The organism is Planktothrix serta PCC 8927 (genome assembly GCF_900010725.2).
Taxonomy (GTDB): Bacteria; Cyanobacteriota; Cyanobacteriia; order Cyanobacteriales; family Microcoleaceae; genus Planktothrix; species Planktothrix serta.
On the sequence record NZ_LR734878.1, the window covers coordinates 173,015 to 288,357 of the forward strand.

General features: G+C 39.4%; 102 protein-coding genes, 2 tRNA genes, 1 other RNA gene, 1 pseudogene and 1 CRISPR repeat array (2 of these 107 running past the window's edge). Of the genes and pseudogenes, 66 read left to right on the top strand and 40 right to left on the bottom strand.

Annotated elements, in window-relative coordinates; genetic code table 11:
* From PL8927_RS20260 to PL8927_RS20275, 4 genes are all read right to left on the bottom strand, one after another.
* Positions 1 to 425: the start of a homogentisate phytyltransferase gene (locus PL8927_RS20260; protein ID WP_083625170.1), read on the bottom strand. 556 nt of this gene lie to the left of the window's left edge; only the first 425 of its 981 coding nucleotides appear in the window; the start codon lies at positions 423 to 425; the stop codon falls past the left edge of the window.
* A gap of 74 nt (positions 426 to 499) precedes the next feature.
* A complete protein-coding gene (gene glmU / locus PL8927_RS20265; protein ID WP_083625171.1) occupies positions 500 to 1,864 on the bottom strand; it encodes a bifunctional UDP-N-acetylglucosamine diphosphorylase/glucosamine-1-phosphate N-acetyltransferase GlmU in 1,365 nt (454 codons plus the stop codon).
* A gap of 61 nt (positions 1,865 to 1,925) precedes the next feature.
* On the bottom strand, positions 1,926 to 2,798 hold the full coding sequence (locus tag PL8927_RS20270; RefSeq protein WP_083625173.1) for a tRNA (5-methylaminomethyl-2-thiouridine)(34)-methyltransferase MnmD: 873 nt from the start codon (positions 2,796 to 2,798) through the stop codon (positions 1,926 to 1,928).
* Positions 2,799 to 2,890: 92 nt separating this feature from the next.
* A complete protein-coding gene (locus PL8927_RS20275; protein ID WP_083625176.1) occupies positions 2,891 to 3,331 on the bottom strand; it encodes a Uma2 family endonuclease in 441 nt (146 codons plus the stop codon).
* A gap of 75 nt (positions 3,332 to 3,406) precedes the next feature.
* Between PL8927_RS20275 and PL8927_RS20280 the strand changes: the two genes are divergently transcribed.
* The 7 genes from PL8927_RS20280 to PL8927_RS20310 all read left to right on the top strand — a co-directional run bounded on the left by PL8927_RS20280 (position 3,407) and on the right by PL8927_RS20310 (position 10,966).
* A protein-coding gene (locus tag PL8927_RS20280; RefSeq protein WP_197047317.1) for an IS630 family transposase occupies positions 3,407 to 4,290 on the top strand; the annotation gives its coding sequence in 2 pieces (ribosomal slippage) (positions 3,407 to 3,733 and positions 3,736 to 4,290; 882 coding nt in all).
* A 703-nt stretch (positions 4,291 to 4,993) separates the two neighbouring features.
* On the top strand, positions 4,994 to 5,827 hold the full coding sequence (locus tag PL8927_RS20285; protein WP_083625178.1) for a sulfurtransferase: 834 nt from the start codon (positions 4,994 to 4,996) through the stop codon (positions 5,825 to 5,827).
* Between the two features lie 130 nt (positions 5,828 to 5,957).
* Positions 5,958 to 6,785, top strand: coding sequence for a thiazole synthase (locus PL8927_RS20290; RefSeq protein ID WP_083625180.1), 828 nt, complete (start codon positions 5,958 to 5,960; stop codon positions 6,783 to 6,785).
* Positions 6,786 to 6,850: 65 nt separating this feature from the next.
* Positions 6,851 to 7,021 carry a photosystem II assembly protein Psb34 gene (gene psb34 / locus PL8927_RS20295; protein ID WP_156093264.1) on the top strand — a complete coding sequence of 57 codons (171 nt, stop codon included), beginning with the start codon at positions 6,851 to 6,853 and terminating at the stop codon, positions 7,019 to 7,021.
* 262 nt (positions 7,022 to 7,283) lie between these two features.
* Positions 7,284 to 9,266 (top strand): tetratricopeptide repeat protein, encoded by a 1,983-nt coding sequence (locus tag PL8927_RS20300; protein WP_083625182.1) that lies wholly within the window; start codon positions 7,284 to 7,286, stop codon positions 9,264 to 9,266.
* 109 nt (positions 9,267 to 9,375) lie between these two features.
* Positions 9,376 to 10,071 (top strand): response regulator transcription factor, encoded by a 696-nt coding sequence (locus tag PL8927_RS20305; RefSeq protein ID WP_083625184.1) that lies wholly within the window; start codon positions 9,376 to 9,378, stop codon positions 10,069 to 10,071.
* Between the two features lie 214 nt (positions 10,072 to 10,285).
* A complete protein-coding gene (locus tag PL8927_RS20310; RefSeq protein ID WP_083625186.1) occupies positions 10,286 to 10,966 on the top strand; it encodes a response regulator transcription factor in 681 nt (226 codons plus the stop codon).
* A gap of 240 nt (positions 10,967 to 11,206) precedes the next feature.
* Here the strand turns inward: PL8927_RS20310 and PL8927_RS20315 are convergent, their stop codons facing one another.
* The gene (locus PL8927_RS20315; protein ID WP_083625189.1) at positions 11,207 to 11,434 is read right to left on the bottom strand and encodes a DUF2811 domain-containing protein; all 228 of its coding nucleotides are present in this window, start codon (positions 11,432 to 11,434) and stop codon (positions 11,207 to 11,209) included.
* Here PL8927_RS20315 and PL8927_RS28615 point away from each other — a divergent pair.
* The 3 genes and pseudogenes from PL8927_RS28615 (at position 11,387) to PL8927_RS20325 (ending at position 15,003) form a co-directional block, all read left to right on the top strand.
* The gene (locus tag PL8927_RS28615; protein ID WP_231506095.1) at positions 11,387 to 11,530 is read left to right on the top strand and encodes a hypothetical protein; all 144 of its coding nucleotides are present in this window, start codon (positions 11,387 to 11,389) and stop codon (positions 11,528 to 11,530) included. The genes PL8927_RS20315 and PL8927_RS28615 overlap by 48 nt on opposite strands.
* A gap of 971 nt (positions 11,531 to 12,501) precedes the next feature.
* Positions 12,502 to 12,864: pseudogene (locus PL8927_RS28885) on the top strand (RRXRR domain-containing protein); the annotation flags it as partial.
* Positions 12,865 to 13,011: 147 nt separating this feature from the next.
* Entirely contained in the window at positions 13,012 to 15,003 is a 1,992-nt protein-coding gene (locus PL8927_RS20325; protein ID WP_083625193.1) for a sensor histidine kinase, read from the top strand.
* 18 nt (positions 15,004 to 15,021) lie between these two features.
* On the opposite strand, the gene PL8927_RS20330 is transcribed toward PL8927_RS20325, so the two are convergent.
* From PL8927_RS20330 to PL8927_RS20345, 4 genes are all read right to left on the bottom strand, one after another.
* Positions 15,022 to 16,038 (bottom strand): Gfo/Idh/MocA family protein, encoded by a 1,017-nt coding sequence (locus tag PL8927_RS20330; protein ID WP_083625195.1) that lies wholly within the window; start codon positions 16,036 to 16,038, stop codon positions 15,022 to 15,024.
* A gap of 2 nt (positions 16,039 to 16,040) precedes the next feature.
* Positions 16,041 to 16,766, bottom strand: a complete 726-nt coding sequence (gene rnc, locus PL8927_RS20335) for a ribonuclease III (RefSeq protein ID WP_083625430.1) — start codon at positions 16,764 to 16,766, stop codon at positions 16,041 to 16,043.
* Between the two features lie 39 nt (positions 16,767 to 16,805).
* An RNA gene (rnpB, locus tag PL8927_RS20340) (RNase P RNA component class A) lies at positions 16,806 to 17,259 on the bottom strand.
* A gap of 85 nt (positions 17,260 to 17,344) precedes the next feature.
* The gene (locus PL8927_RS20345; protein ID WP_083625197.1) at positions 17,345 to 18,589 is read right to left on the bottom strand and encodes an RNA-guided endonuclease InsQ/TnpB family protein; all 1,245 of its coding nucleotides are present in this window, start codon (positions 18,587 to 18,589) and stop codon (positions 17,345 to 17,347) included.
* Between the two features lie 361 nt (positions 18,590 to 18,950).
* Here PL8927_RS20345 and PL8927_RS20350 point away from each other — a divergent pair, with 361 nt between their 5' ends.
* Complete coding sequence (locus PL8927_RS20350) at positions 18,951 to 20,843, top strand: CHASE2 domain-containing protein (RefSeq protein WP_231506078.1); 1,893 nt, start codon at positions 18,951 to 18,953, stop codon at positions 20,841 to 20,843.
* A 40-nt stretch (positions 20,844 to 20,883) separates the two neighbouring features.
* Here PL8927_RS20350 and PL8927_RS29035 read toward each other — a convergent pair whose 3' ends face one another.
* Positions 20,884 to 21,357 carry a TOBE domain-containing protein gene (locus tag PL8927_RS29035; RefSeq protein WP_083625202.1) on the bottom strand — a complete coding sequence of 158 codons (474 nt, stop codon included), beginning with the start codon at positions 21,355 to 21,357 and terminating at the stop codon, positions 20,884 to 20,886.
* Positions 21,358 to 21,484: 127 nt separating this feature from the next.
* On the opposite strand from PL8927_RS29035, the gene modA reads away from it, so the two are divergent.
* Both modA and modB read left to right on the top strand, forming a co-directional pair.
* Positions 21,485 to 22,282, top strand: coding sequence for a molybdate ABC transporter substrate-binding protein (gene modA, locus PL8927_RS20360; RefSeq protein ID WP_083625204.1), 798 nt, complete (start codon positions 21,485 to 21,487; stop codon positions 22,280 to 22,282).
* Between the two features lie 44 nt (positions 22,283 to 22,326).
* Positions 22,327 to 24,177: a molybdate ABC transporter permease subunit gene (modB, locus tag PL8927_RS20365; RefSeq protein ID WP_083625207.1), complete on the top strand. Its 1,851-nt coding sequence runs from the start codon at positions 22,327 to 22,329 to the stop codon at positions 24,175 to 24,177.
* A 63-nt stretch (positions 24,178 to 24,240) separates the two neighbouring features.
* Here the strand turns inward: modB and PL8927_RS20370 are convergent, their stop codons facing one another.
* Both PL8927_RS20370 and PL8927_RS20375 read right to left on the bottom strand, forming a co-directional pair.
* Positions 24,241 to 24,450, bottom strand: a complete 210-nt coding sequence (locus PL8927_RS20370; RefSeq protein ID WP_083625209.1) for a TOBE domain-containing protein — start codon at positions 24,448 to 24,450, stop codon at positions 24,241 to 24,243.
* 65 nt (positions 24,451 to 24,515) lie between these two features.
* Positions 24,516 to 25,766 carry a NupC/NupG family nucleoside CNT transporter gene (locus PL8927_RS20375; RefSeq protein WP_083625211.1) on the bottom strand — a complete coding sequence of 417 codons (1,251 nt, stop codon included), beginning with the start codon at positions 25,764 to 25,766 and terminating at the stop codon, positions 24,516 to 24,518.
* A 160-nt stretch (positions 25,767 to 25,926) separates the two neighbouring features.
* Here PL8927_RS20375 and der point away from each other — a divergent pair, with 160 nt between their 5' ends.
* Together der and PL8927_RS20385 are read left to right on the top strand one after the other, a co-directional pair.
* The gene (gene der, locus PL8927_RS20380; RefSeq protein WP_083625213.1) at positions 25,927 to 27,291 is read left to right on the top strand and encodes a ribosome biogenesis GTPase Der; all 1,365 of its coding nucleotides are present in this window, start codon (positions 25,927 to 25,929) and stop codon (positions 27,289 to 27,291) included.
* A gap of 1,040 nt (positions 27,292 to 28,331) precedes the next feature.
* Positions 28,332 to 28,706, top strand: coding sequence for a group I truncated hemoglobin (locus PL8927_RS20385; protein ID WP_083625217.1), 375 nt, complete (start codon positions 28,332 to 28,334; stop codon positions 28,704 to 28,706).
* A gap of 280 nt (positions 28,707 to 28,986) precedes the next feature.
* Here PL8927_RS20385 and PL8927_RS28095 read toward each other — a convergent pair whose 3' ends face one another.
* The gene (locus PL8927_RS28095; RefSeq protein WP_197047498.1) at positions 28,987 to 29,268 is read right to left on the bottom strand and encodes a hypothetical protein; all 282 of its coding nucleotides are present in this window, start codon (positions 29,266 to 29,268) and stop codon (positions 28,987 to 28,989) included.
* Positions 29,269 to 29,414: 146 nt separating this feature from the next.
* On the opposite strand from PL8927_RS28095, the gene PL8927_RS20390 reads away from it, so the two are divergent.
* The 6 genes from PL8927_RS20390 to PL8927_RS20415 all read left to right on the top strand — a co-directional run bounded on the left by PL8927_RS20390 (position 29,415) and on the right by PL8927_RS20415 (position 33,801).
* Positions 29,415 to 30,356, top strand: a complete 942-nt coding sequence (locus tag PL8927_RS20390; protein ID WP_083625222.1) for an energy-coupling factor transporter transmembrane component T family protein — start codon at positions 29,415 to 29,417, stop codon at positions 30,354 to 30,356.
* Positions 30,357 to 30,484: 128 nt separating this feature from the next.
* The gene (gene pipX, locus PL8927_RS20395) at positions 30,485 to 30,754 is read left to right on the top strand and encodes a transcriptional coactivator PipX (protein WP_083625225.1); all 270 of its coding nucleotides are present in this window, start codon (positions 30,485 to 30,487) and stop codon (positions 30,752 to 30,754) included.
* 78 nt (positions 30,755 to 30,832) lie between these two features.
* A complete protein-coding gene (locus PL8927_RS20400; protein ID WP_083625227.1) occupies positions 30,833 to 31,504 on the top strand; it encodes a YggS family pyridoxal phosphate-dependent enzyme in 672 nt (223 codons plus the stop codon).
* 117 nt (positions 31,505 to 31,621) lie between these two features.
* Positions 31,622 to 32,230 (top strand): cell division protein SepF, encoded by a 609-nt coding sequence (locus tag PL8927_RS20405; protein WP_197047499.1) that lies wholly within the window; start codon positions 31,622 to 31,624, stop codon positions 32,228 to 32,230.
* Between the two features lie 109 nt (positions 32,231 to 32,339).
* Positions 32,340 to 33,146 carry a pyrroline-5-carboxylate reductase gene (proC, locus tag PL8927_RS20410; protein ID WP_083625232.1) on the top strand — a complete coding sequence of 269 codons (807 nt, stop codon included), beginning with the start codon at positions 32,340 to 32,342 and terminating at the stop codon, positions 33,144 to 33,146.
* A 211-nt stretch (positions 33,147 to 33,357) separates the two neighbouring features.
* On the top strand, positions 33,358 to 33,801 hold the full coding sequence (locus tag PL8927_RS20415; protein WP_231506079.1) for an Hsp20/alpha crystallin family protein: 444 nt from the start codon (positions 33,358 to 33,360) through the stop codon (positions 33,799 to 33,801).
* A 55-nt stretch (positions 33,802 to 33,856) separates the two neighbouring features.
* On the opposite strand, the gene PL8927_RS20420 is transcribed toward PL8927_RS20415, so the two are convergent.
* Complete coding sequence (locus PL8927_RS20420) at positions 33,857 to 35,839, bottom strand: CRISPR-associated helicase/endonuclease Cas3 (protein ID WP_083625236.1); 1,983 nt, start codon at positions 35,837 to 35,839, stop codon at positions 33,857 to 33,859.
* Positions 35,840 to 35,884: 45 nt separating this feature from the next.
* Here PL8927_RS20420 and cas5c point away from each other — a divergent pair, with 45 nt between their 5' ends.
* From cas5c to PL8927_RS20445, 5 genes are all read left to right on the top strand, one after another.
* Positions 35,885 to 36,553: a type I-C CRISPR-associated protein Cas5c gene (gene cas5c, locus PL8927_RS20425; protein ID WP_083625239.1), complete on the top strand. Its 669-nt coding sequence runs from the start codon at positions 35,885 to 35,887 to the stop codon at positions 36,551 to 36,553.
* Positions 36,547 to 38,241, top strand: coding sequence for a type I-C CRISPR-associated protein Cas8c/Csd1 (locus PL8927_RS20430; RefSeq protein ID WP_083625242.1), 1,695 nt, complete (start codon positions 36,547 to 36,549; stop codon positions 38,239 to 38,241). The genes cas5c and PL8927_RS20430 overlap by 7 nt, the downstream gene beginning before the upstream one ends.
* A 3-nt stretch (positions 38,242 to 38,244) precedes the next feature.
* Complete coding sequence (cas7c, locus tag PL8927_RS20435; protein WP_083625244.1) at positions 38,245 to 39,087, top strand: type I-C CRISPR-associated protein Cas7/Csd2; 843 nt, start codon at positions 38,245 to 38,247, stop codon at positions 39,085 to 39,087.
* A 337-nt stretch (positions 39,088 to 39,424) separates the two neighbouring features.
* Positions 39,425 to 40,714: direct repeats of the CRISPR family, unit length 37 nt; unit sequence CTAACAATCCTCAGCAATGGGGATTGAGAATTGAAAC.
* Positions 40,715 to 40,790: 76 nt separating this feature from the next.
* On the top strand, positions 40,791 to 41,060 hold the full coding sequence (locus tag PL8927_RS20440) for a hypothetical protein (RefSeq protein WP_083625247.1): 270 nt from the start codon (positions 40,791 to 40,793) through the stop codon (positions 41,058 to 41,060).
* A 17-nt stretch (positions 41,061 to 41,077) separates the two neighbouring features.
* A complete protein-coding gene (locus PL8927_RS20445; protein ID WP_083625250.1) occupies positions 41,078 to 41,758 on the top strand; it encodes an energy-coupling factor ABC transporter ATP-binding protein in 681 nt (226 codons plus the stop codon).
* Positions 41,759 to 41,817: 59 nt separating this feature from the next.
* Here the strand turns inward: PL8927_RS20445 and PL8927_RS20450 are convergent, their stop codons facing one another.
* Both PL8927_RS20450 and PL8927_RS20455 read right to left on the bottom strand, forming a co-directional pair.
* The gene (locus tag PL8927_RS20450) at positions 41,818 to 42,522 is read right to left on the bottom strand and encodes a VanW family protein (protein ID WP_231506080.1); all 705 of its coding nucleotides are present in this window, start codon (positions 42,520 to 42,522) and stop codon (positions 41,818 to 41,820) included.
* Positions 42,523 to 42,794: 272 nt separating this feature from the next.
* Positions 42,795 to 43,919: a THUMP domain-containing class I SAM-dependent RNA methyltransferase gene (locus PL8927_RS20455; RefSeq protein WP_083625253.1), complete on the bottom strand. Its 1,125-nt coding sequence runs from the start codon at positions 43,917 to 43,919 to the stop codon at positions 42,795 to 42,797.
* A gap of 485 nt (positions 43,920 to 44,404) precedes the next feature.
* Between PL8927_RS20455 and amt the strand changes: the two genes are divergently transcribed.
* Both amt and PL8927_RS20465 read left to right on the top strand, forming a co-directional pair.
* Positions 44,405 to 47,089, top strand: a complete 2,685-nt coding sequence (amt, locus tag PL8927_RS20460) for an ammonium transporter (RefSeq protein WP_083625256.1) — start codon at positions 44,405 to 44,407, stop codon at positions 47,087 to 47,089.
* A gap of 172 nt (positions 47,090 to 47,261) precedes the next feature.
* Complete coding sequence (locus PL8927_RS20465) at positions 47,262 to 48,752, top strand: ammonium transporter (protein WP_083625258.1); 1,491 nt, start codon at positions 47,262 to 47,264, stop codon at positions 48,750 to 48,752.
* Positions 48,753 to 48,959: 207 nt separating this feature from the next.
* Here PL8927_RS20465 and PL8927_RS20470 read toward each other — a convergent pair whose 3' ends face one another.
* On the bottom strand, positions 48,960 to 50,168 hold the full coding sequence (locus PL8927_RS20470; RefSeq protein ID WP_083625260.1) for an RNA-guided endonuclease InsQ/TnpB family protein: 1,209 nt from the start codon (positions 50,166 to 50,168) through the stop codon (positions 48,960 to 48,962).
* Between the two features lie 267 nt (positions 50,169 to 50,435).
* On the opposite strand from PL8927_RS20470, the gene PL8927_RS20475 reads away from it, so the two are divergent.
* From PL8927_RS20475 to PL8927_RS20500, 6 genes are all read left to right on the top strand, one after another.
* Positions 50,436 to 51,290, top strand: coding sequence for a GDSL-type esterase/lipase family protein (locus PL8927_RS20475; RefSeq protein WP_156093265.1), 855 nt, complete (start codon positions 50,436 to 50,438; stop codon positions 51,288 to 51,290).
* A gap of 4 nt (positions 51,291 to 51,294) precedes the next feature.
* Entirely contained in the window at positions 51,295 to 52,464 is a 1,170-nt protein-coding gene (gene hpxO, locus PL8927_RS20480) for an FAD-dependent urate hydroxylase HpxO (protein WP_083625266.1), read from the top strand.
* A 56-nt stretch (positions 52,465 to 52,520) separates the two neighbouring features.
* Positions 52,521 to 52,883, top strand: a complete 363-nt coding sequence (gene uraH / locus PL8927_RS20485; RefSeq protein WP_083625268.1) for a hydroxyisourate hydrolase — start codon at positions 52,521 to 52,523, stop codon at positions 52,881 to 52,883.
* 5 nt (positions 52,884 to 52,888) lie between these two features.
* The gene (gene uraD / locus PL8927_RS20490) at positions 52,889 to 53,404 is read left to right on the top strand and encodes a 2-oxo-4-hydroxy-4-carboxy-5-ureidoimidazoline decarboxylase (RefSeq protein WP_197047500.1); all 516 of its coding nucleotides are present in this window, start codon (positions 52,889 to 52,891) and stop codon (positions 53,402 to 53,404) included.
* A 111-nt stretch (positions 53,405 to 53,515) separates the two neighbouring features.
* The gene (gene guaD / locus PL8927_RS20495) at positions 53,516 to 54,841 is read left to right on the top strand and encodes a guanine deaminase (RefSeq protein WP_083625270.1); all 1,326 of its coding nucleotides are present in this window, start codon (positions 53,516 to 53,518) and stop codon (positions 54,839 to 54,841) included.
* Between the two features lie 35 nt (positions 54,842 to 54,876).
* Positions 54,877 to 55,533 carry an SH3 domain-containing protein gene (locus PL8927_RS20500; protein WP_083625273.1) on the top strand — a complete coding sequence of 219 codons (657 nt, stop codon included), beginning with the start codon at positions 54,877 to 54,879 and terminating at the stop codon, positions 55,531 to 55,533.
* A 13-nt stretch (positions 55,534 to 55,546) separates the two neighbouring features.
* Here PL8927_RS20500 and PL8927_RS20505 read toward each other — a convergent pair whose 3' ends face one another.
* The 3 genes from PL8927_RS20505 to larC all read right to left on the bottom strand — a co-directional run bounded on the left by PL8927_RS20505 (position 55,547) and on the right by larC (position 58,494).
* The gene (locus tag PL8927_RS20505) at positions 55,547 to 56,074 is read right to left on the bottom strand and encodes a Ycf51 family protein (RefSeq protein WP_083625276.1); all 528 of its coding nucleotides are present in this window, start codon (positions 56,072 to 56,074) and stop codon (positions 55,547 to 55,549) included.
* A 161-nt stretch (positions 56,075 to 56,235) separates the two neighbouring features.
* A complete protein-coding gene (locus PL8927_RS20510; protein WP_083625279.1) occupies positions 56,236 to 57,018 on the bottom strand; it encodes a slipin family protein in 783 nt (260 codons plus the stop codon).
* Between the two features lie 171 nt (positions 57,019 to 57,189).
* Entirely contained in the window at positions 57,190 to 58,494 is a 1,305-nt protein-coding gene (gene larC, locus PL8927_RS20515) for a nickel pincer cofactor biosynthesis protein LarC (RefSeq protein WP_083625281.1), read from the bottom strand.
* Positions 58,495 to 58,562: 68 nt separating this feature from the next.
* On the opposite strand from larC, the gene PL8927_RS20520 reads away from it, so the two are divergent.
* The 5 genes from PL8927_RS20520 (at position 58,563) to PL8927_RS20540 (ending at position 66,612) form a co-directional block, all read left to right on the top strand.
* The gene (locus PL8927_RS20520) at positions 58,563 to 59,228 is read left to right on the top strand and encodes an L-threonylcarbamoyladenylate synthase (RefSeq protein WP_083625283.1); all 666 of its coding nucleotides are present in this window, start codon (positions 58,563 to 58,565) and stop codon (positions 59,226 to 59,228) included.
* Between the two features lie 84 nt (positions 59,229 to 59,312).
* On the top strand, positions 59,313 to 63,254 hold the full coding sequence (locus PL8927_RS20525; protein WP_083625285.1) for an Eco57I restriction-modification methylase domain-containing protein: 3,942 nt from the start codon (positions 59,313 to 59,315) through the stop codon (positions 63,252 to 63,254).
* A gap of 183 nt (positions 63,255 to 63,437) precedes the next feature.
* On the top strand, positions 63,438 to 64,031 hold the full coding sequence (locus tag PL8927_RS20530; protein WP_083625288.1) for a Uma2 family endonuclease: 594 nt from the start codon (positions 63,438 to 63,440) through the stop codon (positions 64,029 to 64,031).
* Positions 64,032 to 64,456: 425 nt separating this feature from the next.
* Positions 64,457 to 65,638 carry a HetZ-related protein gene (locus PL8927_RS20535; RefSeq protein WP_083625290.1) on the top strand — a complete coding sequence of 394 codons (1,182 nt, stop codon included), beginning with the start codon at positions 64,457 to 64,459 and terminating at the stop codon, positions 65,636 to 65,638.
* 206 nt (positions 65,639 to 65,844) lie between these two features.
* Positions 65,845 to 66,612, top strand: coding sequence for a PHP domain-containing protein (locus PL8927_RS20540; protein ID WP_231506081.1), 768 nt, complete (start codon positions 65,845 to 65,847; stop codon positions 66,610 to 66,612).
* 304 nt (positions 66,613 to 66,916) lie between these two features.
* On the opposite strand, the gene PL8927_RS20545 is transcribed toward PL8927_RS20540, so the two are convergent.
* From PL8927_RS20545 to PL8927_RS20565, 5 genes are all read right to left on the bottom strand, one after another.
* Positions 66,917 to 67,654: a response regulator transcription factor gene (locus PL8927_RS20545; protein ID WP_083625292.1), complete on the bottom strand. Its 738-nt coding sequence runs from the start codon at positions 67,652 to 67,654 to the stop codon at positions 66,917 to 66,919.
* Between the two features lie 183 nt (positions 67,655 to 67,837).
* Positions 67,838 to 69,232, bottom strand: coding sequence for an argininosuccinate lyase (gene argH, locus PL8927_RS20550; protein ID WP_083625294.1), 1,395 nt, complete (start codon positions 69,230 to 69,232; stop codon positions 67,838 to 67,840).
* Between the two features lie 92 nt (positions 69,233 to 69,324).
* Positions 69,325 to 69,891: a Uma2 family endonuclease gene (locus PL8927_RS20555; protein ID WP_083625296.1), complete on the bottom strand. Its 567-nt coding sequence runs from the start codon at positions 69,889 to 69,891 to the stop codon at positions 69,325 to 69,327.
* A 46-nt stretch (positions 69,892 to 69,937) separates the two neighbouring features.
* On the bottom strand, positions 69,938 to 70,762 hold the full coding sequence (gene mazG, locus PL8927_RS20560; protein WP_083625298.1) for a nucleoside triphosphate pyrophosphohydrolase: 825 nt from the start codon (positions 70,760 to 70,762) through the stop codon (positions 69,938 to 69,940).
* A 42-nt stretch (positions 70,763 to 70,804) separates the two neighbouring features.
* Entirely contained in the window at positions 70,805 to 71,476 is a 672-nt protein-coding gene (locus tag PL8927_RS20565) for a metal-binding protein (RefSeq protein ID WP_083625300.1), read from the bottom strand.
* Between the two features lie 76 nt (positions 71,477 to 71,552).
* On the opposite strand from PL8927_RS20565, the gene PL8927_RS20570 reads away from it, so the two are divergent.
* Positions 71,553 to 71,624 (top strand) — tRNA-Val (locus PL8927_RS20570).
* Positions 71,625 to 71,671: 47 nt separating this feature from the next.
* Here PL8927_RS20570 and PL8927_RS20575 read toward each other — a convergent pair.
* Positions 71,672 to 72,058 (bottom strand): DUF2203 domain-containing protein, encoded by a 387-nt coding sequence (locus PL8927_RS20575; protein ID WP_083625302.1) that lies wholly within the window; start codon positions 72,056 to 72,058, stop codon positions 71,672 to 71,674.
* A gap of 89 nt (positions 72,059 to 72,147) precedes the next feature.
* On the opposite strand from PL8927_RS20575, the gene PL8927_RS20580 reads away from it, so the two are divergent.
* A complete protein-coding gene (locus PL8927_RS20580) occupies positions 72,148 to 72,426 on the top strand; it encodes a DUF6439 family protein (protein WP_083625304.1) in 279 nt (92 codons plus the stop codon).
* A 137-nt stretch (positions 72,427 to 72,563) separates the two neighbouring features.
* On the opposite strand, the gene PL8927_RS20585 is transcribed toward PL8927_RS20580, so the two are convergent.
* Positions 72,564 to 73,046, bottom strand: a complete 483-nt coding sequence (locus tag PL8927_RS20585; RefSeq protein ID WP_083625306.1) for an ATP-binding protein — start codon at positions 73,044 to 73,046, stop codon at positions 72,564 to 72,566.
* Positions 73,047 to 73,457: 411 nt separating this feature from the next.
* On the opposite strand from PL8927_RS20585, the gene PL8927_RS20590 reads away from it, so the two are divergent.
* A complete protein-coding gene (locus PL8927_RS20590; protein WP_083625308.1) occupies positions 73,458 to 74,354 on the top strand; it encodes an alpha/beta fold hydrolase in 897 nt (298 codons plus the stop codon).
* Positions 74,355 to 74,463: 109 nt separating this feature from the next.
* On the opposite strand, the gene PL8927_RS20595 is transcribed toward PL8927_RS20590, so the two are convergent.
* Positions 74,464 to 74,766, bottom strand: a complete 303-nt coding sequence (locus PL8927_RS20595; protein ID WP_083625434.1) for a (2Fe-2S) ferredoxin domain-containing protein — start codon at positions 74,764 to 74,766, stop codon at positions 74,464 to 74,466.
* Positions 74,767 to 74,989: 223 nt separating this feature from the next.
* Positions 74,990 to 77,437, bottom strand: a complete 2,448-nt coding sequence (gene ppsA, locus PL8927_RS20600) for a phosphoenolpyruvate synthase (protein ID WP_083625310.1) — start codon at positions 77,435 to 77,437, stop codon at positions 74,990 to 74,992.
* 374 nt (positions 77,438 to 77,811) lie between these two features.
* On the opposite strand from ppsA, the gene PL8927_RS20605 reads away from it, so the two are divergent.
* The 5 genes from PL8927_RS20605 (at position 77,812) to coaBC (ending at position 82,612) form a co-directional block, all read left to right on the top strand.
* Positions 77,812 to 78,204: a winged helix-turn-helix transcriptional regulator gene (locus tag PL8927_RS20605; RefSeq protein ID WP_083625315.1), complete on the top strand. Its 393-nt coding sequence runs from the start codon at positions 77,812 to 77,814 to the stop codon at positions 78,202 to 78,204.
* Positions 78,205 to 78,463: 259 nt separating this feature from the next.
* A complete protein-coding gene (locus PL8927_RS20610; RefSeq protein WP_083625317.1) occupies positions 78,464 to 79,753 on the top strand; it encodes a Glu/Leu/Phe/Val family dehydrogenase in 1,290 nt (429 codons plus the stop codon).
* 613 nt (positions 79,754 to 80,366) lie between these two features.
* Positions 80,367 to 80,999, top strand: coding sequence for an alpha/beta hydrolase (locus tag PL8927_RS20615; RefSeq protein WP_083625319.1), 633 nt, complete (start codon positions 80,367 to 80,369; stop codon positions 80,997 to 80,999).
* 78 nt (positions 81,000 to 81,077) lie between these two features.
* Positions 81,078 to 81,290: a protein IsiD gene (gene isiD / locus PL8927_RS20620; RefSeq protein WP_083625321.1), complete on the top strand. Its 213-nt coding sequence runs from the start codon at positions 81,078 to 81,080 to the stop codon at positions 81,288 to 81,290.
* Between the two features lie 38 nt (positions 81,291 to 81,328).
* On the top strand, positions 81,329 to 82,612 hold the full coding sequence (gene coaBC / locus PL8927_RS20625; protein ID WP_083625322.1) for a bifunctional phosphopantothenoylcysteine decarboxylase/phosphopantothenate--cysteine ligase CoaBC: 1,284 nt from the start codon (positions 81,329 to 81,331) through the stop codon (positions 82,610 to 82,612).
* Here the strand turns inward: coaBC and PL8927_RS20630 are convergent.
* Complete coding sequence (locus PL8927_RS20630; RefSeq protein WP_083625323.1) at positions 82,572 to 83,201, bottom strand: Uma2 family endonuclease; 630 nt, start codon at positions 83,199 to 83,201, stop codon at positions 82,572 to 82,574. The genes coaBC and PL8927_RS20630 overlap by 41 nt on opposite strands.
* Before the next feature lie 175 nt (positions 83,202 to 83,376).
* Between PL8927_RS20630 and PL8927_RS20635 the strand changes: the two genes are divergently transcribed.
* The 3 genes from PL8927_RS20635 to PL8927_RS20645 all read left to right on the top strand — a co-directional run bounded on the left by PL8927_RS20635 (position 83,377) and on the right by PL8927_RS20645 (position 89,433).
* A complete protein-coding gene (locus tag PL8927_RS20635) occupies positions 83,377 to 83,613 on the top strand; it encodes an ATP-binding protein (RefSeq protein WP_269322029.1) in 237 nt (78 codons plus the stop codon).
* Positions 83,610 to 87,353: an MHYT domain-containing protein gene (locus PL8927_RS20640; protein ID WP_083625324.1), complete on the top strand. Its 3,744-nt coding sequence runs from the start codon at positions 83,610 to 83,612 to the stop codon at positions 87,351 to 87,353. The genes PL8927_RS20635 and PL8927_RS20640 overlap by 4 nt, the downstream gene beginning before the upstream one ends.
* 106 nt (positions 87,354 to 87,459) lie before the next feature.
* Positions 87,460 to 89,433, top strand: a complete 1,974-nt coding sequence (locus tag PL8927_RS20645; protein ID WP_083625325.1) for an adenylate/guanylate cyclase domain-containing protein — start codon at positions 87,460 to 87,462, stop codon at positions 89,431 to 89,433.
* Here PL8927_RS20645 and PL8927_RS20650 read toward each other — a convergent pair.
* Positions 89,383 to 90,174, bottom strand: a complete 792-nt coding sequence (locus PL8927_RS20650; protein ID WP_083625326.1) for a cyclic nucleotide-binding domain-containing protein — start codon at positions 90,172 to 90,174, stop codon at positions 89,383 to 89,385. The genes PL8927_RS20645 and PL8927_RS20650 overlap by 51 nt on opposite strands.
* A gap of 497 nt (positions 90,175 to 90,671) precedes the next feature.
* Between PL8927_RS20650 and PL8927_RS20655 the strand changes: the two genes are divergently transcribed.
* The 5 genes from PL8927_RS20655 to PL8927_RS20675 all read left to right on the top strand — a co-directional run bounded on the left by PL8927_RS20655 (position 90,672) and on the right by PL8927_RS20675 (position 92,233).
* On the top strand, positions 90,672 to 90,998 hold the full coding sequence (locus PL8927_RS20655) for a hypothetical protein (RefSeq protein ID WP_083625327.1): 327 nt from the start codon (positions 90,672 to 90,674) through the stop codon (positions 90,996 to 90,998).
* 127 nt (positions 90,999 to 91,125) lie between these two features.
* A complete protein-coding gene (locus PL8927_RS20660; RefSeq protein ID WP_083625328.1) occupies positions 91,126 to 91,329 on the top strand; it encodes a hypothetical protein in 204 nt (67 codons plus the stop codon).
* Between the two features lie 167 nt (positions 91,330 to 91,496).
* Positions 91,497 to 91,700, top strand: coding sequence for a type II toxin-antitoxin system HicB family antitoxin (locus PL8927_RS20665; RefSeq protein ID WP_083625329.1), 204 nt, complete (start codon positions 91,497 to 91,499; stop codon positions 91,698 to 91,700).
* On the top strand, positions 91,697 to 91,906 hold the full coding sequence (locus PL8927_RS20670) for a type II toxin-antitoxin system HicA family toxin (protein WP_083625330.1): 210 nt from the start codon (positions 91,697 to 91,699) through the stop codon (positions 91,904 to 91,906). The genes PL8927_RS20665 and PL8927_RS20670 overlap by 4 nt, the downstream gene beginning before the upstream one ends.
* A gap of 69 nt (positions 91,907 to 91,975) precedes the next feature.
* Positions 91,976 to 92,233 carry a type II toxin-antitoxin system HicB family antitoxin gene (locus PL8927_RS20675; protein ID WP_231506083.1) on the top strand — a complete coding sequence of 86 codons (258 nt, stop codon included), beginning with the start codon at positions 91,976 to 91,978 and terminating at the stop codon, positions 92,231 to 92,233.
* Between the two features lie 56 nt (positions 92,234 to 92,289).
* Here PL8927_RS20675 and PL8927_RS20680 read toward each other — a convergent pair whose 3' ends face one another.
* Positions 92,290 to 95,211 (bottom strand): type IIG restriction enzyme/methyltransferase, encoded by a 2,922-nt coding sequence (locus PL8927_RS20680; protein ID WP_083625332.1) that lies wholly within the window; start codon positions 95,209 to 95,211, stop codon positions 92,290 to 92,292.
* Positions 95,212 to 95,392: 181 nt separating this feature from the next.
* Between PL8927_RS20680 and PL8927_RS20685 the strand changes: the two genes are divergently transcribed.
* Both PL8927_RS20685 and PL8927_RS20690 read left to right on the top strand, forming a co-directional pair.
* Positions 95,393 to 96,562 (top strand): DUF262 domain-containing protein, encoded by a 1,170-nt coding sequence (locus PL8927_RS20685; RefSeq protein ID WP_083625333.1) that lies wholly within the window; start codon positions 95,393 to 95,395, stop codon positions 96,560 to 96,562.
* 6 nt (positions 96,563 to 96,568) lie between these two features.
* Positions 96,569 to 97,633, top strand: coding sequence for an MAE_28990/MAE_18760 family HEPN-like nuclease (locus PL8927_RS20690; protein ID WP_083625334.1), 1,065 nt, complete (start codon positions 96,569 to 96,571; stop codon positions 97,631 to 97,633).
* Here PL8927_RS20690 and PL8927_RS28890 read toward each other — a convergent pair.
* Entirely contained in the window at positions 97,626 to 97,757 is a 132-nt protein-coding gene (locus tag PL8927_RS28890; protein ID WP_269322030.1) for a hypothetical protein, read from the bottom strand. The two genes, PL8927_RS20690 and PL8927_RS28890, sit on opposite strands and share 8 nt — an antisense overlap.
* Positions 97,758 to 98,052: 295 nt before the next feature.
* Here PL8927_RS28890 and PL8927_RS20700 point away from each other — a divergent pair, with 295 nt between their 5' ends.
* From PL8927_RS20700 to PL8927_RS20710, 3 genes are all read left to right on the top strand, one after another.
* Entirely contained in the window at positions 98,053 to 98,478 is a 426-nt protein-coding gene (locus PL8927_RS20700) for a hypothetical protein (protein ID WP_083625335.1), read from the top strand.
* A gap of 94 nt (positions 98,479 to 98,572) precedes the next feature.
* On the top strand, positions 98,573 to 99,340 hold the full coding sequence (locus PL8927_RS20705) for a YebC/PmpR family DNA-binding transcriptional regulator (protein ID WP_083625336.1): 768 nt from the start codon (positions 98,573 to 98,575) through the stop codon (positions 99,338 to 99,340).
* Entirely contained in the window at positions 99,337 to 100,389 is a 1,053-nt protein-coding gene (locus tag PL8927_RS20710) for a retropepsin-like aspartic protease (protein WP_083625337.1), read from the top strand. The genes PL8927_RS20705 and PL8927_RS20710 overlap by 4 nt, the downstream gene beginning before the upstream one ends.
* A gap of 132 nt (positions 100,390 to 100,521) precedes the next feature.
* On the opposite strand, the gene PL8927_RS20715 is transcribed toward PL8927_RS20710, so the two are convergent.
* The gene (locus PL8927_RS20715) at positions 100,522 to 100,995 is read right to left on the bottom strand and encodes an NUDIX hydrolase (protein WP_083625338.1); all 474 of its coding nucleotides are present in this window, start codon (positions 100,993 to 100,995) and stop codon (positions 100,522 to 100,524) included.
* Positions 100,996 to 101,185: 190 nt separating this feature from the next.
* Here PL8927_RS20715 and PL8927_RS20720 point away from each other — a divergent pair.
* A tRNA-Gln gene (locus tag PL8927_RS20720) sits at positions 101,186 to 101,257 on the top strand.
* A 109-nt stretch (positions 101,258 to 101,366) separates the two neighbouring features.
* Here PL8927_RS20720 and PL8927_RS20725 read toward each other — a convergent pair.
* On the bottom strand, positions 101,367 to 102,044 hold the full coding sequence (locus PL8927_RS20725) for a lecithin retinol acyltransferase family protein (RefSeq protein ID WP_083625339.1): 678 nt from the start codon (positions 102,042 to 102,044) through the stop codon (positions 101,367 to 101,369).
* Between the two features lie 144 nt (positions 102,045 to 102,188).
* Entirely contained in the window at positions 102,189 to 104,114 is a 1,926-nt protein-coding gene (locus PL8927_RS20730) for a putative bifunctional diguanylate cyclase/phosphodiesterase (RefSeq protein WP_083625340.1), read from the bottom strand.
* Positions 104,115 to 104,253: 139 nt separating this feature from the next.
* On the opposite strand from PL8927_RS20730, the gene mutS reads away from it, so the two are divergent.
* The 3 genes from mutS (at position 104,254) to PL8927_RS20745 (ending at position 107,602) form a co-directional block, all read left to right on the top strand.
* Positions 104,254 to 106,917 (top strand): DNA mismatch repair protein MutS, encoded by a 2,664-nt coding sequence (gene mutS / locus PL8927_RS20735; protein WP_083625341.1) that lies wholly within the window; start codon positions 104,254 to 104,256, stop codon positions 106,915 to 106,917.
* 72 nt (positions 106,918 to 106,989) lie between these two features.
* On the top strand, positions 106,990 to 107,349 hold the full coding sequence (locus tag PL8927_RS20740) for an SH3 domain-containing protein (protein WP_231506084.1): 360 nt from the start codon (positions 106,990 to 106,992) through the stop codon (positions 107,347 to 107,349).
* A 40-nt stretch (positions 107,350 to 107,389) separates the two neighbouring features.
* The gene (locus PL8927_RS20745) at positions 107,390 to 107,602 is read left to right on the top strand and encodes a hypothetical protein (RefSeq protein WP_083625342.1); all 213 of its coding nucleotides are present in this window, start codon (positions 107,390 to 107,392) and stop codon (positions 107,600 to 107,602) included.
* A gap of 130 nt (positions 107,603 to 107,732) precedes the next feature.
* Here the strand turns inward: PL8927_RS20745 and PL8927_RS20750 are convergent, their stop codons facing one another.
* From PL8927_RS20750 to PL8927_RS20760, 3 genes are all read right to left on the bottom strand, one after another.
* A complete protein-coding gene (locus tag PL8927_RS20750; RefSeq protein WP_083625343.1) occupies positions 107,733 to 108,995 on the bottom strand; it encodes an AAA family ATPase in 1,263 nt (420 codons plus the stop codon).
* A gap of 127 nt (positions 108,996 to 109,122) precedes the next feature.
* On the bottom strand, positions 109,123 to 109,968 hold the full coding sequence (locus PL8927_RS20755) for a hypothetical protein (protein ID WP_231506085.1): 846 nt from the start codon (positions 109,966 to 109,968) through the stop codon (positions 109,123 to 109,125).
* A 158-nt stretch (positions 109,969 to 110,126) separates the two neighbouring features.
* The gene (locus tag PL8927_RS20760; protein WP_083625345.1) at positions 110,127 to 111,332 is read right to left on the bottom strand and encodes an AAA family ATPase; all 1,206 of its coding nucleotides are present in this window, start codon (positions 111,330 to 111,332) and stop codon (positions 110,127 to 110,129) included.
* 305 nt (positions 111,333 to 111,637) lie between these two features.
* Between PL8927_RS20760 and PL8927_RS20765 the strand changes: the two genes are divergently transcribed.
* Together PL8927_RS20765 and PL8927_RS20770 are read left to right on the top strand one after the other, a co-directional pair.
* The gene (locus PL8927_RS20765; RefSeq protein WP_083625346.1) at positions 111,638 to 112,822 is read left to right on the top strand and encodes an NAD(P)H-quinone oxidoreductase subunit H; all 1,185 of its coding nucleotides are present in this window, start codon (positions 111,638 to 111,640) and stop codon (positions 112,820 to 112,822) included.
* 326 nt (positions 112,823 to 113,148) lie between these two features.
* The gene (locus PL8927_RS20770) at positions 113,149 to 114,150 is read left to right on the top strand and encodes a pentapeptide repeat-containing protein (protein WP_083625347.1); all 1,002 of its coding nucleotides are present in this window, start codon (positions 113,149 to 113,151) and stop codon (positions 114,148 to 114,150) included.
* Between the two features lie 325 nt (positions 114,151 to 114,475).
* Here the strand turns inward: PL8927_RS20770 and glyQ are convergent, their stop codons facing one another.
* Positions 114,476 to 115,343, bottom strand: the 3' portion of a protein-coding gene (gene glyQ, locus PL8927_RS20775) for a glycine--tRNA ligase subunit alpha (protein WP_083625437.1). The gene runs 2 nt beyond the window's last position; 868 of the gene's 870 nt are visible here — the last part of the coding sequence; the start codon is cut by the window's right edge — 1 of its three bases falls inside, at position 115,343; its stop codon occupies positions 114,476 to 114,478.

Below are 115,343 nucleotides of genomic sequence, written 5' to 3' on the forward strand. Positions count from 1 at the left end.
AGACTAATGGCGACCATTCCCAATAAATAATAACCTTGAAACGCTGCCATGCTTAAGGCTAATATTCCCGTTATTCCGACAATCAGTTGAGCTTGAAACCGGGAATATTCCCCGGCTGCTAAGGGTAAATGGGGTTTATTAATCTGATCAATTTCAATATCTTCGAGTTGATTTAATCCGACAATATAAATATTGCCACAAATACAAGCCAACCAACTGCCAAATAAAGCAATTCCATTTAAACTAAAACCGGGAAATTGCCTAAACTCACTAATGGCAATTAAGTACATCCCCAAAACGCTTAAAGTTGTACCCATAATTGTATGGGGACGAGAAAATTTCCAAAAGGAGTATAACCCCGAAAAATTCTGTTGAATTAAGTTAGGGGAAGAAATAACCGTCGGGGGAGAAGAAGTTTTCGTCATATTAAACCAGGGAATAGGGAATTACGAATTACGAATTACGAATTACGAATGAAAAATGGGGAATTTGGTTAATATTATTCTGGTGATGGTAAACGCCAACCGGGTTTAATTACTTGACGTTCACGAGCAATAACTAAACTATCATCAGGGACATCATCGGTAACAACAGAGCCCGCCGCCACGGTAACATCATTTCCTAGGGTTAGAGGGGCGACTAAAACACTATTTGAGCCCGTTTTTGTCCGATCTCCGATGGTTGTGCGATGCTTTTTCACCCCATCATAATTAGCCGTAATTGTCCCCGCGCCAATATTAACTTTATCCCCTAATGTCGCATCTCCCAAATAGGATAAATGAGCAACATTAGTCCGATTTCCGACCTCAGCATTTTTCAATTCTACAAAATTTCCGACCCGACAGTGTTCCCCAACTTTTGCATGACCCCTTAAATGGGCATAAGGCCCTATGCGGGTTTCATCCGCAACAACACTATCAGAAACAACGGAAAACTGCACCGTAACATTTTTTCCAATCTGACTATTTTCGATTAAACTACCGGGGCCAATGCGACTTCCGGTTTGAATTATTGTGTTTCCCCTTAAATGGGTTTGGGGTTCAATAATTACATCCGCTTCCAACTGTACCGTATCATCAATCGTGACACTATCGGGGTCAATTATTGTCACTCCCGCCGCCATCCAATTCGTTTTAACCCAATCTTGTAAAATACGATAGGAATTAGCCAGATGTTGGCGGCTATTAATCCCTAAAATTTCTCGATAATCATCGACATCCACCGCCATCACTTGATCTAGGTGATGTACTGTATCGGTGAGATAATATTCCTGTTGATCATTATCGGCTTTGAGGTGGGGTAAAATTTCCGCTAACTGCGGCCAATTAAAACAATAAACCCCAGCATTAATTCGATGATTTTGGCGTTGAGCATCGGTACAGTCTCGATGTTCAATAATTTGATTGACTAAATTATGACTATCGCAAAATACCCGACCATATCCCGTAGGATTAGGTAAATGGGCTGCTAATAAGGTCGCCGCATTTCCGTGTTCTTTGTGAATGTTAATTAATTGTTCTAAAGTGTCAGGACGTAATAAAGGAACATCCCCATTTAAAACCAGTAAATCCCCAGTAAAATCTGTTAAATAGGGGAGTAATTGTTGAATGGCGTGACCTGTCCCTAATTGTTCCGTTTGTTCAACAAATTCTAAAGCCGGTTGCGTATTCGTTTGTTGAAGAGAATCGCGGACTAAATCAGCGCCATAGCCCACAATTACTAATCTCCGAGAAGGTTGCAGCCGAACACAACTCTCTAAAACCCGTTGAACTAAAGTGCGTCCCCCCAATTCATGCAAAACCTTGGGAAGGTCAGATTTCATGCGAGTTCCGCGTCCCGCCGCTAAAATTGCTACCGCTACCATCTACCGTTCTGGTGTCAACTGTGAGTAATAGACACGATAAATCGCATCTTAATCTATCTTTTCACAAGATGGACTCACTGCGCCATCGTTTCTTCCAATGGGATGTGGGTTCAAGGGGGGAGGAGTCTTGTTCGGCTTGGCGACGCAGGATAATCACTTCCGCCGTGTCGGATAAACTCGGATCTCGATAGGGGATGGCGGCGCGGGTTTGTAGATGTTCCTGTTCTTGGAGACAGAGGGACGGTAAACCCTCAAAACTGGCTATTGTCCCGGGTGTGCGCCTACCCACGGGAGAGGTAGAAGCAATATTTAACCCGGCTTCGAGTAAGGCGCTTCTGACCGCCGCCGCACAGGAATAAGTCGCTAACTGTCCCTGGGGTTTGAGACATTGAGCCACTAAGGTTAAAAATTCGACTGTCCAAAGTTGGGGACAATGGGGCGGCGAAAAGGGATCGAGAAAAATGGCATCGGCTTTAAACCCAGAATTGTAAACGGTTTGAATGGTATTTCGAGCATCCGCAATCATTAAATGAGCGTTGAATAATTCTGTTTTGAGATAATGATTTTGGGCGAGTTCTTTTAAAATTTCTTGAATATAATCAGGATAGTCATTCAGTAAATTAAACTCTAAGGTTGCTTGGGGAATACGTTGATCAAATTCTAAGCCGATCCATTCAATTTTGCAGTTAGGATTAGCGTCCCAAATAGCGGTTAATGCTGCTGCTGTATTATAACCTAAACCGTAACAAATATCAAGTAAAAATAAGGGAGATATTTCGGCTTTTTTTCTTAACTGTAAAGGGACTACAAACTTTTGTTCTGCTTCCTGTTTGGCTCCAAAATGACTATGAAATAATTCTCCAAATTCCGAGGAGAAAAACGTAAACGAGCCATCGGCGGTTAATTGGGGTATTAATCCTTGATTTTGGATCATCTTTCCTCCTCTGTAGGGTGTGTAAGCGCAGCGCACGCACCATCTAACTATTAATAATAATCAACTCCTAAAGAAACCCAGTTTCTATCCGATTAAGTTGTAACTTGAAATTCAACATCTTCATAAATATCATTAATTGAACAGCGAAAATCCAGACTTTCTAAATAAATTTCTTGTCCTGAACTATAAGGATATAAAACCCATAAACCCTCAGAATTTTTTCTAAAACACTCTACACTGCTCCGATCTTGAGCTATTAAAACATATTCTTTCAAAGTGTCCAAATGTCGATAATCTTCAAATTTTTTACCTCGATCAAATCCTTCTGTTCCAGGGGAAATCACCTCAATAATTAATTTAGGATATCGTTTAAAATATTGAAATTCCCTATCTCTAGGATCACAGGTTACAATCACATCAGGATAATAATAGATATCTAAAACTTCAATATCAGCTTTCATATCCGCCATATAAACCCGACAGCCTTTTCCTCTTAAGTAATTTCTCAACAAAGCAAAAAGATTACCTGCAATGGTATAGCGCTACGCGCTATGGTTAGGACAAAAGTATGATAAGATGCAGTAATACCTCAATATCGGAAAATAGTTATGCCGGCACCTTATAGTTACGATTTACGCTCCAAGGCGATCGCAGCCGTGAAAAGAGGAGAAAAGAAAATAGAGGTAAGTCGTTTCTTTAAAATAAGTCGCAACACATTAGATCTGTGGCTGAAAAAAGAAAGAGAAACAGGAGACTATCAGGCTAGCCGACAGGTAGGAGTAGGAACTCAACCGAAAATTCAGGAGTTAGAAAAATTTAAAGAATTCGTGAAAAAAAATAGTGACAAGACTCAAAAACAAATGGCCCAATTATGGGGGTGTGAGGCGACGCAACAGAATATTAGTTATGCTTGTCGAAAACTGGGTATAAGTCGAAAAAAAAAACTTATGGGTATCGAGAAAGAGATGAAGAAAAAAGACGAGAATTTCTTCAAAAACTAGAGGGAATAGAAAGGAGCAGAAAAGTTTATGTAGATGAAGCGGGATTTGATAATAGAGAGGATTACCCGTATGGCTACAGCCCGATAGGGGAAAGATGTTATGCACTCAAGTCCGGTAAAAGAAGAGAAAGAGTCAGTTGGCTATCAGCATTGAAAGAAGGTAAATTATTGGCTCCTTTAACCTTTGAGGGGTCATGTAATAAAGATTTATTTGAAACCTGGTTAAAGAATTGTTTGCTGCCAGTGCTAGAACCAGGAGACATTATTATTATTGATAATGCCAGCTTTCATCAAGGGGAATATATCAAAGAACTCGTCGAAGAAGCCGGATGTAAAATTTGGTATTTGCCCCCATATTCTCCCGACTTGAACAAGATTGAAAACTGGTGGGCTGTTTTAAAGACATGGATGAAACAGAGATTAAACGAATTTCAAACCGTCAGAGAATGCGTGGATGCTGCATTTAGAAATTGTCCTAACGTATGCGCGTAGCGCTATAACATGGGCATCACTCGCCCCCGCCATCGCATAAACTTCCCCTTGAATATATTCATGCTTAATCAGACTGTTCTTTTCAGTTTCGAGATAATCTTCACGCGCCATATCGGGTTGAGGACTAGCAATCTTGACACTCCCTGTGCCTAAAGGCGTGGGGATTCTGGGTTCAACGAAACCACTTAATCAAAGTACCTTGCAGTGCTTCAACCAGAGGTGGGATTCTCCCCAAGCGTAAATTCGGGTATGCCCTACCCTATTCGCACAAATGCGAGTTCTTTTTTATTCAAAACAAATTTGTTTCAAAAAAACTGGTTGTCTAGCTCCCACGAATCTTTTACCCACTGCTGGGGAAAACTAGAACTGTGCAGTAGAACCCTATAGATTCACTTGTCAAGGTAAGCGCGTTTTGCCGTTAGGCATACTAGGTTTTTATACAGGTTGCTTACCTTTTCCTGTTATGGGAAATAGTAGCACGATCAGATGTCAATAGACAACCCACCAATATAAAGCCTAAGTAGAACTTAGGGGTTTTAAACCCATTTTTCTGATAACAATTCTCCTAATTTCTGTAAAAAAGATTAAAACAATTCTATTTAGGAATCAGATATGATAATTATAAAACAAATTCCCATCCGTAAGTAGTAAGCCCTTCAGGGCTTCCATTTAATTTTAAATAAACTTTCTCATAAATTTTGCCATGACAGAAGCCCAACTGATTGTTTCCCCAGACTGGTTAGCAAACCATCTCGAAGATCCTAATATTGTAATTGTAGATTGTCGGTTTTCCTTAGCCAACCCCCAACTCGGACAACAACAATATCAAGACGGTCATATTCCGGGTGCTTATTATTTAGATTTAGACCAAGATTTATCCAGTCCCATTCAAAAACACGGCGGACGTCACCCCCTACCCAACCCAGAAAAACTTGCTCAAAAATTATCAGAAATTGGGATAACATCTCAACAAACCTTAGTTGTAGCCTATGATGATTCTCGATTCGCTTTTGCTTCGCGGTTGTGGTGGTTATTACGCTATTATGGACATGAACAAGTTGTTTTATTAGATGGGGGGTTTAGTCAATGGAAAAATTCGGAATATCCGATTAATTCTAATATTCCTAACGCAAAATTAGGACAATTTACCCCCCAAATTCGTCCTGAAATGTTGGTTAATATAGAAACCGTAAAAGCTCGAAAAGATTTACCCGGAGTCGTGGTTGTAGACTCCCGTGAACCCGATCGCTATTTAGGAAAAACCGAACCCATTGATCCCATTGCAGGCTGTATTCCGGGGGCGGTTAATTATCCTTGGCAACAGGTGACAGAACCGACAGGATTTGTTAAAATTAATCAACAATCCCAACGCTGGCAAGAGATAAAAGACTCCGAAGAAATTATCGTTTATTGTGGATCAGGAGTCACCGCCTGTGTGAATTTATTCTCCTTAGAATTAGCCGGAATTCATCAGGCTAAACTGTATGGAGGCAGTTGGAGTGATTGGTGTTCCTATTTAATAGAAGAACAACAATAATTTCTTCGGGGTTTTGAATTTAATCTCTAGTAACCTGAGATTAGTGATCATTTTTTACCCGATTCAATTATAATAAAATTGAGCGATAAAATCAACCCATTTTAACAATTTCGATTCAGGATTAACTCTTATGCAAACCCTAGAAAAACCAACCCCATCTCTTTTGGATACCCCCCTAACCATTGCGGGAAAAACCTTTAAGTCTCGGTTAATGACTGGGACGGGGAAATATCGCAACCTCCAAGAAATGCAGGATAGTATTGCAGCGAGTGGCTGTGAAATTGTCACCGTTGCGGTTAGACGAGTCCAAACCCAAGCGCCCGGACATGAAGGGTTAGCCGAAGCCATCGACTGGAGTAAAATCTGGATGCTACCCAATACCGCCGGATGTCAAACCGCCGAAGACGCTATTCGGGTAGCCAGACTTGGACGGGAAATGGCGAAATTGTTAGGACAGGAAGACAATAATTTTGTCAAATTAGAAGTGATTCCTGATAGCAAATATTTGCTTCCCGATCCTTTTGGAACCTTAGAAGCCGCCGAACAATTAGTTAAAGAAGGCTTTGCGGTTTTACCCTATATTAACGCCGATCCTCTCTTAGCGAAACGTTTAGAAGAGGCTGGCTGTGCAACAGTAATGCCTTTAGGATCTCCCATCGGCTCAGGACAGGGGATTAGAAACGCAGCGAATATTGCGATTATTATCGATAATGCCAAAATTCCCGTCGTTGTGGATGCGGGTATTGGAGCGCCCAGTGAAGCGGCGTTGGCGATGGAAATGGGAGCGGATGCGTTATTAATTAATTCGGCGATCGCTTTAGCCCAAAATTCAGTGGCCATGGCAAAAGCGATGGGCATGGCCACCGAAGCCGGACGTCTGGCTTATCTCGCCGGACGCATCCCTGTCAAGACCTACGCAGAAGCGTCTTCCCCCTTAACAGGTACAATTACTCGTTAATGTTTCCCTTTTGTGTAAATTTTTGTTATGGTTGATCCTAGATAGTAATCTATGGATTTTTACTCATGCCTTATATAAAAGAAGAGGGTGGACGACTCAATAACTTCGCGGTCGAACCTAAAGTTTACACAGCCGAACCCCCCACGAGTTCACAAAAACGGAATTATCTGATTACTGGTCTTGCTGGGATGGCCTTAGTGGGGGGTTTAGTCTTCCTCGCCTTCACCATATCCTAAGATATCAACAATTGAGTTCGGGCGGATTTTAGGAATTTTTCTATCAATATCAAAGATTTAATTGAACCCGTCTCTACGAAAAATCGGGAATCAAATCGTAGGGACGGGTTCTGTTAGAAGTGAAGTTGAATTGGGGTTAAACCACAAAGACACAAAGACACAAAGGGGATAAACTTTATTCCTGTCTGTTCCCTGTTCCCTGTTCCCTGCTCGCTGCTATAGAAGAAGATAGTTATAAAGTCTAAGGGCTTAATGATTGACAATGGCGACGAGTAACACTTCTTCAATTCTACTGTCGGAAACTCATCAGCAAACCTATGATCGTTTACAACAGGCGCTAGGTTTACAACTTCGCCGTCAAGTTTTTATTGCTGTTTGTGATAACTTAAATCTTCGCAATCATCTGGCTTTAAAATTACAAACTGATTTATTATTGAAAAATCAGACGGCTTCAACTTTGCAACAAAGTTTAAATTCCCAGATCGCCTCGCCTTTCATGAGTTTAAAACTCGATTTAAGCGATCCTAATCCCTTCAGCCAAATTGCTCAATGCTATGCTCAAAATCAATCTGATCTTGACAATAAACCCCTGATCGGATTTCAAATTTTAGGGGTAGAACATCTTACCCGCCAACCTCCGGGGGTGCAATGGTCATTTTTACGGTATTTACGAACCTTAGAACATCATCTCGACCGCTTAGAATTTAGTCTAGTGCTGTGGATTTCTTCTCCTTGGTTATGTTGTATTCAACAATCTGCACCGGAGTTTTGGCGCTGGCGAACTGGGGTATTTCAATGGATCAGTGATCCAACGCCGAGTGATTTAGAATCAGGGACAATTATTTTAGATTCTACTTCTGTTTCTGAATTCAGCGAAAGCAATAAGACCGATGCTTTAAAACAACTTCTGGATCAGATTCAACAGCTTCAACAACAGTCTGACTTATCCCCACTGCGCCAAGCCTATCGTCAATTAGCCAATATTTACCGCGATCGCATTCTAGCGGGGGAGAATGCAGAACTCAACTACACTCTGGCCATTCAAGCCGATAAAAAAGCCTTAGAAATCATTCCAGAAGCTGAGTTTCTTCTGTCCAACTCCCAACAGAAACCCGGTTTCTCTTCCCGCGATAACGATGATTCTATTAATATTTTGAATGACTTAGGAACCTTGTATTGGATGCGATTTCGCCAACGATTTCAAGGAAATCCCCCCTCAACTGATGTACTTTCCGATTTAGAACAAAGCATTATTTTCTATCAAAATGCTTTGATGAAAACCGATCCTGAAGCTCAACCCCATCTGTATATCAAAATCCAAAAAAACTTAGGAACTGCTTACACCGATTTAGCTACTTTACAAGATCCGAGTCAAAACTTAGAACAAGGGATTATTGCTTATACAGAAGCCTTATATTACCTTAAGTTAAACCGGACTGAAATTGACCCGGCTCAGATCCAAGATTATGCCACAATTCAAAATAATCTGGGAACGACCTATTGGAAATTAGCTCAACAAACCCAACCTATTCCTCACCTGAAAGCGGCTATTGCTGCCTATACTCAGGCAATGGAATTTTACACCCCGCAACAGGATGCCCTGAATTATGCCTTACTACAAACCAACCTAGGAACAGCTTATTGGACACTCAGCCAATATCAGCCTTCAGCAAAATTACTACTCCAGGCTATTCATGCCTATCATCAAGCCTTAACCTATCGGACAATCGAATCAGCCCCGGTTGCCTGTGCTGCTACCTATAATAACTTGGGCATAGCCTATTGGCATTTGGCTAACCACTATCAGAAGTCTGAAATTCGTGCTAAATTTTTGAAAAGGGCAATTGTCGCCTATCAAAAGGCCCTCTCAATTGTTCCCCATCTCAGTCCGACCCAACTGACTTTCGACCCCCTAGCGACTCATAACAACCTAGGGCTTACCCACTACCAACTTGCCACAGACTCTAACTTACCGCTTGGCAAAGCCACTCGGATTTCTCTACTAGGAGCCGCATTAAAACACCATCTTCAAGCTGATATTAACGAGCCTACCCAGCTAGAAAAACAACAGCCTAGCGATGGTGAAATCCCCAACTCAAAGACCACTGAACATCATCAAACGACTTTGAGTTATTTGCTCAGAACTATTCGCGCCTTCTACAATGAGTCTGGATTACAGGGACAAAATCAGGCTTTATCTCAGATTCCCGGTCATCTACTTCCTGAAATATTACGCGCTCTGTAACGCAATACAACTAAATTGGCATTTCATTAGGTTTAGGTTCAACTTTTCCATTAACATTGAGATGTCTATTTAATATTCTTGCTCAACCTTCTGCTCAATATGCGTGGTTATGGCATCTGCAAAGATTCTCGTGGTTGATGATGATCCGGCAATACGGAACTTAATAAATCGCTATCTCAGCCAACAAGACTATGAAGTTGACACGGCTCATGATGGCCATTCGGCATTAGAAAAGTTTGAACAGTTCAAACCTGACTTAGTGGTATTGGATCTCAATTTACCCGATACAACAGGTTTAGCATTATGCCGAGAAATGCAAAGTCGAACCAGTGTATTTATTCTAATGCTAACCAGTGAAAAAGATCCCAAACTGGGGTTAAAGGAGGGAGCCGATGATTTTGTAACTAAACCCTTTGATTTAGAGGAGTTAAATCTTCGCATCAAAGCTATTTTGAAACGTCAACGAACTCTGGTAGATACACAACCCCAAAATTTAGTTTATGGGGATTTAACGATTGATCCCAATCGTCGTGAGATTTATCTTCGGGGTGAATTAGTCGCGCTGAGTGCATTAGAATTTGATTTGCTCTATTGTTTAGCTCGAAAACCCGGACGAGCATGGCGACGGTCAGAATTATTGCAAGAAGTATGGGATTATGAGTATGAAGGGGAACAGCGCGTCGTTGATGTTCATATTGGTCAGATTCGTAAAAAGATTGAGCCAGACGCAGATAAACCTTCTTTTATTAAAACAATTCGGGGTGTGGGATATATGTTTGATCGACGCACTAATGAACGTCAATAATTAAGGATAACTCTCCTTAATTATTAACAATTCACGGTCGATCACAATTGCCTAATTTAAGGGGTAGCTACTGATATTAATGTTGGGAAAGATTGTTTTTTGTGTAACACAATGTAACTAAACGTCGATTTTATGAGGGAAAGTATTAACTTATCAGTAACATTAAGATATCTAGTTTATATATTTGCTCACCTTTTCGCTCAATTTTGTAGTCATGGCATCGGCAAAAATTCTTGTAGTTGATGATGATCCGGCAATACGGAATTTAGTCAGTCGCTATCTTAGCCAACAGGACTACCAACTGGAGGTTGCACAGGATGGCGACACAGCGTTGAAAGTTTTTGAACAGTTCAACCCCGATTTAGTTATATTAGATTTGAATTTGCCTGATACAACAGGTTTAGCATTATGCCGAGAAATGCAAAGTCGAACTAATGTTCTCGTTCTCATGCTGACCAGTGAACAAAATCCCAAGCAAGGGTTTATAGAAGGTGCCGATGATTTTGTGACAAAACCCTTTGATTTAGAAGTATTAAGTCTGCGGATTAAAGCTATTTTGAAGCGTCAACGATCAAGGGGTAATTTAGAGCTTCAGAGTTTAATCTATGGGGATTTAGTCATTGATCCGAATCGACGAGAAGTTTATCTCAAAGGCGAATTAGTAATCTTAAGTGCATTGGAATTTAATCTGCTTTATTGTTTAGCCAGTAAACCCGGTCGAGCTTGGGAACGCAAAGAACTATTACAAAAAGTTTGGGGTTATCAAGACGAAAGTAGTGAAGGAGTAAGGGTGATTGATGTTCATATTGGTCAGATTCGTAAAAAAATTGAACCTGATCCGAAAAATCCTTCTTTTATTCAAACCGTCCGCAGTGTAGGTTATCGGTTCGATTGATCTCCAAGGAAAGGAAAACGCTTCGGGGCGATCGCATCTCTACATCAGGATTTTAGATTAAGTTTTATTTAAAAGCTTTTTAACAACTTTTTTAAGCTCCTCTATTCAAGTTTTATTTCTTACTGTTCCCTGTTCCCTGTTCCCTGTTCCCTGTTCCATCTTCCCTTGCGCGTAGCGCTATAGGGCTTTGACGATTCCCATATTATGGGAACCGCTAAAGCCATTTTTTGGTAAGGGGAGTTAAGAAATCTCCAATCCACACAGGGTTGCCAGATAAACACGAGCCGCTTGACGATAACTGCTCGATGCTTCTGGGGTGTTGCTATTTCCATTCTGCAACAAAAAGAGCGACAGGGCTGCGGAAAAAACCCGATCTTGATCCCAGTCTGGGTGGGTCTCCAGATAGCCCTGGAGGGACTCGTGCAGCGTTTCAGGAATTTCGGTCAAGATGCTTACACTTGTGTTCATGAAACTGCTCTCATCGGTGTTGGTACAGGACAACGCACAACTTCAAGGTTAGGGATGGACTGGGACTTGGGTTCTCCCCTTCCGCCTAAAATTTGAAATTGGGTCGTCGATTCATTTTGTGCGATCTAGGGGTAGAGTTGTCAATGTTGCAAACTGTTACAACCTGTCACGAAGTTTCTCTTGAGTCACGAAAGAATCGATATTCGAGCTTCAATTTCTGTTACAAAACTTCATAAATTGCCCTCTCTGGTCATCGTTTCTCCAGATCAGGAGAAAATCCCCAATTCCACCAGAAGACCGCAACCTCACCCCTAAACCTGTGGAAAATCCCCCTAAACCTGTGGAAAACATTCTCCTCCCCTGTGGAAAACCTGGGGAATCTGTGGGGAAAATTTTCCCCAAAGATAAGAATTTTAAAGTTTGTTTGGGTATTTTTAGTATGAATCTATTTGAGATGTCAGATCACAGCTTTTGAGTGCAGCTTATTCTCTCCACAATTGATCACCTAAAATCTAAATTTTCATACTCATAACAGTAATTTTGAATTACAATAAAAAAATTATTTATCGGTATAAATTATCAGGTTTTGATCCCATACTTAAAGGTTAATAAGATTTAAACGTCAGAAAAAGCAGGTTAAGATTAATTAAGGATAATTCCTCAACGCTAACCCTGATTAATCTGGAAGTTTTTGTCTTTTGGGGATTATGATCAAAAATTTCAGGGATCAACCGAGGATAGATAATCAACCCTCCATACTATATAATAATTGAGTTAGAATCCAATAATTGGAAACTTTCATGTCCAGTTTTGTAGGTGAGTAAATAAGAGTCAGCACCCCGCTCTCTTTGTGACGGGGCTTCATGCCTCCAACTTTAGATAGCTCGTACCCGCCTCAGCCTAACGGCTACGTTTTCTGGATCATAATACCCACGAATGCGACGCTAGTTTGTGGCTCTATTGTTAACAATTAAACAGTTTTACGAGGGGTAAGACAGTGTTGTTAACGCCAAAAGTTCAGAAAACATTGGCGAAGCGAACATTACCCTAGAAATAGGAGTTATTTCATGTCTAATTACGTCTTTGTAATTGATCCGAATAAACAGCCTCAAAACCCAGTACATCCCGCCCAAGCTCGATTGTTATTGAATCAAGGTCAAGCTGCTGTTTATCGCCGTTATCCGTTTACTATTATCTTAAAGGAGTCAAAACCAGCACCAGAAATACAACAAATAACCCTCAAAATTGACCCCGGTTCAAAAACCAAATTTAACCGCACTCGATTAAACCTACCTAAAACCCATTGGTTAGATGCAGCTTGTGTTGGAAAACTTGAAACTTTAAAGGTGTTAACCAATAAACCTTTATTGATTCAGGCAACGGGACGTGGTACTCGTCAAATGTGTGGTACAGACAAATACGGATTTCCAACCTTCCCATGTTTTTCTTGTGATTATGCTGAAAAACTCTATGCTGAGTCAGTTAGGATAGGGATCTGTTCTTCAGGTCTTATCGATTCAGATAGGTTAAAGTCAAAGAATCATTGATCTGTTGTCTCCTGTCTCCTATTCTCTACTATGCCCAAGCTACGTCAATCTTCGTTTCGCCGGATTCTACTGTCGCAGATTTTACTGCTTAGTCTTCCTGTGCTGCTTGTGGGAGAGTATGTTACCTATAGAAAGGCTCGTTCTGGTTTATTGGAAACAGCCCGTTTCAATTTAACAGAAAGTGCAACTAAAAAATCGCAAACGATTGAGGAATGGATTAATTCTATCAAGTCCAGTTTGAGTATTGCCAGCGACAATAGTAGTTTACAGTCAGGAAAAACTCAACAGTATTCTGTCTTTCTCTCCCAACTCCAGGGGCAATTTTTTCCTCCGGTCAATTGTCTACAATTGACCAATTTACAAACGGAACAAATAGTTGCTACAACCTGCGGAAAACAACCGATTTATTCTATTCCTAAAAACTTTTGGCCATCAAAAAGGCCTCAAAACCCTGGGATTTATATTAATTATTTAGTTCCTAAAGTTGTTCCACAAGCTTCAGAATGGCGAAACCAAGTTCAATTAGTATTTAGTGCTCCCATTTATACCAACCAAAATAATAAAAATATATTAAAATATGCGTTAAGTTTACAATCAACCTTATATTTAGAATCCAAAGATCGTCCTAAATCCTTAACCGGATTTACCGTCATTATTGATCAAGGAGGAAGAATTATCAGTCATCCCAACTTGGATAAAGTAGGACGTAATATTCAAGAAGAAACCGATGCTATTCGATTAAATAATTTATTATCTAGTGCTTTATCAGAAAACAAAAATTATTTCATTCACTTATTTTCTTTTGATCAAGCCCGAAAGGAACTTTTGGCGGGCTATGATGCAATTCCTAGCCCGATCACCCAAGAAAAAAATAGTCAATGGGTGATTTTAGCTGTGGTTGATTTAGAGGATGCTTTATCAGGATTAAGAGATATTAAATCTCTCTTAATTTCGTTAATTTTATCTTTGGTAATTGCCAGTATTATTGCTGCACTTTATGTTTCCAGAGATTTAGCACGTCCATTAGAAAAGTTGAGAGATTATGCCCTCAAAGCCAATAATTTAGAGACTCCTGGTAACGTTCCTGGAAATCTAAAAATTCGAGAATTTAATCAGTTAGCAGAAGCTCTCAATACTATGGTTGGAAGTCTGAGAGCGAGAGCGCAAGCCTTAGAATATGCGTCAAAAGAAGCGCGAATTGCTAATCAATTGAAAAATGAATTTTTACGGGTAGTATCTCATGAATTAAGAACGCCTTTAAATGGAATTATTAACTCAATTAGCTTAATTGAAGAGGGGTTTTGTGATAGCAAAGAAGAAGAAGAAGAATATCTTCAAATTGCTTACAGTTCTAGTGAACATTTGTTAAATTTAGTAGATGATATTTTAGATATTGCTTTAATTGAAGAAGGCAAGTTATCGGTCATGCTTGAACCGACGGATTTAGTGCAAATCCTCAAAGATGCGGTGAATTTACAAATGTTAGATATTCAACAAAAAGACTTAACCATTGACCTACCCACCCTGAATAAACCGATCATTGTTCAAGCTGATCCCGATAAGTTAAAACAAGTTTTTATTAATATTCTCAATAATTCGGTCAAGTTTACAAAAACAGGAGGAATTACCATTGCAACACGCATCGAATTTGCCGAGAATTCAGAAGTAAATTCTTTTGAAGAAATACTGGATCATCCCCTCTCAAAATCTACCTCAGTTCGGTATCAAGCTGTTGTGACCGTTAAGGATACCGGAATTGGAATTGCGCCGGAACAACAGCAAAAAATCTTTCAACCCTTTGCAATGGTCGATGGTTCAACCACAAGGGAATTTGGCGGAATTGGGTTAGGTTTAGCGATTTCCCGCAATTTCATGCAAATGATGGGGGGTTCTATTACCCTTGAGAGTGCTGGATTAAATCAAGGAACGACTGTGATGATTGGAATTCCCTTATCCGATACTCATATCCAATCTCCTCAACATCAAGGTTCAATTTCTTCCCATCAAGTTAACTCTGTTTGAACTTAGAATGGGGAAAGATTAGGTTAATATTATCGGTTGTCCACCTGCTTTTAAAGATTCACTTAATGCACAAAGAATTTTAACCAGTTCTGCACCGATCCAACCCGATGAAATCGGGGAAGGTTGATGATTTTGAATCGAATAGAGAAAGCGATCGCAAACTTGAGCTAAGGGTTCACGAGGTTCAACGGAGATGATTTCTCGATTTAATCCAGCGGCTTTCCAAGTATTATCAACGGGGTTCAAATAACCTTGTTGAACAATAAGAGGAGCTTCTGATTGCAGTTCATCAAAGATTAAGCTTCCCTGCGTTCCAACAACTACTAAACGACGTTGTTTGTCAGGATTTAACCAACACAAATGTAGAAACGCTTCAAAGCCACTGGGATAGGTTAAATTTGCAGTTACTAAATCCGATAATCCTGTTTGTGGCTGTAACCAAACCGTTCCAGTTGCTTTAACTTTGACGGGTGTTTCCCCTAACCAACTATTAAAAATTCCAATATCATGAATTGCTAAATCCCATAACGCATCAACATCTTGTCGCACAGGTTCTAAATGGGTTCTCGTGGCGTAACCATATCGTAATTCCCCTAATTTTCCCGCTTCAATAATAGTTTTACCCTGTTCTACCGCCGGATGAAATAAATAAGTATGATCCACAAAAAGTTGAAGCTGTTTTTGTTGCGCGAATTCACACAATTGCAATGATTCAGACACACTCAGGGTTAAAGGTTTTTCGGTGAAAACATGACAACCCTGTTGTAGAGCATCTGAAATTAAAGCAAAATGTGTCACCGCAGGAGTTGCGATCGCCACCGCATCCAAATCGGGTAAATTCCAAACCCTTGACCTATCCGTTACTAACTTGATGTTTTCAGGGAGTTGAAATCGTTCTCTAACTGCTTGTAAACGTTCAGGATTAGAATCAACAATTGCCACAACTTGAGAATCAGGATGCTGACGGAAGTGACGAATTAAATGAACTCCCCAACGACCGGCGCCAAAGATAGCAATATTAATCGGATCAGTCATTATTAAATTCTCACTGAAGTTTGATCATACAACGACAGAAACGCCACTTCAGCAGCCGCTTGTTCAGCCGCTTTAATCGACCGTCCAGTTCCTTCACCCAGTTTCCGATTTTGTAACCAAACTGCTGCGGTAAAACGCTGTTCATCGTTATGAATTTGACGATTTTGTTGGACTTTATATTCAGGTAAAACTTTATAATGGCTTTGCGTCCATTCCTGTAAAGCCGCTTTATAATTATTACGAGCCGGGTCTTGAATAATTTCTGTAGCTCGTTGTCGAAAATGGGTATCCAACCAAGAACGAATTAAACTTAAATCGTGGGTACTGAGATATAAACTGGCTAACACCGCTTCAAAACAGTCCGCCAGACGAGATTCTTCACCCGCTTTATCCCGAATTGCGCTTCCGGCGGCGAGTAAAAATTGGGACATTCCATAACCATCAGCAATTTCTGCTAAGGTGCGATCGCTAACCAAAATCGAACGAATCGCCGCAAATTCCCCCACAGGACAATCAGGATAAACTTCATATAACAACTCAGACGCCGCCAACCGCACCACCGAATCCCCGACAAACTCTAATTGTTCATAATTAGCTTCTGCGGACAATGTAGGGTGAGTTAAAGCCAAGTCTAACAATTCCCATCGAATGGGTACATTATCTGAGAGTCCCAAACGTTGTATCAGCTTTTGCAACTGGCGTTTTCGATTTGGATAGCCAATAGTCATAGATTTCGGGTTTCGGGTTGCGATTCTCGGTTGAAGGGGGGAAAGAGTTAGACATAAGCCGGGTTCTGTTATCCTATTGCTGAAACCAGCGATAGGATGGCAATTATCTATCTGGGATGTCTGTTACCAGACACCTCTAGCGGTACCACTATTGAGCGGAACGGGAAAAAGACCAACCCTAGTTCCTCCGACCTTGCTCCCAACCGGGGTTTACCGAGCCAACGCCTCACGACGTTGCTGGTGCGCTCTTACCGCACCTTTGCACCCTTACCCTTTTCAGTTATCAGTTATCAGTTATCAGTTATCCAAAGATTCACTGTTTACTGTGTACAGACTGCAATGAAGCGTCTCTACTGACTGTCAAAGGCGGTATTTTTCTGTGGCACTATCCTCACGATCGCTCGTACTGGGAGTTATCCAGCAAGTTTGGCCTTTCGGGAGCCCGGACTTTCCTCAGACTCTTATCGAGTCCGTAATCGCCTGCGCTCACTCTTTACCCACCCGTTTCTATACTACTGCAACTGTTATCCTGTTGTTGCTAGATTTTGACACTCCCCGCTCTGAAGATGCGGGGATTCTTAAGAGATTCGCACTCTTAAAGGCTGAGTCAAACAGCCCCTACCCACTCCGGTAAAACCATTGTGGCTACTTTTCTTTCCAATATTGGCAGCACCATTACAATCAGCATTAATCAAATGTCCTTGTTGAGAACAATACAATCCCCGCTTAACCCGTTTTCCAGAAAATTGATATTTCTGGGACGGGTCAGGATTGTAGGTGGGAATATCGTCACCATCCAAGAAACTTGCCTTACTGGTGTAAGATTCTTCCTGTTCCTGATATTTCAATCCATATCGTTCACACAAGTTTTTGAGTTTTTGCCTCAAACTCCAATGGGGAATTTGGACAAAATTCTGATTATTTTTCGCTCCGATATTGATCTCTTGTTTGATACCGGGATTAACGCCAACAACTACCGTTCCAATTTTATGTTTGATACACCAATTAATAATGTATCGAGCCGATTTATTCAGATAATCTCTGACAAAATTGTTGCGGTTAAGTGTCAATCTAGCCTGACGTTTTGTGGTTCCCTTGATTTTTTGCAGATCTTTAATACTCTGCAATCTGGCATTTTCCTTGTTAAACCATTGGTTAACTGCTTTAAGTGGTTTGCCATCCAAAAGAAAGGATGCCCCAACGGTACTGACACAAGTAGCAAGATTATCAAGTCCCAAGTCAATTGCAACAGCGTGGTCAGGGTTAACATCTTGAGGTTCGGGTTCTGCTTCCACAATGTATTCAATTTCAAAAAATCGAGCATTGTATTTGGGCAGAATTCGCACCTCTTTCAATGGCTTCCCGTTCAACCGCTCAGGAAAGGGAAGACGGATAGAACCGAATTCCTTTCTAAATGCGTTAGACATAGGGACTTCAAACCCTCCGTTTTTTACCTTGATGCGTGGCATAATTAACGGAAAGTAACCTTCTTTTGGAAGGTATTTGGGCAAACAAATTTGCTCAAATCGATACAACCCTTGCTTTGCCGCCTTGATCAAGTTAAAGAAAGAACGGAACGACCGATCTACCACTTTCAGTGTTTGCTGTGCAATATCGGTATTGAGAAGTTTGTAATTCTCATTGTCCTTGCATTGATGGTAGTTGGATTCGTATCTCAAGTATCTCTGCTCAGAAAAATAGAACTGTCTAACCGAGTAAAGCCCTACATTGTAAAGGTTTTTACTCAATCTACACAGTTCTCTCATGGCCAGGAACTCTTGCTTACTGAGGTCACGAATTTGACATTTTTGAGTCAGATACATCAGTCAGTCCTCTGCCTACAGCTATTATATAGCGAAAGTAGAATTTGGTGTTGACCTAATAACTAGGCGGCTAAAGCCGCTACTCGGTTTTCCTGCTTGCTCTGAAGAGGCAAGGTTTCCAACCTCTAGCAGATCTTATGATCACAATCAAGGTAATGGGGTGTGAATATCATAAAATGGGCAATATTGAGCTTTCTTTCTGTGCCTTTACTACTATTTCTCTATCAATAATTTTCTGTTATTCTAGTACGAATTAGGCTAATAATTGAGAGCCACTGTGAGTATTCTAGGGATCAATAAATTTAAAAATAAGTGGCTTGATCTATCAGAGATCTCTGCTGTTGTCATAGCCACTATTCTAGTGTTGTCTTTACTCTTAGGAATTTATTATTTAGGTTGGTTACAACCGTTAGAATTAGCTGCCTATGATCAAATGGTACGATTACGTCCGACTTTAACAGCCGATCCCCGATTAGTTGTTATTGGAATTACTGAAGAAGATATTCAAGTCTTTAACCGTTGGCCGCTTTCCGATGAAGTCATTGCCCGATTATTAGAAAAATTATCAAAATATCAACCAAAAGTCATTGGTTTAGATCTATATCGGGATATTCGATATGAACCCGGACATGATCAACTCCGCCAACAATTTCAAACCTCTGATCATATTATTACGATTAATAGTTTAGGATATAGTGAAACCAAAGGAATTCCTGCACCCCCAAATATTCCTCCTGAACAAGTGGGTTTTAATGATTTATTGCTTGACCCCGATAATGTGATTCGTCGGAATTTAATGTTTGCTGATACCGCCGATACCACCTTTTATTCTTTTTCCTTAAGATTAGCACTGCACTATTTATTGGCTCAAGGGATGAACCCCGATAATAGTCCTGTCAACCCTAATATTATTCAATGGGGAAAAGCCGAATTTATTCCCCTATCTCATGATTCTGGAGGATATCAAACCATTGATGATCAAGGATATCAAATTCTATTGAATTATCGCTCCCCCAATGATGGCGCGAGAATGATCAGCTTAACAAAATTTTTATATGGAACTATTCCTCAAAGTTGGATTAAAGATAAAATTGTTTTAATTGGCACAGTAGCACCGAGTGCCAAAGATTTATTTTTTACGCCCTTTAGTCCGGCGGCGAAAAAAGCTCTAAAAATGCCCGGTGTTTTAGTCCATGCTCAAATGGTCAGCCAAATTTTAGATGCAGTTTTAGGGAAGCGGGCTTTATTTATTTTTTGGTCACAATGGGGAGAGTTTTTATGGATTTGTAGTTGGGGTTTAATAGGAGCAACCTTAGCTTGGTCAAGTCGAAATGCCTGGATTATTACCCTCGGAAATCCCTTTTTAATCAGTCTTTTATGCGGATTAAGTTTTTTTCTATTTCTACATCAGCGTTGGGTTCCAACCACAACTCCGGGTTTAGCCTTTCTATTTACCAGTGGAACTGTAATTGGTTATCGTGCATTTCAAGCGCAACGTCAGCAACAAATTGTGATGCGATTATTAGGACAAAATACCTCACCCGAAATTGCTAATGCTCTGTGGAATAGTCGGGATCGTTTATTAGCCGATGGCAAGTTACCCGGTGAAAAATTAATTGCTACAATTCTATTTAGTGATATTAAAAATTTTAGTACGGTTTCTGAACAAATGCCCCCAGAAACTTTAATGGAATGGTTAAATGAATATCTCTCAATTTTGACTCAATGTGTACAAACCCATCATGGGATTATTAATAAGTTTACCGGGGACGGAATTATGGCAGCCTTTGGGGTTCCTCTTCCTCGTAAAACCGAAGCAGCCATTGCTGAAGATGCTTATAATGCGGTAGCCTGTGCTTTAACCATTGAAGACCGTTTAAAACAGTTAAATCAACAGTGGAATCACCAAAATTTTCCCGAAATTTCCATGCGAGTTGGGATTTTTACTGGCCCCATTGTCGCCGGAAGTTTGGGAGGGAAAGAACGCTTAGAATATGGTTTATTAGGAGATAGTGTTAATATTGCGTCTCGTTTAGAAAGTTGTCAAAAAGACCGACAATCTGGGATTTGTCGAATTTTAATTGCTTACCAAACTTTACAATATATTGCGGAGAGTTTTGAAGTCGAATCTTGGGGGCCAATGCCACTAAAAGGAAGACAAGAAATGGTTGATATTTATCGGGTTATCGGCTGGAAAAAAACACCAAATCAGGGAACAGGGAACAGGGAACAGGGAACAGGGAACAGGAAATAGGAAATAGGAAATAGGGAACAGGGATATCCCTAACGGAATATCAACCCGCCGCAATCATTACACTACTGGATTTAATCACCGCGAAGACTTCTTTGCCTTTTTTTAACCCCAGTTTGTCCGCCGATGTCCGAGTCACAATGGACACCAACTCTACCGACGGTGCGATCGCCAAGGTAACTTCCACATTCACTGCTCCTTTAACAATTCGTTTCACTTTGGCTCTCAAAATATTGCGAGCACTGATTTGTACCGCCTGTAACCCGGCTGTATTGATTGATTCGTTAGTGAAGTTCACCGAAGATATCGCTTCCTCCCCGTCCCCCTCCAAATCCTCGGAAAATTCTATCGAGTTGACATCAAGTTCGGCAGAGGAGGACGATGGCCCCATCTGTCGAATCATTTCTCGCAAGATTTCGGTTTTAGTGCGCTGGGTCTGCTGACAAATCTGTTCCAGAATCCGCCTTTCCTCATCGGAGGATTGGAACGTAATCCAGCCTTGATCTTTTCTTGGCATTTTACGATACCAAATATGTTGGTATGAAGTTGGTATAATTACTGGTTGAATACTATTCTAGCGGTAAATCAATCATCTGCTTGCTAGAAGCTAACCCTACTAACCCGACTTTCTCAGAGCAAGTCTTATGAAACGAAAACGCATTCTCGCCTTTCTAGCTGGATTCTTAGCAACATTGCTACTGGCGATCAGCTTTAAAGCGGTCATACCTACCCCAGCCAATGCCCAATCTACCACCCTGCTAATTGGAGCCGCAGCCAGTTTGCAAGATGCCATCAAAGAAGTCGATCCCCTGTTTAAATCTGCCCATCCTGGGATTAAAGTTAACTACAACTTTGCAGCATCGGGGCCACTTCAACAACAAATTGAGCAAGGCGCACCCATTGACCTATTTATTGCGGCTGCAACCAAACAAATGGATGCTTTACAGGCGAAAAATCTAATTCTGGCTGATACTCGCCGCAATATACTCACTAATAGCCTGGTTTTAGTAGTGCCGAGTAACTCCAGCCTGGGACTAACAAGCTTCAAGCAATTAACCAATTCCAACGTCAAAAAAATTTCAGTGGGAGAGCCGCGTAGCGTCCCGGCAGGACAATACGCTGAACAAGTGTTTAAGAATTTAGGCATTCTGGATCAACTCAAACCCAAATTTGTCTATGGAAACTCAGTTCGCAACGTTTTAGGAACTGTCGAGAGTGGTAACGCTGATGCTGGAGTTATCTATGCCACCGATGCCAAAGTTTCAAACAAAGTCAAACAAGTCGCAACGGCCCCCAATAATTTACACTCTCCAATTGTTTACCCCATAGCCGTGATTACAGCCAGTAAAAATCAGCCCTCTGCTCGTACCTACGCCCAATTTCTCACGGGTCAGAAAGCGCAAGCTATCTTCAAAAAATACGGTTTTGGCATTGCTAAATAACCATCAATCTGATTGTATTACCCTGCACTTCTAACTTGACTGCCATGACTACCGATCTCTCCCCGTTATGGATTTCGCTGAAAACCGCAGGACTGGCAACCCTTTTCACATTCTTTACAGGAATTGCCGCCGCCCACTGGATGTTGAATTATCGGGGACGATGGAAGTCCTTGATTGAGGGTATTTTTGTCTCACCGTTGATTCTGCCACCAACGGTTGTGGGCTTTTTGCTGCTGCTATTATTTGGCAAAAATGGCCCCTTGGGTCAATTAACGGCTTTATTTGATTTTACGGTGATTTTTACCTGGTATGCAGCCGTGATCGCGGCGACAGTCGTGGCTTTTCCCTTAATGTACAAAACTGCATTAGGAGCATTTGAGCAAGTCGATCGCAGTTTGTTACAAGTTGCTGAAACTCTGGGCGCATCGAAGGGGCGGATTTTCTGGCAGGTATTGCTCCCCCTATCGGCCCCAGGGATTTTGGCCGGAACAATGTTGGCCTTTGCACGAGCTTTAGGCGAATTCGGTGCAACTCTAATGTTAGCGGGGAATATTCCCGGTCGAACTCAAACGATCCCGATGGCAATTTACTTTGCAGTGGAAGCGGGAGCCATGAATGAGGCTTGGCTGTGGGTGACTGTGATTATGACGATCTCATTATCGGGCATCATTGCGGTCAATCTTTGGCAGAAACAATATGAGCGCAAAATTCGAGGTAAGCAGTTTGGGGGGGTGGAAGCCAATGAACCTGTCCATGGCAGCGATAGAAATGACTATACCCAGATATTACCCCTCGCTAAACCTCACTTATCCCACCTTGGGCAAGGACTACTGGTTAATATTGAAAAACAACTTGCCAACTTTACCCTGAGCACGGCTTTTACCTCTGAGCAAGAAACTTTAGGGATAATGGGCGGATCTGGGTCGGGCAAGAGTATGACGCTGCGTTGTATTGCTGGAGTTGAAACGCCGACCCAAGGGCGAATTGTCCTGAATGGTCAAACTTTATTTGATTCCGAAAAGCAGATTAATATTCCCAGTCATCAGCGAAAAGTGAGTTTAGTGTTTCAAAACTATGCACTCTTTCCCCTGATGACTGTTTCCCAAAATATTGCCTTTGGCTTGCAGCATTTACCGAAGGAAACGCGATCGCAACGGGTAAAACAACAGTTGGGAAGGTTACAATTACAGGGATTGGGCGATCGCTATCCCCATCAACTTTCGGGCGGACAACAGCAGCGAGTTGCATTGGCAAGGGCCCTGGCAACGGAACCGGAAGTCCTATTATTAGATGAACCATTTTCGGCTCTGGATACCTATCTTCGCGCTCACGTCGAGTGTCAATTGATCGAAACCTTATCTACTTATTCGGGTGTCACCTTATTTGTCACCCACAACCTAGAGGAAGCTTATCGGGTATGTGAGAAATTAATGGTGATGTCGGGGGGAAAAGCGATCGCCTTCGATTCTAAACATCGTATTTTTGAGCATCCGGGTACGATTCGTGTGGCTCAACTGACGGGCTGTAAAAACTTTTCTCGTGCTAGGGTGATCGGCGAGAATACCCTTGAAGCAAGGGATTGGGGCGTTACCTTGCAAGTCGTGGAAGCGATTCCCGATGACCTAGCAGATGTGGGAATTCGTGCCCATCAAATCAGTATCATGCCTAATCCTAATCCTAGTCTAAATAATACGTTTCCCTGTTGGTTAGCTTCAACCAGTGAAACACCGCATCGGATGACGGTTTTCCTCAAGTTGAATGCGGTATGTCAAAACTCACAGGATTATCATGTTCAGGCGGAAATTTTTAAAGAGAAATGGGAAGCCATCAAGAATCATCCGTTTCCCTGGTATGTGCGGTTTGATCCCCTGCGTCTGATTTTAATGATTAACTAAACCCAGGGTCAGGATGTACTCCTGACCGGGGGTTGTTAAAAGCATTTATAGCGATCGGATTATCTAATCGACGGCGATTATGACATCTGATGATTTAATTAATGCGTAAACTTCCTTACCTACTGCCAGTCCCAGGTTTTCAGCCGAGGTTTTGGTAATAACGGCTGTTATTACCAATTCAGGAGAAATTTCAACTGTAACTTCATCGTTGACAGCCCCTGTCACCACAGACTTAACGATTCCTTTTAAGGCATTGCGTGCACTAACTTTCATTCAAACCTCTTTGTAGTTTGTTAACTTCTATATTGTACTTGATAATGTTATTAAATTGCAAAAAATTATAAAATTAGTCCGGCAATACAAGCGGTCATAAAACAAGCAATAGAACCCGCTATCATGGCTCTAATTCCTAATCGCGCAACGTCCGGTTGTCGTTCAGGGGCCATTGCTGAAATTCCGCCAATTTGTATCGCTATAGAACCAATATTAGAAAACCCACATAAGGCATAGGTTGAGATAATAACGGCTCGTTCTGAAATCGTGGGGACGGTGTTATTAGCTATTTTACCCTGAGCAATATTTTGAGCATTTTCTACTAATATTTTTAAATCTAAATAGGCAATAAATTCATTTAAAATTGTTTTCTTACCTAATAATATTCCCACCTGTAAACAATCTGAAATCGGAACTCCCATTAACCACGCCACAGGAGCAAATAAATAAGCAAAGATTCCTTCTAAAGATAAGGAAGGCAAACCCAAAAGACTGCCAAACCCTTGTAAAACTCCATTAATTAACGCTAATAATCCTAAAAAAGCAATTAACATCGCTGCCACATTTAAGGCTAATTTCATACCCTCACTGGCTCCCGTTGCTGCCGCATCAATTCCATTAGCAGAAGTGGGTTTTACCTCAATTTTGACTTTTCCTTGAGTTAAAGATATTTCGGTTTCAGGATAGAATATTTTAGAAATAGCTAAAGCAGCAGGAGCCGACATTACCGAAGCCGCTAAAATATGTTGGGCGGGAATTCCAAAGGAAATATATGCCGCCATTACCCCTCCAGCAATCGTAGCAAATCCTCCGGTCATGACTGCATGAAGTTCTGAATTTGTTAAGGTCAAAATATAGGGTTTAATTAATAACGGAGCCTCCGTTTGTCCGATAAAAATATTAGCCGAACAGGAGAGAGTTTCTGACCCCGATGTTTTCAAGGTTCGCATCATCACCCAAGCAACAGTTTCTACAACCTTTTGTAAAATTCCATAATGATAAAGAATTGAAATAAAAGAGGAGAAAAAGATAATTGTGGGCAGAACTTTGAAGGCGATAAAATGATCTTGAAAGTTTTCTCCAAAGACAAATTTAGCTCCTTGATCAGAAAAATTGAGAAACTGAGTTACACAATTACCTAGAAACTCAAATATCATAAAACCAGGGGTAGTTTTGAGGATGAGAACGGCAAAAATTAACTGTAAAGCAATTCCCCATAATACCGGACGCCAACGAATGGCTTTTCGATTCACTGAAAAGAGGTAGGAAATTCCTACAAAAACAAATAATCCTAAAAGTGAAATCCCACGTTCCATAATTTGCTCAATCTTGTAGATTTTCAATGTACAATTAGAGTATTGTGCATTTTTCAGTCAGAATCCAAAATTAACCCTTGGCAAATTCCTGTTAACTGAAGCACCCGTAAGAGTTCAGTTGCTGTCCTCTTACCCCTAATTACGATTACTGTAACTGTTTATGTCTTTACCTATTGTTGCTATTATTGGTCGTCCTAATGTCGGGAAATCAACCCTGGTAAATCGTTTAGCGGGAAGTCCCGATGCGATTGTTCATGATCAACCCGGTATTACCCGCGATCGCACCTATCGACCTGCGTTTTGGCAAGATCGAGAATTTCAGGTGGTGGATACGGGGGGATTAGTGTTTGATGATGATACGGAATTTTTGCCTATGATTCGAGAACAAGCGATGACGGCTTTAAACGAAGCCACCGCCGCGATTTTGGTGGTCGATGGTCAAATGGGGGTAACGGGAGGGGATGAAGCGATCGCAACTTGGCTGCGCGCACAATCTGTACCCACTTTATTAGCCGTCAATAAATGCGAATCTCCGACAACGGGATTAATTCAAGCCGCACAATTTTGGGAACTGGGACTGGGAGAGCCCTATCCAATTTCTAGTATTCATGGATCAGGAACTGGGGAATTATTAGATGAGTTAATTCAATATTTACCCCCACTTGATCAAATTGAAGAACAAAAAGAAATCAAAGTAGCAATTATTGGTCGTCCTAATGTGGGGAAATCGAGTTTATTGAATGCGTTTTTAGGGGAAAATCGCGCTATTGTTAGTCCGATTTCCGGTACAACACGGGATGCGATTGATACCGTTATTGAACGCAATGATAAAACCTATCGGTTAATTGATACCGCCGGAATTCGACGCAAGAAAAATGTTGAATATGGGGCGGAATTTTTTGGAATTAATCGCGCCTTTAAAGCCATTAATCGCGCGGATGTGGTGTTATTAGTCATTGATGCCATTGATCAAGTTACGGATCAAGATCAAAAATTAGCTGATCGGATTATAGAAGAAGGTCGATCTTGTGTGATTGTTGTTAATAAATGGGATGCGGTTGAGAAGGATACCTATACCATTTTAGACTATGAAAAAGAGGTTCGAGCCAAACTTTATTTTATGGATTGGGCGGAGTTGATTTTTATTAGCGCCAAAACAGGTCAACGGGTTGAAAAAATTCTCAATTTAGTCGATACGGCTGCTGAAGGTCACGAACGACGAGTGACAACGGCTGTTATTAATGAAGTGATTGAAGAAGCAATAAGTTGGCATTCTCCCCCTGTTACTCGTCAAGGAAAACAAGGGAAAATCTATTATGGAACCCAGGTTAGTAGCAAACCCCCAACTTTGGTTTTATTCGTTAATGATCCTAAACGATTTAATGATAATTACCGTCGTTATATTGATAGCCAATTCCGCAAACAATTAGGCTTTAAAGGGACACCAATTAAATTAATTTGGCGTGGAAAATCTGCCAGAGAAGTTGAACGAAATCCCGCTAACCGAGCCACCCGCGTTAAATAATATAAAGCCTGAGAAGAAAGGGCGGGTTTAGGGAGATAATTACTGATCATTAAAGATTGTCTCGGAACCCGCCCATAAGGTTTAATTGTGGATTATTGCTCAAATGCGACCGCATTTTTTCCACAATAAAATGTAGGGGCGGGTTCTGTAATTATCTTCAATTCTAACCAATAATCTAACTAAACCCGCCCCTCTTAAATGCGATCGCCTGAGAATAGAGGGCGGGTTTAGGGAGATAATTACTGATCATTAAAGATTGTCTCGGAACCCGCCCCTACGGTTTAATTGTGGATTATTGCTCAAATGCGAGGGGATTTTTTCAACAACAAAATGTAGGGGCGGGTTCTGTAATTATCTTCAATTCTAGCCAATAATCTGACTAAACCCGTCCCTCTCTCAGATGATGCGATCGCCTAAGAATAGAGGGCGGGTTTAGGGAGATAATTACTGATCATTAAAGATTGTCTCGGAACCCGCCCCTACGGTTTAATTGTGGATTATTGCTCAAATGCGATCGCATTTTTTTAACAACAAAATGTAGGGGCGGGTTCTGTAATTATCTTCAATTCTAGCCAATAATCTGACTAAACCCGCCCCTCTTAAATGCGATCGCCTGAGAAGAAAGGGCGGGTTTAGGGAGATAATTACTGATCATTAAAGATTGTCTCGGAACCCGCCCCTACGGTTTAATTGTTGATTATTGCTCAAATGCGAGGGGATTTTTTTCAACAACAAAATGTAGGGGCGGGTTCTGTAATTATCTTCAATTCTAGCCAATAATCTGACTAAACCCGCCCCTCTCAGATGATGCGATCGCCTTTTTACTATGATGTTGATTCTGTTGTCGGGAGCCTCGCTATCCCTCTGGGTATGGATTCTAGGGTTATGAGGAAGGAGCAAAATGTTGTTTCAGCTAACGGTTTTTCTGAGGTCGCTTCTATTCTTAGAGGTGGAATTAATGGAAATAAACTTGACATTTATATAAATATGTATTTATATAATTATATAACTACATATTTTAATCAAAGGAGAATTAATCAATGGCTACACTCTATGAAAAATTAGGTGGGAAAGAGGCTGTAGATATAGCGGTAGACAAATTTTATGATCGGGTGATCAATGATGAGCGAATCAAACATTTTTTCGCTAATACCGATATGAAAGCACAAAAACAACATCAAAAAGACTTTATGACTTATGCTTTTGGTGGGGTAGAGCGTTTTACAGGTCGTGATATGAGAGAATCTCATACAAAATTAGTCACAGAAATGGGTTTAACAGATATTCATTTTGATGCGATCGCCGAAAACTTAATTGAAACCTTAAAAGAGTTAGGTATAGCACAAAACTTAATTGATGAAGTAGCCTCTATTGTTGGCTCTGTAGCTCATCGTAATGACGTTTTGAACCGTTAAAATTAAGTTAAATCGAGATAAAAATGAGACTACTGATCTAAACAAGCTTCTGGACTTTTCACAAACCCGGTTTCTCAAAGAAGCCGGGTTTTTAGGTGGGTCTGAACACACCAAGCCATGATCAAAAACAGGATAGGAAAAATAATTCCATCCTGTTGAATCATTGATATAAAAATCAGTTAACTCGCTCAAAAATCCACATATTCCGACAAAATGTTATCGTAAATTATTCGCCACAGCATCCAATTTTTTGATCAACTTTTCTCGTTAATAAGGCAAATTAAACAATTGAATTATAGTTGAATTGTTCTTGATTGATTTTAGAAAATTTTCCATTTTTCTGTCCCCTAAATTTCTCAGTATTAGCCCCAAAATGACTATTAATAATACAAGAGCGATCGGATGCCTTATTTCCTGGGATTTCCGGTAATCCTTGACTTTTTGGAGTTTTAATATTAGAATTGTTAATATGAAATCTGTAAATGTTTTCTACATATTCCCCCTGTAGAGACGTTGCATGCAACGTCTCTACAGGGGGTTTAGGGAGAATCATCTGTAGCATTTATAATTAGATTTCATATAACATCTTTATTTTTGTAAAAAATTAGCGATCACTCTTAATTTTATTAAGTTGCGATCGCCATGACTTTACTCTTTTTCACCGGACTTTGAAACAGCCCTACCCTGCTCTCTCTGCTTCTCTCTTCTATGGACTTACTGCGATCGCTACCCATTGGACTATATTTAGAACAACCGATTACTTGGTTACATCGTTTAGATGCCAGAATTAAGTTAGTGTGGTTGATGAGCTTTTTAGTAGCTCCTCTGTTGGCGAACCCTGTATGGCGATTAGTATTAGTTGGATTGTTAATTTTAATTACCTTATTAGCTCGAATTCCTCTGCGAGTTTGGAAGCGACAAATGGGATGGTTACTAATGTTTTGTGGGTTATTATTTCTCGTGAGTTGTATTATGCCCGATGGTTTAGCCGTAGACCATCAACCGCGACTTCCTGAACATGAATTAAGCTTTGATTTATTCGCAAATCAACAAGAAAAACAAACGAATCAGCAATCTAACTCAGCAGCGAACTTCCCTCAACCCACATCCTATCGCTATGTGTTGTTTTCCCTAGGGCCGTTAGAAATTACCCGCTATTCTGTAGACTTAGGAATTAGAACCAGTACCTTATTATTTACCTTAGTTTATAGTACAAATTTGTATTTGCTGACCACCGCATCTGAAGAAATTGCGATGGCGTTAGAAAGCTTAATGGAACCGCTACGATGGTTAAAGTTACCTGTTACAGAAATAGCCTTAACTCTTACCCTCTCATTACGATTTTTTCCCCTAGTTTTAGAGGAAATTCAAAATTTAATCCGTTCAGTGCGAACTCGTGCTATTAACTGGAAAAAACTAGGGCTAAAACGAACCATTCAGGTTTGGTTAACCATTGCAGAACGACTTCTACAAAACTTATTATTACGCGCCGAACAAATTTCCAGTGCCATGCAGGTGCGAGGGTTCACCAGTCCCAACGAGCATCGGGTGGAATGGCATCAACTCCGCTTTAAACGCTGGGATAGTATCGCCCTCATTGGTTTAACATTGTTCTGGGGTGTGCGTTTAATTTGGGGGGGAGAAGTTTGAAATTGTGAGTTCAACACTGTGATTAAATGTAAACGGACAAGCATCCAGGTTAAACCCGATCTTTTTTGAAGATCTGACTTTAACCTATCTCGTTAAATCAAGTCCTTATTTTTTACTTTTGCGACTTAATGACCACAGAAACTTACATGAATCATCCCAACTTCGGGTTATTGTTCAAAATATGCCCCGTTGAGGATCATCAAGAATTGTTCACAACCCTTTACGCCCAGCGTCTATTTTTCTTAGTGACCCAGGGGCCAACGGGATTAAAATTTGAACCCATTAGTCGTTCTGATGCGAAACTTTTAGTTGAAATTCGCTTAAGAATGCTTCGCCGAACCGCACAAACGGAGGAATACAAAAAACTCCAAGTTGCCCATCAAAATACCTTTCAATAATTATATCGTTGTCGGTTGACCGTTGACCGTTAACCGTTAGCAGTCAACAGACAACCCACAATAGACAACAAAATTAATATGACTGATTTGATTACAGAACAGATTGCTAAAATTCGAGACTCTATTCCTGAGTCAGTGCGATTAATTGCGGTCACAAAAACGGTTTCCGTGGAAGCAATTCGGATCGCCTATCACGCCGGAATTCGTGATTTTGCTGAAAATCGAGTCCAAGAAGCTGCTGAAAAACATCCTCAATTACAAGATCTTCAGGATATTACTTGGCATTTAATTGGTCATTTACAATCTAATAAAGCAGCAAAAGCATTACAACTGTTTCAATGGATTCAATCTATAGATAGTTTGAATTTAGCCTTACGTTTAGATCGCCTCGCCGGGGAGTTGGGGTATCAGCCTCAAGTTTGCCTTCAAGTTAAAATTTTGCCCGATCCGAATAAGTTTGGCTGGACTATCCCCGAACTTTTGGCAGACTTACCCCAATTAAACCAATGTCAGTATCTTAAAATTAAAGGTTTAATGACGATTCCTCCTTTAGGCTTAAGTGAGTCAGAAACCCTTGATGTATTTGAACGCACCCGTGAGTTAGCGCAAACAATTCAACAGCAGAATTGGACTAATATTGAGATGCAACAATTATCAATGGGAATGTCAGAAGATTATTCTCTGGCTATTCAAAAAGGTGCTACCATGATCCGATTAGGGCGGATAATTTTTGGGCAGAGGAGGAATTAAACCAAAAACTTACTGTAAAATAGGCGAGTCTTACAAAAATTCAATATATCTCACACTCTCAACCCATCTCAAGTGGCTGTTGAGTTAAAATTCTAAATTCGTGATGGAGACTAGACTGTGAACAGACTTTTTACTAGACTAAAAGATTTTGTAGGGTTCAATGACTCTGTAGAATACGATTACGAATACGATGAAATGGAGGGGGAGCGCTACCCCGGTAATTATCCCCCCCCACAGGAACAACCTGTCCCTCAACCGATGGTGGCAGAGGAACCTCGTGCATCTCGTCGTTCACAACGATCTGTTGGCTCTATGGGTAGTGGTGTAATGTCTGAAGTTGGAATGGGATCAACCATGAATAATGTTATTGGAATGCCTGGCGCTCTGAATGGAATTTCTGAAGTGGTGGTGATGGAACCCCGCACCTTTGAAGAAATGCCGACTGCTATTCGGGCTCTCAAAGAACGCAAATCTGTAGTTTTAAATTTAACCTTAATGGACCCAGATCAAGCCCAAAGAGCCGTTGACTTTGTGGCGGGTGGAACCTTTGCTCTCGATGGTCATCAAGAACGTATTGGCGAAAGCATTTTCCTGTTTACCCCCAGTTGCGTTCAAGTCAGAACTCAAGGCGGTAATGTTGTCCACGAAGGTATTCCTCAAGCGCGTAACCCCCGCATGAGTACCCCAACAGCCCCCGTTTGGCAACCAGCCCAAGCCATTCAATAAATTAGCTGTTGACAGTTGACAGTTGACAACCTGTAGGGGTTGGGTCTCCCAACCCTTTTAGCACCTGGGTTGGGAGACCCAACCCCTACCTTAAAATATTACTTATTCTATGTTTAAATTAGGTGTAATTGGTGGCGGGGTGATGGGAGAAGCTCTCATCACCCGCTTAATTTCTGCTCAGATTTATCAAGCTTCTGAAATTATGATTAGTGACCCCCAAGAACAGCGTCGCAATAGTTTGACGCAACAGTATGGGGTTGTTGTAACAGCCAATAATCAGGAAACAACTCAAGCAACAGAAGCTCTTTTATTAGCAATTAAACCTCAAATTTTTGAAGCGATCGCCACGGAATTAGCTGGGGGTGTGACATTAGGAATAGATACCGTTGTTTTGTCGATTTTAGCGGGAGTTCCCCTGAATAAATTAGAAACGGCTTTTCCCAAACATCCGGTCATTAGAATTATGCCCAATACTCCCGCTACGGTGGGGGCCGGAGTCAGTGCGATCGCTTCTGGAAAATTGGTGCTATCTCCCCATTTAGACCTCACCAGACGCATTTTTCAGGCTGTTGGAGACGTGGTAGACGTGCCGGAGGCTTTAATGGATGCCGTCACCGGATTATCGGGTTCTGGCCCCGCTTATGTGGCGATTTTAATTGAAGCTTTGGCCGATGGAGGGGTCGCGGCGGGACTTCCTCGACCCATTGCCTCTAAATTAGCATTATCAACGGTATTAGGAACGGCCCAACTGTTATCAGAATCTAACTTACATCCGGCCGAACTCAAAGACCGTGTTACCAGTCCAGGGGGAACTACTATTGCTGGGGTTTCCCAACTGGAAAAAGCGGGATTTCGTTCGGCTTTAATAGAAGCAGTAAAAGCTGCAACTCAACGGTCAAAGGAGTTGGGAAGTTAGTTGATGGTTGATGGTTGACGGTTGACGGTTGACGGTTGACTGTTGGCTGCTCCTCTCCTCCTCTCCCCCTGCTCCTCTTCTTCGGTAGGGAAGTACGACATGAGAGTACGGTTTTTTCCATTTTGGATTCTGAAGAAATAACCCATGATTAGAGATGTCAAGCCAAGCAATTTCTAAACAAAAACCTTAAGACTCCTAAAGGAGAAAACTAATGATGCTGTTAACTCGCTATTCTTTCCCCACCTTTGAAGAAATTCAACGTCAATTTGATCAAGCGTTTGATGAAATTACCCAGACTAAAACTGTTACAGACTGGACTCCGGCGGTTCAATTGGAAGAAACTCCAGAACAGTATATTGTCCGGGCTGTTATTCCTAATTTAGATAAAAATGAATTAGATATTGAAGTGGCAAAAAATGGGATTGCTATTTCCGGTAAAACCCTTGAAACTGAACTTCCCGAAGGTCACAAAATCACCTATTCTGAGTTTCCAGTCGGTCAGTTTCGTCGCGTTGTTTCCCTTCCTGAAGCGATTGTGCAAACAGAAGTTAAAGCCGAATACACTGATGGAATTTTAACCGTTACTTTACCGAAAGCACCCGAAGTGATTCATCGCGTTGTTAAAGTGAATTTAAACTCTGAATCTCAATCTTAATCCGAAGGGTGGGCATTGCCCACCTTTTTTGATATCATATTAAATTGGATAAACTTTAATAAAAAACGCCAAAATAATCAGAATATTTGCCATCCCAAACCGATAAACCATTGGGAAATACTTTGATTAACTCTTTCCCTTTCTGGGGAATAGTTGCGGTGTATTGCTGCAATTTTTTCCAATCAGACAAAGATAGTTTTTCTTTGGTTTTTAAATGATCAATTAGATCGGCTCCATCTTTCCATCTACAGACGGCTGAAAGTTGCTTTTTGTTAATAAAATTAAACTTTTCTGCTACGGATTCAAACTGTAAATCTCGCCTTAATCCTTGAATCTCGTCTTGACCTGTTTGCTTATTCTTGTGGGCAAAATAATCCTTCAGGAGACTCAGATAATTTTCAGAGTTTAATCCATATTTTTTAATCAATTCAGAGGAATATTTAGCAAGAGATTGATAAATTTGATCAGGGAAATGATCACAACTCAAGATCAACACTTCTCCGGTTTCTAATAACCCTTCTCGATTGCATCTTCCTCCTCTCTGAATCAGGGAATCAAGAGGGCATTCTTCAGTTAATACGATTGGGTAATCAATATCAATTCCTGCCTCTACAATCTGTGTAGAAACACAATTAATATCAGAAGACTTGATCCTATTAATAACCTGTTTGCGGTGCGCTACACACATCCGAGAGGACAAATGAACCCATTGATCCGGTTGTTCTTGATTGAATATTTCAAAGGCTTCCTGAGCAGTTTTTGTAATATTAACGATAACTAATTTTTTCTGAGGAATGGCACTAATTTCTTCCCAAGATAGATTTTTACTCATAAATTTATAGCTACAACGGGACAGCGTTTTAAACTGATTAACTAATTCTTCCTGGGGAATCATGTCGATATGGGGGAGTTGAAACCCTTTTAGATTAGGTGCTGTAGCAGACATTAATACAACTGAACAGCCATAATTTATAACTAATTCATTTAAGACATTAGCAATAGCTGGTAAGAATTCAGGGGGTATTGTTTGATATTCATCAATCAGGATGACCCGGTTCATGATTCCGGCTAATTTTCTGCATCTGGAAGCATGATTAGAAAATAGGGATTCAAAGAATTGAATCGCAGTAGTGACTATAACCAAGCTATCCCAACGTTGAGAAGATAAACGATAGGCTATTTCTTCTCCGTGTTTAGGGATAAAGTCGGAATGATGCTCTAATACGGCTTCATCTCCCAAGACATCCCGATAAACTTTGGCTGATTGGTCAAGGATAGATTTGAACGGTGCAACGTACAGAATTCCATCCATATTGTGATGGTTACAATGCTCAACTGCAAACTGTAAAGAAGTTAGAGTTTTCCCAATTCCCGTAACACCAATTAACCGATAAATATTTTTACTAGATGTTGTATACTGAATCACCAGAGAGCGAAAATTTTCTCTCTCCTTAACAATTTTTGACGGGTTTTGAGAAGGAGGAAAAATTGCGAATTGCAACAAACTAGATTTTGCTTGAACTCGCTCTTTTTGGGAGTTGTGGGATTTTAGCTCAAATTCCATCGCATCTAATCTGTCACTATCTACTAAAACAGAAAAAAGTATTCTGATTGCTAACTCTTTTTGATAAGGATTAAGAGTTATATTAGGTAGATTAGTTAGCTCAGGAAATAACCGCTTTAAGCATTTCTTCCAGTGTTTTTCTGAATGTTCAAAAAACTCTCTATCGACAGCACTATTTTTTAGCTGGCCATGATGTGACCGAATGATGTAGACCAAGGGGTGGGTATCATCTTCTCCTGTGAGTTCATATACTGTTCTTGCTCCTTCAGAGGAATGAAAAACTGTACTTCCTCCCTCTAATAAGTATTTTTGCCACGATTTCTTGGCTTTACCTAAATCATGGAGCAGTCCCCCATAGTATCCAAGTTCCTTGAGAAATTCTGGGAGACGTTCTCGTGACTTGGCTGCAACTCCCTCTAGGTGTTCAATTAAAAGTTGTTTGATTTCTGTCCCTTCTATCTTCCTTGCAAACATTTTTATCCTGTGATAATTTATACTTATTCTATGACAGTATAGAACATGAGATTAAAGGTATGGGGTGATTTGGCATTGTTTACTCGCCCCGAAACGAAAGCAGACCCGTACTCCTATCCAATTATAACGCCCTCGGCAGCAGAGGGAATCCTGAAGGCGATTTTCTGGAAACCGGAAATAACCTACAGTATCGAAACGATCACGGTATTGAATCCGATTCGGTATCAGTCCCTATTCCGTAATATGGGACAAAGCAAAATAGCTGTTTCCACTGTCAAAACCTGGGCAACCCAAAACCCCTCTGGACGGTATTTGATCAATGAAGATAGATCCCAGCGAAACCATGTTGTTCTAAAAAATGTCGCTTATATCATAGATTTTAGTTTACACCTAACAACAAAAGCGACAGATCCCATAGATAAATATCATGCTATCTGTGCTAAAAGAATTGAACGAGGGCAATGCTTTAAACAACCTTGTTTGGGTGTGCGGGAATTCACCGCTAATTTCAGTTTTCCTGATGGGAATGAGCAAATTCATCCTGAACTCTTGGGGACGTTTAACTTCGGACAAATCCTGAAGAAAATGCACTTTGTTCAAGATTCAAAAGGGAATGTGGAATGGAAAGATAACGAATCTCAGAAGATTGTTAAAGGTCGTGTCTTACCTGAATTCTTTGAAGCAATTATGCGTGATGGGGTGGTAAGATGTTAGCCGAACTTTATCAGTTTTCAAAACAGTTTCAACTTCCTCCCGTGGGTTATTCAACGAATACTGCTGTTTATCGTATTGACTTGGAAACAAGCTTAATTTCCCTCCTGCAAACAAAAACAATTAAAACCGTGAAAAAAGAAGATCGGGTTTTCTTTAAACCGGGTCAAAAATTGATTCTTCCTAATCTCAATCGTAATAGTGTAGCTCCTCTATTAATTGCTGATACGGGAGAATATTTGTTTGGCATTGGGTCAAGTAAAGATACTAATAAAAAAGTATCCCGCTATTTAGAATTACTGCAAGAATGCTGGCAAATGACATCAGATCCGGTTCTGGAAAAGGTTCTAAAATTCATTCGGGAATCTAGCCAAAAATCTATTATTTCTCAGCTTGAAACCCTGGGAAATAAGCCCCAAGCAGGCAAGAAATATGGGGAGTCGGAACGGTTTGTTTTCTATTATCAAAACCCGGAAACAGAACAAGCTGAACTTGTAACCAATCGTCCTTTAATTCAAAAGTTTTGGGGTAAATATTTTCTATCCAAACAAACGATAAAAGCGGGTAAGTGCATTATTACAGGTGAAGAAACGCAAGTTTTAACCCATATCCTACCCGGCAAACTTAAAGGCATTCCAGGGGGTCAATCAACGGGTTGTGCTATTTCCAGTTTTGATAAGTCAGCTTATCAAAGTTGGGGATGGGATAACTGTCAGAATGCACCCATTGGGATTAATACCGCATTAGGGTTTTTAGGTGGTGTGGAGATGCTGCAAAGTAATCCCAGACATTACCATAAGTTAGGGAATCAGATGTTTGTTTTTTGGGGAGATCAGAACCAAGAAGGCATCAATCCTGAGTTTTGGCAAGATGTTACAGCCTGCCGTTTAAAGGGGTTAATTCAAGGCATCAACACGGGAAAAAGTTTAGATACCCGCCATTATTCCAAAAAGTTCTATCTGGGTATTCTCAAAGGAAATAAGGGGCGGGTTGCTATCAATAGAATTGACTCGATTTCTTCTGATGCAATTGCCGATAATGTCGAACATTTTTGTCAACTCCAACAGTGGTTTGATAACTGGACAAAACCAATCTGGGTTTTCCGTAAGGCTGCATTTTTTGATATCAATAAAGAACATACGGAAGTTATTGACACCGCCCTGATTCAATTTGCATTATTAGGGAAAGAACTCCCTCAAATTTATGCAAAGAAAATGATTGATAGAATCTATGCGGAACAGGATACTTTTGAATCTTTTGACCGGGCAAAAGCTTTATTTTTCTATACCCAACATCCCAATATGAACGACCCCAATGATCTAATTGCTTATCAGTTAGGACGGATAACTTTCCTAATGCACATAGCACAAATGAAAGCCCGAAAACAGACCAAGGAAGACACTAATGTTACCCGTTCTTTGAAAACACTTTCTACAACTCCTTCTCAAGTTTTCGGACGACTTTATCAAGGGTGTTATGCTCATCACCTTTTGGAAGAAGAAACTAAGTACATTAAACTTCTATTAGATGAGGAGTTCCGAACTATTTCTCCTGAAGACTTACCCGACAATTTTACCCTCCGTCAGCAATCTTTATTTTTTGTGGGATTTGCTAAAAAACGGGCTGAATATTTCCTACCAAAATCCGGCAAAAACAAAGATCAAGATTTTAACAATAACGAGGAAGAATAGATTATGTTACACTTTGATCCTTCTAAAAAACACGATGCGATTCTGTTAGTTGATTGTCTGGACGGTAATCCTAACGGCGACCCAGATGCCGGAAATCAACCCCGAATTGACCCAGAAACCCGACATGGTTTAATTAGTGATGCTTGTATGAAACGTAAGGTTCGCAACTATGTTGTATTCACGAAAAAGGGAGAGGTAAATTATAAAATTTTTGTCGAAGAAGGTAGCGTCTTGAATGATAAGATTGAGAAAGCTTATTCAGAGTTGAAAATTGATGTTAAGAAAAAATCAACGCCTGAAAAACAGAAAAAAGCTCGAAACTGGATGATTGAAAACTTTTATGATATTCGGATGTTTGGGGCGGTGCTTAATACAGGTTTAAATGCGGGTCAAGTTTGGGGGCCATTACAAATTTCTTGGGGGCGCTCTTATGATCCAGTTTTGCCTATTTCTGCTACTATTACCCGGTGTGCGGCGACGGAAGCTAAGGAAGGAAAGGATAACAAAACTATGGGACGGAAAGAGTTAATTCCCTATGGATTGTTTAAGATTGAAATTCATTATAACCCTGGTTTGGGTGATAAGGTTTCCAGTGATGATCTCAAATTGTTCTGGGAATCATTATTAAATTGTTGGGAATTTGATCGCAGTTCCTCCCGTTCTTCAATGAATTGTCGTGGCTTGTTTATATTCACCCACGATAGCAAATGGGGAAATGTTGCTTCTCATAAGTTGTTTGATTTGCTGTCGGTTAAATCCATTGCTCCCACACCTCGAAGTATTAATGATTACGAGATTAATATTGATGGGGATGTGCCGGACGGTGTAACTTTGTGGAATAATTAGCTAACAATCCTCAGCAATGGGGATTGCGAATTGAAACCCACACTGCGAAGCATTAACAATTACGAGATTCTAACAATCTTCAGCAATGGGGATTGAAAATTGAAACAACCCTTAGCTGTTTTTGGGTGTTTATGCCAGAACCCTTATTCTGTAGGAGTTCTGGTATTTTTTTAAAAAATAGGTTGGCGCAATTTGTGTAAGGCTTAATCTGAAAGGGATTCAAGGATTTTTTTTGAATACAAACTTGACAAATAATGGGGAGATTTGCTATTATTAACTTAGGTTGGCGGAATTGCACCTTGAAAATTAAATATCACAGGGGTTCCAGCAGCCTGCTCTAACAATCCTCAGCAATGGGGATTGAGAATTGAAACTTGATCTCTCTGTACCCGTTATCTTCAGCTATAAGCTAACAATCCTCAGCAATGGGGATTGAGAATTGAAACAGGATATTATGATGCTTTAGAGGCTCTACTGGAAGCTAACAATCCTCAGCAATGGGGATTGAGAATTGAAACTGCCTTTAGCCAATGACCGCTTTACTGGGAAAAGCTAACAATCCTCAGCAATGGGGATTGAGAATTGAAACTCATATTGCCTCACGCCCGTAACTAGCGGCGACCCCTAACAATCCTCAGCAATGGGGATTGAGAATTGAAACTTTACCGAGCCCGACGTAAAGGGTATTAGGGGGTGTGTTGACTAACAATCCTCAGCAATGGGGATTGAGAATTGAAACAACATAGTTAGAAACTCCCTCTACAACTTGTTTACTAACAATCCTCAGCAATGGGGATTGAGAATTGAAACAAGTTCGACTCTATTGAACAGAAATATCAGTGGCACTAACAATCCTCAGCAATGGGGATTGAGAATTGAAACAACTTAGGATTCAATCTAGCCTGAGTTGCCAGATTAGAACTAACAATCCTCAGCAATGGGGATTGAGAATTGAAACGAATTTTATCTCAAAGATAGATGTGATCAAAAGATACTAACAATCCTCAGCAATGGGGATTGAGAATTGAAACCAATATCAACAGGAAGAACGTCAACAGAAACAGACTAACAATCCTCAGCAATGGGGATTGAGAATTGAAACCCTCTAAACGCCCTAACCCAACAACTCCCATGATCTAACAATCCTCAGCAATGGGGATTGAGAATTGAAACACCAAGTACAATTGATTAGCTTACGGGAGGCTTTAAACTAACAATCCTCAGCAATGGGGATTGAGAATTGAAACCAGGTGCTTTGATGTCCTTTCGTGGAGGGTGTCAGCTAACAATCCTCAGCAATGGGGATTGAGAATTGAAACAAGTTTTTAACAGGAAGATCTAACTCCTTAATCCGCTAACAATCCTCAGCAATGGGGATTGAGAATTGAAACGATTGAGAATTAAAATAATTCGGTTGACCCCATCATCCTCTAAAATAGTAGGGGTATAACAATCCTCAGCAATGGGGATTGCGAATTGAAACCAGTTTACGTCAACAACCCCGTCAACTTCTACAACCTAACAATCCTCAGTAATGGGGATTGCGAATTGAAACCAGTTTACGTCAACAACCCCGTCAACTTCTACAACCTAACAATCCTCAGTAATGGGGATTGCGAATTGAAATAAACAAATAAACAAACAAACAAACACTGAAAACGATATAGTAAGAGATTGAAATTCTTAACGGTTTTTGAGATCCTATGTTCACCGTAGACATTATTGTTAAATCCGTTGCCGTCCCGTTGTCCATTCAAAAAAAATCTGCCGAGGATGCAGAAGCGGTTTACAATCACATTTTAGAAGTGCTGCGGGGAGGAACAGCGCAGATCTTAGAATTTAGTTGCGATAAAATGACCGAGAAAAAACTGGCAATTCTCAGCAGTGAAATTTCTGCGGTACAAATTTCTGACAAAATGGGGGGAAATGCGGCCGGAAGAGCCCCTGGTTTTGTCGGTGTAAAGGCAGAATAGAGGAAACTACAAGGAGCATGGAATCTTCCAGTCCAGCGATACGGGTACAAGAACTATGCTTTAGTTGGCCAAGCGGGGCACAGGTGTTAAAATCCTGTTCCCTGGATGTTCCTAAAGGAGAGTTTTGGATGCTTTTGGGAACTAATGGCAGTGGAAAGTCAACTTTATTGCGCTTATTAGCAGGTTTATTAAAGTCTCAGTCGGGAGAAATACAAACCCAAGGACGGGTCGGGTTTGTATTTCAAAATCCTGATCATCAGTTAGTGATGCCAACGGTAGGCGCTGATGTTGCGTTTGGGTTAGTTGAGGATAAGTTACCCTGGATAGAAGTTAAACAACGGGTGGAAGATGCCTTGGCTGCGGTGAAATTATTGGAGTTACAACGCCGTCCGATTTATGCGTTAAGTGGAGGTCAAAAACAAAGAATTGCGATCGCGGGAGCTTTAGCTAGACATTGTGAAGTATTATTATTAGATGAGCCTACCGCGTTATTAGATCCTGATAGTCAAAATGATTTAGTGATTGAAGTCCAACGGTTAGTGAAAACGCGAGGAATAACTGCGTTATGGGTGACACACCGTTTAGAGGAATTAAATTATAGTGATGGCGCGTTTTTATTAGAAAATGGTCAAGTTGTGGGTGAAGGTGATCCTGAACCGTTGAAAAAACGATTAATGCAAAAGGAATTAAGGATTTAAACACAAAGACAGGAAGACACAAAGAAGATCAAGATTAAGGTTGACATCCTTCGATAAAGTCAATCATTTTTTTTGAGTCCTTGTTGCGCTTCAACTCTAAACTCAATCTTAAATTCTAAGAGTGTTTCTGAAGAACATAAGAATCCGGTGATTTCTTCCTCTAACAAATAAAACCGAAAACAGATAGGAACAGATAACGTATTTTGAAACCGCAGATCTTTATATCCATAAACAACCGTTGCGTCTGAACCTAAAGGAGCAAAACGGGTTTCTTCTGTATAAATATCTTGAGAATGGGGATGTCTTTCTAAGGGGATCAGACCCGCTTTTAAGATTAAATAGTAAATCAGTCCAGAGAGTTGACACAAACCTCCACCGATATCTGATTTTAGTTGATTATTAACAATCGCTCGTCCTTCTCGATAACCATTTTTAATATTAGGTTCTCCGACTAAATACCAAAAGGAAAAAATTTCGCCCGGTTGAATTAAAATATTTTCAATTTGAGCGATCGCTGTGGCTAAATTATGTTTTTTATTTTCAAAATAGTTTGTTTTCTTAACGGCTTGAACGATTTTAATTTGTTCTCTAAAATCTTGTTGTTTTTCAAGAGTCATAATTTGTCGTTTAACAAACTTGCTCTTTTGTCCTGATAACTGATCTAATATTTCTCTTTTTGTTACTTGTAAATATCGTCTAAAATCAGCAGAAAATAATGTTTTCAAATTAGAATTTGATAAAACTAATTTCCAGTTTTTTTTCATATCTTTTGGCAATTTAGGAATTCAATAGATACAAAGGGTATATAGCAATCCGTGTAGGGGTTGGGTCTCCCAACCCTCTTGACGCCTGGTTTCGGAGGGACGCAACCCCTACAGGTTTTAATCACAAATCCTACACGGATTGCTATAAATATTATTAAAGGGCTTTTTTTATGATGATTTTATAGGGGAGTAGGGGGTGATGATGGGCGAAGCCCATCCTACTTTGAGCCGGGTATAATTAATTTTTGGGGGACGACTGATAGCAGTATAAACTAATATAGCTCATACTTTAATAACGTACAAGGTAAAGAACCATTATAAACGGCAATTCTCCGAGAAGTTCTTAAACCGACTTGTTTTCCTAATGTTTTATTTCCCGTGAGAATATACGCTGTCCAGCCTTTAAACCGTTGTTTAAACGTATCTCCTAATTGTTTATATAAAGGAGCCAATTCTTCAATATTTCCCAGGCGTTCGCCATAGGGAGGATTACAAATAATGACGCCATGATCCGCCGGAGGTTCTATCTGAGATAATTCGATTTGTTGTAACTGAATTTGTTTAGCGACACCACAACGTTGAGCATTTGCAGAGGCTTGATGTAGAATATCCTCATCTTGATCAGAACCTACAATGGGGGCGGTTAAGGTGGTTAATTGTGCGTCTAATGCGTCTTGTTTTAGACTTTCCCATAATTTAGCATCAAAGTCTTTCCACTTCATAAACCCAAAGGTTTCTCGAAATAACCCAGGGGCAATATTTAAGGCTTTTAAACTGGCTTCTATGGGTAAAGTTCCTGACCCACATAAAGGGTCTAAAAACGGTAAATCAGGATGCCATTCTGCCATATCTAATAAGGCAGAGGCTAAACTTTCTTTTAAGGGAGCAATTCCAACGGCCGGACGATAGCCCCGGCGATGTAAACTGGTTCCAGAACTATCTAAACTTAAAATTCCGTGATTTTCATGGAGATGAAGATTAATCCATAAATCCGGGTTATTAATATCAATATCTGAGCGATCGCCAAATTCTAAACGCTGTTGATCAATAATAGCATTTTTAACTTGGAGGGCGGTAAAATGGGTATGGTTTAAGGCTTGATTCTTTCCTGTACAATTAACCGCAAAAGTATTCAGGGGCGATAAATACTCCGACCAATTAATATTTTGGACTTCCTGATACAATTCTTGAGCATTGGCACAGGAAAATTCAGCAATGGGAACTAAAACCCGAAATAGGGTTCTTCCCCAAAGATTGACTCGATAAAGCAGCTTGCGAGAACCGGTGAAATGAACTCCGGTAAATTCAGGACGAACATTTTCAGCGCCTAAACGTTCTAACTCTTGAGCAGCAATAACTTCTAAACCCTTAGCAACTGTGGCAAAATACTGGGTCATTGAGGATAAAATTCTGGCTTGTACCGTTCCACAAACCAAAGCTCAAGTCAAACTTGAGCCGGGATGCTTCCTGTTGAGTATTATTTTCACTCAGGAACAAAGTCCGAGGAAATTTTACCTTACAGGCAGATACGGTAGAACTTACCGCCTTTAACGATTTAAAACTAACCCGAATACATTCTCCAAAATTGGAGTTTTCCGAAGAACGTATGTTTCCTTTTGATCAGAAAGGACACCGGCGACTGGCCGTGTTTCGTCTCGGTGTCCTTAGCTGGTTCGCTCCTCACACGCTTGTTACTCTACCCAACCGACCTTCCATTTGTCAACACTTCAAAGATTGTAATTTCTTATTGAATCTTCCAGCCTGGAAATGCTGACCCCAAACATCACCGCCGAAAGGATTTCATAGCAAATGTATAAAAATCCACAAAAACCCCTAGGATAAATTGAGATAATGTTGAGTTGAGTGAGTAATCGATAATTCAGTGATTGATATTCTCTGGCTGCTGGTCTGTTCGGGCTTAGTCTTTTTGATGCAGCCCGGATTTATGTGTTTAGAGTCGGGTTTAACCCGTTCCAAGAATAGTATTAATGTTGCAGTCAAAAATTTTGCTGACTTTGGCATTTCCGTGACCCTGTTTTGGGCCTTCGGCTACGCCCTAATGTTTAGCAAGACACCAACGGGAGGGATTGACCTACAAGCTTTCTTTTTTGATACCACATCTTCCCCAGGGGAAGCGGCATTTTTTCTGTTTCAAACCATGTTTTGTAGTACCGCCACAACAATCGTTTCAGGGGCATCGGCGGAACGGATGAAATTTGGGTCTTATTTATTAGTTGCCGCCTTAACCTCTGGACTGATTTATCCCATTTTTGGCCATTGGGCGTGGAATGGGATTGAAACCAATCACTTAACGGGGTGGCTGGGACAACTTGGGTTTGTGGATGCGGCCGGGTCTACGGTCGTTCATAGTATTGGAGGATGGGTTTCCCTGGCGGTGCTGTTGGTTATTGGGCCACGGCTGGGACGCTTTTCGACGGATAAACCGTCTCAACAAATGCGGGGGTCAAACCTTCAGTTATCCGTATTGGGAGCGATGTTGCTGTGGTTAGGGTGGTTAGGATTTAACGGGGGCAGTTACTTACATTTAGATATTCAAGTCACCACAATTATTGTTAATACGATTTTGGCAGGGACGTCGGGAATGTTAATCGGAGTTGTCTTGGGTTGGCTACTCCATCGCCGACCGGAAGTCGAACTGATTATTAATGGTTCCTTGGCGGGGTTAGTCGCTATTACGGCGTCCTCCCATGCTGTCTCGACTCCGATGGCTTCTATTATTGGAGGAATTGGGGCGATATTCATGGTGTTGGTGTCTGTTACTCTGCAACGATGGCAGATTGATGATGCCGTTGATGCCGTTGCGGTTCATGTCGGGGGAGGAGTTTGGGGAACCTTAGCCGTTGCTATTTTTGGCCAACCCGATTTACTGAATACGGGGTTATCCCGCAGTGAACAACTGCTGGTTCAATTATTAGGTATTGGGGTATCTTTTCTCTGGGGATTTGGTTTAACCTGGCTGATTTTATACACTATTAATCATTATTTTCCCTTGCGAGTTTCTGTAGAGGCAGAAACAACAGGGTTAAATATTTCTGAACATGGAGCCAAAACCGAAATTTATGATTTGTTTGAAGTCATGGAATATCAAGCTCGTACCCAAGACTTTAGGCGACGGGTTCCTGAAAATCAGTTTACGGAAGTGGGTCAAATTGGCTTTCGCTATAACCAAGTCATGCAAGCCCTGGAAGATTCGTTAACCCAAACCCAAGCGATTATTGAAAACGCCACGGATGCCCTGATTACCTTTGCCAACCCAACGGGGGAAATTTTAAGGATTAATCCCAGTGCCGAAACAATATTTGGCTATCCGGCTACGGAATTAATTGGAATGTCAATTCTCCATCTTTTTGATTGGCCTACATCCCAAATTCAGGAACAAAAAACCTTGTTGGAAAAATGTTTATTGCAAGGTCGTCAAGCCGTTGTCGGTCGTCGGGCGAATGGGTCTTGTTTTCCCTTAGAAGCGACAATTAACGAGGCAAAATTCGGCTATCAATCCTTTTTTATGGGAACCTTTCGGGATTTATCCCCCCATAAACGGGCTGAGGAAGCCTTACAACAAGCCGAAGAACGATTGAAAACCTCTCTGGAATTAAAACGGAAAAATGATCAACTTAAACATACCCTTAAAGAACTTAAAAAAACTCAAATTCAACTGATTCAAAGTGAAAAAATGTCAAGTTTAGGTCAACTGGTAGCAGGCATTGCCCATGAGATTAATAATCCGGTTAATTTTGTTTATGGCAATTTAATTCATGCAACTAATTATACCCGTGATGTGTTAAACTTATTGGATCTTTATCAGCAAGAATCTGTTAACCCCAGTGAAATAATTCAGCAAGAAATAGAATCGATTGATTTAGAGTTTCTCAAGGATGATTTTCCCAAAATTGTTGAATCAATGCAGGTTGGAGCCGATAGAATTCGGGATATTGTGCGCTCGTTAAGAACTTTTTCCCGTCATGATGAAGCGGAATTAAAACAGGTAAATCTTCATGAAGGTGTAGAAAGTACCTTGATGATTTTGAAAAGTAAACTTAAACCTCAAGGGAAATTAACCGGAATTGAAGTGATTAAGGACTATGGCAATATTCCCTTAGTTGAATGCTATCCGGGGCTATTGAATCAGGTATTTATGAATCTGATTAATAATGCCATTGATGCTCTCCATGATTCAATGATGCAGGATAAATTTTCTCTGATATCCTGTGATAAATCCCAGATTCAGCCTCAAATTGTGATTCGTACCCTATCGGTGAATCATCAACGAATTTTGATTGAAATAGCAGATAATGGTTTGGGAATTCCTAAAGAGATTCGTTCTAAGCTGTTTGACCCCTTTTTTACAACAAAACCCGTCGGGAAGGGAACAGGTTTAGGGTTGTCCATTAGCTATCAAATTATTGTAGAACACCATAAAGGCCGAATTTGGTGCGAGTCGGAACTGGGAGAATACACTAAATTTTTGATAGAAATTCCGGTCAAACAAATCCTAGAATCTAAGACTTACAAAGACAGTGAACAGTTATTGACGGTTGACAGTTGACCGTTAACTATTAACGGCTTCATAGCCGAGAACGGTTCAAAAAACTGTATTGCTCAATACAGAAACTCTGTTAATAATCTATCAAAAATTGTTAATACTTTAGTTAACAATCAACCACTCACTAGCAGTTCTCTGAATTCCTCTACTGACATCAATTCATAAATCCAACACGATGTTTATCCTCAAAAAAGCCCACTATTCAGGAAAGCGACGACACAAAAATGCGAGTCGTTTCACGGCCAAACTCAATACTGCGATTCTGAAATTACAGCATTCTCGATGGCTGTCTCCGACTTGGTTAGCCTGTATCCCGTTAACTGCGATTATCGTTGGAGCCTGGGGTTTAGCCGCCGTTGCTCAAGAAGACGCTCCTCCTCTGACCCCAGATATGGTTCAGGGTTATTTAAACACGGCCTGGGTTTTAGTGGCTTCGATTCTGGTGATTTTTATGAACGCTGGTTTCTGTATGTTAGAAACGGGCTTCTGTCGCCAGAAAAATGCCGTTAACGTTTTAGCAAAAAACTTAATTGTATTCGCCTTAGCAACCCTAATTTTTTGGGCGTTTGGATTTTCCTTTATGTTGGGCGGGGAAAACCCCTTCATTGGCGGTGGCGGTTATTTCCTCACCGGACAGCCAGAAACCTACGGTTTAAGCCCCTTTCCCGCCGGATTACCCGTTCCTTTATTGTTCCTGTTTCAAGTCGCTTTCGCGGGAACGGCCGCCACGATTGTATCAGGAGCCGTAGCTGAACGCATTGAATTTATTGCCTTTATACTCTTTAGTGTCCTTTTGGTGGGTATTGCCTACCCGATTACAGGTCATTGGGTTTGGGATAGTGCAGGTTGGTTAGCCCAAGCTGGATTTAAAGATTTTGCAGGTTCCACCGTTGTTCACTCCGTTGGCGGATGGGCGGCATTAATGGGGGCTGCATTCCTTCGCCCTCGTTTAGGGAAATATGGCCCCGATGGACAACCTCGTGCCATTCCCGGTCATAACATGAGTATCGCCACATTAGGCTGTTTAATTCTGTGGATAGGCTGGTTTGGGTTTAATCCCGGTTCCACCTTAGCCGCCAATGAACAAATTGCCTACATTGCCGTTACCACCAACTTAGCCGCCGCTGCTGGAGGGGTTGCTGCAACCGCTACATCCTGGTTTAAGGATGGTAAACCCGATTTATCCATGATTATTAACGGGGTTTTAGCGGGTTTAGTCGCCATTACCGCCAGTTGTGATTCCGTTAGCTATCTGAGTGCTGTGATTATTGGGGCAATTGCTGGGGTGATTGTTGTCTATTCCGTTGGTTTCTTTGACAGCATCAAAATTGATGACCCCGTTGGTGCAACCTCTGTTCACTTAGTTTGTGGAGTCTTTGGAACTTTAGCCGCTGGAATTTTTGGCGGTGCTAATTTTGGCATCCAACTCTTAGGTATTCTCTCTATCGGCGGATTTACCGTTGTTCTCAGTACGATTTTCTGGTTAGCCCTCAAAGCCACTGTTGGCTTACGAGTTCATGCTGAACAAGAATTTGAAGGCTTGGACATCGCCGAACACGGCATGGAAGCCTATGCTGGCTTTCTTAAAGATGAAGTTGGCCCCGGCTTAGGCAGTTCTGGGTCTAGTTTTTCCGCCGGAAGCAGTAGTGTTAGCAGTCGTTACTAACGAATGAGTTTCGGGTGTCGGGTGTCGGGTCTGTTGTCTGCTGAGGCGTTAACAGTCAACCCTCAAAAGTCAACAGACAACATACCCCAAACAGGGGTATTTTTTTGTTAATTTGAGAGAAACCGATGTTATCTCCCTATTCCCTGTTCCCTATTCGCTGCTATAAATATTAAATGGACAGGTTAGGTTGAGTCAGTCTTGTGTGAACTACCCACACTTACTCGTAGAGAAGTGTGGGCTTCCAACTTCGACGGGGATAGCATCTGATAGAACAGAAGTTTGATCAGACGACTTACATCCCCTCAGATTGGCAGTGTCGCTAGTTCCTAACGACAAAATCCGCAAGGCTTCATTTTTGATATTGATGGAAGCATTTATATCTCTATCATGGGTGGTTTGACAATGTTCACAAGTCCAACTTCTAACATCAAGCGGTAGACTACCCACTTGATTTAGGCAGACATTACAAGTTTTAGAAGAAGGGAAAAATCGATCAACTTCGATATAGGTTTTCCCTTCTTTTTCAGCTTTATATTTCAACATTGTGCAGAACATTCCCCAGCCACAATCGCTAATCGCCTTGGCTAATTTATGGTTTTTAACCAGATTCTTAACCCCTAGATTTTCTACAGCAATAATTTGGTTTTCATTAACTATCTTGCGGGATAGCTTGTGTAGAAAATCTTCCCGGCAACGAGAGATTTTAGCGTGGACTTTGGCAACTTTTAATCTAGCCTTTTGTCTGTTATTACTTCCTTTCTGCTTCCGAGAAAGTTTTTGTTGTTTCCGTTTTAAATTATGTTGCTGTTGAGCAATCTGCTTAGGATTACTGTATTTTGAACCCTCGCTAGTAATCGCCAAATGAGTTAACCCTAAATCAATCCCAATTGCTTTTCCATTCGTTGATGGGTTAGGCGTTTCCTTACCGTCATCAACTAAGACAGAAGCATAGTATTTTCCATCAGGGTTCTTTGAAATAGTAACAGTTTTGATTGTCCCTTCAAAATCTCGGTGACGACGACAATAAACTAACCCAATTTTACCGGGTAGCTTTAGATAATCCCCTTCAAATTTAACGTTTTGGGGATAACTAATTGATTGTCTGCCGTGTTTGGATTTTAATCGAGGTAATCTCGCCCGTTTGTCAAAGAAGTTTTTGTAAGCTGTGGATAAATTGAGAGCGACGACTTGCAAACATTGGGAATAGGCATCTGTTAACCAAGAATATTCCTTTTTCAATTGAGGTAATAATCCTTGAATGGCTGCTCTTGATAACCCTTTCCCTGTTATTTTATAGGTTTCTTGGCACAAGTTTAAGGCATAATTCCAATACCATCGGCAACAGCCAAAGCTCTTAGCTAAGGATATCTGTTGCTCTGGGGTTGGATATATACGGTATTTGTATGCCTGAAACATTATCGGTTTCAAACTCTTTGATATAATCTAACATATTGTTGTTAATCTTGTCGGGATTGGGACATACAAAATCAACTTGGGGGAGTCCGTGTTGTTACTGAGCGTTCGACTGAGCTCACGCCGAAGTCTCACGCCGAAGTCTCACGCCGAAGTTTTGTCGAAGTATCCCACGCTGATTTCTAGTTATTTTTTGGCGGGCAGTTAAATTCAGCGTGGGACTTACCGCTCCTCCAAACCCCCTCTTTAGTTAAACAGCATTGGAATCCAGTGTTTATTCGCTCGAAAACCATTCCTCATTGGGCTTGGATATCCTTAATTAGCAATGGATTACTTCTGTTCATCGTCATTGGATTGATGATACAGAGGCAATCTATTTCTAGTACAACCTCTGTATCCCCGTTAACAGATGTTGTTCAAGCAACTCAGTTACAATCAATGCCAGAATCAACTTTGATGAATTCGCCAGTTACACCCCGTCATCGTTGGACGTATGAACAATGGGTTGAACAATTGAAGCGGGAAGCTGATGCCGTTGCGACAAAAGCACCAGAACACTTAAATATTTTGGTAGGAGATTCCTTAAGTTTGTGGTTTCCTGCTGAACTTTTACCCGCAGAACAAACCTGGTTAAATCAAGGGATTTCTGGAGAAATCTCCGCAGGATTATTAAAGCGAGTCAAGTTATTTGATATTACTCAACCCGATAGAATTTTTGTCATGATTGGCATTAATGATTTAATTCGGGGGGTAGATGACACCATACTATTAAATAATTATCGAGAAATTATTCGAGATTTACGTTGGGTGCATCCCGATACTCAAATCGTTGTGCAATCTATTCTGCCTCACAGTGGCAAACAGTCTAATTGGGAAGGACGCGACCGTTTATTAAAAATTTCCAATCAACGCATTCGCCACTTAAATCAAGTCTTAAAATTAATCGCTGAGGAAGAAGGCGCTTATTATTTTAATTTACATCCTTTATTTACGGATGCAGACGGCAATTTACGACCGGAGTTAAGCACAGATGGTTTACATTTAAGTCAACAAGGTTATTTAGTTTGGAGTTCTGCCTTAAAATTGTATACCCAAATTGCCTTAGAGGAATCTTCTAACCCTTAAAATTATGAATCATCTAAAAGTTATTATTATCGGCGCAGGTATTGGCGGCTTAACCGCAGGTTTAACCCTACGACGAGCCGGATATACTATTGAAATTTACGAAAAAACCAGCGAAATTCGTCCCGCAGGTGCAGGAATTTCGATTTGGTCAAATGGGGTTAAAGTTCTCAATAGTTTAGGGTTGGGGGATGAAATTGCCAAAATTGGCGGACAGATGGATATCATGGAATATCGCAGTCACACCGATGAATTATTGAATCAAATTCATCTAAATTCCCTAGTACAAACCGTAGGACAACGACCCTATCCCGTGTCTCGAACAGAATTACAATCCTTACTTTTAAACGCCTTTAATACCGATATTGAAACCGTTAAACTCAATGCTCAATGTATTAGAATTGAACAGGATGAACATCGAGTCACCGCCTATTTTGCCGATGGTTATCAAACCAGTGGAGATGTATTAATTGCAGCCGATGGAGCCCATTCTCAATTGCGCGATTATGTAGTCGGTCATCCGGTAAAATTACGTTATGCTGATTATGTTAATTGGAATGGTTTAGTTGAAATTAATGGAGATTTAGGCGATAAAAATACTTGGGTGATTTATGTCGGAGAAGGCAAACGCGCCTCCATGATGCCCATCGGAAATCATCAGTTTTATTACTTCTTTGGTTGTCCAATGGTAAAAGGAACTATTGTTGAACCCGAATCTCGTCAACAGGAATTAAAACAGATTTTTGCCGGATGGCCGTTTCCTGTTCAAAGTTTAATTGAACATCTCAACCCTTATGAGTCAAACCGTTTAGAAATTCATGATTTAGACCCCTTAAAAACTTTAGTTCGAGGTCGAGTAGCCTTATTAGGAGATGCGGCCCATGCCACAACCCCAACATTAGGACAGGGAGGCTGTCAAGCGATGGAAGATGCCGAAATATTATCTCGATTTTTATTAACCACAAATATAGGAGTAGAATATGCCTTAAAACGATATGAAACCGCACGCAAAGAACGCACTTCAACCCTAGTTCTCAAAGCTCGAAAACGCGCCGATATGATTTACGGAAAACACCCAGATTTAACTCAAAAATGGTATGAACAACTCAAACAAGAAACGGAAACAGATGTTATTAATGCTTTATCCCAAACCATTCTAGGAGGGCCGTTTCATTAAAAAACTAAAAAACCTGGCTTCTGAAAAAGTCTGTTTTAACCCTTTAATTTTATCCTATGGTTGCTAAACTCACAACTCATGTATTAGATACGGCGCAAGGTCGTCCTGCGGTTAACTTACGAATTGAATTATGGCAGATTAATAGAGAAACAGGAGAACGAATTCAATTAAAAACAGTAGTCACAAATACCGATGGCAGAACCGATAATCCCCTATTAACAGAAACAGAATTAAAGCCGGGAACTTATGAATTAATATTTGCAGTAGGAGACTATTTTAAAACTGAATATAAATCTCTCCCACAACCCTTATTTTTAGATCAAATTCCAATTCGATTTGGCATTGCTGACCCCACAGTTGCCTATCATGTTCCGTTATTAGTTTCTCCCTGGTCTTATAGTACCTATCGAGGCAGTTAAACCCCATGCAAACCTATTCCTTATCCGCCTTAAATCAAATGACTCAAGAAGAATTTATCACCACATTAGGAACTATTTTTGAAGATTCCCCTTGGGTAGCAAAACAAGCCTGGTTAAAACGACCCTTTCAGGATATTCAATCATTATATCAAACAATGGTTGCTGAAGTTAAAAATAGTAATTCACAACAACAATTAGCCTTAATTTGTGCCCATCCCGACTTAGGAAGTCAAGCAAAAATGGCAGAAGCATCCGTTAAAGAACAAGCCGGAGTTGGGTTAGACCGTCTAACATCTGCTGAATATCAACACTTTCATCAACTCAACCAAACCTATAAAAATAAATTCGGGTTTCCCTTTATTATTGCCGTTAAAAACCATACAAAAACCAGTATTTTAGCTGCGTTTGAACAACGGTTAAATCATTCTATAGAAACCGAAAAAATAACCGCCCTAGAAGAAATTTATAAAATCGCCCAATTTCGCCTCCATGAAAAATTTGCTCAAACTTCATCCCCGTAGGGTGCGTAAGCAAAGCGCACGCACCATCTATAACAATAAGCAGGAAAACATCTTTGTGTCTTTGTGTCTTTGTGGTTAAATAAATCTTAACCCCCAAACCAACCCTCAACCATGACCCACTTAAAACTATTTCGCTCCTCATTTTTAGACTTTATTAATGATCCCTTTTACGAATCAGAACAGAATAGTGTTCGTTATATTCCCGATGGATTATTAGTCGTAGAATCAGGAATTATTAAAGACTTCGATCATTATAACAATTTAAAAGAAAAATATCAAGGGTTTACAATTACCCATTATCCTAATTTATTAATCATGCCAGGATTTATTGATACCCATATTCATTTCCCCCAAACCGAAATGATAGCCTCCTATGGCGAACAACTCTTAGAATGGTTAAATCAATATACATTCCCCACAGAACGTAAATTTAGCAGTAAAGAATATGCTCAAAAAATAGCCTCTTTTTTCTTAGATGAACTTTTGAAAAATGGAACCACAACCGCCTTAGTTTTTGCAACAGTTTTCCCCCAGTCCGTTGATGCTTTTTTTGAAGAAGCCGAGCGCCGAAATTTACGGATGATTTCGGGAAAAGTGATGATGGATTCTCATGCACCCGATTATTTAAAAGATACCCCAGAAACCTCTTATCAAGAGACTAAAAGATTAATCCAAACTTGGCATAAAAAAGGACGTTTACTCTATGCAATTACCCCTAGATTTGCCATAACTTCCAGTCCTGAACAATTAAAAATAGCGGGAAAATTATTAACAGAATTTCCTGATGTTTATTTACAAACCCATCTTTCAGAAAACATTAAAGAAGTGGAATTTGTCGCCGAACTTTTCCCCAAAGCTCAACACTATTTAGGGGTTTATGATCAAGCGGGTTTAGTTGGAGAACGTTCAATTTTTGCCCATAGTATTCATTTAACCGATGATGAATTTAAACGCTTATCAGAGGCTAAATCGGCGATCGCATTTTGTCCAACTTCTAATTTATTCCTAGGAAGTGGACTGTTTAAACTCCATCAAGCCAAATCTAAAACCCATCCCATTCAGGTTGGTTTAGGAAGCGATATTGGAGCCGGAACCAGTTTTTCCCTGCTCCAAACTGCTAATGAAGCTTACAAAGTCGCTCAATTACAAAGTCAAACATTATCACCCTTTCAAGCTTTATTTTTAGCCACATTAGGAGGAGCAAAAGCATTAAAATTAGAGGATAAAATCGGGAGTTTTGACATTGGCAAAGAAGCGGATTTTATTGTATTAGATTATAATGCTACACCCTTAATGACTTTCAGAAATCAAAACATTCCCTCGACTCAAACCCGATCAGAAATTGCCGAAAAAGTATTTACACTGATAATTTTAGGAGATGATCGAGCGATTCAAGCAACTTATATTATGGGAGAGAGGACATATTCAAAAGAATAGGATAGAATGAACTTAATTAACTTTTAAATAATGATATGAGTCTTACGGCTATTGTTACCACTCCCGGCGATACCCTGAATGTTCGTTCTATTCCTAACGGTGAAATAGTTGATGTTTTAGAAAATGAAACTCAGGTTATCATTAGTGGAGATTCCATCAATGTTGAGGGTGAAATTTGGGTTTCTATTGGGACAAATCGTTGGGTGGCTGCGAACTTTTTAAAGATTATTGATCCTGCTATTCTAAACATTCCAGGCGCTAAAATTGTTTCCACACAAACCCAGGAACAAATCGGAGGAGGTTTACAGGTTTACCAAACTCAATTAATCGATAATACAGGTAAAATTATTGATCAAGTGCGTTGTGTTTCCGGTCGTATTGGTCAACAAATTCCCTCTGATGAACCGGGTTCTCAAACCCCTTTACCCTTCGGGATTTATACCTTTGATGCTCCGGGTATCGTTGAAGATGCACCCGGAGAATTTGGGGGAGTTTGGTCAGGAATTACACCCACTTTTCCAACTGAAAGAGCCGGGTTAGGATTGCATTATGATCCCTCGGCTTTGTTGTATGTTTCGCAAACGGGAACATCAGGATGTTTAGCAACACCAACGATAGAAGAACGAGAGATTATGACTCAATTTATTCTTGAATATCAACCCACCCATTTAATTGTTCAAACAGCAGATTAAACCCGAATAAAATTCAAGAGTTAAACTGTTTTAAACGGGCAAAATTTTGCTTGAAAATCTGAATTTCTAAATTTTTATCTTCTTGTTCCATAACCGAACGTTTCACTTGACCTAAATAGAGGGGTTGAGACACTTCTGCATCAGGATGAACAAGAGTTCGAGCGCGAATTAATAGCGCTTCTTGGTATTGTCCTCCTCGTCCAGGAGAATATAAATCCGCCGCCGCTTGACGTAATGTGGCATCTAATTGAGTTTCTGTAATATTAGGTGCAACCGCAATTACAATTTGTCTACCCCCATCATCAAATACACGAGCAAAACGAACTGCACCTGGAATTTGGACATGGTTTAGTAAACCTAAACTTAAGCCCAAAACCCCGGCGGTTAAAACTCCTGTAAAGCCAGTAATTCCCACTAATCTAAACCGAATTGCCCATTTAAAAATAAAGGCTAAAACGGTAATTCCGCCAAAGACTAAAGTAGCAATTCCTATCCATTTAGAAATCTCTAACAATTCTGCTGTTGATAATGAGAAGTTCATGACGGTGCTCAAACAAAAAACATCTAAACTTCTATCTTAATATTAAAAGGGTTACTTTGCATATTAATATTGTTTATATTAACCCTAAAATCACAGTAGGGGTGATGTCCCTTTAAACCCTCTTAAGGGTTGAAGTTGAAGACTAGACCCCATACTGGGGATTATACTTTCGGGGGTAGAGGAGGTTTTTGTTGGGGTGGAACACTCAAATTTTGAACAAATGGTAGTAAATCAGAGGGAAGCACAACAATAGTTGTCGTATTATTTTCAGTCCCAATTTCCGATAACATTTGCAACCGTCTTAACTCCAATGCTGCGGGATTTGCCATAATTACTTTAGAAGCTTCTGCTAATTTAATCGAGGCTTCTTGTTCGGCTTCAGCCTTAATTAAACGCGAACGTTTTTCTCGAAGTGCTTCTGCTACTTTTGCCATTGCTCGTTGCATGGAAGTCGGAATTTCAACATCTTTCATTTCCACTCTTTCAATCACAACTCCCCAAGATTCTGTCATTTCATCAACAACGTCTTGAATTTTATGATTAATTTTATCTCGATTTTGTAAAACATCATCAAGACTACTTTGACCAATCACATTTCGCAAAGTTGTTAACGCCGCTTGATAAACGGCTTTTTCATAACTTTCAACCTTAACAATTGCCTTAGACGGGTCAAGTAAACGATAATATAAAACAGCATTTACACGAATAGTAACACTATCGGACGTAATCGTTTCTTGCGGTTCAATATCAACGGTTTTTGTTCTAATATCCACTTGAACTTTTTGATCAATTACTGGAATGATCCAATATAATCCCGGCCCTTTTACATTTTGGACTCGTCCTAATCTGAAAATAACTCCCCGTTGATATTCTCGATCTAATTTAAACCCAGCAATGGTTAAATAAGCCAGAAAAATGAAAAAAGATCCAAAAATATAATTCATAATTTTTTATCTCAAATCCTGATTCTAGTATAAATAACAACAGGGATTAAGTTTGATTTCTTAATATTTTTTTAGGATTGAAGCTTTGAATTTTCTATGATCTAATATTATAAAACTTCCCTGTGCAAAAGTCAAAAACTATCAATCATAAATTAAAGAAATCCCAGAAACTTAAGGCAAACTATACCAACTTTGTAATGCTAATCGATGCACTTCTAACCAGCTAATTTTATGCTGTTTAGCAAGTTTTGCACAATCCTCATATTCCGGTTGAACATTCGTAATCTTTTTTCCCGAAAAAGCTACTTTAACTCGAACTAAACCATATTGAGTTTCAACCGTTTGAATATCCCGTTTCAGAATACTGCGATTTTGCAGCGTATGACGAATCCCTAATGTTGTCGTTTCTCGAAATAATATTGCTTCACAAACTTGACGGTGTTCAGGATAACAAATTACCGTTAATAATACCCCTAAACGAGATTTTTTCATCGTAATCGGTTGACTAAAAACATCAATTGCTCCCGCTTGAAATAACATTTCAAAGGTATAAGCAATCACTTGAGGACTTAAATCATCAATTTGGGTTTCTAATACAGAAATTGTCTCAGAAATCGTTTGAATTTCCGCATTAACCGTTGATAAAATATCTGAATCTAGGGATTGATGCTGTTCTCCAACCCACAGCCGTAAAATATTAGGAATAGGTAAATCATGGGAACCTGCTCCTAACCCAATAGTTTGAATCGATAAAGCCGGAGGTTCTCCAAACTGTTGAGCTAAAGTCACCGCAATAGCAGCCCCCGTTGGCGTGACTAATTCCCGTTCAATGCTATTACTATAAACCGGAACTTTCCCCATCTCAAATAATCTTAAAACCGCCGGAACGGGAACAGGTAACTGACCGTGTGCCGCCCAAACAGTTCCTCCGCCAGTGGGTAATGTTGAACAGTAAAATTGATCAATATTCAACCAATCTAAACCCAAACAAGTTCCCACAATATCGACAATAGCATCCGTCGCCCCTACTTCATGAAAATGCACCTCTTCTATGGAAATATCATGAACCGTTGCTTCCGCTTCCCCTAACTTCCGAAAAATAGCCAGACTCCAAACTTCTACCTGTTTCGGTAACTTGGCTTTGAGAATCATTGTCTCAATTTCTGACAAATGACGGGTGGTCGTTATATCATGGGTAGGATGATTTTCATGATCATGATGGTGATGATCATAATCATTAGGAGAATCCGTTGTTTTTGGGTGGAGTTGCTGTTGAGTTAAGTTCACCGAAACTTTCGTTGCTAACTGTCCTTGACGACGAACAGTTTCTACTTTGAACTGATATTCTGCCCCAATTCCCAGTAAGTCTAACTTTTCTTTTAAATAATCAATTGGAACCCCAGCATGGACTAACGCACCCAAGCACATATCGCCGGAAATTCCTGTAGGACATTGAAAATAAGCAATTTTAGTCATAATTTGTCATTAGTCTGTTAGTCTTAAAAGCAATATAAAATTTACTCTCTAAAATACAACATTTTGTTATGGCAATTCTGTACGACATTCATCCCCAAAACCCCCAAGAACGTACCCTAGAGAAGATTAAAGACGCCCTCAAGGATGGGGCGGTGATGCTGTACCCGACGGATACCGTTTATGCCATTGGCTGTGATTTGACCGTGAAGTCAGCCATTGAACGAGTCCGACGCATCAAACAACTCTCCAATGATAAACCCTTAACGTTTCTTTGTTCCTCATTATCAAATATTACCAATTATGCCATCGTTAGTGACTCTGCTTATCGTTTAATTAAGCACTTAATTCCAGGAACATATACCTTTGTATTACCTGCAACTAAATTAGTTCCTAAATTAGTCCTGGCTCCCAAACGCAAAACCACTGGAATTCGGGTTCCGAACCATCGACCTAGTTTATCAATTATTGAAACATTAGGCAATCCAATTATTTCAACTTCTGCCCATATTACCACAGAAGAAGACGGTCAAGCTCCGATTGCGTTACCCATAGAAGGTCATATTGATAAAGCCAAATTGTTCGATGGTTTAGACAAGTTAGTCGATATTATTGTTGATGATACCTCAGATCCAGGTTATCAAGTTTCAACGATTATTGATTTAACTAATGATCAGCCTATAATTGTTAGAAAAGGTCAAGGATGGGAACAAGCGCAAGAATGGTTTGAAGGATAAGCTGTTAAACATTAATAATTAACAGGAAGTTTCTATGAAACAGTTGACAAAAATAACGAATACTGCTATATCGGAGGTAATATTGTGACTGAGGGACAAAAAACTAATAAACCCCTATTTTCTCAGCATTATTTAGAGCATCGCCTTCAGGACTGTCCAGAATGGCAAATTGACGTGACTGAGGGGTTTAAGCAGTTAAAAAATCTCTATCAGTCCAAACAAGATTTATTACCGACGTTGAGTGAAGCGCAAACGGAGGATTTATTAATTCAACCGATATTAGAAATTTTAGGATGGAGTTATATTCCTCAAGTCACAATTCGGGCAAAAGGTCGCGCCGAACGTCCTGATTATGCTTTATTTAACAATCAAATAGAACGGGATCAAGCCTATCGTTTACAAACTGATGAAACCGCGTTTTATTCTAGGGTAATTGCGATCGCAGAAGCTAAATATTGGCAACGTCCTTTAAGTAAAGTTTCGGCTAACGATCAACGGGATATTTATAAAAATACTAACCCATCCTTTCAGATTGCTAACTATTTAATGGGGACGGGAGTAGATTGGGGAATTTTAACCAATGGTCGAGAATGGCGACTCTATTATCGTCAAGCTTCTTCCAAAGCAACGGAATTTTATCAAGTCGATTTACTAGAGCTTTTATCAGCAGAAAATTTAGATCAATTGAAATATTTTTGGTTATTTTTTCGTCAGGAAGCCTTTGTTAAAGACTCCCAAGGACGTAATTTTTTAGAACGGGTACGCGAAGGAAGTACCACATACTCAACGCGAGTGGGGAATGAGTTAAAAGCCTTAGTATTTGAGCGGATATTTCCTAATTTAGCCGGAGGTTTTGTTGCAGATGCAACTCGACGGGGACAACCTGTAACATCAGAACAGGTTTATGAAGCGACTCTATCCTTTCTTTATAAGTTGTTATTTTTGCTTTATGCTGAAGCCAGAAATCTGCTCCCAATTCAGGGCGATTATCGAGATTATAGCTTGATTCAATTAACAAAAGAAGTCGCTGAAGGTCTTGATCGTCAGAAGAAGTTAAGCCAAACTTCAACGGGAATGTATGATAAATTATTAAATTTATTTCAAATTGTTGATCGAGGCGATCGCGGCTTAGAAGTTCCTCGATATAATGGAGGTTTATTTCATTTTAATTTTAGTCAAACTGAAGATCAATTAGACTATCCTGCTAATAATTTTTTATCTCAATTTAAACTATCTGATGCAGTATTAGCCCCTATTTTAGACTTATTAGCGCGATTTGAAGGACAACCGATTGATTATAGTTTTTTAGGCGTGCGACAGTTGGGGTCAATTTATGAAGGGTTATTAGAATATCGAGTAATTATTGAAGACGCGCTGACGGGAAATGTTTATTTAGAAAATGATAAAGGCGATCGCAAAGCAACGGGCTCTTATTACACCCCTGATTATATCGTTAAATACATTGTTAGTCATACTTTAAAACCCATTTTAGAACAGCGATCGCAACGATTTTCTGAACTGATGGCGCAAATTGAGCAACTGCAAAATCAATTGCAAGATCAACGCTTAGGACAACAAAGTTTAAACGGATTAAACAAGGATTTAAAACGCTTACAGCGAGACGCACAAACCACTTTACTCGATATAAAAATTTGTGACCCAGCAATGGGAAGCGGTCACTTTTTAGTTGAAGCAGTGGATTATTTAACCGATGAACTTATTCGTATTTTATCCCAATATCCCGAACAAAATCCAGTTTTAGAAATGCTCGATCAAACCCGTCAAAGCATTTTAGACAATTTAGAACAACAGGGAATTACCATTAATCCCGATAGACTAGAGCCCACTCAATTATTACAACGGGTGGTGATGAAACGTTGTATTTATGGGGTGGATTTAAACTCGATGGCGGTAGAATTAGCCAAGGTTAGTTTATGGCTACATTCCTTTACAATAGGTGCGCCTCTAAGTTTTTTAGACCATCATTTACGCTGTGGAAATTCATTAATTGGGATAACTGCGAGGGAAGCAGAAGTAAAAATGGCAGCCGATGAAATCGGACAGTTAAATTTACTAACGGGGCCATTTGTGGGGTTATTAAAAGCGGCTGAAATTATGCGAGGGGTGAGTGTTTTGAGTGATGCTACTTTTGCTGAAGTTGAACAAAGTGAAAAATTATTTCGGTCTTTTGATCAAGCTGCAAAACCTTATAAACGGTTATTAGATATTTATGTTTCTCAGTTTTTTGGAATTAAACAAGCTAAGAATTTTTTAGAGAGATTTGGTACTATAGCAATTACGGCTAATCCCAATCAGATGAACAAAGCAGATGCAGCCATTTATGAGGAGGCGCAAAAACTCAGTTCTGAAAAACGGTTTTTCCATTGGGATTTGGAATTTCCAGAAGTATTTATTGATTTAGAAAATGCCAGTTGGAAAGAAAAGGCAGGGTTTGATGTAGTAGTTGGAAATCCACCTTATGATGAATTATCTGAAGTAGCTCTTGGTAGAGTCATTGATGAGAAATCTTTTATCGATCACACAGACCTATATCGGGAAGCAAGAGCTTTTAGAGTGAATTTATACCGACTTTTTATAGCTTGTGCGATAGATAAAACCAAAGCAAATGGTTATCAAGGTTTTATTGTGCCAATGTCACTTCTTGGGGATCACTTTACCTCCGATCTAAGGCGTAAAATTTTAACAACAACAAATCTTATCAGTATTGAAGCTTTTCCTCAGAAAGACGATCCTCGAAATCGTGTTTTTTATGAAGCAAAACTCTCAACTTGCGTATATGTTTTATCCAAGCAAAAACTTAGTAATAAGTTTAAAATCAGAACCCATTTGGGTAAAGAGATAATCGACAGTTCTCCGTCATACTACGCCAAACCCGAAGAAATAGCAGAGTTTGATCCATACAACCTTTCTATACCAACAGTCAATGAAAGATCTTGGAAGCTGGCTATACAACTTCGTGAAAATAAAAAATTATGTCTGTTTAAAAAGATTGGTTCACCCTGTCCAGGTGAAATTATGTTTAATAAACAATTTAGAACTTTTCTATCTGATCATCCGCCTGGAGACTTAGTGCTTCGGGGTGCACACATAGGTCGATATGAATTCTATGACCTACCCAAGCAGGGGGAACCAGTTTATCTTGATAAACAATGCTTTCTTGCTGAACGCGGAAAGAATCAAGATGCAAAAGCCTATGATCATTTGAAAAGAAGGATAGGATATCAACGAGGTTCGGCAATTGACAACTATCGAAGAATCATTGCAACGATAATAGAACCGGGATTTTTTTTCTCTGATACTATTGCCTATTTCGTAGATATAAAGTACAATATTTATACAGTGCTTGGCTTATTAAACTCTAAATTAGCAGAATGGAGATTTAATTTGACAAGTACCACAAATCATGTCAATACTTATGAGATAGATGTGATTCCTATCCCTGAAATTCTATTCACAACTCCAACAGATCGCCGCCAAAAATCCCTAGAAAATGCGATCGCACTTTATAACCAATATCAAACCAATGGCAACCCCGAACCCATTTTATCCCAAATTGATAATCACCTTAATCAAAAACCCGAAGAAGCCGATATAATTCACGATTTGTTAGCCTATTTAGCCGAACAAATGATCGAACTCAACAAACAAAAGCAAGCAGAAATCAAAAGCTTTTTGCAATGGTTAGAACGCTTCATTGGTTGCCCAATTGACAGTTTAACCAATAAATCTAAAATTCAGAATTATTTAGGAGACTATTACAAAAACGAACCCCATATCAGCTTTGATGAATTAATTTCTGTGTTAAATAAAAACAAAAAGAAAATCAAAATTGATCCGGTTGCCCGAAAACAACAACAAACTTTAGAACAGGAATATCAAGACAGTTTAAACACCCTATTCCCCCTCAAAACCCAGTTAATCAGATGTGATCAACTCATAGATGCGATCGTTTATAAACTCTATGGATTAACAGAAGAAGAAATTGCTATTGTAGAAGGAAGATGAGCTAAATCAATACTTGAATCTCGTCCCTAGACAGGAGCCTCGGAATGCCAAGAAAAGGCTCTGTATTCTATTAATATAAGGACGGTCGGCACAGCCTCTAAAATAGCACTTTTTCCCTGTTCCCTGTTCCCTGTTCCCTGTTCCCTGTTCCCTGTTCCCTGTTTACTAATGAGGTAAAACTTTATGATCGCTCAAATTGAAAAACAAGACCATAAAACCATTGAACAATACCTAGAATTAGAACTCAATTCTCAAGAACGCCATGAATATATAGATGGAAAAATTGTTAGTATGACAGGGGGAACCCCCAATCATAACAAAATTGCAGGTAATTTTTATGCAGCTTTAAATTTTGCCCTTAAACGTCAACCTTATCAGGTATTTTTTACCGACCAACGCCTCTGGATTCCTCAAAAACAAATTTATACTTATCCAGATGTTATGATCATTCCAGGAGAATTACAATTTCAAGAAGGCAGAAAAGACACTTTAACGAATCCAACATTAATCGCTGAAGTCCTCTCTAAATCTACAGAAGGATATGATCGAGGAGACAAATTTCATGCTTATCGAACTCTCTCCACCTTCCAAGAATATCTTTTAATTGATCAATATCATCACCACGTTGAACAATTCACGAAAACCGATAACGGCAAATGGTTACTCTCCGAATATGAAGGCGAAACGGCCACCTTATCCCTCGCCTCAGTTGGCTTTGAAATTTCCCTAGCGGATATTTACGATAAAGTCGATTTTACCTTGATAGATCAACAGTAGGTAGATTTGCCGAATCAGAATAAACACCAAGACACAGAGACACCAAGAATACTTTGTGTCTTCGGGGTTTTAGAGAACCCCAGGAACTCCCTATTACAGTGTCTCTTCTTTAGATTCAGGTAGCCAGTTGTCAAACTGGTCTATTGATATTATCGACAACCCCAGCAAAATTAGGTGTGATCAAGAGAAATAAAACAGGGTTGTAATACCGATTAAATAAAGCTTTCAGGGTGATGCACAATGGCTTGACGTAGAGGAATGAACAAAGGCATCTACACAGTTACCTCAGAGAGTGGAACATTATTGTCACTACTTCAAAAAGGCTGCTTCTACTATTCAAAGTGTAGAGAGTTGAATCAGGAAACACCAAACCGCCTTTGGCTCTCCGCCTTCTGTACACCGTGCTTTACCCCAGGACATCCATCATGTTTGCACAAGATATTTCTATTCAAGATTCTCAAGTTAGCCTCAATTCTATTAATCCTCAAGCTTTAGCTCAATTGTTATTACAAGAATTGCAAACAACCGTCAAAACCCTTCCGGCTAGTGGTCGGACGGTGACACTGCGGATAGCGTTAGAAGTCGAACGTATTTGTGAAAAAAGCAACCGCATTCAAAATTCTGGCGAAGTGCAAACTTGGCAGTTAAGTTTAGCTCGTCATCGCTTGCAAAAATGCTTAGAATATTACAAACTCGGTTCTCGCCAAGGCCGTGTGGAACTGCATTCTAACTTAGCCGCAATGGTGTACCGTCACGTTGCTTCCTTTGAGTCTCAATTAAGCTTCCAAGCTCGTTACAATTTAATTGAAGATTTTCTGCAAGGGTTTTATGTCGAGTGTTTACGGGCTTTTCGTCGGGAACATCAAATGGAAGCCGACTACACCCCCCGCACCCGTTTAGAATTAGCGGAATACATGGCTTTTACCGAACAGTATGCTAAACGTCAAATTGGTTTACCCGGTCGCAACCGTCAACGGTTAATTGTATTACGCGCCCAAAGTTTTGCCAAAGGTCAACCTCCCGAAACTTCTATGGATATTGAGTTAGCCGTTGAAGGAGGTAAAACCGAAGAAGCAGAAGCTCAAAGTCGGACATCGGCGATGCAGCAAATTCGGGAAAAAATGGTATCTGAAACCCCCGACCCCGCAGAAAGTGTTTTACGCGATCGCGTCATTGCTGAACTGGTTCAATATTTAGAATCTCAAGGACAGACTGATTGTGTCAAATACTTAACCTTGAAAATGCAAGATCTGCAAGCTTGTGATATTGATAAAGCCATGGGGTTAACCGCCCGTCAACGGGACTATCTGCAACAACGGTTTAAATACCATGTTGAAAAATTCGCCCGCTCTACCAACTGGAAACTCGTCCATGAATGGTTAGGGGCTGATATTAACCAAAAATTGGGGATGAATAGTCAACAATGGGAAACCTTCCAAGCTCAATTATCCGCCGAGCAACAAACGTTACTGCAACTCAAAGCAACTCAAGAAAGTGATAAAGCGATCGCTTCTACCCTCAAATGTACCCCCAAACAAGTGCAAAAACGTTGGGCTAAACTCCTCGACATGGCTTTTAACTTCCGCAACACCGAGGCGTTAGCATAATGGGGTCTCAAATATTAGGAGCAGGTGAGGTAGGGGCTTGTGTCCCTTCTCGCCCTCAACCTTCAATATCATTAACACCCTGTTCCCTATTTCCTTATATAAGAATTTTAAATCAAAAATCAGTCAATCTTAATGCTGTCTTGTCGCAACTTCCGAGTAAATTCGATACAGTAGATTATAGTAACAGTTTATTAAGATTAAGACGTATGAGTGTTAATCTAACTTCAGCTTCTGAACTTTTGTCGAGGTGGTTTCACATCCAGACCGGATATGTGAAATCATCACTATTGATACCCCCTGCCCAAGATAGGTTAGCACTGCAACAGGTCTTTCAAACCTTGAATGCCAGAAGTTGCCCTCAGTCCTATAACTTTCACCTGCATACCCGACGTTCAGATGGTCAACTGGAACCGGATGAAGTCATGCAACAGGTGATGGAAATTGGATTAAAAGGACTCGCTATTACCGATCACCATACAACTCAAGGGTACAAAGAAGCCCAACATTGGTTAGACCAGTGGAAACAAAACCATCCCGAACTTGCTAATACAGCACCTCAGTTATGGACAGGGGCGGAAATTAATGCTCAGTTATTGGGTGTCGATGTCCATATTCTCGGTTATGCTTTTGATCCTGATGCAGCTTGTCTACAACCCTATCTGCAAGGTGACACGACTTTTTTGAGAACAGAGGCCTATTATGCTGAAAACGTGATAGCTGCTATCCAAGAAGCAGGAGGGTTAGCCGTTTTAGCCCATCCAGCCCGGTATCGTCGTCCTGTCAATGAAGTTATTACAGAAGCGGCTCGGTTAGGAATGGATGGCATTGAAGTATATTATGCCTATCGCCATACGATCCCTTGGTTACCTACCGCAGAAATCGTCAACCCAGTTAAACAGTTAACCGATAGCTATGGTTTACTAAATACCTGTGGTACAGACACTCATGGTCGTGATGTATTACTTCGGACTTAAGTGATGATGGCAGTTCCACAATGAATAACTCAGTCTTTCTATTCATCATGCTTAAATTTATCCTTCCTCGTAGTGAAAGTTAAACTCCACCTTTGAGGATCATCATTGCTAAAATTCCGATCATAAAAAGAAAAAACAGAACAGTCATCCCGATAGATTTTTGTTCCGGTTCAGTTGAGGGCTTAGAAACTTTGATCATAAGTAAGAATGATAAGCTCTACTCTATTAAAGTAACAGATCCCTATAACTCTTGAGGCTAAATCCTTATAAATTGTAAGTTTATGTAACCTTTCTTCAATATTCCCTATTCAGTTAAACCGTGTTCAAGAGCATAACGCACTAATTCTGTTCGACTATTCGTTCCCGTTTTGGTAAATAAGCGACTGACATATTTCTCCACGTTACGAACGCTGGTTTCTAAATTACGGGCTATTTCTTTATTCATTAATCCTTTAGCAACTAAATCTAAAACACTTTGCTCACGCGGCGTTAAATCAATTTTAATTGGGGGTGGTGTTTGATGAATTCCACTTTTCCCTTTTAACATATTTTCAATTCGCGCAATTTGACCTGCTAAGGTGGCAATATCTGGGCTTCCATCCCCTGTACTACTGCGAAGGGCGGCTTGTCTTGCTAATAAATTTTTGACAATTACCACTAATTCTTCTGGGTCAAAGGGTTTTGATAAATAGGCATCACATCCAGCTTGATACCCTTGAATGCGATCGCTTTTCATGCCTTTAGCCGTTAGAAAAACAACGGGTAAGGCTTTGAAACGAGGATCTTCCCGCATTTGTTGTAAAAATTGATAACCATCAACTCCCGGCATCATAATATCACTAATCACTAAATCCGGGAGATTTTGTTGTAACAGTTCCCACCCTTGTTTGGCATTACTGGCCACATCAACGGTGAAGTTACTATCTTCTAAATAAGCTTGTACCGCTTCTCGCAGTCCAGGTTCATCGTCCACTAATAACAATCTAGCGGGAACTGGGGAGAATTCAGCCTCAGATGCAGGAGGATTGATTGAACTCGACATCAGATTGACCTAAATTTAACGTTTTTTTCACTGTAGCGAAATTTTTAATGGAATTATATCTGCTAAAAGGACGGTTTTTACTCCCTTAGCCCTACTTGACAAAATTATAAAATTGTGTATTTGGAGAGAGCGATCGCTTATTTTCTGGATCTGCGATCGCTCCTCCTGGTCTTCAAAACAATATTAACAATTACTCAACCGTTGACGGGCATTTTCTAACGCTTGTTTGACTTGGTTAAACCCTGTTCCTCCATAACTATTTCGAGCAGAAACCACTTGACGAGGTGCGATCGCGTCATAAATATCCGCCTGAAATTGAGGATGTAATTCTTGCCATTCTTCTAACGTTAAATCCTTGAGTAATTTCCCCGCTTCTAAACAAGTTCTGACCACTTTTCCCACTAAATTATAAGCCTCACGAAAAGGAATTCCTCGCGCGGCTAAATAATCTGCCACATCCGTTGCATTCGAGAAATCTTCAGCCACCGCTTCCGCTAAACGACTAGAGCGAAATTCTATCCCTTCTTCCATTAAAATCGTCATCGATTCTAAACTCCCTTTCACCGTTTTAACCGCATCAAATAGAGCTTCTTTATCCTCTTGTAAATCTTTATTATAGGCTAAAGGTAATCCTTTCATCACCACTAATAACCCTTGTAAATGCCCAAACACCCGCCCAGTTTTCCCCCGCACCAATTCAGGAATATCCGGGTTTTTTTTCTGTGGCATAATACTCGAACCCGTTGAACAGCTATCAGTTAAAGTAACAAAACTAAATTCCTGAGAAGCCCAAAGGGTAATTTCTTCCGCTAAACGGCTCAAATGTACCATAATTAAACTTGCAGCCGATAAAAATTCTATCGCCCAATCTCGATCACTGACCCCATCTAAACTATTAGCATAAACCTGACCAAACCCTAATAATTCAGCACTATAATGGCGATCAATCGGAAAAGTCGTTCCCGCTAAAGCACCACTTCCTAACGGACAAATATCCACCCGTTTATAGACATCTCCTAAGCGTTCCCAGTCGCGGTTTGTCATTTCCACATAAGCCAATAAATGATGGGCTAAACTCAGAGGTTGCGCCCGTTGCAGATGGGTATAACCGGGAATAAAAGTTTCAACATTTGTTTCCGCTAAATTTAATAATACTCGTTGAAAACTAACTAATTGTTGACGAATTTGTTGAATTTGATCTCGTAAATATAAACGGGTATCTGTTCCCACTTGATCATTCCGAGATCGAGCCGTATGGAGTTTTTTTCCCACATCTCCGACTAATTCCGTTAAACGACGTTCAACCGCAAAATGAACATCTTCAGCATCAACACCTGGGTTAAAGTTTCCGTCCCGATATTCTTGACGAATTTGTTCTAAACCAGAAACCAGTTTTTCGGCTTCTTCGGGGCTAATAATTCCAGTTTTTGCTAACATTTTAGCATGGGCAACTGATCCGGTTAAATCATATTCAATCAGTTGGATATCAAAACCAATACTAGCGTTAAACTCTGCAATAGCAGGATGCAGGGATTTTTCAAACCGTTGACTCCAGGTTTTTGAGTTCGTTGTTGTCATATTTGGGCTTTTTCTGATTCTCTGTCAACTGTACATAGTCAAGCGTCTTATGGGAACCCCAAAAAGTTCATGATGAACAGAAAGGGAATCGATCAACTATTCAGAAGATCTTGAACCGTCAATGCTAATTCTGGGAACAGGGGGGAGGTAATCTGATCCAATCCAGTAAACACCTGTTCTGTGTAAAACCCCTCTTCACCCAGAACTCGCACCGTCAGATTAGGGACTGAGCAATTCCAATCGACTGTCCAATATTCGGGAACTCCCAAAGATTGATACTCAGCCAGCTTATCCTTAATGTCTATATCTCGATAGTCAGGGCTAATCACCTCAATTGCTAACAAAGGTGGAGTATAAAGAATTGCTGATGTTTGTTCGATTTCAATTTTCTGTTGTTCACTAATTACAGAAACATCAGGACGACGGGTTCTAATACCCGTAAAAAATTCAATTCCATTGGGTCTAGCATGACAGGGATATTGTTTCCGCTTAATTTCTAAAAATAGACAGACCAAGAGTAGGGTAATAATCGCTTCATGTTTACCTGTTGCTGGAGGCATCTCAACTAATTCTCCCTCAACAAATTCATATCGTCGTTCTGTTCCATCATGGTAATTCAGATATTCCTCAAACGTCAATTTTACGTCAGTTTTTGTCATGGTTTATTACCTCAACTTTGTTCCACCCTATCCTAAGTTTATCAACTTATTTATTGGCTAAAATAGCTTTAGCTTTTTGCCAGAGGGCATCTAATTCTTCTAAACTATATTCTGAGAAAGGGCGATCGCAAGCTTCCTCAACTTTTGATAACCGTTGAATAAAGCGATGATTGGTTTCTTGTAATCCCACATAAGGATCTAAATCATACCAACGGGCTAAATTAATTAAGACAAATAAAATATCCCCTAATTCGGCTTGTTGATGGGCTTTATCTGATCCTTGAAGGGCTTCTTTAAATTCGCCAACTTCTTCTTCAAATTTATCCCAAACTCCCTCAACATTATCCCATTCAAAGCCAATATCTGCCGCTTTTTTAGATATTTTCATCCCGGCCATAATTGGGGGTAATTGTCGAGCATATCGGCTTAATTTAGAACTAAAAGTTTGGGTTTTAGGTGTTTCTCCTTGTTCATTGGCTTTAATTTCTTCCCAATTTTGCCGAACTTCTTCCACACTATTAACTTCCACATCTCCAAAAACATGAGGATGGCGACGAATTAATTTTTCAGTAATATTATTAGCCACTTCTGCCATTGAAAACTGTTGAGATTCACTAGCAATTTGAGCTTGTAAAATTACTTGTAATAATAAATCCCCTAATTCATCAACAATCGCCTTTTGATCCCCACTACGAATGGCATCAACTACTTCATAAGCTTCTTCAATAATATAAGGAATTAACGTTTCTGGAGTTTGTTCTAAATCCCAAGGACATCCCCCTTCTGGCGATCGCAATTTTGCCACCACATCAATTAAATTTTGCAAGGCGATTAAATTGGGTGTCAAAGTGATATTGTCTGCTGTGTTCATTTCAAATACCTCTATTGTGATGCAAAAACGGGGTGAAAGGATTTATTTTTTAGGGCGACGGGAAGATTTTTTAGGCGTTGTTGAATTCTGCTTTTGACGTTTGGGTTTAGTCGCAGGAAGTTCTACGGAGGAAGTTTCAGAAACTTGGCGTTTGCGTTTTTTAGATGGGGGAGGATCAAGAGTAGGACTGTTGTTTTTTCCCGTTTTTAGCCATTTTCTAAACTCTTTATATAAAGAGTTAGACCAATCACTAAAGGAATGGCTCATCGCCCCCATTTCTAATCCTAAATAAATGGCGATACATTCTCTGGGATGGTTGGAAAGAGCTTGACTAATATTTTGAGCAATTTCTAACGGTTTCCAGGGAAGTAACCCGAAATATTCGGCTATTAGTCCCCCCAAAAGTCCGACAAGACCGATACCCCCTCCTAAATAAAGAATCCTTAAAGCTGTCCCAATAAATGGCCCATGAGATAAAAACGAGCGATGACGTAAACTATTTTGATAGGGAACCCAGAAACAGCGCAACATTCCCCACCGTTGAAACTGTCGGGAGTCAATATCTAAATCGGGGCCAAACATTAACCCACTAAAGAGGAAACTCCCCGTCACCAGAAATGTTAAGTGACTGCTGCGAGTTTGGCTAAACGTCAAACCTGCAATCAACGGTAAGCTCCACAGGGTAATACGGTCGTGGGTTTGACCTGATGGCATGGGGTAGGATGATTAATCATTGAAAATAGGGTTGTGATTCTAAAAGTTTATGTTATAATCAGTAAATGTGTTAATCGGGCGGTTAACTCAGCGGTAGAGTGCTTCCCTTACAAGGAAGAGGCCACAAGTTCGAATCTTGTACCGCCCATTAAAATTGAAAAACTTGTATGCTTTGCTGTACAAGAGTTGTTATATTTAACTCCCAGAACAGGATTTTAATACCCAACCGATCACAATTCCTAACCCCCCAAAACGAACCGCTTGCCAAAAAGGTTCCTTAAAACTTCCCCAAGTCACTAACCGACTTTCTAAATTAAATTCTAGGGTTTCTAACTGCGTTTTTAACTGGTTTAATTCGTCTTTCAATTGTTGCGATTTCGTTTGACGAATTTGAGGGATAACTTCATCAATGCGGTTTTTTAATTCGATTTGACGTTGCTCGTCCCGTTGAATTTGGGCTAATCGGGCTTTAAGATCAATCAGAGATTGTTCAACCTCTGCTAACTCCTGTTCAATATCTTGATTTCCATCCTGATCAGAATTATTCGTTGATGGTGGTTGAGACGATGGTTTGCTTGACATAATATTAAAAGACCGAATTCAACCCACAACAGCAATTATTATTTATGACTAACCTCAATTCCACAACTCCTGATCTTTCTGACCACAAGATGAGTCCACCCACGGCTAGTCTTAGCGAGTATAGCACATTAGAACTCGCCCAAGCTCTGGCGGAACGGTTAGCAATTCCCGAACGAGACTGGCACCGCCTCAAATCTAACCGCAATGCTCGCGCTGGGGAACATTTAGCGGCAGCGTTAGTCTTTTTACTCAAAAATCAGCCCAAAGAAGTGATCCCTCGGTTAAATCAGGCAGTTGGCTGGCTGGAACGCTTAATTAGTGCTCCTCCTTGTCCCACTCATGGAACAACTCAAAAAAAACAGTCGTAAGCATCAAAAACTTACGCTAAAATGGGGAGTTGAAATAGAGGGATGCCCGATGAAAATACAGAGATAATTTAAAATAAATGAACTCTCAACTCCCCATGAATAAGGTGATTTGGACTGATTTTAACTTCTTAAAAGCCTTACCAATCCTGTTGATGTCCATAGGATGTTGCCATTTTCTTACATAACGTCAGTTCTGTTCCCGTTCGATTCCATTGCACACGATCAAAGATTTGATAAAGAATGTACAAACCTCGTCCGCATTCATGATCATCATGGGGTAAATCAGAATCTTGGGTTTCTGTTTCGGGTTCATAATCAGCCTCGTCCTGCAATTGACATTCACAAGGGGGTTTAAAACCACAACCCTGATCTGATATAATCCACCAGCAATGATCTTGAATTAGACTAAAGCGGACGACGACTGTTTTACTCGGGTCTAGCTTGTTGCCATGCTTGGCAGCGTTGACAAGTGCTTCTTGTAGTCCAAGGCGAATTTCGGCTTGCAACGAGTCTGGAATGTCAGACAGAAGCAAGTCCAAAACTGGACAGAGATACAAGGTAGAAGCAAAGCTAATGGTGACCCAGTTTCGTTTAACCGGACGCGATGTTAAAGCAATCACACGGAAAACTCCCTGGCAACGTGGTGGATAAACCTCACACCCGGCATAGTGATCAATTCTCTCCTTCTGTGGAATTTTTTCGGTGGGTGAGCGTGAGTACCCGTTCATTCATTAGATTACCAAAAGAATAAGAGAAAACACAATTAATTTGGAAAAATAGTGTATTTTCTTTGTATTATACTTGAATTACAAACAAGCTCAACCCTAGAGAAATCAAGGGATTTTGAAGAAAACAGGCTAAGAGAAGACTTGGAATTGAAATGTTGCTGAGAATGATAAAACAACTTTTCTGAGTTTATCCTAATGGATGAAAATTAGTAGCTATTGATACAGACGACTAAATAATCAGCTAGATCTCTGTTGTTTTTGTTAATATTATTAATGTAAATTAATATTTCTTCATAAAACGACATGATCACAACCCCAAACCTCACCTCTGAAGTGATCCCTGGACAATATTGGCAGTGGCGGGATCAGTTAATTTACTATGTTCATGAAGGTGAACGTCACCCTCAGCGTCCCCCATTACTCCTGGTTCATGGGTTTGGAGCCTCAACGGATCACTGGCGTAAAACGATACAAGGGTTACAAGCGGATTTTGAAGTCTGGGCGATCGATTTGTTGGGGTTTGGTCGTTCGGCAAAACCCAATGAACAATATAGCGGTCAACTGTGGCGAGATCAACTCCACGACTTCATTACAGAGGTGATCGGTCAACCTGTAATTTTAGCCGGAAATTCGTTAGGGGGGTATGCGTCCCTTTGTGTTGCGGCCCAATGTCCCTCAACCGCCAAAGGTGTGATTTTACTCAATAGTGCGGGGCCATTTACGGAGACCGATCCCCGTCCCGAACCCCCCCTATGGAAAAAAGCGGTTTCTGTTACCATGCGATCGCTATTTCGTCAAGAGTGGGTGAGTTTTTTAATTTTCCAATGGACAAAACGCCGTTCTATTATTCGCAAAACCCTACTCAAAGTCTATCTTGATCCCCATGCTGTTACCGATCAATTAGTAGAAGATATTTATCGTCCCTCCTGTGATCTCGGTGCGGCGCAGGTATTTGCTTCGGTATTCAAAAGTCCTCAAGGGGAAAAAGTGGATGTGTTGTTAAATCAGTTAACCTGTCCTCTATTATTAATTTGGGGAGAAGGTGATCCTTGGATGAAATGTCGAGAACGCAGTCGCAAGTTTCATCAATATTATCCCCAATTAAAAGAATATTTTTTGAATGCGGGTCATTGTCCCCATGATGAAGTTCCTGAACAAGTTAATGATATTATTCGGTCTTGGGTTTTAGAACAAGTTTAACAGTCAAAGTCCCCCTTTTTAAGGGGGATTTAGGGGGATCATATCTGTAGCGTAATCATAAATTTTCGGCAAATTTTAACCCGTTGTTGCGATTCATCGCAACAACGGGTTAAGAATATTGATATCGCGGATGAATGCGGGGGTTTAGTTTATCTTCGACGGGTTCGCCGTGTTTGAGATGTTGTTCAATAATCAGGGGCACATCTCCCGGCTTAACCCGATAATACCAAACTTCATCGGGAGTCACTCGCACCGTCGGGCCAATATTACATTGACCTTGACAACCGCAGGCTTCTATTGTGACTCCCGGAATTTTAAGATTTTGAAAAGCGTCCAGAACTTCTAGAGAACCCTGTCGCCGACAAGACTGATGTTGACAAATTAACACACAACGATGAGGTTGAGTTTCCATAAATAAATATTTAATTTCAATCAAAAACTAACAATTAACTCCATCTATAATTTAACTTAAAACAACTCCGAAGATCAAAGTTAGTGTTTACAAATTCTTTGTGTCTTTGTGTCTTTGTGGTTAAATTAGCTATAAATTATTTGAGTGCGTGCGCGTTGATGGAGCACCCGACAAAAAACTGCTTTAGGATTAATCCTAAAGCAGTTGTTAACTTACACCACTTTTAAACCTGTTGACTCACTCTTTGGGAGGCTTCCATCTCAGCAATATCCAAAGTTGTCCTCAACACCGAATCTGGATTTAAACTGATGGAATCTATTCCTAATTCCACTAAGAAACGCGCAAATTCAGGATAATCACTCGGCGCTTGACCACAAATTCCAATTTTACGATTGTAGGCTTTAACGGTTGCGATCGCCATTTCAATCATCCGTTTCACTGCTTCATCTCGTTCGTCAAAAATATGGGCTACCAAAGCAGAATCTCGATCTAATCCTAACGTTAATTGCGTTAAATCATTCGAGCCAATTGAGAAGCCATCAAACACTTGACAAAACTCATCCGCCATTAAAACATTACTCGGTAATTCACACATCACATAGACTTGTAACCCCTGTTGACCCCGAACTAACCCGTGTTTTGCCATTTCTGCTAATACTTTTTGTCCTTCTTCCGGTGTCCGACAAAATGGAATCATCGGGATCACATTGGCTAATCCCATTTCATTTCTGACCCGTTTTAAAGCTTGACATTCTAACGCAAATGCTGCTTGATATTTCGGATCATAATATCGGGAAGCACCTCGCCAACCAATCATCGGATTTTCTTCAATGGGTTCAAATTGCCGACCCCCCAATAAATTCGCGTATTCATTACTTTTGAAATCACTCATCCGCACAACAACAGGATTAGGATAAAATGCCGCCGCAATCATACTAATTCCGTGAGCCAGTTTATCTACAAAGAAATCCGGTTTATGATCATAAAGTTCCGTTAATTGGGCAATTTGTTGTTTAACGGCTTCATCTTGTAATTGATCAAAATGGATTAAGGCTAAGGGGTGAGTTTGGATGTGATTCGCAATAATAAATTCTAACCGAGCTAACCCGACACCATCATTGGGAATGGCCGACAATTTAAACGCTTCTTCCGGGTTTCCCACGTTCATCAATATTTTAGTTTTGGTTTTGGGAAGATGGTCTAAAACCGTTTCTTCAACCATAAAAGCAACTAACCCTTGATAAACTTTTCCTTCTTCCCCTTCCGCACAGGAAACCGTAACTTGATCGCCCGTATTTAAGACTTCCGTTGCATTTATAGAGCCAACAATTGCCGGAATTCCTAACTCCCGTGCAATAATCGCCGCGTGACAAGTTCTGCCCCCAGAATTGGTAATAATTGCACTGGCTTTTTTCATAATCGGTTCCCAGTCGGGGTCAGTTTTATGGGTGACTAAGACATCTCCCGCTTGAAACTGATCCATATTTTTAACACTGGTCATCACCCGGACTTTTCCCTGTCCAATTTTATCCCCAACTGCCCGACCTCTCAATAATACTCGACCTTTGCCTTGTAATTTATAATGTTGTAATACCCGTCCTGTTTTTTGAGATTGTACCGTTTCTGGACGAGCTTGAACAATAAATAACTCTCCCGTCAAGCCATCTTTTGCCCATTCAATATCCATCGGAGAATAGCATTGTCGCACTTGAGAATAGTGATCTTCGATCATCACTGTCCATTGGGCTAATTTCAGAATTTCATCCTCGGAGAGGGCATATTTTTTCTGTTCAGAAATCGGAACTTCTACGTTTTTGGTTTTCTGTCCGAGTTCATACACCATTTTAATCGCTTTTGTGCCTAAGCGTTTCTCTAAAATAGGTTTGAATCCTTCGCGTAATGTCGGTTTAAAGACGAGATATTCATCGGGATTGACAGCACCTTGAACTACATTTTCTCCTAACCCGTAAGCAGCCGTAATTAAGGCAGCATTTTTAAATCCAGTTTCGGTATCAATGGAGAACATTACCCCCGATGTGGCTAAATCAGAACGTACCATTTTTTGAATACCGACGGAGAGGGCAATATTAAAATGATCAAACCCTTTTAGGGTACGATAGGAAATAGCGCGATCGGTAAAAAGGGAGGCAAAACAATAACGAGTTGCATCTAAAACCGCTTTTGCTCCTTTGATATTTAAGTAGGTTTCTTGTTGACCTGCAAAACTAGCATCGGGTAAGTCTTCGGCGGTTGCAGATGAACGCACGGCGACATCGGTATTTTGACCATAGCGATCGCTAAGTTTTTGATAGGCTGATACAATTTCTGTTTCTAATTTAGGGGGGAATAAGGTATTTAAAATCAGCGATCGCGCTTGTTGACCGCAAAGACGAAGATTTTTAATATCTTCCACATCTAAACCCGCAAATAATTGTCTTAATTGTTGTTCTAAATTGGCATAAGTGATGAAATACCAATAAGCATAAGAGGTAATCGCAAACCCGTGAGGAACATTAATTCCTTTGGGTTGTAACTGTTGAATCATTTCTCCTAGGGAGGCATTTTTTCCTCCCACTAAACCAATATCCTCAATTCCCACTTGATCAAACCAGAGAATTAAAGATTGTTCTTTATATTGAGATAAGGGCTTAAACGGTAAGGTTTTTAACATGGTTTAAATAACTCCAAACGCAACTGACTATCTAATGCTTAGATAGGGTTTATGTACTTTTATTGCAAAATAAGTCTATTGAGATTAAAGGCGAGTTTCTTCTGCCTTTAAACAGAGTTAGTGTTTCCTCTAAAATATGAAAATCCTTGATCCCCAAGCTTTAAACGTCGAGTTCAATTTTGTTTTAGCTGGAGATCAGGGGGTGGCTGACTTAATTCTTGGCTGTGAATTGCTCCTACTTTTATCTTATTGCGTCTGTTGGAAATCGACATCCCTCTTGGTAGAATAGTCTTAGTTACTTAATGGAAAGAATGGCGACAAATCGGCTTCTGAGAGATATTTTAAAAAACATTAAGTTTTTTTAGGAGGCACGAATGAAAGTTAAGGAATGTTACAAAACGACAGAGGTATGGGACAGCAACCAATGTCTTGACATGATTTGTCCGATTGAGTTCATCTTGGAATTAATCGGAACAAAGTGGTCAATCTCCATCCTCCGCGAGTTATTTCGAGGAAATCAACGCACCCATGAATTATTAGAAGCGTTACCCGGTATCAGTACCAAAACCTTGACCGTCCGGTTGCGGGAGTTGGAAAAACACGGGTTAATCAGCCGTAAGGTCTATGCTGAAATTCCTCCGCGTGTAGAATATTCCCTGACCGAAAAGGGATTAGAACTTCAACCTGTTTTAGTGGCTTTGAAGCAAGTTGGAGAACAGTGGTTACAAGACAGTCATTGTGTTTGTCCATTAGAACTTAGTGTCTAAAGACGGTTTAGGGGCGCGGAGTTTTGCAATTCCCTATCACTCATAAACGTAAAATTCTGTAACAATTATTACAAATTTAACCTTTTCTTCGGGATCACAGGTTAGGCTACAGATATAGCAGTCGCCAAGGCAGTTAGGACATAGATTGATTCTAAAACCTAAACAGAGAACTCTTTTCCAGCCTGTTCCCTGTTCCCTGTTCCCTGTTCCCTGCTATAAAGACAAATTCAGCTATCTGATCTCAATAGGAGGTCTGCAAATGGTATCCTCTCCTGTCAGAATCAATCCGGCACCGACTCCGGCTTATATTTGTCCCTACGATCGCACCTGTAGCTATTTGGGACAAGCGGCTGTTGAATTAAATCTTGATGACAATATATTGGTGGTGTTACAACAACCCCGCAAAGTCGTCACCGTCTCCATTCCCGTAAAACTCGATAACGGCAAAGTCGAGGTTTTAGCCGGACATCGCGTACAACATTGTGATGTACTTGGCCCTTATAAAGGCGGTTTACGCTATCATCCTTCGGTGAACTTGGGAGAACTCTCCGCCTTAGCCATGTTAATGACCTGGAAATGTGCCTTAATCAGCATTCCCTACGGGGGTGCTAAAGGTGGCATTGGCTTTGACCCGCATCAATATAGTATTAATGAGTTAGAACGGATCACCCGTCGTTATGCCAGTGAACTGATCAAAGATATTGGGCCAGAAACCGATATTCCAGCCCCAGATGTGGGAACATCTTCCCGTGAAATGGCCTGGATTATGGATACTTATTCGATGAATATGGGGCGTGCGGTGCTAGGGGTTGTGACCGGGAAACCGTTATCTGTGGGAGGTTCAAAAGGACGAGATATGGCAACCGGACGGGGTGTAATGATTACCGTGCGGGAAGCTTTAGCAGAAATGGGCAAAACCCTTGAAGGTGTAGCCATTGTAATTCAAGGCTTCGGGAAAGTTGGCGCGGCGGCGGCTCAATTGTTTTATGAAGAGGGCGCGACGGTCTTAGCAGTTTCCAATGTATCTGGCGGGATCTATTCGGAAAATGGCTTAGATATTCCAGCCCTGCAAGCCTACGCTGCCCACAACAATCATAGTATAGCGGGATTTCCCGATAGTGAACCGATTAGCAATGCGGAATTATTAACCTTAGCTTGTGATGTTTTGATTCCGGCGGCAATGGAAGATCAAATTACAGAGGAAAATGCTGATCAAATTCAAGCGAAAATGATTGCTGAAGCGGCTAATGCACCGATTACATTATTAGCTGATCAAATGTTAGAAGCGCGAGGAATTATCGTTTTACCCGATATTTTAGCCAACGCTGGAGGCGTGGTTGTCAGTTATTTGGAATGGGTGCAAGGTCAATCTTTTGTCTTCTGGGATGAAGAACGAGTGAATCATGAGATGGAAAACTTGATGGTACGCGCTTATGCTCGTGTGAGTGAACGCGCCAAACTCCGGGGCGTTTCCCTGCGATTAGCAGCTTATACGTTAGGCGTTGGTCGTGTCGCTCAAGCGTTAATGGATCGGGGTTTGTATCCTTAATTCGTTGACGCTGGGTGAAAGCGATCGCCAGGATTTCCTATTACAATTAACCGTAGGGTGCGTAAGGCTTCGCCGCACGCACCATCTGTAATAAAAGAATGCGATCGCTAATCAATTTTCTCGATGGCTGTAGGGTGCGTAAAGCTTCGCCGCACGCACCATCTGTAATAAAAGAATGCGATCGCTAATCAATTTTCTCGATGGCTGTAGGGTGCGTAAAGCTTCGCCACACGCACCATCTGTAATAAAAGAATGCGATCGCTAATCAATTTTCTCGATGGCTGTAGGGTGCGTAAAGCTTCGCCGCACGCACCATCTGTATAAATTTTGGGCTGATCGAGCGATCTTGTATTGTATATTTCTACCCTAAAAGATGGTGCGTGCGCGTTGATGGAGCACCCTACAATTGATTTGATTTTAGCGATAGAAACGGTGTCATTGGGGAAGCAAACTACTACCGAAAGTATTGAAGCCCAGAGAAAGAAAAAAACAAGCACCTGGACAGATGATTGCAGGTGGTTTTAACCCTTCTTGATCGAATTTTATCCTAGACTGAGTTTTCAATCTCCCATGTTATTTTATAAACCAGGAATGTTAAAAATCTATTGCAATCATGGCCTTAAAATTTATCTCCATTCCACCGGAGACCAGAAAACCTCCTCAAGGGTTAATCGTAATCATGCACGGTTGGGGCGCTAATGCCGAGGATCTGACCTCCCTGGCTCCAATGCTGCGTTTACCTGAATATCAATTTATTTTTCCACAAGCTCCCTTTCCCCATCCTCAAGCTCCAGTGGGGCGGGCGTGGTATGCTTTAGAAACCCCTGAATATGAAGGATTAGCGGAAACTCAGCAGCAGGTCAAGGAATGGCTAGAATCCTTAGAAGCGAGTACAGGTGTTCCCCTATCCCAAACAATTTTAGGCGGATTTTCCCAAGGGGGGGCGATGGCCCTCGATGTGGGTCGTTTTTTTCCGTTGGCGGGTTTAATTGTGTTAAGTGGTTATTTACATTTTTCCCCTGAACCTTTAGATCATCCTTTACCTCCGGTGTTAATGGTGCATGGAAAACAAGATCCGGTTGTTCCTGTAGAAGCAGCCCAGCAAGCCAGAGATGTCTTTCAACAGTTAGGGGCTGATGTTCAGTATCAAGAATTTAATATGGGTCACGAAATTCGGCCAGAGGTTTTAGGATTAATCAGAAGTTTTGTGATCGATACAATACCGAAATTAACCGAATGCCCTTAGTATAGAAATGGGGGATTAATTAATTAGAACCCTGCTTGTCATGCTCAAAGCAAATGCAATTCACGGGAGGTGTAACTCATGGAAACCTTGACTCGATCCTCACCGCAGATTTCATCTCTAACAGCCGATGATGTTGCACAACTGGCTTCACGTCTGGAACAAGATGATTATAACAATCCCTTTGAAGGACTTAATGATTGGCATTTGTTACGAGCGATCGCGTTTCAACGTCCAGAGCTAGTGGAACCTTATGTTCACTTGCTCGATCTTGAAGCCTATGATGAAGCGTAACCCTTGAATTAGTCTGTAAGTTTCAATTAGATTAACCGATGAGAATAATTTCACCTCCCACCTTTGAGAAGCGGATTCTAATTGGAATCAGTGGAGGCATTGCAGCTTATAAAGTCTGTGAAATTGTTTCAAATTTAGCCAAAGCTGGGGCTGATGTTCGGGTGATTTTGACCGACTCAGCCCAACATTTTATTACTCCCTTAACTTTTGCAACTCTCTCTCGTGATTCGGCTTATACCGATCAAGAATTTTGGCAATCAACTCACGGACGCCCTTTACATATTCAATTAGGGGAATGGGCTGATGTTTTTTTAATTGCTCCTCTGACCGCCAATACTTTAGGGAAATTAGCCACAGGATTAGCCGATAATTTACTCACAAATACGGTTTTAGCTTCTAGTTGTCCAGTGTTAATCGCTCCAGCAATGAATCGAGAAATGTGGAAACAAGTGGCGGTACAACGCAATTGGCAAACTCTATTACTTGATCCTCGATTTCAAGGAATTACCCCGACTTCGGGAATTCTTGCTTGTGATCTTCCCGCTACAAAAACAGCCAATTCCTATAGAGAAGGGGCGGGAAGGATGGCTGAACCTCAACAGATTTTAGCTCATCTCGATTCGTTATTGCACACCCAAGGAAAGCGGGATTTAATAGGAAAACAAATATTAATTAGTGCGGGTGGCACTAGAGAACATCTTGATCCGGTGCGGTTTATTGGCAATCCATCAACGGGTAAAATGGGATTGGCAGTGGTGCAAGCCGCAATTCATCGGGGGGCGTCGGTGACGTTAGTACATGGCCCCATGAATACGGAATTAGTGGCTACTTTGCCCGAAGTAGAGTTAATTCCCGTGATCAGTGGCGAGGAAATGTATCAGGAAATGATACAACGATTTCCCCAAGCCGATATTACGGTGATGGCGGCGGCGGTGGGAGATGTTAAACCTGCTTTTTATAGTGAGGATAAATTACCGAAGCGCCTTTTACCCACAGAACTGCCATTACAACATATCGTTGATATTGTAGCACAATTGGGCAAAATGAAACAACCCCACCAACAATTAATCGGGTTTGCGGCACAAACTGGGGAAATTTTAAAGCCTGCTCAAGATAAATTAGAGCAAAAAAATTTAGATGCAATTGTTGCAAATCCGATTGATTTACCGGATTCTGGATTTGGAACAGAAACCAATCAAGCGATATTTTTAAGTCGTCAAGGACGTAAATTAGAAATTGCGGCTTGTACTAAGTTGCAATTAGCCCATCAATTATTTGATTTTATAGGGAAAGAGCAACAATCTGCTCTAGGGATAAGTTGAACTGGGGAAAGGTCGCGGAAATAATCGTCATGTTTTCGGTAAATGGATTCATCTGATATTCTCCATCGACCAAAGTACAAACAAAAAGTGTGGGTTGTTTAGGATTACCGATGAACTTTCTTGGCCCTAATGCGGCATAATCAAAAATCCAATATTCTTCAATCCCCATTTCTTCATAATCTCGAAGTTTGTTATAATAATCGTCACGCCAGTTTGTTGAAACTACTTCAACGATTAATTTAACTGAATCAGGATTTTGGATAATTGATTCATTTTCCCATCGAGGTTCAACCTTGATAACTTCTTGATTCAAAACAATAATATCTGGTTCATAACCGGATTGTTCCCGTTTGGGTTTGACAATCGATTCTCTAGGAATAGTCCAAATACCGCCTTTACCCATTTGCCTAATTATTATTAATAATTGCTCAATCAGGGAACCTGTTAGATTGGAATGTTTTCCCTTTGGCTTAGGCATTTTGATAATGACTCCTTCATGCAGTTCGTAACGGACAGCAGAGTTTTCAGGATACCATTCGATAAATTCATCAAAGCTGTAGAGTTTGGGTTCGGTTTGGGCTTGAGTCATAGTTTTTTTAGGAAAGTATCTATTTTCAGTCTATAGCACTACTTGAACAGGGATCACCGGAGCCGGGAACAGAGGATCTAGGATAATACTTCTGGCTGTTTCATGTCAGTTGTAAATTATTACAACCTATTTGGGATTGCTATAAAGAAAATTTGTTAAGCTTGATTTAATTAAATTGGGTGCTGATCGGATTAAAGATAATGGCATAGGGATGATCTCTGATATGAGCAATAAAATTTATCCCCGCTTTTTTACCACAAAACCCATCGGTTATGGTACAGGATTAGGGTTAGCAATTTCTCATCAAATTGTTAAGACCCATCAAGGTTATTTATACTGTACTTCTAAAGATTCAGTTTTGAATGTTCCTAGTCAACCGTTAGTTAATAATTATTCAAAGACTCAAACATGAAATCTTTACTGATTATGACGGTCATCCAAGGCCATTATCAACCGTCTTTAGTTGTCCTCTCTTTCCTAATTGCGGTCATTGCCACTTATACCGCGTTGGATTTAACCGGACGGGTCACTCCCCAATCTACCCTCAAGAAGCGTCTCCTCTGGGCAGGGGGAGGGTCACTGGCGATGGGAACAGGGATATGGTCGATGCACTTTATCGGGATGTTGGCGTTTCAACTTCCTCTCCCGGTGGCTTACGATCTCAAGATTACTATCCTCTCCTGGGGTGTGGGCGTGCTCGCCTCTGGGTTGGCGTTGTTGTTATGGAATCGACCTAAACTTAGTCTCGGTGTGCTTTCCGGTGGTGTGGTATTGGGATTAGCCATTGTGTCCATGCACTATGTGGGAATGGCAGGCATGATGATTGCAGGCGCCGTGATGGAATATAATTTAGTGCGTGTTTTGATGTCCGTCGCCATCGCCATTTTTGCCTCCATCGCTGCTTCGGGGATAACATTTTACTTAAGATATTCTGGTACATCGGGGTTTAATCCCATCAAGGGATGCAGTGCCGTGATCATGGCTGTTGCCATCAGTGGAATGCACTACACAGGAATGTGGGCGACTAACATTATTGAACAGTCTTCTATGGCTTTCAATTCTGAGGAAATGTCTGTCCATTCAGGGTTAGCATTGCAAATTGGAATCATCACATTAATATTATTGGTGGGAACTTTAGTTACATCTTTGTTAGATCAACGCTATAACGCTCAATTACTGTATCAAAATGCCCTGCAAGAAAGTGAAAAACGCTTTCGTTCTCTGATTCGAGAAATGCCAGTAGGCGTGTTACTGTTAACGCCCAAAGGAGAGATTATTTTGAGTAATCAATTTGCTCAAAATTTGTTATTCCCGATTGAACCCAAATTAGAGGGAAAAAATCTATTTTCCTTGCCCGTTAAACTTCTCAATGAAGAAGGGAAACCCTTGGGGGATAAAATGGAATCTATTCAGGAAGCGATCGCCCAAGGTCAACCGATCCGAAACTTAATTATTGGACTCCAACAACAACCTGCTTTAGCAACCCTCACTTGGTTATTGTTAAATATTGATCCTCAGTTCAATGAAAATAAAAAAATAGAACGAATTGTCTGTACTTTTAATGATATCACCGAGCGTAAAAACCTTGATCAAGAATTAACAAAATCTCGGCAATTTTTAAATACAATTATTGAAAATATTCCTTTAGCTTTATATGTTAAAAGTGTTGAAAGTGAGTTTCAATTTGTTCTCTGGAATAAAGCAAGTGAACTAATCTTTGGAGTCCCCCGTGATCAAATCTTAGGAAAAAATATTTATGATTTGTTACCCCAAAAACAAGCCGAGCATTTTCGTTTGCATATTTTAGAGGCTTTAACTCATCATAACCCCATAGAAGTTCCTGAAGTTCTGATTCATACTCCGACTCAGGGTGACATCTTATTAAGAACTTTAAAGATCCCGATTATCAACCACCAAAAAATCACCCACATGCTGTGTATTTCTGAAGATATTACTAATCGCAAAAATACTGAAATTGCGTTACAAGAAAGTTTGGAACGGGAACAAGCGTTAGCAAAAGCCATCCAACGGATGCGGCAAACCTTAGATATCAAAACAATTTTTTCCACCACGGCTTCAGAATTAAGACGAGTGATTAATTGTGATCGGGTTGTGGTGTATCGTTTCCGTCCTGACTGGAGTGGAGAATTTATTGCAGAATCCGTTGATTCTGGGTGGATTTCTTTATTTGAAGAACAAAACTCTAATCCTAAATTACAACAAAATACAACGGCTAATGAACGGTGTACGGTCAAATTATTTGAGAGTAACTCCCAGACTAATTATTTATCCCCTGGAATTCAAGATACTTATCTTCAATCGACCCAAGGAGGATTGTATAATCAGGGAATCAATTACCGGGCTGTTCCCGATATTTATCAAGCTAATTTTGATGAGTGTTATATTCAGTTATTAGAGAGTTTTCAAGCCAGAGCTTATATTATTGTTCCGATTTTTTCTAATAATCAATTATGGGGATTACTCGCCACCTATCAAAACTCTAGTTCCCGTTATTGGAAACAGGCAGAAATTAATATTGCCGTGCAGATTAGTAATCAGTTAGGTGTGGCTTTACAGCAAGCTGAATTATTAGAAAAAACTCAGAAACAATCCATCGAACTTCAAAAAGCTGTATCGGCTGCTGATGCCGCTAATCAGGCAAAATCAGAATTTTTAGCCAATATGAGTCATGAGTTAAGAACTCCCTTGAATGCCATCTTAGGGTTTACTCAATTGATGAATGAAGATCCGATTTTATCTCCAAAGCATCATAAGTATATTGAAATTATTAATCATGCGGGTGAGCATTTATTAACATTAATTAATGACATTTTAGAAATGTCTAAAATTGAAGCAGGAAGAACAACTCTTAATGAACATCAGTTTGATTTAATTAATCTTTTAGAGGGGTTAAGAAAAATGTTGCAAATGAAGGCAAAATCTAAGGGATTAGAATTACAATTTCAATATGCACCTAACTTACCCCGTTATTTGCAAACGGATCAAGGAAAATTACGACAAGTTTTATTGAATTTATTAAGCAACGCGATTAAATTTACAAGCCAAGGTCAAGTTACGTTAAGAGTGAAACGTGAATATCAAATCTTTAACTCTGAGTCTTCATCTTCTCCCCACTCAGAGGATGAAAATTTATCTAATATTGACCTAGAAAATCTTTCTGTTAATCCATCTTCTGAGACAAAATCGGAGTTTATTTTATTTGAAGTTGAAGATACAGGTTTAGGAATTTCCCCCGAAGAAATACAATTACTATTTGAACCTTTTAAACAAACAGAATCGGGACGTAATTCTAATCAAGGAACAGGTTTAGGTTTAGCGATTAGTCGGAAATATGTCCAACTGATGGGAGGAGATATTCATGTCAACAGTCAACTGGGAGTAGGAAGTTTATTTATGTTTAAAATTCCGACTCCTTTTTTAGACTCCGGTGAACTTTCCTTCACTGCTAATAAACCCAAGGTGATGGCACTTGCACCCCATCAACCGGAATATCGAATTTTAATTGTAGATGATAATTTAGATAGCTGTTTATTACTCAGCGAATTATTATCAGAAGTTGGGTTTAAAATTCAACAAGCTGGAAATGGTCAAGAAGCCATCAATTGTTGGGAAGTTTGGCAACCTCATTTAATTTTAATGGATGTCAAAATGCCCGTGATGGACGGGTTAACGGCGGCGGCTTTAATTAAAGCAACATCTCTCGGAAAACAAACTAAAATTGTTGCTTTAACCGCGAGTGCTTTTGATGAAACTCGACAAACAATTTTAGCCTCTGGTTGCGATGATTTTGTGGCTAAACCGTTTAAATCAGAAAAATTACTTGAAAAAATCAGCCAACATTTAGGTGTAGAATATATTTATCAACAGGATGTAGCTCAACCAGAGGAATCCCTTCCCGATCCCCCCCAAAGTTCAGTAGAGGATTTGAGTTCTCTTGCAATCATCATGTCCCCAGAATGGCAGGAACAACTCTATTATGCGGCTGCTCAAGGAAGTGATGAACAAATATTAGATTTAATTGATAAAATCCCTCCTGAACATCAGGAATTGATTGCTATTCTCAGGGATTTAAGTCTGAATTTCCAATTTCAAACTATCTTAAAATTTACCGGAACACATACCCAAAAATAAAAATCAAATTTGATTTTTGTTTTATTAATTAAAGAAAATTTGGTGAAAAACTCCCTAATATTTTACCTCAAAAACACGCGAATATTATGTTAGAAGGAAGATCAATATGAATATTAATAAAGAGGAATTAATCGGGGATGTTCTGATTGTTGATGACAATATTGACAATATTCGCTTTTTATCAAATTTCCTCACTCAGCAAGGCTACCAAGTTCGCAAGGCTATTAATGGAGAAGTGGGTTTAATGGCGGCAAGAACTGTGATTCCAGACCTAATTCTTCTCGATATTAATATGCCGGGAATCGGAGGTTATGAAGTTTGTCAACAACTCAAAGCAGATGAAAGAACCCGTTTAACTCCGGTTATTTTTTTAAGTGCGGGAGATGATATTACAGACAAAGTAAAAGCTTTTAAAGTTGGGGGAATAGATTATATTACAAAACCTTTTCAACTCGAAGAAGTCTTAATTCGCATTCAAACTCAATTACACCTAAAAGTTCTTCAGAAAAAACTACAAACTCAAAATGAAGCATTGCAACAAACGGTCGCTTCTTTGCAAACGGTTACTACAAATTTAGAGCAATCCCAGGCAGAACTTCAAGCCTTATTTAGGGCGATGACGGAATCCATTTTAGTCTTTGATGCTGAAGGGCATTATCTAAAAATTGCTACCCCCAATACTAAGTTATTATATAAACCATATCAACAAAGACTTGGCAAAAAACTCCATGAAATTTTACCTAAAAAACCAGCCGATATTTTGTTGTCAGCTATTCAAAAAGCACTAGAAACTCAATCCCAAATTGAAGTAGAATATCGTTTAATTCTTAATTATAAGAAAACCGATTTATGTGCGAATCTTTCCCCCATTTCTTCTACCTCAGTCCTTTGTGTGATCCGAGATATTAGCGATCGCAAACGTCGAGAAGAAGCCCTAAAATTAATTGTGGAAGGAACTGCTGCTAAAACAGGTCATGAATTCTTTCGCTCCTGTGTTCGAGGCTTGGCTGAAATTTTAGGCGTTCGTTATACTTTTGTGACTGAATGTGCCACCCCCGAAAAAACGAGAGCTCGTACCCTAGCATTTTGGCTTCAGAATAACTTTATTGATAATATCGAGTATGATTTAAAAGGAACACCTTGTTATGAAGTGATTGAAAATAAGGAATATTCTTGTTATTCTGATGATATTATTAATTGGTTTCCCGAAAATCAAGATTTAGTCGAGTTAAAAGCCCGCAGTTATGCCGGAATTCCCTTAATAGATTCAACAGGAAATGTGATTGGTCATCTTGCTGTTTTAGATACAAATCCGATGCAAGATGACCAAACTAGAGAACTGGTTTTAAGAATTTTTGCAGCCAGAGCCGGAGCCGAATTAGAGCGCCAAATCACTGATAGAGCCTTGCAAGAAAGCCAGGAACGCTCAGAACGATTATTACTCAATATTTTGCCCTCAACCATTGCTGAACGCTTAAAACAGGATACCCGTGCTATTGCCGAACAATTTGAGGAAGTCACGATTTTATTTGCTGATATTGTCGGTTTTACTTCCTTATCTACTCGTGTTAAACCTGATGAATTAGTGAATATATTAAATGAGATTTTTTCGGCTTTTGATGAACTCACAGAAAAGCATGGTTTAGAAAAAATTAAAACCATTGGAGATGCTTATATGGCAGTTGGTGGATTACCCCTTCCTAACATAAATCATGCTGAATCTGTTGCTCAAATGGCATTAGATATGCAGGGAGCGATCGCTCATTTTGAAGCGAAATATAATGAACCTTTACAAATGCGAATTGGCATCAATACAGGGTCAGTAGTTGCTGGAGTGATTGGCATGAAAAAGTTTATTTATGATTTGTGGGGGGATGCTGTTAATGTTGCTTCTCGCATGGAATCATCGGGTTTACCGGGTAAAATTCAAGTCACGGAAGCCACTTATGAACGATTAAAAAATCACTATATTTTTGAGCAACGGGGACAAGTAGAAGTCAAAGGAAAAGGAGAAATGACTACCTATTGGTTACTTCAAAGGCCACCAGGAAACTTTATCACGGGTCGCACTATAAGTTGATTTGAGTTCTTCCGGGTCAAGGACTCGAATAATATCTTCTGAGGTATCATTAGATTTTGCTACTTCAATTAATTTAACTTTTTGCATTCCCTTGAGAACTTGTTCAACAGTGCGATGGTTTAATTGACAGCAACGCGCAATCACATCAATGGGTAAATCAAACGTATAAACCCCATCGGACTGAGGTTGATTTCCTAAACTGCGTTCTTGATAAACCAAAGCTCTTAACAGTGCCGCAACCGCTTGAGGAGGATAGGAACTACAATTGAGTAAATGATACTGAAATTTTTCTCGCAGTTCAAAAAATTTATCGTAACGCTCCCGCACCACTTCGCTATTCTCATAAATGGCTTTCAGGGTATCGAGGGGTAATTTAATCACCTCGGTGGTTTTGTAAGCTTCGACTAAACTGGGAAACGCCCGACTCATCTGGCCAAAACTAAAAGGAAGATTTCTCATCCCAAAACATCCCCCCGGATAGCTAATGGTAATAATCCGGTCTAGGGGGGTACTGCGGATAATAATTGGCCCCCCACTCATAATAATGTAGAGAACATCTAAAAAAATATTAGGACGAAAAGCCGTATATACAGGACGGTTAGAATACAGCTTTTCTACAGCGAGGTCTGGGGAAAGATACTGAGCCAGCCAGTTAATCTCTAAGTCTCGAAAGAGGTAGTTACTCTCAATCAAAAGTTTTGCTAACTCGACTTCAGGTGTTGAAGGTGCTTGTGCTGCCATATTGTACTTTCCTACTGTCTCTCTCTATCTTGACATGGCGAAGGCATTTGCTTACAAACTCAAATCCTCAAGAGGATTCCTGTAACCCAGTTTCATACTCTAAAAATCCCTTTAAATAATGCCTTAACGAGGATATAACGGCGACACCTGCGAAATTTTATTAGAACAACCCGCCCCATGGCGCGTCTCTACTCAATCTGTTCCCTGTTCCCTGTTCCAGAGAGGGGTTTTTTGTGGGGAGGATGATGATCACAACCCGGAAATTTTACAAAAAATAACAGTCAGGGTAAAACCGCTTGTGAAATTGTCACATCCGTTACATAATGGAATCCATCTTTTCTCTAAATCGAGGGAAGATTTTGGGGACGCGGAAAAAACTGGAACAATCTCCCCGGTGAGAACCGACATTAATAGAGATAGTGGTGATATCAAGATCATTCTCATCCTAGCCGCACCCAAAGATTCTATGTAATCATCAACCCAGAGGAGAGGTTGACATGAAAATTATTCAAGGATACAACCCATCACAACCCGTTTCCCTGACCAAAATCCGTAAAGTCAGGGGTGTAACCATTGTGGAAAAATCAGGGGATCATCTGTATGTATTACCGGATGAAAATCACGCTAAACCTGTACCAGAATTTAATAAAATTAGCTCTTTTGATATTAATGATTGGGCAGAAAAAGCAACGGATTTAGATGGATTCTACTTTATTAATGCCATTACTCAAACCGGAAACTATTTGGGTTCTGAATGGAATGATATTATTTTAGGACTCAAATTCAGAGGATTAGCTACTTACGTTCCGGCCAATCAATCCTAAATGAAATATTCATCCTTACACTCTGCACCCCTCTAATTTTTACCCATTAAAGGTAAACCCACATCAAAATTGTCCTGATGGGGAATTAGAGGGGTGTATTAATTAGTATTTGCTCACAGAGGAAAGGATGAACAAGTCATCATTAAGTACATCTACCGATATTCAGCGTATTGTCAACAAAATTTACGCCACAGGTCAAATTACTCGCGCTGACCAACAAGGATTAACGGCTTTAATTTTTTCTGACCAAGTTTTAGGCTTAAAAGAATGTCAGCAAATTAGTGAAATTATTAATCGCTTAAATAACGGCTGGTTAAAAGTCATTGATTAATATATACTCAAGCCTTCTAATCTTGCCGTTTGCCATTTCAGCTTAGAAATGCTAGAATAGCTTATAATGCTGACGGAAAATTGAGAAAATGCTATTTGCGCCCGTTCGTCGGTTTCAAACTCAACGCTAAAATAAGAAAATAGAAAAAATAGCCACTTGACTCAATTATGAATATTAAAGCTATTGTTCACGAAGCAGAAGAGGGAGGGTATTGGGCAGAAGTTCCTGCACTTCCTGGATGTGTAACCCAAGGGGAAACTTGGGAAGAAGTGATGGAAAATCTGCAAGAAGCGATAGAAGGTTGGTTAGAGGTGGCAAATGAAACTCAAAAGGAAAAAGAAACTGACCGCATTGTGCAAATTGCAGTATGAAATCAATTTCTGGGAAAAATTTTTGTAAGATTTTGGAAAGAAAAGGCTGGATTTTGAAACGAATCAAAGGCAGTCATCATATTTATCAAAATCCCCAAAATAATAGGATTGTTTCTGTTCCAGTTCATCGGAATCAAGATTTAAAGCTCGGAACATTAGGTGTTCTGATGAAAACTGCAAATATATCTGAAGATGAGCTAAACTAATCAACTTTTCTTGAATCAATCACTATTTATTCAGAAGTAGAGTTCAAGTCATTATTAGGGAAACTTTAAATGATGTTAACAAATTTTATTTACGCAGCCATGAATCGGGCAAAATATGAGATCTTAGATGAGGGGATATTTTATGGAGAAATACCCGACTGTCAGGGAGTTTGGAGTAGTGGTAAAACCTTGGAAGAATGTCGAGAAAATTTACAAGATGCGTTAGAAGGATGGATCATTTTAGGGTTACGTTTGGGTCATCAATTACCGATTTTAGAGGATATTAACTTAAACATTGAAAACGAGAAGCAACCACAAAGACACTAAGACACTAAGAAATGAAGATTATCAAGGAAAAAATGAGGGGAAGTGGATAATCTTTTTTAGGTTTTACCCTCAACTATTTTAATTTCTTCTTCTGTTAATCCATACAATTCATAAACCAGTTGATCGATTTGTTGTTCTAATATTGTTGTATCTGTATTGGGGTTTGATTGTTTGGCGGTGAGAATTTTGTTAACTAATTTTTCTATCTCATCCGTTTGTTTAAAAGTTGGTTCAGGAATTCTTAATTGTCTTATATCGTTCAGAGTTATTTGTGTAAAATCATCCTTTTTTGCTGATGTTGAACCTTTAGTTTGTATAAATGAAATAAGTTTTGAGTTAATAATAGCCAATAAATATCTAGCAGAAAATCTCTTATTATTAGGTTTAAAAATATAGACATCTTTTTTTGTCACAAATCGCTGTTCAGTCAAGGTTGCCATTATTCTAAACTGCCTATTTATAATTCTTCTAATTAATATTCTTTCACCTGTAAAAGAATCAAATGAAGATGGTTTTTCTTTGATATTTTCGCCATAGTTAACATATTGAAAATTCTCACTATCTATAAAGTATCTATCTATTTTTCCGACGAAAATAGTTTCATATTTCTCTGTTAATTTAGTTGTGGAATAATCTTCTTGATTTGCTAAAATTCCTCTGGTAGAATTTGTAATATCCTCAAGTTTAATATTAAATATATTTAGCTTATTAGTCAGTGATCTTGATATTGAATTAAAAATTATTTTTAAGCTGTCAGTATTAGCCCATTCATTTTTATGAAGTCTGATATAATTTAAAGAATTAAGTATATTATAATCTATCTTTTCCCTTGTCCCAAATTCATATATATATGAAATCCTCTCATTTATATTTTTAGAAAATATATAAATTCCTGTATCAACATACGCATCCGAAAATATGTTATAGGGTAAAATTACACCTAAATTAAGATGGAGATTTTGAAGAATCAGACTTCTTGTTGAATAATATTTCTCGCTTGTTAACCAGAATATTGGTATAATCAATGCTAAAAAACCTGATTTTTTAGCAACTCTTATTCCCTGATCTATAAAAATTGTATAAATGTCATCTATTCCAGAGTATTGATTTGAAAAAAGTGCTTTTTCACTCGAATTAAATTTAACTCCATAAGGCGGATTTCCAATCACAACATCAAAACCAATAAACTTTCCTGTATCATCCAAAATTTCAGGAAACTCAAACCGCCATTCAAACGCATGATCATAAATTTTACCGCTTTCAATTTCCTCAATTTCCACCCTTAACTTATCAATCTCATTATTCAACTTAATAACTTTCTTCTCCCGTACTTTCTGTTCCGCTTTAGTTTCCTCAAACAGCAAAAGTTGATTCTCTAAATTATAAACTTCTCCCTCTAACTGTCTTAACTTCGTTTTCTTGGGGTCAACTCCTTGAAGTGTAGTTTTAAAATTACCTTTAATGGTATTTATTAACTTTTCCATCTCTCGCTTTTGCTGTTTATTTTCAGCATGGCGATAGGTTTGAACAGCATTTTGATAGGTTTCAATATCAATTTTATTTTTCTTTAACGCGGGTTTTAAATCCGCATCCAAAGGAAAACGACTAATTAAAGAGTTACCGCATTTAATATTAATATCAATATTCGGTAGGGTTTCCAGTTCGCTGTAATTACTATCCGCTTGATAATAGGCATTTTTTAACAATTCTATCCATAAGCGTAACCGACAGATTTTAACCGAGTTCGGGTTAATATCCACCCCAAATAAACAATTTTCGATAATCGTTTGCTTTTCATGAAATAAGGTTTCTTGGATGCGTTGACTTTCTGGGTTTTGTGGCGTATAGCTAAAAGGTTTATTATCTTCATCGGTGATAATTAATTCATCATTTTCTACAATAATTTGATATTCTTTTAATCGTTTTCCAGTTTGATCCTGTAAAATTTTCAGATCATTTTTAATCGCAATAATTTCATTTAATGCTGAAACTAAAAAATGTCCCGACCCCACCGCCGGATCACAAATTTTCAAACGATTAATAATTTGATTTGCTTCGGTTCTATCTTCTATTTTATCATATAAATCATCAAGAGTTTGACAATTCCAACCTTTAATATCATTAAATTTCTGGACAACTGCTTTCCTCAGAGTTTCTCGACACATATACATGGTAATAAAACCAGGGGTAAAATATGACCCGTCTTTATAACCATTAATTTTCTCGAAAATTAGTCCTAAAACCGAAGCATTAATTAAGGTTTTCTGATCTTCTTGAATTCCTTCTAAACCTTCGCTACTAAAATCATAAGCGTCCAGAAACTCAAACAAATATTGTAGAGTATTGAGTTCTCCCGTGCGTTTGTTTCCGTTATCATCTTTTAAAACAGTTGTTGATAAAATGGGGAGTTTGTCTTCTCTCAGGTTACTTATCACAATAGTTTGATGTTCTAATTCTGTGGGTTCAAATAGGGAACTATTCAGATAGGGAACATGAGCAAAAATCTTTTGTACATCTGAGTTACGTTCACTAGATTTAACCGCCAATATCTGAAAAAATAAACGATCTAAATCATCAAAATTATGGATTTTATCTAAATTTAGAAAAGCAAAATTTTTGTTCCCTTTATGGTAAGTTATTAATTGAGATTCTAATAATTTTAAAAATAAAATTCTGTTGATCCAAGTAATTGCTAACTCTAAAGCAATATTAAAAAGCTGTTCTTGTTCAGTTTCTCCAAATTGTTCGGGTTTTTCCAGTCGGGAAATTTTATCTAAACTATTCAGTTGTAAAATAGCATTTTCTAGGAGTGAACCGGAATTTTGTTGTCCTTCAGGTTGACGTTTGATCAGCTTTTTATTCTTTTCTTTCGTTTCGGTTAAACCAATAATATGCAGTAATTCACTATAAAAACTTTTATTGAGAGTATTGCTATCATTATTTAAGGCTTCTCTAGGTTGTCTTTGTTTATTTTTCATAGTCAAAACCTCAAGAATAAAATGCTTTCCTCGAACTTAGTGCGAGCAAGGATGCTCGCTAATTTGAGTATACAAGCTGTTATTATAAAAGCTTATATACTCAAGCCTTCTGATCTTGCAGTTTGCCATTTCAGCTTAGGAATGCTAGAATAGCTCATAATGCTGACGGAGAATTGAGACAATGCTATTTGCGCCCGTTGAAGAAAAAATGTGGGAGAAATCTTCCTCAAAACGTCAAAAAAAAATGTCTGATGGAGAAATTAATGATAAATACTCCTCACAAGAAAACCGAATTCTAACTGAAATTAATCGGGAAAAACTCCCTAGCTTTGCTGAGGCTTTAAAAAAAAACGGATATATGAATGTACAACCCGTTTATCAAAGAAGACCTCGATGGGATGCCAAAATGAAGTCACGATTAATTGAGTCATTCCTAATTAATATTCCTGTTCCGCCCATTATTCTGTTTGAAATAGATTATAATTCTTATGAAGTCATGGATGGTCAACAGAGAATTACAGCAATTAGAGAGTTCTATGAAAACAAACTCAAACTAACGGGACTCGAACTTTGGCCAGAAATCAATGGACGTACTTATGAGCAACTTCCAATTAAAGTTAAAGCAGGAATTGATCGTCGATCTATTTCATCTATTGTTATTATTGCAGAATCAACTTCTGATCCTGAAACAGCTTTGTTCCTCAAACAGAAAAGTTTTGAACGTTTTAATACCGGAGGCGTAGATTTAAGTCAGCAGGAAGTACGGAATTGTTTGTATCATGGGAAGTTTAATTCATTATTATTGGAATTATCTCGTGATCCTATTTTTACTCAATCTTGGGGAATTCCTACAGATGAAAATGCTGATTTATTAAACAATAATCTTTATAAAAAAATGGAGGATGCAGAATTAGTGCTTCGTTTCTTTGCCTTGAGGAATGTAGATCATTTTCAACGAGGAATGGAAGGATTTCTTGATCTTTATATGATCAAAAGTTCAAATTTTTCTGATCAGGATATTTTAATCCTGAAGGATGTATTTTTAAAAACAATTAGTCTAGCTTACGAAATTTATAACGATAATTTATTCAAACCCTTCGATCCAAAATCTATGACTTGGAAGAAAGATTCCTATAAAGCTTATTATGATGCGGTCATGGTTGGATTTAATCGACATTTGGATGAAAGAGAAATTTTAATCCATAAAAAAACAAGAATTATTGAAGAAACCCAAAAACTCTTTAAAAGGGAAGAATCACGTCTTTTAACAGGCGGTGGAAAAAGTAAAGCAGAAATTCAACAGCGAATCCAAATCTTTGATGATATGCTATCGCAGGTTATTGGAGAATAGCTGGCAATGTTTGAGAATCTTTTAGAGACATCCAGTATAAAAATTGCAACTGTTCGTGCAATGCTCCAGACTAATGATAGACTTAGGGCAATTGTTTTTGGAAAACATAGTTTAAATAAAGATCCATTGCAGGAAAACAATGATTTTCTGAAATTGGCTCAAGAATTTCCTAGAGAAATTGAATGGAAAATCTATGACCACTGTGCTACTGTAATGCGATTATACGCCATTTATGAAAGATTTGTTGAAGATTTAATCTCCGAATGGTTACAACTTTTACCTGAGTTAATTTCCAGTTATTCCGATTTAGGTGAAACAATTCAAAATACCCATCGAGAGGGAATAGGACGATTATTAACATACCCGAAAAAGATACGATTTGAAGATCCTGAAAACCAAAATCTATCTATTTATTATAAAAAAGTGGTTCAAGGGTTTTTGGCTGCCATTAGTGACCATGAAAAATACGAGTTACTTCCTGAAATTTTTATATTCCATGAACAAAATTTAAGAAAAGATGCGTTAGTGGAATTATTGACCAAAGCTGGAATTGAAAAGGCTTGGGAATGGATTATTGACCATCGAAAGATCAAATATTTTATAGAGCAAGTCCGAGGAAATCAAAATACCGCCGAAGCAGAACTTAAACAATTTATTCACTATCGTAATAAAGCAGCACATGGATCAATTAATGAAACTTTGGGAATTCAAGAATTGCTATATTTAGCAGATTTTGTTGAAGCATTATGTCAATCTTTAGCTGAATTAGTAACTTATCAAATCCTTTTAAAAAAAGTATCAATTGGACAAGCTCAAAACGTTGGACGGGTTACAGAATGGTTTAAAAAGCCAAAAGCAGCCGTCGTAAAAGTAGAGAATATCACTTTATCTGTAGGAGATAAGTTATTTCTAGTGAATGAAGAATCATCTTATTGTTCTTTAGCTGAAATTGAGAGTATTGAAATACATGATCGATCGGAAAATCAAGTTGAAATATCTTCTCTTACGGAAGTGGGATTAAAGTTTAATATTGATGCTCGAAAAGGATTTAGCCTTTATGTGATCAATTAAAGTTACTACGTCTAATTGTTCCTGAACGAATAGAAGCAATTAATTGACGAGTAGTATAGGCTTGTTTCGGATGGCGGTAAATTTCCTCTGCGGTTCCGATTTCTTCGATTTTTCCTTGATTCATGACAATAATGCGATCACCCCTACCCAAACCTCAAGGGATTTACTAGGCTAAATATCAAGGTTATATCAACTAATTTCCGATCAGTAATTATCCTGAAGTTGAATTCAAGTTATTAGCTTGTCAGAGGTGCTGACCTTAATAGGGAATTAAGATCTCTCCTAAATGATCCAGATTTTTCATTTCAATGGTTAATAGTTAAAGACTGGTCAGAAACAAGCCGTTATCAAACATATAACCAAGAAAAAGCTCACCTGATTTACTCAGCAATTACCGATCCCAATCACGGAGTTTTACAATGGCTACAGCAACATTGGTAAGTCAAGAGATAGAAGAAGGTCAAAGATTAATAGATGCTCTCAATACCGCAGGTTTATCAGTTCATTCGGCTTTGTGGCTGTATGCGTCAGAACCGGAAATATGGCACTTGACACTTGCTTTACCTGTGTATGATGATGTAGGGTCACTTAAAACTTATGAGCAGATCTTATCCGTTTTTCGCCAAGTTAAACCAGAATTAAAAATTGATTGGACAGGAATTGTAGCTGTTAGCCCCAAAGATGAATTAATTCAGGGTTTAAGTCAAGATCAACAACATTGGAATATCGACTTATCAGGAAGACGCATGACCAATAGTAGGGTTAATAGAATATTGATTGAAGATGCTTATATTTACCAAATTGGCGTGAATTTACAACTCGGAATTTTACCTGAAGAAAAATAGAAGGTTCCCAATATTTACTTTGAAATGACCGGACAACCAACAATCGACAACCAACAACCCTTAAAATAATATTTTGCTGTGATTTTTTTGGAGTATGGCTGGACATAGTAAGTGGGCGAATATTAAACGCCAAAAGGCGAGAGTGGATGCAGTCAAAGGTAAAGTGTTCACGAGACTTTCGCGTGAGATTATCGTGGCTGCGCGTCAAGGGGCTGACCCGACGGGAAACTTTCAACTGCGAACTGCTATTGACAAAGCAAAAGCGGCGGGAATTCCCAATGATAATATTGAACGGGCGATCGCTAAAGGTTCGGGTAAACTAGGAGCAGGAGCGTCTGAGTTAGAATCCATTCGTTATGAAGGGTATGGGGTTGGAGGTGTAGCGATTTTAATTGAAGGACTCACCGATAATCGAAATCGCACGGCGGCGGATTTACGAGTTGCGTTTAGTAAAAATGGCGGTAACTTGGGAGAAACCGGGTGTGTGAGTTGGATGTTTGATCAAAAAGGCGTTGTCACCTTAGCAGGGCCAATTGATGAAGAAAAACTCCTAGAAGCTTTAGTAGAAGGGGAAGCTGAATCCTATGAATTAACGCCTGTTAATGATACTGATGGGGCGGAAGTTTCTACAACCATCACGAATTTAGAACATTTAACCCAAGTGTTAAAAGAACAGGGATTTAACATTGTGGAAGCTGAATGGCGTTGGATTCCGAATAATACAATTGAAGTTGATGAAATTGAAAAAGCCAGATCATTAATGAAATTAATGAATGCGTTAGATGATTTGGATGATGTACAGAATGTGACGGCAAATTTTGAACTGTCTGATGTTTGTTATCAAGTGCTTTATAACGAATGAAATCCTTCACTTCCCTGGTGGTGGTTTTAGTTTGGGTTTTTCCCTTTGCTGCTAAGACTTTGGCAAATCCAATGACTGATTCTCAAAATTTAGAACCCCCTTTAGTCCGTACTAATTTGGGTTCAAATACTACAATGTTATTAAGTGTTTTTCCTCTAAATGCGATTGTGAAACTTCAGGGTTTGAATTTACCGCCTCCAAAAACCATCGGGCAAACTACAATTCCTCTGCAATTGTTAGAAGGAAGTCAAGTGTTTACCCTGCAACTTTCCATTGGCGGAAAATCCGGTAGCTTTTTATTAGATACCGGGGCATCTACAACGATGATTACCACCGCCCTCGCCCAACAGTTAGGTTTAAAAGGGGAACCGATTTCTAATGAAGGATTAGACTATGCGGTGGCGGGGGATGATTGTCCGAATATGAATGCAATTTTGCATCATTTACCCCCGTTGGTGATTAATCAAGTTCGAGTGGAAGAATTGCAGGGTTTGGAATTTTCAACTTCTGTAATTCCAGAGGATTTATTTGGGGTTTTAGGAATGGATTTTTTAAGGAATTTTGATGTTAAATTAAATCCTCAAACCCGACAATTACAGTTACTTTCTCCCTCGGCGTTACCACCTGAATCTGTAGCAGAAGCTATCCCGTTAAAAAGTCGTTTAGGGGTGATGTTAACGACTATTTATATTAATGGTAAAGGGCCGTTTACCTTTTTGTTAGATACGGGGGCGGATACAATTTTTATCTCGAAACAGTTAGCGAATCAACTACAATTGGATGTGGCAACTCGTCAAGAGATTCAAGTTCAGGGTTTTTGTGGTTTGGAAGATGCAGAACGTTCTCGGTTAGAAAAAGTTTCTGTTCAGGGTTATGATCAAAATAATTTAGAAGTGGTGATTTTATCGTCCCCAGTTTTAGATTTATTACAAATAGATGGGATTATCGGTCAAAGTTTCTTGAATCAATATCAACAATATTGGCGATTTAATTCCCCTGCCCAATCTGGCGATTTTCAAGGCAGTTTGTTATTAGTTCCTCTTCAATAATCTCTAACCATTCTCCCCCTATTAGGGTAGGAGAGACATTGAATTATTTTTTGATTTCTGTAACTTTACTATAGCACTACGCATTAAAATGTTTGGCAATTCTACATCCTAAAACTCTTTCAATGCTTACTTTTATCTGTTCCCTAGCCCGATAAAATTTCCTTCGGGTAGAATTAACTGTAAGGGGTAAACTGCTCCCTCTGTTAACACCTCAGCAATAATGGGTTTTACAAATTTAGTTCTTAAGGGTAATTGTTCTACTTCTGTTAAAGTAAACCATTTCGCGCCTAAACTTTCGTGATCCGGTTTAGTTTTCGGGGGAGTATTGCCTTCAGGACGGGCTAAAAAAAATACTCCGATGCGGGACTGTCCGGTGGGGTGGGGGAGATGCTGAATTCTCAAAATCCCTTCCAGGATAATCGGAATTCCTGCTTCTTCTAAAGTTTCTCGTTTTGCAGCCGCCACAAAGGTTTCCCCAGGTTCCACCCGTCCGCCGGGAAAATACCAGGGACGGTTGCCCATGACTTCCTGAATTAGCAAAAAGCGGTTGTCAGAACGCACAACAACCACAACAAATAATCTTGTTGAGATCGGATTACGAAACATAAGCGCTAACAGCTTAACGTCAATTTTCTTTATTCTGCCTCTTGTTAAGAATTAATTCAGAGAGAAGAAGAACTGAAAACCATAGATGTTAGGGGTTTTGGAGGATTATTCAAAAATGCTGAAAATTTTTTGGCAAAAACCCTTGACAAATCCGGGGAGGATACTGCTAATATAAATAAGTGTGAAGCGATGGGGCGTCGCCAAGCGGTAAGGCATCGGGTTTTGGTCCCGACATCCAGAGGTTCGAATCCTTTCGCCCCAGTTGAAAGCATTATATGTCTAAAAAAACCTTAAACAAACCCTGTTTAAGGTTTTTTTAATGGGTTCTTGTTCTGGACTGACTGCAAGGGCAGGGAGAATCTTGAATCAGATTAGGAAATATCCGTTTGATTTTGGAGAAGATTTTGAGTCATAGAGGCTAACTTTTCTAAACTCTCTTCTAATTCTGTAGCCCGTTTTTTAGCGGTTAGTTTGCGTTTGATGGCTTCGCGTGCTAAATCTTCTCGATTTCGTTTCAACGCCTCTACAGCGACTCGATTCCAAGAATTCATCTCGTCTAAAGCTTGTTTATATTGAGGATGAACATCATCCCACGCCACCCGAATTTCCGCTAACACTTGATTTAACAAATGATTGGCATCTTGTGGTGGTGTTCCCATGAAGGCTTGTTTGAGAGGATCAGATAAGGTATCAACATTAATATCACGAAGAAGCGGAATAAAATTTTCAACCTGTTGACTTTTACTGACCCCGGTAACACACCAAGTTGCAAAGTGTTCACAATTATTAAATAGTAAATTATATTGTTTTTCTCCTAAGCGACTTTGAGCACGATTAAGGACGGTATCGGGAATATAACGAATGGGATACCGTCGCTGATGAATTTTTTGACCTTTGGAAAAGGTATCTAGGGAAGTTCGTTCAATAATTTCACTGGGTTTGCGATAATGAATGACGCTTCCATCCCCACAGTCAATGCCATGATGTTCATATAAACCTTCTAGGTTATAAAATTCTCGAAAAACATAGATTTGGTCGCCTCTTGCCATTATATTTTTAAGGGTTTCTCCACTCACTGTTTATAGTTTAACGGTTTTGAGGCGAACATCTAGGGCGGTTATTTCACCGATATAGCACTACCAATTAAGATGTTTGACAATACTAAACCTTGTAACAGAAGTCATAACTTACAGTTAAGCTATTCCCTGTTCCCTGTTCTCTGTTCCCTGTTCCCTAACGCTATATTGATTGAGAAAATTCATCACCTCAGTATCGACCAGGGGAGGCGAGAATAGATATCCTTGTCCAAATTCACAGCCGAGTTGCGCTAAAATTTCCACTTGATGACCCGTTTCAATTCCTTCAGCAACAACTTCTAAACCTAAACTATGAGCCAGGTTAATAATGGTTTTGGCAATCTCAAAATCCTTATTCCCGACTTGGATATTTTGCACAAAAGAGCGATCTATTTTTAAGGTATCTACGGGTAACTGTTGTAAATAACTCAAAGAAGAATATCCCGTGCCAAAATCATCAATTAACAATCGAATTTTTAAGGCTTTTAATTGCTCTAATAATTCTGTTGCATGGTTAATATTCTCCATCAGATTGCTTTCGGTAATTTCCAATTTAAGGCTAAAGGGGGGAAGTTGTAAAGACTTTAAAACCTGTTCAACTTCTGCAATTAAATTGGGATGCCGGAGTTGAATTTCCGAGAGATTCACACTCACATATAAGTTAGGAAATTGTGGTTTCCATTGTAATAAATGCTGACAAGCTTGGGATAGAACTAATTGTCCCATTGAGACAATTAATCCGGCTTTTTCTGCTAGTTTAATTAGCTGAATGGGAGACACAAACCCCCGTTGAGGATGAGACCAACGTACTAAGGCTTCAAATCCGACTATTTGTTGAGTTTTAAGTGAAACAATCGGTTGATAATTTAAACTCAGTTGATGACGTTCAATTGCCCGTTGTAAATCGGCTTCTAATTGCAGATGTTCCGCCACAACCGTTGCCATACTGGGTTCATAAAATACCGTTGCTCCTCGTCCTTTTTGTTTGGCATAATACATAGCAGTATCTGCTGCTTGTAGATAATCTTCAGGACGTTGACTTTGGAATTGATCCAACACAACACCAATACTGGTGGCGGATGAAATCGTCACTGTATCTAAGCGAAAGGGAAAATCTAAAGCAGCATGAATGCGTTCAATTTTGTCGCTTAAAACATTAGAATCAGCAATATCCGTGAATAAAATTGCAAATTCATCCGTTCCAACTCTAGCGACTAAATCTTTTGAACTGACACAGGTTTGAAGTCGTTGGGCAACTGCAATTAACAGTTGTTCGGCTAATAGATGGCCAAAGCCATATTTAAGCGGTTTAAACCGATCAATATCTAAGGATAAAACGGCAAAATTCTTAATTTTTTTTTGGGGATGTTGAATGGCAAATTGTAAGCGTTCTAATAATAAACTACGGTTAGCTAATCCGGTAAGTAAATCATTAAAAGCATGGCGTTCAAGTTGAGCTTTCGTTTGCAACCGTTCGGTAACATCTTGAGCTAAAACCACTTCAGAAAACTGCCCTTTCCATTCTAAAGTATGACCTGTAACTTCTACGGCGATTAAAGTTCCATCTTTTTTCTGATGTCGCCAGAGTCCAATGCGATTGTATCCCATCTGAATTTGAGACAGGCTATCTAATAGGCGCGGAATATCTTCAGACGGTCGAATTTCTGTAATTTTCATCAACAGAAATTCCGCTTCTGAATAGCCATAATGTTGAATCGCGGCTTGATTAACGGCTAGAAATTTTAGGTTTTGCAAGTCATACACCCACATGGGTTGGGGATGAGCAAAAAATAAGGTTCGATACCGTTGTTCCGAGTTCTCTAAACGACGAGTTCCTAAACGTACAAAAAAGTAGAGCAGGACACTCGTAATTAAAACAAAAACTCCTCCTTTTATACTTTGAATTAGAGTGAGAGATTGAGAGTTAGGGGCAAGAAAAGCCAGTAGTTGATCGGATGAAAAAACCCAAATACTACTGAGAAAGGCATAAAGACTAGCTACTTGAATAGCTAGGTTTTTAGATAAAAAGCGATCGCGTGTCACTGTAAAAATACAGTCTGACGACTGCTGCGGGCTGAGATTTGCATGACTTAAAGTTTAAACTAAATTGCTAAGTTTGCAGAAGGGTACTAAACGCGCTAAAGTTTTAAAGGTTAGTCGTGGCTTGCATCTTCAGAAAATTATGAGCGTTTCTCCCAGTGCCTCCTCTCCACCTTCACTACCTGATCATTCGCTTCCCCCAAATGCCGACTATCGCCAGCTTGATCGGGAAAAGTTATCGGAAATGATGCAACGCTATATCGAAGTCAAGGAACAATATCCCCATGCCTTACTGTTATTTCGGGTGGGGGATTTCTTTGAGTGTTTTTTTCAAGATGCCATTACAATAGCGCAAGAATTGGAATTAGTGCAAACCACGAAACATGGGGGAAAAGAAATCGGGCGAGTTCCGATGACGGGTGTTCCCCATCATGCAGTAGAACGCTATGCTACGATGCTATTAGAAAAAGGCTATGCGGTGAGCATTTGTGATCAAGTCGAAGATGCGGAAATTGCAGCCAGAGAAAAACGTCAAGTGCGTCGAGAAATTACCCGGATTTTAACCCCTGGAACTCTCACCGATGATGGGATGCTCAAAGGTCGTCTGAATAATTATTTAGCAGCAGTTGTGATTGCTGGGGAGCATTGGGGGTTAGCTTATGCGGATGTTTCAACCGGGGAATTTTTAACAACACAAGCGCAAAATTTAGAACAATTAACCCAGGAGTTAATGCGGCTACAACCCTCGGAAGTTTTAGTTCCAATTAATGCGCCGGATCTGGGAAAAATGTTACGTCCAGGAGAAAAATCAACTCAGTTACCGGATTGTTTACCGAATTGTTTTTGTTATTCGTTGCGATCGCAATTTCCCTTTAGTTTAAGTGAAGCTAGAAATCAGCTTTTAGAACAATTTCAACTGCGGTCTTTAGAAGGTTTAGGCTGTGATCATTTGCCTTTAGGAGTGCGGGCGGCAGGAGGATTATTAGATTATTTAGATGATACTCAAAAGGAAAATCCTGTTCCTTTACAACGACTGCGTACCTATACAATTACGGATTATTTAATTTTAGATTATCAAAGTCGTCGCAATTTAGAAATTACCCAAACCGTTAGAGATGGGACGTTACATGGTTCTTTATTATGGGCATTAGATAAAACGAGTACCGCTATGGGGGGGCGGGCGTTGCGTCGTTGGTTATTACAACCGTTATTAGATCTCCGAGGAATTCGAGCCCGTCATGATACAATTCAAGAGTTAGTTGAAAACCATGAATTAAGATATCAATTACAACAATTACTTCGCCAAATTTATGATTTAGAACGATTAACGGGACGGGCGGGAAATGGTACAGCTAACGCCAGAGATTTAGTAGCTTTAGCAGATTCTTTAGGGAAATTACCGGAATTATCTATTTTAGTTATTCAAGGTAATTCTCCCTATTTAAAAGCGTTGCAAACCGTCCCCCCAATTTTAGAAACCTTAGCCCATAAAATTCAAGCTTATTTAGTTGAATCTCCGCCTCAACATTTAAAAGAAGGAGGTGTCATTCGTTCGGGAATTGATGAACAATTAGATGCGATGCGGGTATTAGCAGAAGCAGATCAACAATGGTTAGCAAATTTAGAAGTTCAAGAACGAGAACGCACAGGAATTTCTACTTTAAAAGTGGGTTTTAATAAAGCTTTTGGCTATTATATTAGTATTACTCGATCTAAAATAGATCAAGCTCCGAATGATTATATTAGGAAGCAAACCTTAACCAATGAAGAACGATTTATTACCCCAGAATTAAAGGAACGGGAAGCCCGAATATTAACCGCTAAAGATGATTTAAACCAACTGGAATATGAGCTATTTGTGCGATTAAGATCGGAAGTCGGAGAACATTCAGAATTGATTCGAGATGTGTCTCGCGCCGTGGCTGCTATTGATGTGTTATGTGGGTTAGCGGATATTGCGGTTTATCAAGGCTATTGTCGTCCTGAAATGATCAATAGTCGAGAAGTTAAAATTATTGAAGGGCGCCATCCCGTTGTCGAAAAATCCTTACCCTCTGGGTTTTTTGTGCCGAATACCGCTCAGTTAGGGTGTACGGAGGATACTTTAGAAACGGAAGGAGTTAAACCCTATTCTTACCCCGATTTAATTATTTTAACAGGGCCGAATGCCAGTGGTAAAAGTTGTTATTTACGACAAATTGGCTTAATTCAATTATTAGCGCAGGTGGGGAGTTTTGTCCCCGCTAAATCCGCTAAATTAGGAATTTGCGATCGCATTTTTACCCGTGTAGGTGCGGTGGATGATTTAGCAACGGGTCAATCAACCTTTATGGTGGAAATGAATGAAACCGCTAATATTTTAAATCATGCTACACCCAAATCCTTAGTCTTACTCGATGAAATTGGTCGAGGGACTGCGACTTTTGATGGCTTATCAATTGCTTGGTCGGTGGCGGAATATTTAGCCACAGAAATTCGGTCTCGGACGATTTTTGCCACCCATTATCATGAATTAAATGAATTAGCTTCCATTATTCCCAATGTGGCTAACTATCAAGTTACTGTTAAAGAATTACCCGATAAAATTATATTTTTGCATCAAGTTCAACCCGGAGGAGCCGATAAATCTTATGGAATTGAAGCGGGACGGTTAGCGGGTTTACCGGATGTGGTGATTCAACGCGCTAAACAAGTGATGCGTCAAATTGAAAAGCATAGTAAAATTGCGATGGGATTGAGAAAGGGAATTAAGAAATCCGATAAAAAACAGGATGCGGGAGAACAGTTAGATATTTTTGAGGATTAATTCTAAAAATCGTTTATAATCAGAATAGGGGTGCAACTTTTATTATTGATTGATTTAAAGGATGGAAACCCCATGAATAAAAGATCCCCAACTAGCATTTTTAAAGTCGCTGTTTTTGGGTTAATTCCAATCACGTTAACCCTGGCTACGCCTGCTCATACAGCTATGCAATCGCGTCCAACTGTTTATGCAACTTCTGACCCATTTCTATTAGCACAGACACCTATCGGGTATTGTACCGTTGCTGACCCATCAGGAACACCGTTGAATGTTCGACAAACACCCAATGGAAAAGTGATTGGAAGTCTGAAGAATGGAACGATTGTAGCATTAGGCGTAACGGATGGAAGCGAAGGAGAAAAATGGACTAAAATTATTAACCCATTAGAAGGTTATGTATGGTCAGATTATTTAACGGATTGTAAATATTAATCAGAATAATAGAATATTATGGAATCCAGGAAAAATCAAAATGAGCAATGTCAACGAAATCTTAACAATCAATAATCTTCAAGGTTTTTCTATTCAGGAGTTTATAGAATTACTGAAAGACAAAAAAACACTCTCAGTGCAGTTGTCTGAGCAGGAAATTATAGTATTAGAAATTAGCCAAAAGTTAAAGCCTTTACCGATTGTGGAAGGTTATGTTCCTTCGGGCTGGAAATCAGCCATTTACGAGAATTAAAATGACAATTGTTTTTTTAGATGCAGGAATTTTTATTGGTGCTTTATGTAGTAGCGATTTTTCTTCAAGAGGTATTAGTTTATTAGATACAATTTCTTCGCACTCTGGAAAACGCTTTTTCATATCGCACTTAAATCAGGTCAAGAAGTTGATCAAACTCAATGGCTAATTCTTCAGAAACAGAGTCAATAATATTTGTATCAATTAATCCCGTTTCTTCCGATATAATGGATTGACATGAACCATCCATTAAAGAGTAAACTGCTAAATCTTCTGTTAATAAAGCTTTATAGCGAGGAACAATTTTTTCTAGTTTTTTGATAACTTCATCATTAGCATCCTGATAAATTAAACCTGCTTGAAGTAAATTGTTAATTGCGGTTAAAATATAAGGGCTATGGGTGGTAATAAAAAATTGAAGATTATCAGGCTTAGAGTTAAAAACAGTAGCTATTAATTCAATAATATGTTTTTGAGAAACTGGAAAAATGTGTGCTTCTGGTTCTTCAATATATATCGTCTGACCTCCGCCAATAGTTGATAAAAATGGTATTGTCGATAATAGAACAACTAAAGGAAGTGTTTCTTGTTGACCGGATGAACAATTAGAAATAATAATTTTTCTTCCATCTAAAAATTCCAAAAAATCTTCTCCTTTTTCATGAAAATATTTAGCACACAAAATTTTTTCGACTAAGGGTTGTATTTTCTCCTCGTTTAGTTGTTTTCGCTGTTCTTCAAATTTATTTATTTCCATCATTCTTTTTATGAATTCATACAATGAGCCAAATGTTTCAAGGAATGGATCTAATGATTTTTGAGTTGACAAAACAGAAAATACATTTTTTTGTATATATGCAAAAAATGAACGAATCGCTGGAATAAAAAATTGAATAAAGGTAGATTCATTACCTATATTTGTTTTTAAAAAATTCATCATTTCTATGCGAGTATCTACAGCAAATTTTGCAGGATCAGAAATGAGTTCTTCTAAATTTTTATCTTGCTTTTTTCGGTAAGATTTTCGTAATTCAGAAAAAGTATCTTTATAATAATCAGAATAAGTAAGTAAAACGGAAAACTTATTTTTACGGGAGATTTGGATAAAATGATCGTTAAGTTTATATCTCAATATAAAATCATGCTCTCCCCAGAAAATGAGAGGAAAATAATGTTTAAACTTAGCAGAGTAAAATGAATCTAATTGACGCTTGTGTTGGTCATTTTCAACGGCTTTAAGTAGGTCTGTAATAAACTCTTTAAAATAAAATAATAATTTTGCACAGACACTCTTACCACTAGCTTGAGGGCCAATCATAATATTGATCTTCTTAACCTCTATTTCTAAGTGTTCAATTCCGGCAAAGTTATCTATAATTAATTTTTCAACCATTGTGCAGCCTTTTCTGAGTGTTAACGTTAATTATTGTAAGGTGTAGTCTGTTCATAGACTTTTATCAATAGATATAAATTAATAAAATTGCGATCGCTAACCCCATCATTATCCATCATATAGCATTTTATACAAACTGATATAGAATTTTAAAGAAAACACTCAGATGATATTCAGCGTCACTCTGTTCTGAATAAAATTTTCCTATCTTTAATAGCAATTGCTCTTTGTAATTGTCTGCTGAACCACTCCAATTAGGAGGCGGTTCAATTTCACGCCAAAAGTTTTTAGCTTTTATTAAAGTTAATAACACATAAATTAATTCATTTTTGCGAGTGACATCTACGGTAGAGTTAAATTCCTGAATCCAAGATATTTTTAATTTATCGACATCAGTACAGTTTAAACCTGGACAATAGTTAATTCTTTGAGAGGCAGTTATTAGATGATTTTTTAAATCAGGATCTTGATCAATTAATTCAGCCATATCTTTATAGATATCTGTTAGTAAAAGATTGTTTTCCTTATAAAGGGGAATATAAAGGGGATAGGGAGGCATGAAACAGCTATCAAACATTTCTTGCAATTCAGGTATAATAAAATAGGATTCTTTATGAATGAATCCTGTTACCCAAATGCGATGCTGTGGTGCAGTTTGCTGATTAACTTTGCCTTCTTGATACAGATTATAAAATATTTTTTCTGTATCTGAAAATGGATATTGCTTATTAATAGTTTGAGATTGAATATCTAAATCAACAATAGCAAAAAGTTTTTCAGGGTCTAAATGAGATTTAATTTTTGTACGGTCTGAATCAGGTTTAATTGAATCTTGTTGTTGTAAATCTTTTAACTCAAAAAAGGTGTTAATTACATCTAGGCGATCGCCACAATTAAAAAATTCAGGTTTGTATTGACTCCAATATTTAGGAACACAAGCTTTATAAAAGTTCGCATCAGGCTTCTTATCCATGTCCTTATAGCTATAGCTTTCCGGTGAACCTCTCCCCCCAAGTTTGGGAATCTTCCCTTCACACAAAACTACAATTTTATTGTCAATCCTGTTAGATTTAAGAATAATTTTACAATGTTCTTGTAATTCCTCTGGGTTCAGACTCATGTTACTCAATATTAATTTTGATTTTTAATTAATTTCAGCTTAATTACTTTAACGTGAGCAGGGGTTAATGCCTCACATAAGTCGTAAGAGTGGGTTGCTAAAATATATTGGTTGCTGGGTTCCCATTGTTCTAAATCAGAAATAATTTGATATTGCCAGTCTGGATGTAATGTAATTTCAATCTCATCCATTAAAACAATAGCATCTTTTATGTCATTATGTTTTAGCCAAATATAAATACTGAGTCGTTTTAATTCGCCACGACTAAGATCTTCGGGATATAGATCTACTTCTTCACCCTGTTTATCTAATTTAAAGGTTATTTGGTTTAAATCGGGAGAAAAATTGATTTTTTTATTAATCAAAATTGAATTTATATCCTGCTTCAATAAGGCTTCATAGTAATTACTTTCTTTTCCATCTTTTATTGCATTTCTATCTTTGTTTCTAGCATCTATAAATAATTGTTTTACCAGATCTATTGCGAGAAAATCATAAGTAAAAAAACCTGGGATTTTTGTTTTTAAGGAATTTATGTTAGAACAGTTGTTTTTTTCAGAATCATCTTTTTTTTCAGAAAATAACTTTCTATATTCTCCATTCATAAATAGAAAATCTTGTGTTATATGAGAAGCAAAAAATACTTTTTTTGACAATTCATCTAAAAAAATTCTAGCTTTATGAGGAGATAAATTCCCTATTTTACAAAGTAATGATTTGTATTCAACTAATTTATTTTTAGTTGAAGAATAATTACAAATAACTAATAAATTTTCCCGTTCCCATTCATCGATCACCTTGCTCATTGCTTCAAGAGGTAGTCGAATAAAACTATTATTTTTAGAAGGAATAGAAATCGGCAGTTTTTCATTGTAAGCCTTGGAATTTATTTTGGAATTTATGGCATCAATTGTTTGATAAGCAAAAAACTCGATAGTGTGGATCTTAGAACCGTCCCAAATATCGAAGATAGCTAAAATAGTTTTCTCTGATGACTGATTAGGATTGAATCTATGAAGTAAATTTTGTAAAAAAATCTCTCTCTCGGCAGAAGTAGAACAGTGGAGAAGGGTAAAAATCAACTGTAAGAGCGTACTTTTACCGCCCCCATTTTGACTTCCTAAAGGAAAAATTCGAGGGAAGAAATCTTTCTCAAACGTAATATCGACTTGATTTAAAGCCCGAAAATTTGGAACTTGAACTCTTAGTAAGTGCATACTAGACTCCTGATTGTGTGGAGTTAAAACGATACCTTAATAAAATATAGAATATAATATTGCGATCGCTAACCCCCCAAACTAATAAACCCGTTTCTCAACTAATTTAATGGATAAAATCAAGATTCTTGTTCAGAAACCCGGTTTCTGGGGGAGTACAGACCCTTACTAGGGACAAAAGGCCTTTAAGTATTTTCTGCCAATACTGCGATCTCAGACCATCCAAGTGTTCCTATAATATTAAACAATTGCAATAAAAATCCCAAGAAAGCAATAAATCCGCGTTAGGGAACACAGATAAGATTATGAGCAGAATAGAAACCCGTACAGAACCGATGGTCTTGAACATGGGGCCACACCATCCCTCCATGCACGGGGTTTTACGGTTAATTGTCACCCTGGATGGGGAAGATGTGGTGGACTGTGAACCCGTCATCGGGTATCTGCATCGCGGTATGGAAAAAATCGCCGAAAGTCGCAGCGTTGTCATGTACGTTCCCTATGTTAGCCGTTGGGACTATGCGGCAGGAATGTTCAACGAAGCGGTCACGGTCAACGCGCCTGAACAATTAGCGGGAGTGACCGTCCCCAAACGGGCCCAATATATTCGGGTGATTATGCTGGAACTCAACCGCATCGCTAATCACCTGTTATGGCTTGGCCCGTTCTTGGCTGACGTCGGTGCCCAAACGCCGTTTTTCTATATTTTCCGAGAACGGGAATTAATTTATGACCTCTGGGAAGCCGCCACTGGATACCGGATGGTAAATAATAACTATTTTCGGATTGGGGGCGTGGCTGCTGATTTACCTTATGGTTGGGTGGAGAAATGTCGGGATTTCTGCGATTATTTTGGCCCCAAAATTGATGAATATGAACGCTTAATTACCAATAACCCGATTTTCCGACGCCGGATTGAAGGTTTAGGAACAATTACCCGTGAACAGGCGATTAACTGGGGATTATCCGGCCCGATGTTACGCGCTTCTGGGGTGAAGTGGGATTTACGCAAAGTTGACCACTATGAATGTTATGACGAGTTAGACTGGGATGTTCAATGGGATACGGGGGGAGACTGTTTCGCTCGTTATATTGTTCGGATTCGGGAAATGCGGGAATCAGTAAAAATCCTGTATCAAGCCTTAGATGCTCTACCCGGTGGCCCCTACGAAAATTTAGAAGCCAAACGGATGATGGAGGGGCCAAAATCTGACTGGAATAGTTTTGATTATCAATTTATTGGTAAGAAAATTGCCCCAACATTCAAAATTCCCAAAGGGGAACATTATGTACGAATTGAAAGTGGGAAAGGGGAACTCGGCATTTATATCATTGGTGATGATAATGTGTTTCCCTGGCGATTCAAAATTCGGGCGGCGGATTTCTGTAATTTACCGATTCTCTCGGAATTAGTTCGAGGAGAAAAGATTGCTGACCTCGTGGCAATTCTCGGTAGTATCGATATTATTATGGGTTCCGTTGACCGTTAGAGCTTGATATTTCCACCGAATGTGATTAGGGGCAAGAATAACTCGCCCCTATCTAAAATATAGAATTGAGATCAAACCGCTTCATCCCTTGAGAAAATTTACAAAAATTTATAAAAACATTAAAGGGAAAATATTGTTGTATACTAAAAATAGATCCAAAAAAAGCTGGCGTTGGATAAAAGTCCGATTGGTTTGCAGAATAAGTTTTAAGGGTGATCTCCATCGGATTGAGCAAGGCTAAAGTTAAAAAAAATTCAGGATGATTCCAAAAGTTACTGACTTTTAGAAATAAAAAATTCGGTCTTATAGAGTTGGAGAATATTAAAATGAAAAGTAGTGACATTATTGAACGATATCTTCGGGGCGAACGGGATTTTCGAGGATTAGACCTGACGGCTGAAAATTTAATTGGCGTGACGCTCAATCAAGCAAATTTCTCAACTTCAAGTTTAAAAGATGCTTCTCTGGCAAGGGCTTATTTAGAACGTTGTTTTTTAATAGATACTAACTTAAATGGAGCTTTTTTATATGGGACAAATTTAAGTTATGCTAAAATGAAAGGCAGTCATTTAATTGAAGCCGATTTAACCAAAGCTAACCTAAAAGGAGCCCAGTTAAATTGTGTTGATTTAACGGGTGCTAAACTGAGTGGTGCGATTCTTTTGTGTGTGAATTTGTTCCGTGCTAATTTAACCGGAGTAAATTTATGCGGGGCAAATTTAAACGGAATTAACCTCCGGTCTGCCAATTTAGAAAAAGCCAATTTAAACTGGACAAATTTAAGCGGCGCTAGACTCAGTGGGGCGAATTTAAAAGGAGCGCAGTTAAATGGAGTGAAATTGAATGGGGCGTTTCTCAATGGATTAGAGTTAGATGGAATTGATTTGAGTGGGTTAGAACTCAATAACGTTAAATTGAGTGGGGCTAAATTGTCCGGTGCTAACTTAATGGGAACCGCATTACAAGCTGCTCAAATGCGATTTACCCACTTAGAAGGCGCGAATTTACAACAAGCGGATTTGCAGGAGAGTGTTTTAAAAGGAGGACAATTTGTTTCAGTTAATTTAATGAAAGGTAACTTACGCGATGCCGATTTGAGAAATGCCGATTTGAGTCACGCCAATCTAAATTTAGCCGATTTATCCGGCGCAAACTTAACAGGTGCTAATCTTCAAGGTGCTTATTTGTGGGGAACTAATTTAGATGGAGCTTGTTTAGAAGGAGCGAATTTAACAGGTGCAAGTTTGCGAAATGCGAAACTGAATGGGGCTGATTTGCAAGATGCTATTTTATCTGGGGCAACCATGCCCAACGGTCGGGTTTATTAACTTTTTAGGGGCGTTATTTTAGGATGAAAATACCTAAAGTTACTTCAATCTACGATGACAGACATTTGTATCAAGAAGATATTTCATTCCAGGGGTTCGCGTTCAGGTTGTTCGTTTTGAGGATGTCTAATAAAGGAGTCGTCCTGAATACAATTGTTATCATCTTCCAATCGACTGCTCTTTCTTGGCACAGTACATATAGCGTGCTTGCATAAGTCCTGTAAAAATAATGAGGGCAATTGCGCTACATCAATCTAGCTTTAGATATTTTTAGAACAATTACCCTCTCGACAGGTACGCTACTCAATCATAAGTTGAGAAAAATTTAACCCCTTTTTAGGGGAAATTCTAACAGTTCTCGCTGTTCTAAATAGCGTTGAGCGACTCGTCTGGCTAAATTCCGAATTCGACCAATATAACGAGTGCGTTCTGTAACAGCAATTACCCCTCTAGCATCCAATAAATTGAAACTATGGGAACATTTAAGAACATAATCTAAACTGGGTAATACTAACCCTTTTTCAATTAATTGTTCGGCTTCTTGTTCATATAATCCAAACAATGTAAACAAGAATTCAGGATTAGATGCTTCAAAATTATAGGTACATTGTTCAATTTCTCCTTGTAAGTGAACATCCCCATAATTAATTGTATCTGTCCATGAAATTTTCGTCATTGCATCTACATTTTGCAGATACATTGCCAGACGTTCTAACCCATAAGTAATCTCAATAGAAACAGGACGGCAATCAATACTCCCGCATTGTTGAAAATAGGTAAATTGAGTAATTTCCATCCCATCTAACCACACTTCCCAACCTACCCCCCAGGCTCCTAAAGTCGGAGATTCCCAGTTATCTTCCACAAACCGAATATCATGATCTTCCGGGTGAATTCCTAATAGTCTCAACGAGTCTAAATAAACCTCTTGAATATTATCAGGAGAGGGTTTAATTAACACTTGATATTGATAATAATGTTGAAAACGGTTGGGGTTTTCTCCATAACGGCCATCGGTCGGACGACGACAGGGCTCTACATAAGCCACAGACCAGGGTTCAGGGCCAATTGCTCGTAAAAAGGTATGGGGATTCATCGTTCCCGCCCCTTTTTCGGTATCATAGGATTGAGCAATCAAACAGCCGCGATCGCTCCAAAATTGATTCAAGGTTGCAATAATTGATTGAAAATTC

Bases quoted from the DNA above. Each gene is read 5' to 3' on its own strand.
- glmU (WP_083625171.1), bottom strand. From the start codon at position 1,864: ATGGTAGCGGTAGCAATTTTAGCGGCGGGACGCGGAACTCGCATGAAA.
- PL8927_RS20270 (WP_083625173.1), bottom strand. From the start codon at position 2,798: ATGATCCAAAATCAAGGATTAATACCCCAATTAACCGCCGATGGCTCG.
- PL8927_RS20285 (WP_083625178.1), top strand. From the start codon at position 4,994: ATGACAGAAGCCCAACTGATTGTTTCCCCAGACTGGTTAGCAAACCAT.
- PL8927_RS20290 (WP_083625180.1), top strand. From the start codon at position 5,958: ATGCAAACCCTAGAAAAACCAACCCCATCTCTTTTGGATACCCCCCTA.
- psb34 (WP_156093264.1), top strand. From the start codon at position 6,851: ATGCCTTATATAAAAGAAGAGGGTGGACGACTCAATAACTTCGCGGTC.
- PL8927_RS20300 (WP_083625182.1), top strand. From the start codon at position 7,284: ATGGCGACGAGTAACACTTCTTCAATTCTACTGTCGGAAACTCATCAG.
- PL8927_RS20305 (WP_083625184.1), top strand. From the start codon at position 9,376: ATGGCATCTGCAAAGATTCTCGTGGTTGATGATGATCCGGCAATACGG.
- PL8927_RS20310 (WP_083625186.1), top strand. From the start codon at position 10,286: ATGGCATCGGCAAAAATTCTTGTAGTTGATGATGATCCGGCAATACGG.
- PL8927_RS20315 (WP_083625189.1), bottom strand. From the start codon at position 11,434: ATGAACACAAGTGTAAGCATCTTGACCGAAATTCCTGAAACGCTGCAC.
- PL8927_RS20325 (WP_083625193.1), top strand. From the start codon at position 13,012: ATGCCCAAGCTACGTCAATCTTCGTTTCGCCGGATTCTACTGTCGCAG.
- PL8927_RS20330 (WP_083625195.1), bottom strand. From the start codon at position 16,038: ATGACTGATCCGATTAATATTGCTATCTTTGGCGCCGGTCGTTGGGGA.
- rnc (WP_083625430.1), bottom strand. From the start codon at position 16,766: ATGACTATTGGCTATCCAAATCGAAAACGCCAGTTGCAAAAGCTGATA.
- PL8927_RS20345 (WP_083625197.1), bottom strand. From the start codon at position 18,589: ATGTATCTGACTCAAAAATGTCAAATTCGTGACCTCAGTAAGCAAGAG.
- PL8927_RS29035 (WP_083625202.1), bottom strand. From the start codon at position 21,357: ATGCCAAGAAAAGATCAAGGCTGGATTACGTTCCAATCCTCCGATGAG.
- modA (WP_083625204.1), top strand. From the start codon at position 21,485: ATGAAACGAAAACGCATTCTCGCCTTTCTAGCTGGATTCTTAGCAACA.
- modB (WP_083625207.1), top strand. From the start codon at position 22,327: ATGACTACCGATCTCTCCCCGTTATGGATTTCGCTGAAAACCGCAGGA.
- PL8927_RS20370 (WP_083625209.1), bottom strand. From the start codon at position 24,450: ATGAAAGTTAGTGCACGCAATGCCTTAAAAGGAATCGTTAAGTCTGTG.
- PL8927_RS20375 (WP_083625211.1), bottom strand. From the start codon at position 25,766: ATGGAACGTGGGATTTCACTTTTAGGATTATTTGTTTTTGTAGGAATT.
- der (WP_083625213.1), top strand. From the start codon at position 25,927: ATGTCTTTACCTATTGTTGCTATTATTGGTCGTCCTAATGTCGGGAAA.
- PL8927_RS20385 (WP_083625217.1), top strand. From the start codon at position 28,332: ATGGCTACACTCTATGAAAAATTAGGTGGGAAAGAGGCTGTAGATATA.
- PL8927_RS28095 (WP_197047498.1), bottom strand. From the start codon at position 29,268: ATGCTACAGATGATTCTCCCTAAACCCCCTGTAGAGACGTTGCATGCA.
- PL8927_RS20390 (WP_083625222.1), top strand. From the start codon at position 29,415: ATGGACTTACTGCGATCGCTACCCATTGGACTATATTTAGAACAACCG.
- pipX (WP_083625225.1), top strand. From the start codon at position 30,485: ATGACCACAGAAACTTACATGAATCATCCCAACTTCGGGTTATTGTTC.
- PL8927_RS20400 (WP_083625227.1), top strand. From the start codon at position 30,833: ATGACTGATTTGATTACAGAACAGATTGCTAAAATTCGAGACTCTATT.
- proC (WP_083625232.1), top strand. From the start codon at position 32,340: ATGTTTAAATTAGGTGTAATTGGTGGCGGGGTGATGGGAGAAGCTCTC.
- PL8927_RS20415 (WP_231506079.1), top strand. From the start codon at position 33,358: ATGATGCTGTTAACTCGCTATTCTTTCCCCACCTTTGAAGAAATTCAA.
- PL8927_RS20420 (WP_083625236.1), bottom strand. From the start codon at position 35,839: ATGTTTGCAAGGAAGATAGAAGGGACAGAAATCAAACAACTTTTAATT.
- cas5c (WP_083625239.1), top strand. From the start codon at position 35,885: ATGAGATTAAAGGTATGGGGTGATTTGGCATTGTTTACTCGCCCCGAA.
- PL8927_RS20430 (WP_083625242.1), top strand. From the start codon at position 36,547: ATGTTAGCCGAACTTTATCAGTTTTCAAAACAGTTTCAACTTCCTCCC.
- cas7c (WP_083625244.1), top strand. From the start codon at position 38,245: ATGTTACACTTTGATCCTTCTAAAAAACACGATGCGATTCTGTTAGTT.
- PL8927_RS20440 (WP_083625247.1), top strand. From the start codon at position 40,791: ATGTTCACCGTAGACATTATTGTTAAATCCGTTGCCGTCCCGTTGTCC.
- PL8927_RS20445 (WP_083625250.1), top strand. From the start codon at position 41,078: ATGGAATCTTCCAGTCCAGCGATACGGGTACAAGAACTATGCTTTAGT.
- PL8927_RS20450 (WP_231506080.1), bottom strand. From the start codon at position 42,522: ATGAAAAAAAACTGGAAATTAGTTTTATCAAATTCTAATTTGAAAACA.
- PL8927_RS20455 (WP_083625253.1), bottom strand. From the start codon at position 43,919: ATGACCCAGTATTTTGCCACAGTTGCTAAGGGTTTAGAAGTTATTGCT.
- PL8927_RS20465 (WP_083625258.1), top strand. From the start codon at position 47,262: ATGTTTATCCTCAAAAAAGCCCACTATTCAGGAAAGCGACGACACAAA.
- PL8927_RS20470 (WP_083625260.1), bottom strand. From the start codon at position 50,168: ATGTTTCAGGCATACAAATACCGTATATATCCAACCCCAGAGCAACAG.
- hpxO (WP_083625266.1), top strand. From the start codon at position 51,295: ATGAATCATCTAAAAGTTATTATTATCGGCGCAGGTATTGGCGGCTTA.
- uraH (WP_083625268.1), top strand. From the start codon at position 52,521: ATGGTTGCTAAACTCACAACTCATGTATTAGATACGGCGCAAGGTCGT.
- uraD (WP_197047500.1), top strand. From the start codon at position 52,889: ATGCAAACCTATTCCTTATCCGCCTTAAATCAAATGACTCAAGAAGAA.
- guaD (WP_083625270.1), top strand. From the start codon at position 53,516: ATGACCCACTTAAAACTATTTCGCTCCTCATTTTTAGACTTTATTAAT.
- PL8927_RS20500 (WP_083625273.1), top strand. From the start codon at position 54,877: ATGAGTCTTACGGCTATTGTTACCACTCCCGGCGATACCCTGAATGTT.
- PL8927_RS20505 (WP_083625276.1), bottom strand. From the start codon at position 56,074: ATGAACTTCTCATTATCAACAGCAGAATTGTTAGAGATTTCTAAATGG.
- PL8927_RS20510 (WP_083625279.1), bottom strand. From the start codon at position 57,018: ATGAATTATATTTTTGGATCTTTTTTCATTTTTCTGGCTTATTTAACC.
- larC (WP_083625281.1), bottom strand. From the start codon at position 58,494: ATGACTAAAATTGCTTATTTTCAATGTCCTACAGGAATTTCCGGCGAT.
- PL8927_RS20520 (WP_083625283.1), top strand. From the start codon at position 58,563: ATGGCAATTCTGTACGACATTCATCCCCAAAACCCCCAAGAACGTACC.
- PL8927_RS20530 (WP_083625288.1), top strand. From the start codon at position 63,438: ATGATCGCTCAAATTGAAAAACAAGACCATAAAACCATTGAACAATAC.
- PL8927_RS20535 (WP_083625290.1), top strand. From the start codon at position 64,457: ATGTTTGCACAAGATATTTCTATTCAAGATTCTCAAGTTAGCCTCAAT.
- PL8927_RS20540 (WP_231506081.1), top strand. From the start codon at position 65,845: ATGAGTGTTAATCTAACTTCAGCTTCTGAACTTTTGTCGAGGTGGTTT.
- PL8927_RS20545 (WP_083625292.1), bottom strand. From the start codon at position 67,654: ATGTCGAGTTCAATCAATCCTCCTGCATCTGAGGCTGAATTCTCCCCA.
- argH (WP_083625294.1), bottom strand. From the start codon at position 69,232: ATGACAACAACGAACTCAAAAACCTGGAGTCAACGGTTTGAAAAATCC.
- PL8927_RS20555 (WP_083625296.1), bottom strand. From the start codon at position 69,891: ATGACAAAAACTGACGTAAAATTGACGTTTGAGGAATATCTGAATTAC.
- mazG (WP_083625298.1), bottom strand. From the start codon at position 70,762: ATGAACACAGCAGACAATATCACTTTGACACCCAATTTAATCGCCTTG.
- PL8927_RS20565 (WP_083625300.1), bottom strand. From the start codon at position 71,476: ATGCCATCAGGTCAAACCCACGACCGTATTACCCTGTGGAGCTTACCG.
- PL8927_RS20575 (WP_083625302.1), bottom strand. From the start codon at position 72,058: ATGTCAAGCAAACCATCGTCTCAACCACCATCAACGAATAATTCTGAT.
- PL8927_RS20580 (WP_083625304.1), top strand. From the start codon at position 72,148: ATGAGTCCACCCACGGCTAGTCTTAGCGAGTATAGCACATTAGAACTC.
- PL8927_RS20590 (WP_083625308.1), top strand. From the start codon at position 73,458: ATGATCACAACCCCAAACCTCACCTCTGAAGTGATCCCTGGACAATAT.
- PL8927_RS20595 (WP_083625434.1), bottom strand. From the start codon at position 74,766: ATGGAAACTCAACCTCATCGTTGTGTGTTAATTTGTCAACATCAGTCT.
- ppsA (WP_083625310.1), bottom strand. From the start codon at position 77,437: ATGTTAAAAACCTTACCGTTTAAGCCCTTATCTCAATATAAAGAACAA.
- PL8927_RS20605 (WP_083625315.1), top strand. From the start codon at position 77,812: ATGAAAGTTAAGGAATGTTACAAAACGACAGAGGTATGGGACAGCAAC.
- PL8927_RS20610 (WP_083625317.1), top strand. From the start codon at position 78,464: ATGGTATCCTCTCCTGTCAGAATCAATCCGGCACCGACTCCGGCTTAT.
- PL8927_RS20615 (WP_083625319.1), top strand. From the start codon at position 80,367: ATGGCCTTAAAATTTATCTCCATTCCACCGGAGACCAGAAAACCTCCT.
- isiD (WP_083625321.1), top strand. From the start codon at position 81,078: ATGGAAACCTTGACTCGATCCTCACCGCAGATTTCATCTCTAACAGCC.
- coaBC (WP_083625322.1), top strand. From the start codon at position 81,329: ATGAGAATAATTTCACCTCCCACCTTTGAGAAGCGGATTCTAATTGGA.
- PL8927_RS20630 (WP_083625323.1), bottom strand. From the start codon at position 83,201: ATGACTCAAGCCCAAACCGAACCCAAACTCTACAGCTTTGATGAATTT.
- PL8927_RS20640 (WP_083625324.1), top strand. From the start codon at position 83,610: ATGAAATCTTTACTGATTATGACGGTCATCCAAGGCCATTATCAACCG.
- PL8927_RS20645 (WP_083625325.1), top strand. From the start codon at position 87,460: ATGAATATTAATAAAGAGGAATTAATCGGGGATGTTCTGATTGTTGAT.
- PL8927_RS20650 (WP_083625326.1), bottom strand. From the start codon at position 90,174: ATGGCAGCACAAGCACCTTCAACACCTGAAGTCGAGTTAGCAAAACTT.
- PL8927_RS20655 (WP_083625327.1), top strand. From the start codon at position 90,672: ATGAAAATTATTCAAGGATACAACCCATCACAACCCGTTTCCCTGACC.
- PL8927_RS20660 (WP_083625328.1), top strand. From the start codon at position 91,126: ATGAACAAGTCATCATTAAGTACATCTACCGATATTCAGCGTATTGTC.
- PL8927_RS20665 (WP_083625329.1), top strand. From the start codon at position 91,497: ATGAATATTAAAGCTATTGTTCACGAAGCAGAAGAGGGAGGGTATTGG.
- PL8927_RS20670 (WP_083625330.1), top strand. From the start codon at position 91,697: ATGAAATCAATTTCTGGGAAAAATTTTTGTAAGATTTTGGAAAGAAAA.
- PL8927_RS20675 (WP_231506083.1), top strand. From the start codon at position 91,976: ATGATGTTAACAAATTTTATTTACGCAGCCATGAATCGGGCAAAATAT.
- PL8927_RS20680 (WP_083625332.1), bottom strand. From the start codon at position 95,211: ATGAAAAATAAACAAAGACAACCTAGAGAAGCCTTAAATAATGATAGC.
- PL8927_RS20685 (WP_083625333.1), top strand. From the start codon at position 95,393: ATGCTATTTGCGCCCGTTGAAGAAAAAATGTGGGAGAAATCTTCCTCA.
- PL8927_RS20690 (WP_083625334.1), top strand. From the start codon at position 96,569: ATGTTTGAGAATCTTTTAGAGACATCCAGTATAAAAATTGCAACTGTT.
- PL8927_RS28890 (WP_269322030.1), bottom strand. From the start codon at position 97,757: ATGAATCAAGGAAAAATCGAAGAAATCGGAACCGCAGAGGAAATTTAC.
- PL8927_RS20700 (WP_083625335.1), top strand. From the start codon at position 98,053: ATGGCTACAGCAACATTGGTAAGTCAAGAGATAGAAGAAGGTCAAAGA.
- PL8927_RS20705 (WP_083625336.1), top strand. From the start codon at position 98,573: ATGGCTGGACATAGTAAGTGGGCGAATATTAAACGCCAAAAGGCGAGA.
- PL8927_RS20710 (WP_083625337.1), top strand. From the start codon at position 99,337: ATGAAATCCTTCACTTCCCTGGTGGTGGTTTTAGTTTGGGTTTTTCCC.
- PL8927_RS20715 (WP_083625338.1), bottom strand. From the start codon at position 100,995: ATGTTTCGTAATCCGATCTCAACAAGATTATTTGTTGTGGTTGTTGTG.
- PL8927_RS20725 (WP_083625339.1), bottom strand. From the start codon at position 102,044: ATGGCAAGAGGCGACCAAATCTATGTTTTTCGAGAATTTTATAACCTA.
- mutS (WP_083625341.1), top strand. From the start codon at position 104,254: ATGAGCGTTTCTCCCAGTGCCTCCTCTCCACCTTCACTACCTGATCAT.
- PL8927_RS20740 (WP_231506084.1), top strand. From the start codon at position 106,990: ATGAATAAAAGATCCCCAACTAGCATTTTTAAAGTCGCTGTTTTTGGG.
- PL8927_RS20745 (WP_083625342.1), top strand. From the start codon at position 107,390: ATGAGCAATGTCAACGAAATCTTAACAATCAATAATCTTCAAGGTTTT.
- PL8927_RS20750 (WP_083625343.1), bottom strand. From the start codon at position 108,995: ATGGTTGAAAAATTAATTATAGATAACTTTGCCGGAATTGAACACTTA.
- PL8927_RS20755 (WP_231506085.1), bottom strand. From the start codon at position 109,968: ATGGATAAGAAGCCTGATGCGAACTTTTATAAAGCTTGTGTTCCTAAA.
- PL8927_RS20760 (WP_083625345.1), bottom strand. From the start codon at position 111,332: ATGCACTTACTAAGAGTTCAAGTTCCAAATTTTCGGGCTTTAAATCAA.
- PL8927_RS20765 (WP_083625346.1), top strand. From the start codon at position 111,638: ATGAGCAGAATAGAAACCCGTACAGAACCGATGGTCTTGAACATGGGG.
- PL8927_RS20770 (WP_083625347.1), top strand. From the start codon at position 113,149: ATGAAAAGTAGTGACATTATTGAACGATATCTTCGGGGCGAACGGGAT.